This is a genomic window from Nostoc sp. 'Lobaria pulmonaria (5183) cyanobiont' (assembly GCF_002949795.1).
Taxonomy (GTDB): domain Bacteria; phylum Cyanobacteriota; class Cyanobacteriia; order Cyanobacteriales; family Nostocaceae; genus Nostoc.
The window spans coordinates 2,748,831-2,864,173 of record NZ_CP026692.1 but is presented as its reverse complement, the minus strand read 5'-3'; the positions used below and the strand labels follow the sequence as shown (position 1 = coordinate 2,864,173).

Genomic DNA, 115,343 nt, shown 5'->3' with positions numbered 1-115,343 from the left:
AAATTCTTCTCTCGTCACAGTGGAATCGTACTGTGTGCCAATAAAGTTAACAAGAGTAAGAACAAAACTGAGCTAGAACTGGAGATAAAAGAAGCTAACGAGGGGGGTAGCGACGGCATTATCAACGGAGCGCACACAGTTCTAGCTTTTGAGCAAGCGAAAAACTACAAATATGACCTAACCCAAGCCAGAGTAAAAGTTACGATTCACATCGGACTGACTGAAGAATCAGCCAAAGATATAGCCCTAGCCTCAAATACTACAACGCCAGTAGATTCTCGCTCCAAAGTCAACGCCAGAGGTGATTACAAATTCATCAAGCAGTATTTAGCCCAGTTAGAACAGAAAGAAGATAGGAAATTCCGCATTGCCTATTACCAAAACCAAAGCGGCGCTCCCAGAAATGCTCAGTGCAATGTCACCCATTTGCTCAAGCTCCTTTACTGCCTCGACAGAAATAAATACAACCCTGACGGCAATAAACGAACCAAACACCCAGCAGGGATGAGTCTTCCAAGTAATATCACAGACGCAGAAAGGGAAAGATTAACCGCCTTGCTGCCTCTGCTAACTCATGCTTTGTGGATAGAGCAAAGACTGTACGAAATAATCCAAGACTATATCAGCAACCCCAGAAAAAAGGGTGCCAACGATTTAGCATCAATAGATATACGTAAAACTACATTGTTGCCGGACAGCAAGTATTCATTCGGGTTTGGTGCGCCAACTGACCTCGCATTACCAATAATTGCGTCCTATCGGGTATTTCTAGATAAAGACTATAAATGGATTATTCCTTTTAACGAATTCGCCGAAGATTTCCTCCAACACTTGTGGACGAATTATTTCCGCAAGTATTTGGTGTCGGAGAAAACAGCAGGCAATACAGTCGGCACAAAAATCAGCCGCAATCAAGAGATTTGGGAAAGTTTGTACATTTCGGCGCAGAGTTATCTAAATCAGCACTTGGTGAAAATGGTCAACTCTAGTAAGCAAGAAGAATCGAAGGTGACACAAGGTACAAAAGGGCGTGTGCAAGCAGGTAAGAAATAATAGTAGAAGGTTTCTATTGAGAGATTCGTTTTGGATGAGCGATGGCTTTTAATAGTAAACAGTTATCGGTCAAGTCGTAAAGTCCTTGGGTTTTAACTGATAACTGATAACTGTTTTAAGTGATGGACTAACTTGTGGAATCGAAAAAGTGCCATTGCTCACAAATTATTTTCCATTTCCATATACAATAACAACTGCTCATTCAAGGACTATTTTGTGAATTCAACAGTAGCAGGAGAGGAAAAATAATGGCTGAACTCAAACTCCGGTCAAAAGATCCAGATTCACTCAGACGCATTATTCAAAGTGCGTTGTCAGAAAGATTACAGAGTGTGACAGCAGGAATCAAAAGAACAGAAGAACGGATTCAGGAATTTGAAACCAAATATAAATTATCAACTGAGGAATTTATCACTCAGTTTAATAATGATGAATTATCTCATAGTTTTGACTTTGATGAGTGGATTGGAGAAGCTCGAATGTTGGCTCATTTACAACAAACAAAAGAATCCCTAGAGGAGATTGATTTTGTTGATTGAAGATTATTTTCAGCAAATTCAGCTTTTAATTGAATCCTCAGAAATAGTTAAATTATTCCATGTAAAAACTGAAAAAAGAGGAATATATGAAGGTTTTATCAGAGCCAAACTCGAATTTAAAGATAACTCCTTGCTGCATTTTAGGGAATTTGTTTATGTTGAAATATCCCTAGATAGAAAAATGTATAGTTATCAATATATGAATTCAGAGAATAATCTAATTTTTCGCTATGACAATACTGAACATCACCGAAAATTAAATCTGACTACTTTTCCTCATTATAAACATGATGGGAGTGAGGATAATATCGCTAAATCAGATGCTCCTTTTTTAGCTGAGATCCTAAAAGAAATTGAAAAAATATTAGGATAAGTGTGATGCCTATGGCAGACGTTGCCAATGTCCACAATGTCTTCAGCGCTCGCTTGACATCGACTAATTTATTTTCGCTATAGACTACGCCTTTGTTACAAAAGCGTAGTCTGACCTTAGCAATGGCTCTGCCAGAAATTCACATTCCTTGTATTATCCCTTATCCAATACTGTTCGGTTAAGGGGAAATAGGTGGTGGAGTCAAGGAGAATTAGTTCGCGTGTTGACTACGAGAACAAAATTAGCTAAAGAGTTTGTCTATACCTAAAGGCACTCTCAAAAAACTTAATTGTCAATTGCTTAGAATATCTTTAAACTATTGAACTATAAATTGATGATGAACAATTTAGTGTATCGAACAAATTGACAGATTTAACTTGCCTTTCTCAGAATTTGAAAAGATAGTTGTTGTCGGAGAGTACCATTACTTCTGTGACTTCGCTTTTTACTCTTAAACTTTGAACGTGCTTTCTTGACTACTCTCGGATTACTTCTGTGTTGTGGTAAAGGGATTTCTAAATCTAATATTTCGGAAATTAACCAGCTATAATATATGTTAATATCCAATTGATTATTTATCTGACGTTGAAATTCAGGGATGGCACGTCGAAGAACTCGTAAACTACCAGTAAAACTTAATCTTAATGGAGAAATATTTTTCAAGGCTGCACTTTGAAACATTAAACAACGTAGGCAATAATGCCCTAACAACCAACCATAAATTTCTTGGACTACTTCACGAGGATTCTTAGAACGGATGGGGATTTTTCGACCATTTAGATGTACCTTTAATTCATCTAAAGTATTCTCAGCCTCCCATCTTTGATGATATTCTGATGCTAATAGCAAAGCCGGAAAGTTGGAAATATCCATTAAATCAGTAATCAAACGGTAAGTCTTTTCTGTACCATTCTCTTCAATAACATATTCAATTATGCGGACAGAAATTCGGGTCACACCCTTTTTTTTCGACTCTCCATCTGGTGCAATCCATGATTGATAAGAGCCATCTTTGAATATTTCAACTACTTCAAATTTTACATGGGCTGGGACACGACCAAGGAAATGACCTTTTTGTTTAATGACTGCATTGACCATTTTGAAAGAATGTAATCCTCTGTCCCACATCAATAACATACTAGAGTTAATACTGCGTAGGAGTTTTAAAGCACTTCTTCTCTCTCCAATGCGATAGGGGGAACAGAATGCATCTACAATTAAATGAGTACCTGCTTCCACTAAAAATACTAATCTAGCTTTGGGAAAAGCCGGATATGTACCAGGGCGAGAACCAGGATAGCCAAATACTCTTGCGTTTGTTTCTGTTTCGGGAACATCAAAAACTGTTCCATCCATCGCCATGATTCTTAATCCTCCCAAAAAAGCACCAGGTGTTAATACTGTGGCTTTTGGCTTGGCTACCATTTCAAATAACCGAGTCATTACCGCCGCTCCTGTCCTTTGACGAGCTTCTGTAATTGATGAACTTACTGGTATTTTCCAGCGTATCAAGAAAGGTATTTGTAAATAACTTAAGCCATGAATGAGATTTTTGAACACATCTACTATTGAATCACCAGACCAAAAATTCATAGCGATTACTAAAGCTACAATTATGTGAGAGTTCAGTTTTCGTCGTCGTTTTTCCTGACTGGAAGTACTAATAATTGCTCTGGTTATGGTTTGAGATGGGATTACTTGTGATACAGCCAGAAGTAATTCACTTGGATTAATGCAGGCTAGGCTTCTATGATCTCAAAGTTAACAAGTGACATTTCAGTTGTAAAATAGTGTGGGGTAAATTTACCATGTTCTCGTAAATTATACGCGAACACATTCTGCTCTTTCTGCAACTTCCAAGGAGCATTAGTCAATGCCTGCTCCTGACTCGGACATTATTTCTAGGGCTGAACTCCTACAACAAGCGATTGCCACTTTACAACTCTCTATCCAACAAATTCAAGCTTCGGGGGAAGTAGCGCCACCTGGTTGTTGTGTTTTGCGTTACCAAGCACGCGGAAAAAAACAAGCTTATTGGTACTATAAATTACACGCTACCAAACCAATTTTTTCCACAACTCAACCCAACAAATTGAGCAAATATAGGCATTTGGGTAAGGCTGGAAGCCCTGCTCATATTAATGCTGTCCTCTCCGTCGCTAAAAGAACCCAAATCGATCACTTAACTTCATGCATCGACTCTCTTCGTCAAAATTGGGTGGACTTGTACGATAGCCTCAAAGAGAAAAAGTAGTCGAATTATCTCATTTTGTTCTCGTAACTAATACGCGAACAAATTTTTCTTTGTTTTACCCTTCATTTTCCTTAACCGAGCAGTATTGTATTGGTTCCCTTTGGTAATCCACATTGAACCTAAACAGCTATTTTTACTAAATAAACAGTGTAAATATTGCCCAAGCTGCGACTTAATTATTGCTAAAAAACAGGAAATTGAGCCATTGATGGCTGCTACTTTTGTCCAAACAAATCCTCAAATTGTAGGTAATAACTATGTAGTCATGGGAACAGTTGATAAAAAAGATTGGAAGGAAGGCGACAAAAATTTGCTTTCCCCATCAGAAATGATCGGACGCATATACGTCTTCAAAGATGTTTGGAATTTTGAAGTCATTCCGGCAGGTTGGTATCCTAACGAAGAAAAATAACTCCTGAATTCTGTTTCTGCTGTCAAAAATTTTTCTACAACCAGATCATACCTTTGGTCGCTGATTTGATTGGAAAGACACAATCTTGGCATAACTCAATAGTTGTGTTCTCCCTGAACCAGAGCTACAATTTGCCGTATTAAGGGGAAATATTTAAAATTACAATTTACACTCGTGAGCAAAACTATTATCATTGCGTTATTTAACCAATCAGGGGGCGTTGCTAAGACTACTCTTACCCAAAACCTCGGTTATCATCTAGCTTCTAATCAAAACCATGTCCTACTTGTTGATATGGACCCACAGGCAAGCCTAACGAATTTTATGGGAGTAGACCCAGAAAGTTTAGAAAAAACACTCTACAACGCCATTATTGATGAAGAACCGCTATTTATCTATCCAGAAAGTATTCATGGGATGAAGTTGGCTCCCACAAATATCACCCTTAGTGCAGCTGAACTTCTCTTACCTACTGCTGATGCAAGAGAATATCGTCTCAAAGAAGCTCTAGCACCTATTAAAGATGAATACGACTTTATCTTAATTGACTGCCCGCCTTCTTTGGGCATTCTCAGTATCCTCAGCTTAACTGCGGCTACACATCTAGTTGTGCCTATTCAATGCCAATTTAAATCTTTTCTTGGCACTGATCTTTTACTTGATACTGTTGGGCGAGTTCGTAAAAAACTCAATAAAAACTTAGAAATTGCTGGATTTATCCCTACAATGCTTGATAGCCGTACAGCACAGGAAACTCGTACTGTTAACGCTATACAAGATCAGCTTTCGCAAATAGCAACAATATATCCTGCTATCCCAAAATCAATTGCATTTGCCGATGCTTCGGAACGTCGGATTCCATTGGCTGTGTATGATAAAAATCATGCAGCACTTAAAGTTATGAATAAGATTGTTAAAGATTTAGAAAAACTAAAAGTGTAAAAGTGACTAAAAAAGACGTAGTATATAGTGCAAAGCTTAAACACGCTAATCCTCTTGATTTAATATTTAGCGATGGTGATTCTGAACTAACTACACCTAAAAATCAAGCTACTAGCATCAAACCAGAGCGAATTAGGTTAGACCCAACCCAACCGCGACGCTATTTTGAGCGTAAGAAGTTAGAGGAACTCACGCAGTCAATAAAAGTGGTAGGAATACTTGAACCCTTGCTAGTGCGTCCTTTAGGAAATGGGGACTATGAACTTATTGCAGGGGAACGCCGCCTCATCGCAGCAGGAATGGCTGATTTAGAAGAAGTACCTGTTGTCATCAAGGAAATGGATGATGCTACCGTAAAACAGGTTAGATTAATTGAAAACTTACAGCGTGAAGATTTAAATGCATACGAAGAAACTATCGGGATTTTAGAATTACTTGTTTTACGGTTGAAGATGTCGCAGGATGAGGTCGTAAGCCTGCTCAATCGTATGGAGAAAGCTAATCGAAAAAAGGCGGATAACGTTATCCGCTCAGATGAGGTTGCAATAGTTGAGGGTGTCTTTATGGCGTTTGGCAAACTGTCCCCTGAATCATTCCGAACAAATCGCTTGCCTCTATTAAACCTGCCTGATGAAATTCAGCAAGCTTTATCTCAAGGTAAAATTGAATATACAAAAGCCAGAGCGATTGCAAAACTCAAAATTGACGAAGATCGGAAACAATTACTTAGTCAAGCAATAGATAATAATTTATCACTAGTTGAAATTCAACAATTAGTACGGAATATTCAGAGTAAAGAGGAAGGTAATGATAATCCCCCATTACTTAAATATCAATATAAAGAATTAAGTAAACAACTGGCTTCATCTAAAGTTTGGGATAATCCGAAGAAAAAGAAAGCTTTGGAGAAATTGCTTAATCAAATAAAAATTATTTTAGAAGAACAAGAGGAGAGTACTGAAAATTAAATAAGTTTGATTTCTTTTTGTCTATCGGAAAAGGTATATGCATGAAAACTGAAAAGCTTGTCAATTAAGAGCTTTAGTTCAATAACTGCTATACCACAGTAGACAAAATCTGATACTGATCCTTTCAGGGTAGCCAACGAAGATACGTTGTTTAAGTGCTACCCTCTTCAATCCTCCGCTCAGATTTTGGGCTTTTTGATGGTTGAAATAACCAATTATCATTCTAAAGTTCACCACCTTGAAAGGGCTATATCTGATACTTACAATTTGACTAAGTGCGGGAGAAGTGGTTTCAGCAACAGTGATTCCTTCTCCTTGGACATAAACAGTTTTTAACTGGCCAAATAATCTTTAATTTTGTCTTGCTCACGTCGTAAAGCTTTGATACCTTGTCCATGAGCAGAGCGTACCTTGGAATGGCTGAGATTAAGTTTTTGTGCAACCTGTTTTGCTGTCAACTTGTCCTCGCCCGACAACCCAAACTGTAACATTAAGACTTGGCGTTGATTTGGTTTCAAGGTAGCTAATAAATCCTGTAAATCTGATCGGAGACATTCTAGAGCAACATACTCTTGTGCGGAGATTCTTTCGTCGGGTAATATCTCTTGCAGTTGGTTTTCTTGCTCCTCTCCAATTCCTAGCTCTAAAGAAACTAGCGGACGAAATGCGTTTAGGCATTCGGCAACTTGTTTAGGTGATGCATCAACAGCTTCAGCGATTTCTATAATAGTGGGTGTTCTTCCCAAGGTTTGAAAAAGTTCAACGTGTGCCTTTTTGATTTGCATCAATCTTTTGGTCAGGTCATGGGGTAGGCGAATAGTATGGGATTGTTCTGCAACTGCTCTGGTAATTGCTTGCCGAATCCACGCCTTTTGCATAAGTAGAAAATTTATAGCCCCGATTCGGCTCAAATTTTTCTACCGCTTTTTGTAAACCTATTGCTCCCTCTTGAATCAGATCCAAAAATTCCAGCTTACTCCAACGATATTTTTTAGCGACTGCAACCACTAAACGGAGGTTGGCAGTAATCATTAAATGTTTTGCCAGTTGCCCTTGTTCAAGGATTTGGGTTAATTCTGCTTCTGTTTTATTCACCTCGGCAGAGAGTTCAGACCCATTTGGAGAACGCTTTAGCCGTTGCACAAGAAGATTCTTTTGCTGCTCAAGTGCCAGCATAGACCTTACAAGTCTTGCATAGAAAATTTCTTGTTCAGGTAATAGCCTATCAATGCGACCAATTTCTCGTAGGTAAATTCCAAGTGTATCAGAGCTTTGGCTAGACATCTTGCGTTGCGTAAAGCTAATTTAGACCTTGACAGTAGAGTATAAATCAAAGAGTTAACAACGATCTAATTTAATTTCTGCTGCGTTGATAAAAAAGATTTCAAAAATTCTTATTGGGGGTTATATGGGGGCTATATATACCCCAACACTAGTTCAAGACTTTGGTGAATTTTTGACCCCTATATAGGGCACATATAGGTGCTAAATGGGGTATATTTGACTAGTCAACATTTTGTACCCCATTTAGCCCCCAAGGGGTTATGATAAGCTCTTGAGATTAGGAAAGAAGGGGGAAGTTATTTTATTCTTCTTTCTCTTGCCCTTGCAGATCACTTCAACAGATAATTTTCACAAATCAAAGTGTATTACTTTTGTATTTATGTCAAACATTCACACCTGGCAAAAAATTTTTCCTGCGGGTTTCGATAACGGTTACGGAAGCCTTAAACTTTTAGTCGAAGGGTTTGAAGTAGTTCGTGTCCCCAGCTATATAACCAATGCCGAGATGGAAGATGTGCCAGGGCGTGTAGTTTTTAACGGTACTGCTTACACAGTTGGAGAGTCAGCTTACCGGACAGGGAATTATTTTGACCGCAACACAGACAATAATGAAAATAAAGTCAACAACGCATTATTGACTTTATTGGGTGCATTGGCGCATCTACCACACCGTAAAGCTTGGCACTTAAAATTAGTCGTCAGCTTACATGATGTTGGTCTGGCTGAAGAATTACAAAAAGTACTCAATGGAGAATATCAGCCAATACTTGCTGGCAAACAATCAGAAGTAAAAGTAGAAGTGCTGAAAGTTGTACTAGAGGGTATGGGTGCATTGTTTGGGCATCCACTACCGAAAAAATTAACAATTTTAGACTTTGGTAATGGAACAACCCTATATTCTCGTTACAACCGGGGTCAGCGAGAAGTTCACACTGCTTACCCTATAGGTGTAGAAGTTCTCATCGATGATATCTCCCAAAAGATGAAACATCTAAATGGCGGAAAAATCGGAGATCCATCCAAAATCCGATTTTGTTTGGAAATGGGGCATACCAAGTACAGCCGTGACATCGATATCAAAGATATATACAGTGCTTCTTTAAAAGATTGGTATGAAAAATACTTGAAGAAAGTGGTAAATCTCACATTGGATGCCAAGCATCAGGGGGATGAAATCTGGGCGATAGGTGGAGGCTGTCTCTTACCTGGATTTAAGAAGCTATTAGAGAAGAACGGTTTCAAAATTCTGGATAATCCGGTGGAAGCTAATGTCTCTGGGCTTTTAGAGATGGCAAAAACTATTTTTGCCAAGAATCCAGCATCTACATCTATTAAGTGATCGCAATGGCAGACAAACTTGACTTAACCCCAGAAAAAGTTCGGATCAAAGATAGCTACCGTGAGCGGCAATACTGCTCGGTTAAGGAAAATGAAGGGTAAAACAAAGAAAAATTTGTTCGCGTATTAGTTACGAGAACAAAATGAGATAATTCGACTACTTTTTCTCTTTGAGGCTATCGTACAAGTCCACCCAATTTTGACGAAGAGAGTCGATGCATGAAGTTAAGTGATCGATTTGGGTTCTTTTAGCGACGGAGAGGACAGCATTAATATGAGCAGGGCTTCCAGCCTTACCCAAATGCCTATATTTGCTCAATTTGTTGGGTTGAGTTGTGGAAAAAATTGGTTTGGTAGCGTGTAATTTATAGTACCAATAAGCTTGTTTTTTTCCGCGTGCTTGGTAACGCAAAACACAACAACCAGGTGGCGCTACTTCCCCCGAAGCTTGAATTTGTTGGATAGAGAGTTGTAAAGTGGCAATCGCTTGTTGTAGGAGTTCAGCCCTAGAAATAATGTCCGAGTCAGGAGCAGGCATTGACTAATGCTCCTTGGAAGTTGCAGAAAGAGCAGAATGTGTTCGCGTATAATTTACGAGAACATGGTAAATTTACCCCACACTATTTTACAACTGAAATGTCACTTGTTAACTTTGAGATCATAGAAGCCTAGCCTGCATTAATCCAAGTGAATTACTTCTGGCTGTATCACAAGTAATCCCATCTCAAACCATAACCAGAGCAATTATTAGTACTTCCAGTCAGGAAAAACGACGACGAAAACTGAACTCTCACATAATTGTAGCTTTAGTAATCGCTATGAATTTTTGGTCTGGTGATTCAATAGTAGATGTGTTCAAAAATCTCATTCATGGCTTAAGTTATTTACAAATACCTTTCTTGATACGCTGGAAAATACCAGTAAGTTCATCAATTACAGAAGCTCGTCAAAGGACAGGAGCGGCGGTAATGACTCGGTTATTTGAAATGGTAGCCAAGCCAAAAGCCACAGTATTAACACCTGGTGCTTTTTTGGGAGGATTAAGAATCATGGCGATGGATGGAACAGTTTTTGATGTTCCCGAAACAGAAACAAACGCAAGAGTATTTGGCTATCCTGGTTCTCGCCCTGGTACATATCCGGCTTTTCCCAAAGCTAGATTAGTATTTTTAGTGGAAGCAGGTACTCATTTAATTGTAGATGCATTCTGTTCCCCCTATCGCATTGGAGAGAGAAGAAGTGCTTTAAAACTCCTACGCAGTATTAACTCTAGTATGTTATTGATGTGGGACAGAGGATTACATTCTTTCAAAATGGTCAATGCAGTCATTAAACAAAAAGGTCATTTCCTTGGTCGTGTCCCAGCCCATGTAAAATTTGAAGTAGTTGAAATATTCAAAGATGGCTCTTATCAATCATGGATTGCACCAGATGGAGAGTCGAAAAAAAAGGGTGTGACCCGAATTTCTGTCCGCATAATTGAATATGTTATTGAAGAGAATGGTACAGAAAAGACTTACCGTTTGATTACTGATTTAATGGATATTTCCAACTTTCCGGCTTTGCTATTAGCATCAGAATATCATCAAAGATGGGAGGCTGAGAATACTTTAGATGAATTAAAGGTACATCTAAATGGTCGAAAAATCCCCATCCGTTCTAAGAATCCTCGTGAAGTAGTCCAAGAAATTTATGGTTGGTTGTTAGGGCATTATTGCCTACGTTGTTTAATGTTTCAAAGTGCAGCCTTGAAAAATATTTCTCCATTAAGATTAAGTTTTACTGGTAGTTTACGAGTTCTTCGACGTGCCATCCCTGAATTTCAACGTCAGATAAATAATCAATTGGATATTAACATATATTATAGCTGGTTAATTTCCGAAATATTAGATTTAGAAATCCCTTTACCACAACACAGAAGTAATCCGAGAGTAGTCAAGAAAGCACGTTCAAAGTTTAAGAGTAAAAAGCGAAGTCACAGAAGTAATGGTACTCTCCGACAACAACTATCTTTTCAAATTCTGAGAAAGGCAAGTTAAATCTGTCAATTTGTTCGATACACTAAATTGTTCATCATCAATTTATAGTTCAATAGTTTAAAGATATTCTAAGCAATTGACAATTAAGTTTTTTGAGAGTGCCTTTAGGTATAGACAAACTCTTTAGCTAATTTTGTTCTCGTAGTCAACACGCGAACTAATTCTCCTTGACTCCACCACCTATTTCCCCTTAACCGAACAGTATTGGAACAAGATATTAATTCCAACCCCTTTGAAATTAGCGTAGGCGTAGCCCGCCGCAGGCATCGCCTATGGGTGAAAAATCATCTTGAAGTAGATGAGGAAAAACTACGGGTTTCAACGTAGACGAGGTTTATGTATTAACTAATGGCGGATTTTACCGTGCCTATGGTGATATTCAAAAAATAGTTTAATTAGATAGAGTGTGAGCTTCACGCTCTATCTAGTTTTCTTGAGTAATCACACTTCTAAAGTTAAGAAAATTGCAAATCAAAACTCTTTTATTTGTCGCGGGTCTTCATCGGGTGGATGCCAACCACCTTTGAGCCAAAGACGACGAGCTTTGACAATAGACCCTTCATTATGACGTTCATCATTGAGGTCTAAACGATTACTTGTAGCTCGTCCTAAAGAACTAATTCCAATAATTTTTAGACCATCTGCTGACCAAATAAAGTGGTCTGACCACTTTTGCTGGCGTGGATTAAATAGAGGTAGCATTTGTCCTGTATCTGGATCAATTCCAGTAGTGAAATTGTAGCGATATCCGTTACAACGCTGACAAGCTAACGCTAGGTTATCAGGGTCATCCGAACCTTTAAGAGACTGTGGGATAATATGGTCAATAGAAAATAGAGCAGCACTTGCTTCTTCTGAAGAATGACAGTATTCACAAAGAAATTTTGCTCTTTGTCTGACTAATTTTTTGGTCGTATCATTAACTGTCATGATTCAGAAATGATTTTGGCATTAAGCAAGGTAAAAATTCTATCCAGTTCCAATATGCCTGCCAATTCAGCATCTTCTTCTATGGTTAGCAGTCCAGCTTTCTTTTTCTCAGATAATTCTTCGAGTCGAGACTGCAATTCTTCAGTAAATTTAAACAGATATATGTCCCTAACTTTACTGAGTTTGATTCCAGAATCTACCCAGAATGAGGGTTGAACCATCATTTGAGTAATCATAAGCTGTATGTCTCGTTTAATTTAGCGGACTGGTGGTATTTTAACAGCGAATCTTCCTTACCTGCTTTAGTTTGAATGTCAGTTGATAAAAGGTAAGCAGTTAATGTAAGATTACGTACCTCTGTAATGTAACTAGACTTGTCTTTTCCTCTAAAGCATCTATTCATAATCGCAGATTTCAAGCAGGTGTAGAACCACCAAGCGCATTTCTGTAAGCCTCAGCAGTTTCCGCGCCAAAACCACCAGCTTGGGCATGACGGAGTAACGATTGGATAATTGGCATGGCAATGCTTATACCAAATAATGAATTGAATCCTGCAACAACCACTGGTGCTGACAATATAACTGTAAATTCTGGAAATAAGTAGGTAGGCACAATTAAACCAAACCACGTAAACTTATGTAAAGCACCATAAACGCTTTGAATATAAGCTTTTAAGGAATTTACATTTATTAATCTATTTGTATTTTTTAACGCCCACCTACTTAACGCTAATACAGCCACTAAGATCAGAAAAACAATTGGTGTCGCAATGCCTGCTGCCTTTGCGGCTTCTAAAACTAAGTTTTTATACTCTTCTACAGTAATGTCGCCCCGATAAAGATCCAATGAATATGAAATCGCTGTGACTATAACTTGTGTGAGGATAGCGGTTCCTGTAGCAGTGATCCCCAGCCTAGCAATTGTTCCAGAATTGCAGATACAGCGGATTGCAGGTTCATGAAGTACAATAGCAACAGTCTGTAAACCAGTTTTTTAAATGTTTCGGATTAATCAAATCAAGAGCGATCGCAATCAGAATATCAACCATTTTTGTTGTAGTTGGAGAGAATTGACGTAAAAAAGCTTTAAGTTGTGACCACCAAAGTTCAATCGGATTAAAATCAGGAGAATACGGTGACATATTAAGAACACTGGCACCCATTGATTGAATCAATGGTTCAATTGAAGCTACTTTGTGAGATGGCACATTATCCATAACAACTACAGCACCCGCCCATAATTGAGGGAGCAAACATTTTTGGATAAACACTTTCATTTGCATTTCCATCCATTGAGCCATTCATCGTCATCACAGCTAAAACTTTTTTGAAGCTGATGGCTCCAATAACCGTTACTTTTGCACCGCGATAAAATGGTTTTAAATCATACACTCTTTGACCATAGGGGCTGCGAGCATGAGTTCGTGTTAAACTTAAGTATTACACCCATCTCATCAATGAAAATCAAGTTTTCTGGGTCTATGGCTTTCACTTTTTCCCAAAATTCACACCTGAGCTTTTGGACTCTTTCCGTAGCACATTGGCTACTACGTAGCGTCTTTTTTTTTGTGTCAAATTTTGTCTTTGCAATGCGCGGCACATAGCACTAGTACTTACCCATTTATCGTAAGCTTGTCCCCAATATTCACAATATTCAGATAAAGTTGCATCTGGATATTTTTCTACCATTTGAGCTAGCTCAATTTTATGTTTATCCAAATCACTCTTCATTCCTCCGCCTTGTTTTTGTGGTTTTACATGACCTTGAGTTTTTTTGAGTAAAAGTAACCTTTGTACAAAAGCCTTACTGACATCGAACCTATAAGCTATTTTTCTAATTGATGTATCGCCTTGAGAGTAAGCGTTAATTATTTTTTCTCGAAAGTCGATGGAGTAAGCTTTCATAGTACCGATTGATGCACTAGCATTTAGTGTACTCTATCTACCTGCAATCTGCTGTAATAGAATCTACTGCATTGTAAACCCGAATATAAAACTGCTCTCCAACAGTCATAACTTCGGCTTTGCGACGGAGATTATCAATACCTATTTCCCATACAATGTTATCAGCACCATTTGAGCCACCTTGAGAACGTGGAATGATATGGCTACCATGTTTATCGCTCAAGAATTCACGGATAGTCCTTTCGTTGACTCCAAGCTTTGATGTACCGGGAATTTTCTCAAATAGCTTCATGACAAATGTCGCAGTTTTAATATCTTTGAGCGCGGAAAACGTAGTTTTTCACTCTCCCCCCATCCGCAAGAGTTTGCAGTGTAGGTAAAAGTAGGGGAGAGTATCGTATGATAATGTAAAAAATAATTGTGCAATTGAAGCCAAGGGTGAATGAATCGACTGAGTAAAGAAGACCTAGCACAAATGAACCGAGACTACTTCCAATCTCTGGACAAAGAGAAATTGGTGGAAGTTGCGGGAAATCTTCATCAACTAGCAGTCCAACAACTAGAAAAATTAGAGCAAAACTCAAGCAATAGTTCGTTACCCCCATGATCAGATCAATTCAGAAGCAAAGAGAAATTAACGTTACAGGAAGAACAACAAACAGAGTCGGAAGCATCTCAAACAGAATCGAAGCAAGTCCCTAAGCAAGTTTCAGAAGAAAGCGAAAAACCCAAAAGCAAGGGATTTGCTCTAAAAAAGCCGGGAAAGCAACAAGGAGCTAAGGCAATACTGCTCGGTTAAGGAAAATGAAGGGTAAAACAAAGAAAAATTTGTTCGCGTATTAGTTACGAGAACAAAATGAGATAATTCGACTACTTTTTCTCTTTGAGGCTATCGTACAAGTCCACCCAATACTGTTCGGTTAAGGGGAAATAGGTGGTGGAGTCAAGGAGAATTAGTTCGCGTGTTGACTACGAGAACAAAATTAGCTAAAGAGTTTGTCTATACCTAAAGGCACTCTCAAAAAACTTAATTGTCAATTGCTTAGAATATCTTTAAACTATTGAACTATAAATTGATGATGAACAATTTAGTGTATCGAACAAATTGACAGATTTAACTTGCCTTTCTCAGAATTTGAAAAGATAGTTGTTGTCGGAGAGTACCATTACTTCTGTGACTTCGCTTTTTACTCTTAAACTTTGAACGTGCTTTCTTGACTACTCTCGGATTACTTCTGTGTTGTGGTAAAGGGATTTCTAAATCTAATATTTCGGAAATTAACCAGCTATAATATATGTTAATATCCAATTGATTATTTATCTGACGTTGAAATTCAGGGATGGCACGTCGAAGAACTCGTAAACTACCAGTAAAACTTAATCTTAATGGAGAAATATTTTTCAAGGCTGCACTTTGAAACATTAAACAACGTAGGCAATAATGCCCTAACAACCAACCATAAATTTCTTGGACTACTTCACGAGGATTCTTAGAACGGATGGGGATTTTTCGACCATTTAGATGTACCTTTAATTCATCTAAAGTATTCTCAGCCTCCCATCTTTGATGATATTCTGATGCTAATAGCAAAGCCGGAAAGTTGGAAATATCCATTAAATCAGTAATCAAACGGTAAGTCTTTTCTGTACCATTCTCTTCAATAACATATTCAATTATGCGGACAGAAATTCGGGTCACACCCTTTTTTTTCGACTCTCCATCTGGTGCAATCCATGATTGATAAGAGCCATCTTTGAATATTTCAACTACTTCAAATTTTACATGGGCTGGGACACGACCAAGGAAATGACCTTTTTGTTTAATGACTGCATTGACCATTTTGAAAGAATGTAATCCTCTGTCCCACATCAATAACATACTAGAGTTAATACTGCGTAGGAGTTTTAAAGCACTTCTTCTCTCTCCAATGCGATAGGGGGAACAGAATGCATCTACAATTAAATGAGTACCTGCTTCCACTAAAAATACTAATCTAGCTTTGGGAAAAGCCGGATATGTACCAGGGCGAGAACCAGGATAGCCAAATACTCTTGCGTTTGTTTCTGTTTCGGGAACATCAAAAACTGTTCCATCCATCGCCATGATTCTTAATCCTCCCAAAAAAGCACCAGGTGTTAATACTGTGGCTTTTGGCTTGGCTACCATTTCAAATAACCGAGTCATTACCGCCGCTCCTGTCCTTTGACGAGCTTCTGTAATTGATGAACTTACTGGTATTTTCCAGCGTATCAAGAAAGGTATTTGTAAATAACTTAAGCCATGAATGAGATTTTTGAACACATCTACTATTGAATCACCAGACCAAAAATTCATAGCGATTACTAAAGCTACAATTATGTGAGAGTTCAGTTTTCGTCGTCGTTTTTCCTGACTGGAAGTACTAATAATTGCTCTGGTTATGGTTTGAGATGGGATTACTTGTGATACAGCCAGAAGTAATTCACTTGGATTAATGCAGGCTAGGCTTCTATGATCTCAAAGTTAACAAGTGACATTTCAGTTGTAAAATAGTGTGGGGTAAATTTACCATGTTCTCGTAAATTATACGCGAACACATTCTGCTCTTTCTGCAACTTCCAAGGAGCATTAGTCAATGCCTGCTCCTGACTCGGACATTATTTCTAGGGCTGAACTCCTACAACAAGCGATTGCCACTTTACAACTCTCTATCCAACAAATTCAAGCTTCGGGGGAAGTAGCGCCACCTGGTTGTTGTGTTTTGCGTTACCAAGCACGCGGAAAAAAACAAGCTTATTGGTACTATAAATTACACGCTACCAAACCAATTTTTTCCACAACTCAACCCAACAAATTGAGCAAATATAGGCATTTGGGTAAGGCTGGAAGCCCTGCTCATATTAATGCTGTCCTCTCCGTCGCTAAAAGAACCCAAATCGATCACTTAACTTCATGCATCGACTCTCTTCGTCAAAATTGGGTGGACTTGTACGATAGCCTCAAAGAGAAAAAGTAGTCGAATTATCTCATTTTGTTCTCGTAACTAATACGCGAACAAATTTTTCTTTGTTTTACCCTTCATTTTCCTTAACCGAGCAGTATTGATTGCCGTATGTGCTGTGATTTGTGGTGCGGATGGTTGGGTAGCCGTAGAGACTTATGGTTGTGCAAAGTATGAATGGTTAAAAACATTTTTAGAATTACCAAATGGGATTCCGTCCCACGATACATTTGCAAGAGTATTTGCACAAATAAATCCTCAACAGTTCCAGGAATGTTTTCTGAGCTGGATGAAATCAATACAGAAGATAACTGATGGTGAAGTTGTCGCACTTGATGGGAAAACTTTACGTGGTTCTTATGATACAAGTAGTGACCAAAGCGCAATTATAATGGTAAGCGCCTGGGCAACTACAAATAAATTAGTGCTGGGACAAGTAAAAGTAGATGAAAAATCAAATGAAATTACAGCAATTCCAGAATTATTAAAGGTATTAGAACTGTCAGGATGTATTGTGACCATTGATGCAATTGGCTGCCAGAAGGAGATTGTGAAGCTAATCACTCTAGCATTATGCAGATTATGTAATTGCGTTAAAGAAGAATCAAGGAAATCTTTATGATGAAGTCGAAAAACTATTCTCTTCAGGGATAGCCACAGGTTTTGATGGGATTAAACATAGCACATATAAAACAGAAGGAACAGGGCATGGCCGTCATGAAATTCGCAATTACGTAATGTTCTCTCAAATTGAATCTCGGCTTAACCCAGATTCGATTTGGTCAAATTTTAATAGTGTTGGCATGGTAGAATCTGTCCGTTCATTCAATGGTGAAACAACGGTTGAAACTCGGTATTTTATCAGTAGCCTTGAGTCAGATGCTAAACAGTTTGGTAATTCTATTCGCAGCCATTGGGGAATTGAAAATTCATTGCATTGGCTATTGGATGTTGCCTTAAGAGAAGATGACTGTCGAATTAGAAAAGATAATGCTCCACAGAATTTTGCAATTCTCAGACATATTGCAGTCAATCTTTTAACTCAAGAGAAGCGTGTCAAACGTGGAATCAAAAATAAACAGTTTCTTGCAGCGATGGATAACAAATATTTACTAAGTATTTTAGCGTTAGCTTAAAATAGTACATCAAAACTTGAGTTGAATGTTTTACATAAAAGTTTTATTTATCCTCTAAGTAAATATATTCTTATGTAGCTCATAATTGAATTATTTTAGTATTGACGATTAGTCATTGAGTTGAAGTAAGCTAATTCACATTTTGAAAAAATATTTGATTTGTTTTATTTATCATTTCACCAATTTTTACAATTATCTATGTCATTTTGGAATCTCCCTTAGTTTTTATTAGTAAATAAGATGCGTTTGCCCTGCTTGCTGCATCAACTGTCCCGTCTTAAGTTGCTACCCGATTTTATTTAGGTTGGTGTTTGGTTCTAAGCTGCTTGACAACGCTGGGCTTCTCTCCAAGCACGGGGAGTATTTTTATAGTAATTGCGAAACTGACAGTAGAAATGATTGATATTTTGATAGCCTACTTTTAAAGCAATCTCATAAACGGACTCGTTAGTTTCTAAAAGCAAGGTGCTTGCTGCCGCTATCCGACGCTCAATAATCCAATTATTGACCGTTTTTCCGGTAAGTCTTCGCACTAAGTCGGTTAAGTAAGCTGAGGAGTAACCCACTGCTTGAGCTACTTCTTTTAATCTAATACTTTGATGATAATTCACTTCAATAAACTCGAAAACCTCACGCAGTCGGGGAATGGATGGAAATATGGACTCTTGAGTATTTGATTTTTTACTTTCGGTGATAGTAGAGAATTTCTCATGTGCTAACTGAACATTAACAAGACCATTTTCTGTGATACTCACCTCAAATCCTGCTGTTGACAAGCATTGCATTAAGAGGTTTTTGGTCTTGGTTTCAGCATCACTTACTAAAATATTGGTCATTTTATCTCCTAATATTTAATATAGTTATCGCCTGATCAGATTTCACCACTCGTAACGCCTTATACTTAGGATTGTGTTGCCAAAGATTCTTGAGAATAATTCCTTACTCACCTGTGCTTGGAACCTGATATATTTATCAGATAATTTAATTTCTGGAAGTCCCTTATCGAATTAAGGCAAAGGTATTTGGATAAATCTTCCATCACCTCATTGGTACGCGGTCAGTAATATTACTGTTGGCGATAAGTTATAGATTAAATGAGAAATTAATTTTACACATCGACCTTTTCTGCTTATGTACTTGCAGTTTTCATCCCTGGAAAATGCACTGAGGCGATCGCCTCAGTGCAGAAAACTGTATAATTATAAGAATCCGAGTAAATAGACCACGCGATAGGGGCACAGCAATGTTCCCTAGTACAGATGTAGTTCAAATACTGGAATTCTGCTGTAATATCAAAAAGGCTGATAGCGCACTGAAAAGTTAAAGCCATTATCTTGCAGTGAAGCACCGCGATCGCTTATTCCGATCAATGGTATACCGTAGTCTGCACGCAATACCAAACCCCTATAAGGTTGCCAGTGCAACCCTAACCCCAAGCTGGCAAGAGTTTGCGTATCAGCATTAATAGCGCGATTGTTCCAAGCTGTACCGATGTCAAAAAATGGTAATAGCTGTAGTGTTTCAACATTCGATGCTAGGGGAATACGAACTTCTACACCCCCAACTACCCCATTGTCAGCAACAAGTTGATTTTGACTATAACCGCGCACTGTATCAACTCCCCCAATGCTAATTTTTTCCAGCGAAAGTAAAGAATCAGGAGTGAGTTGAGTGTTAACTTTAGCCAGCATTAAGATGCGGGGAGATAGCTGTTGCACCCATTGAAATTGTCCCACCCAGCAAAAAAAACGTCCATCAGTACCAGTATCGTTGATAGTTGCGTCAATTGCATCAATGCCAAAACTGAATTGCGATCGCGCCGCTAAAACACTGTTAGCATTACGTTGTAACCAATCTTGAGAAAAGCGGATGACTCTAACTTTTGATTCCCCATCTTCAGGACCTTCAGTAAAGGAGAAGGGGATATCATTGAGTATGAAGGTTTGACTGCGCCGTAAATCGAATGCTAACGACAGAGCAAATTCGCTGTTTGGCCTGTGGATTAAAGGTTGACGGACATTAAAAGAAAGAGTTTCGGCTTCGCTGCGGATATCCAAGTCACGAAATTCGCTTTCAATAATGCGGCTACCACTGTTGCTGTAACGGACACCAATGGTTCCATCTAGGGCATTAAAGGGAATAGAATAACTAATATTGTAAATGTCTAAACCTTCAGTAATCCCATATTCGGCACTAAATTTATCTCCAAATCTTAATAAATTATCGTGAGCAACAAAAACACTCCCTTGTTCTGAACCAACGCTAGGTGATTGGTCATTTGCAAAGATGACTCCAGCGTGGAATGCTGGCGACTCGGTAATTGTCACCTGTAAAATATTGCTACCTGGAGTGCTACCTGCGGTTAACTCAGCATTAACTCGTTTAATTACTGGGTCAAGTTGTAATAATTGTAGTGCTTGTTCGATGTTTTTTCGGTTTAAAGGCTTACCTGCAAGCCGTTCAATCCGGGAACGCACATATACAGGTTGCAATCTTTGTAACCCTAAAATAGAAATTCCTTCGAGTTCGCCTTCCACAACTTGGATTTGCACGACACCGCTAGCGATATTTTGATTATTGGGAATAAATGCACCACTGCTGATATAGCCATTTTTAACATAGAGTTCAGTGATTTGCGATCGCAGTTGCAATAACTGCTCAAATGTGATTTTTTTATTTTCTAAGGGCTGTTTTAACTTGATTATTTCATCTTTTAAAACAGAATAGCCTGTGACTTGAATTTCTTTGACAAAAAAACTTTCACTATTAGGAAAGGTTGTTTCGGGTGGATTTTCCTCTGGGGGTGATGGGAGTATGGGAATAGTTGGTGTCGGTGGTGTGGGAGGAAGGGTTGGTGATGGTTGAGGTAGAGTTTCTTCGACTTTCCCAGGTGTATCGGAGGGAAGTGTGACTCCCGATGGGGGTAGGGATTGTGCAAATACTGCGACTGGAGTAATGCTGATGGAGGTAAGTAATATCAAAAAAAGCTTTTGAAACCGGAAGTAGGAACCCATTGTTTATATATAAAATTTATAACGGTTCTCAATATTGATAAATCATGCAACTATATTTGCATGATTTTGTATCGTGCGATCGCATGATTGTGTGTTCCATTTTGCAGAAAACTGCACATGAGATTTTTCCAGATGTTTGTCTACGGCAAGAGAAAAAAGATATCGACCTTGAATCTTGTTCAAAGCGTTGTTTTATCAACTGAAACAAAAAATCTTGACTCGGAACCAAGCACAGAAAAACAAGGCTGAGGATATTCTCTAACGAGAGTAATAAAACAGAGGTAATCAATATTTATTTTTGTGTTGATTTCTGGTAATTTAAATAATAAAAGTAAAATTATATATACAAACCAAAAATAAATATATCAAAATATTACTCTTTATGCTTCAGCGTATACAGATGTTGCTGAAAATTATAAACCTTCGTAAGAAGATAATTTATGTCTTTACTCAGCAACATCAAAAACTAAATTGGCATCAAACATTTTTTCAACTATTATTTTTGACAACCTTCTTAATATGTTTGATGTTTGGACAACTAGTATCTGCACAAACTCCAAATATAACTACACTAGTTGAACAAGGAATTAAAGACTATGATGCTGGAAATTTTCACAATGCGATAAGACACTGGCAAGAGGCACTAAATCAGGATAAAAATAATCCGTCAGGTGCGGCAGTTATAAATGAAAATTTAGCGCGTGCTTACCAACAACTAGGACAAAACCAAGCAGCTATTGAGTCGTTATCAGCAGCAATTCGTGATTATAGGGCGGTAGAAAATATCCAGCAAGTGGGACGAATGCAGTCAGAACTCGCCCAAGTTTATAGCAATTTGGGACAACCTCGCAAAGCGATCGCACTTTTATGTGGTCAACTGGTAGATAAGTCGAAAATTTCCGAAAATCAACCAAGTCAGGAAATAAAATGCACTCCCGAAAGTGCCGAACAAATTGCCACTAAACACAACGATAAACGCGGTAAGATTGTGGCTTTGGGAATTCTCGGTGAGGCATATCGATTAATTGGCAATTATGACCAAGCAATTAAATATTTACACACCGCCCAACAAGTCTCTCCAGAATATGAATTTTTGGTGTTAAATAGTTTGGGTAATGCTTACAAAAGTCGCGCTCAATTGCATGAATTAGAAGCGAATTCTGCAAATAAAGCTGGTATTCTCAGTAAGGAAAAGGAATTTACCAACAAGTCTGCGGCAGATTACAACCAAGCCCGCGAATATTTTCAGAATGGTATAAAACTTGCTCACAATCAAAAACAAACTTTAGCAGAGATGCGGGGATTATTAAATTTAATTCAGTTGGGTTCCCAGACAAATGAAACAAAAGGTATCGACGATGAAACTTTTAATAATGCCCATAAAGATGCTTTGAAAATTCTCGAAGATTTACCCGATTCAGAGACAAAAGTGTATGGAGCAATTGATTTAGCATACTTGCAGCGCCATTCTCAAAGAACTTCGCCCTTTACCTACTGTCAAACTCAGATGGTTTCATCGGAGAACGAAGCATTAAATTTGCTCAAAAGCTCAATATTAACTAGTAATAACTTACAAGACAATCGCCTACAATCTTATGCTAATGGTACTTTAGGACATTTTTGGGAATGTCGTCAAGATAGTAAGCAAGCAATAAAATATACCCAAACTGCAATCATTGCAGCAGACAAAAATTTGAGTGCAAAAGATAGCTTGTATTTGTGGGAATGGCAAGCTGGACGGATTTTAGATCAACAGAATCGCAAAGAAGAAGCGATCGCATCCTATCAAAGAGCATTTGAAATTTTGGAAGATATCCGCCAGGAGATTTTAACCGCAGACCGTGATGTGCAGTTTGACTTCCGCGATGTGGTTCGACCATTGTACCGCACATTAGCGCGATCGCGGCTTGATTTGTTAGCAGTTGGTGCAATTGCAGAAAAACAACATGCCAAGGAATTATCGCAAGTGGTCGAAACCATCGATGCGTTGAAACTTGCAGAATTACAAAATTATTTTGGTAATGATTGCATTTTGAGTGGGTTGAATCCCAAACCGGTGGGCGAACTCCTGGAAGATAATAGTACAGCGTTTAAGAATACTGGGTTTTTGAGTTCCATAATTTTAGATAGCAAAACTGGGATATTATTGCAGTTACCCAATCAGACGACCAAATTTCAGTGGATTGAAGACCCCAATCAACAAGGTACAAGTAAGATAGTTAGCAGCGACAAGTTACAGAACAAAATTGCTGAGTTTCGTACCGGACTCATTAGAGGAGAAGAAGAAGTTAACTACGATACAACAACGGCGGCGCAGCTTTATGATTGGATAATTCGCCCTTTTGCTGAAGATATAAAACCTGAGACAGTCAAAACTCTTGTGTTTATTCAGGATGGGTTTTTGCGTAGTGTTCCAATGGCCGCACTTTACGATCGCCAACAAAAGAAATACTTAGTTGAAACCTACGTAGTTGCCACAATCCCTAGTTTACGACTTACCACACCCAAAGAACGCGATCGCAGTACGCAAAAGGTATTAATTTTGGGTTTGACACAACAAGCAACAATCGACGGAAAGGTTTTTGATGCGCTTTTTTCAGTTCCGGAAGAAGTCAGTGCGGTTAAAAGTCTATTTCCCAATCATACCGATCTCATTGATGATAAGTTTGTCCCCGAAAGTTTTAAACAAAAACTTGAAAAAACAACATACCCAATTGTCCATATAGCTAGTCACGCTCAATTTGGCGTCATTCCTGAAGACACCTTCATTGTCACAGGCAAAAACCAAAAACTCACTATTAATCAATTAGAAAACTCAAATCGCAAATTAGATAGCGTCGAACTTCTTGTACTGACTGCATGTGAAACCGCAGTTGGCGACGACCGATCTACACTAGGATTAGCTGGAGTTGCATTAAAAGTTGGTGTTAAGACTGCGATCGCCTCTTTGTGGAGTGTCACAGATGCATCGACATCTGAACTAGTCAAAACATTTTACACCAACTACCGCAACGCTGGAATTAGTATTGCAGAAGCATTACAAAAAGCCCAAATTCGGATGATTAATGCTAAGAAATTACCGCCTTCTGAAGGTATAAATATCAAGTATGATAATCCAGTATATTGGGCACCAATGATTGCGATCGGTAATTGGCTTTAAAAAAATCTCCGAAAACCTCTCCCTCCCAGCCTCCCCCTGGGAAACGGAGAGTGAAGAGCAACGAAAAATTAAGCTTTTTGCTCCCCTCTCCGACACGGAGAGGGGCTGGGGGAGAGGTCAGATAAGACTTGTCGAACTCACGTTATTTTAATGACATTCTCGACTGAGTATCAACTGTCCATCAGCAAGTCGATAAACACCAGTAGGTTCGATAATTAGATCGCCTTTTTTCCAAGTCTGCAATTTGCTGTCATTGACATTTCGCACTTCACCAGTCGAATAGATTGAGATTAATCCATCCCCCGGACTGCTACGTAAAGCACCAGAACCCGTGATCAAGAATGTACCTTCTTGCTTGGAACTGCGTGAAATGCAACTATTGGCGATCAGTGCATTAGTATCGATCACGTTTGGTGAGAATCCAGTGAAGCTATTTTGAATGTAACTGGTATCTGGTACGTTAATATTTATTATACCGGAAACGCCAAATGTTGAACTTACAGTAATATCGCTTTTTTCGGTTGGTTTTGGACGCTTTTCGATACCAAAGATACCTTGGGAATTGATTTGGACTTTTCCACCTCTGCCAGTGTATGCGTTGGCGCTAATGTCGCTGTTTTCTTCGGGGATGGCGACGATGAATTTAGAGTTGATATCGATGTCACCACCATTACCACCTTTTTCGGCTGTACCTGCGGTGGTGGAAATTTGAGCGCCATGACGGAGTAAGAGTAAATCGCTGTTGATGTTGATGTTACCAGCGTTACTGAATGCAGATTCAGCGTTGAGTTTACCTTGGTTATCTAAGGTAATTTTAGGTGAGTTGATTTCAATGTTACCCCCATTGCCCTGTCCAAAAGTTGAGGCAGTAACTAGAGCTTCGTCTCGTAATGAGAATGAACCAGAATCGATCAAAATGTTGCCGCCATTACCAACAGCCCCCGTTTCCACCTCGCTGCTAATCTTGCTTTCAAAAACAGTTTCGTTCTCAGGACTATCAACATCAACTTTCTTGCCAGCAATATCAACAGCACCTGTTACTTTAATATTGACATTGCCTGCATTCCCCATTCCTGCTGGCTGGTCATCAGATGCTTCACGAGTAATGGTTTGTAGTTGAGCGCCATTAGTGAGTGACAGTGTTGTAGCATTGATGTCGATATTGCCACCGTTACCTACACCTCCTGCTTCCACGGTGGTGAAGATGGTAGCTTTACCAGCGAGGTCAACAGCATTTTTTGCATCCACTCTCACATTCCCCGCATTCCCCTGTCCAGAAGTTGAGGCTCGAATTTGAGCGCCATCTCCTAGTAAGAATGAACCAGAATCGATAAAAATGTTACCGCCATTGCCAACAGCCCCCGTTTTAACCTGGCTGCGAATCCCACTTTCAAAATCGATATTCTTTCCAGCAATATCAACAGCACCTGTTACTTTAACATTGATATTCCCCGCATTCCCCTGTCTATCAGTTAAGGCTTGAAGTTGAGCGCCATCTCGTAGTGACAGTGTTGTAGCATTGATGTCGATATTGCCACCGTTACCTTTACCACCATCCACGGTGGTGAAAATAGCAGCATTACCAGCGAGGTCAACAGCATTTTTTGCAACCACTGTCACATTCCCCGCATTCCCCTGTCCAGAAGTTGAGGCTTGAATTTGAGCGCCATTTCGTAGTGACAGTGTTGTAGCATTGATGTTGATATTGCCACCGTTACCTACACCTCCTGGTTCTCCTGGTTCTCCTGCTTCCACAGTGGTGTAGATGGCACTTCCTTTACCAGCGAGGTAAACAGCATTTTTTGCAGCCACTGTCACATTCCCAGCATTCCCCTGTCCATAAGTTGAGGCTTGAAGAGAAGCGCCATCTCGTAGTGAGAATGAAGCAGAATCGATAGTAATGTTACCCCCATTACCTTTTGACCCCCGGCGCACAAGATTACGAACTTGGCTCGGACGATCAGGAATTTGGCTCTTACCATCAGGAGCAATCTTGATATCCCCGGTAGCATTCAATGTAATATCCCCCGCAACACTTTCAGATGTCCCGAAATTTGTCCTAATACCACCACTTAAGATACTTCCTCCTAAAATCTCTAGATTTCTGGCGTTGACTGCAATATTACCACCACCCTCCTTAGCTACAAATACACCTGCTTCATTCGTGAGGGATACAGAAGCACGAGTCACATTAAGAGGAAATTTCAAGCTGAGATTATCGCCATCTACACCCAGCGCCACAGTACCAGGTTCCGCCAATCCTCCTAATTCAACTCTTCCACCATAAGCATTTAACTTTCCCCCATTTATGCTGACATTACCGCCCACTAGCAGTAAACTTTTACCATCTCCTACTTTTAAACCTAATGCATCTGAGCCTGGGGGATTTTTTTCTGTTAATTTATATTGAATCCCTGCATTTTGATTAAGCTGATTAAACCACAACGCCGAAGGTTGAATCGTCAACAACAATGGCGGTGCTTGGGGATTTGTCGCACTGAAAATACCCTGATTCCCAAATTGCACTCCATTGGCTGTTGTCCCCACAAAGCTCCCCTGTATCTCTAATAGCGCATTCTCACCAAATAAAATTCCATTGGGATTAATCAAAAACAAATTTGCTGCACCATCAACACCCAATGTCCCGAAAATATTTGACGCATTCCCACCTGTCACCCGTGTGAATATATTTTCTATGCCAGTGGGATTGACAAAATACACTTGTTCCCCATCTTGGATATTGAACTCACTGAAACTATGAAAAAGATTGCTGCCGCGTCTTGCACCACCCTCAATTTTATTTTGATTGAGTCGAGAAGCTTCTGATGGGAGAGTATTATCGGGTATGATTTGTGCCTGGACTGCTAAAGTTTGGCTGAATGCAGTCGCTATTAAGCATAAACAAAGAATACTTTTAATACTGGCTTTTTGAGGAGAATATGCTTGATTCATAAGTAATTTTCCTTGGAAAAATTAAAATAAAAACACCGATATTGCTTAGAGGTTGTTTGAAAAGTTATAAAGTATACTCAAAACCCCGCTTCCATTTTTCTCTCTGAAAGGTCGAGAGGCTTTGAAAACCCCATTACCTTGTAGGGAAGGGGGACTGAGGGGTTAGATATAGAAGGCTTAGATGTTATCAAAAATACTTTTCAAACATCCTCTTAAGCACTGCCAAATAAAAAAATATCCCAAAACTGAGGCAAAAATTCTCTCTATTTTTCCTCTCTCTGTGTTCTCTGCGCCTCTGTGCTTAGTTTATTTGGATAATTTAATTTATTTCTTGAAAATCCCTTAGCAATAGCAGTCGCATCGCCCACATATATTTTTGCACGAGCTAGGAATTGAACAATAATAGAAAGTTCTCCAGGAGAAGGAGGGCAGCAACGCGGAATATCACCATCACCAGTAAGCACCACATCATTTTGGATACTGGCACTAGGCTTAGTAGTACAAGACAATGAAAGTATTTTACATAACGCATTACCAATGGTTGTTTCTGCTTCCGCTAGGGATTTAGCAGTTGCTTCTTTGTCATTTGCAGCACCTGAATTATAAGTAGCAGGAGCATTATCTATAAGAGATTGGGCTTCAGCGATAGATTTAGCTATATCTGTTGTACATTTTTCACACAAGGGATTATTAACCCTTGCATTACGAGAAGCAAAAGCAGCTTTAAGTAATGCATCTTGCGCTTCGACTATCGCTTTTGAGAACGCTACAGAACCCTCTGGTTTAACTATTGTTGGTATTGATTGTGTTGGTGTTGGTGCTGGTGCTGTTGTCGCAAAGGCCGGACTAGAGAAAGCAACAATAAAAGCGAGAGTTAAAGCAACAACTTTCTGAAAATTTATGTTAATCATCTTTTTAGCTCTTGAGAGTTGGACTTTGGTTTATGTTTGGACTTTGGAAAATTTTGTGTGAACAAGGCAGAAGCCCGTCCCAATCTAGTGCATCTCATTTTGGTAGGTGTATACTTAACCTCCAAACCGAAGTTGTTGCTTCTCGGATTCTTGAAGAGAAAAGATTTTTGTGCAAAACTGAGATATTTGCGTCCCAATCAGGGCAAATGCATCTACATATTTACCACTATCTCTTAATATTGTCTAGGCTTTTGGCGACACCAAACAGCCCATCGTAGACATCGCGATTCAACTACTGTTAGCCAAATATTTGTAACACTTGTATATTACAAGATGAAATTTATAATGTGGAATAAAAGTAAACTGACACGTCTAGATTTGCACTTTTGTGTATAGCTTGAAAATTCATCTCTAGTTAAAATAGGTAGATACTTGAACAAGCCTTGTTAGGAGTAAAAGGTGCAAAATATGAATCAGAAATTCAGTAGATTACAAACTCACGCAATAATCAGGGTTTTAGCCATCGGGAATTTTAGGGAAGCAGCCTTAGTTTCATGGCGATCGCTTTGCTCCCAACTTACGGTATCGTCTGAAATGCTGATTAATCACTTATTTTCTAGTGTCTGGGTGTTTTGTTAAAAGTTTATGGACATTTATCAGTGGAAAAAGAACTGGTTATTCTAGTCGTCGATGATCATCAATTAATTTTGACTGGGACTCTGGATATATTAAGTCGAGAGTATCCCGAAGCTTGTATTATTAAGTCTCAGACAGTAAAAGAAACGCTTGATCAGCTAAAAATTCAGCAGTTTAACCTGATTGTGATGGATTTATCAATTCCCAATCAGCAAGGGGAAACAGCAGAAATTGATATCGGAATTAAGCTATTGCAAACTTTGCTCCAAGAATATCCACATCAGGATTTCATGGTGCAAACTAGTTATGTGAAGGCTTTAGTCAGAATTAAACATGAGATTGATAATCATCAAGGAGGTTTTGCGATCGCAGATAAAGGGTTACCCGAGGATGAAATGCTAATGCGGGTTAATTTGGCACTTAATGGTGCAACTCACACGAAAGACATTAAAACGGGTATCGAACTCAAACCGGAATGGTTGGAAGTGTTGCGGTTGGCTTTTGAAGAGAGTTTGACAGATAAAGCGATCGCCGACCGAATGTATAAATCAGAACGAGCAGTGCGGAATTACTGGACGAAGATTCAGGATGTTTTAGGAGTATATCCTGAAGACTGCAAGCAAGGTGGTAAGAATATGCGAATCCAAACCGAAGTTCGTTCCCGCGAAGAAGGTTTAATTGATTAATACCGACAAGGAAAATTAATCTAAAAAAAGACTAGATGAGAAAGATAATCTGGAATCGCATTTACCAAGAATTTGGGTTATGGTCTCTTGCTGCACCTCCGGGAATACTGGTGTTGGTGTTAGTGATCTTAATGCGTATAGTTGGAGGAATGCAATTTTTAGAATGGATTTTCCTCGATACCATGTTACGTCTGCGTCCCCCAGAAAAACCGGATGAACGTGTAGTAATTGTGGGGATCGACGAAAAAGATATTGAATGGGTTAAGCAATATCCAGTTCCAGATCGGAAGATTGCAGAGTTACTCACCAAGCTAGAAACCTATAAACCGCTAGCAATTGGGCTGGATATATTCAAAAATGTTCCCGTTGAACCTGGTAGCGAAGAACTTGCCAAGGTTTGGCGGGAAAACACTAATATTATTAGTATTGAAAAAATTTTCCCCCCAAAAGAGATTTCTCCACCCCAAAGTTTGCCACCCGAACAAATTGGATTTGTTGATTTATTTAGTGATGAAGATAGTAAAAATCGACGCTATTTGTTATATACAACGAATCCGAGAAATGAGAAAGAAGATAAATATTCTCTAGCGCTACAGTTAGTAACTAGGTACTTAAAAGCGAAAAAAATTGAGTTCAAAACGGGTAAAAATGACCCAAACACAATGATGATTCAGGAGACTGAATTGCCCCGAATTACCGAAAATTTTGGTGGATATGTAGGCATTAATCATGGGGATGGAGGATTGTCAATTTTAATGAACTTCCGCAACAATTATCAGCCCTTTCATGTTGTGTCGCTGCGTGATATTCTCAATAAAAAAAATGAGAATGTTTATGCAAAATTGTTGCGCGATCGCATTGTGTTAGTTGGCAACAGAAATTTAAGTACAGGGGATTTATTTTATACATTTGCTTTGTCAACATTAGAATTAAAAGGTCAAATTTACGGTGTTGACTATCATGCTCATGTCATCAGTCAAATTCTCAGTACTGTAATTGATGGTCGCCCAATGTTGCACAGTTGGGGAGATATGGGAGAATATACATGGATAGTTATTTGGGGTTTTCTACCGATTATTATTGGACGGCTGACCCAATCTGTGTGGAAAAATCTACTTAGTATTGCTCTCGCGGGAGTTTGTCTGTTTAGCTACGGGTATGTGATGCTGTGGTTGTGGGGTGTATGGATTCCTGTAGCACCCAATTTGGTGATATTAGCTGTCAATGGGGTTGGCTTGAGTGCTTTTGCATTTTACCAGCACGATAAATTCTTGCTATCGCAAATTAACGAACGTCAAAACACAATTCAACATACTTTTACTGTAATTCATAATGGGCCTCTACAAACCCTCGCCTATGGATTAAAGCATATGCGTGCTAAAGATATACCCGATGAACAACTCCTTGAACAATTTGAAAAGCTCAATCTAGAAATTCGAGAAATTGGCGAATTCCTCAAACTTGAAACATTAACCTCAGAAGAAAGTTTGCGTTTAGGAAGCGGATTGATCCTCGAATTGAACCGACCACTTCATAATTTATTATATGAAGTTTATTCAAGTACATTAGAACGTCCTGATTTTGAATATTTTCAAATATTAAAAGTAAAAATTCGTAATTTTGACCCCATTGATGATAAGTATTTAAGTATGGGACAAAAACGTGAACTATGTCTGTTTATGGAAGAAGCTTTGTGTAATGTTGGCAAACATGCCCAAGGAGTAAAGTGTGTTCAAGCAACGGGTATTTATCATGCAAATCAATACAAATTATCCGTCAAAGATAACGGTATTGGGATTATATCAAAGCTAGAAAATAAAGGCACAAAACATTCTAAATTACTCGCGAGAGAATTAGGAGGAGAGTTTCGACGGGAATCGCTTTCCCCTCGCGGGACAATATGCGAACTTAGTTGGAAACCTCGGAAGGTATTTTAGATTTGGAATGTGGGGATTGGGAACGCCCAGACTCTGCACTCAAGTTGAAGTACAAATAAATTACAGTCAATGAAAAGGCAAAAAATCAAAATAATTAAGATTATATCTTTAGAAAAAAGATTTTAAGTTACAATATGAAGTACAGAACCTGGGTGATAAATTCTGACCCAATACCCAGTACCGAGAAGTCAAGATTTTAGTAGGTGGGCGTTAAAAAATACAACTAGATTAAGAAATGTAAATTGCTTAAAAGCTTATATTCAAAGCCTTTCTGGTACTTTACATAAGTTTACATGATTGGCTTTTATTCTGCCTACCTACTTAGTAGATAACCATAGAATTACCAGAATTTACTATGAGTCATCAATATTTGGGATTTTGGCTACATAGCCGCAGACTTACAAGTTTGGTTGTGGGAGTGGTTTTTTGTCTTAGCGCAGTCCCTGCATATGCTCAGTTTAAACCACGCGATCGCAAACCTGCCAGTGGATATTCCAGTGCGGGTGGTTCGCGTGGATGTTCGACTAGCGGTATCCCTCTGACGCAGCTTGCACCTCAGACATTTATCGGTAAAACCGCTTCCACACGTCCAATGCTTGCTTGGTATATGTCAAGTTCCCAAAGGGCGCGATTCCGACTTTTTGAATTCCTTTCAGCGAAAACCGTTAAACAAATTGGCAAAGTTAAAGAAATATCAACAACAGTCGGGATCAACAAACTAAAACTTCCCATCGATTATCCTGAACTAACTGTAGGAAAAATATATTTCTGGCAAATTGCAATTGACTGCGAAGCGCGTCCAATTGTTAGCAATGTAGAATTTACTGTCATCAACCCTCAATCACTAGCTAAGAACCGATTTTCTAGCATTCCAGAAAGCATAAATTATTATGCGGAAAATGAGTTGTGGTATGAAGCATTTGAAGAAGCATTGAAAGCAACCAGTAATGGAAAATTGGTTGAAACTGGAGCAAGTTTACTTCAAGAACTTGCACAATCTGAAATCCCCACAGGAAGTGAAGTTGATATCAAAATCATTAAACAACGTATCGAAGATATCCAGAGAATTTCAAGCGAAAGAATATAAAAAACATTGGGAGCATCCCAATACTGTTCGGTTAAGGGAAATTGTAGGTTGGGTAGAGGGTAAGCGTTACCCAACAAATCTCGGTAAATGTTGGGTTTCGTTCCTCAACTTAACCTACATTAACGTAAGTTTTTCGGTTAACCGAACAGTATTGGGAAGCATCCCAGTTTTTATTCTTCCAAAAATCGTGGAATGTATCACCACCAGCCCAACCGCTATACTGTGCAGCAGGAAATGTCTGATTACAAATTAACGTATACCCGAAAATCTTCAGGTAAAAGATAGTCTGTCACTTGAGATAGGGGTGCGAGTAGCAATGGATGCTGTTGGCGAAATATTTCTTCACATTTGAAAACCCTACAAATGCTAAAGCGAACAGAGGAATAAGGAAAATGGGATGATGTTAATCAATAAGCATCTACCATCACCTGCGGCTGACTTTTCCCGTTAAGTCCCAAAAAGCTTTCTCACAAAGGATTTTGGGTAAAGTACAGTATATACGGTACAGTAATTAAAATTCGGTGTTAAAGGTGACAAGCAATGTTGGACTGGTGGGAGAAAAATTTTGCTGACTTTTCACGGCAAGTCCTCAAGCCTCGAAAAAGCATGACTTTTTCCACAGGCTAATTCTCAATAGCCTTAAGTTAATAAAAATAGCTAACGGAAAAATCAGGGCTTGAAAAACCCTCAAATGGTCTTTTCCACATGCCGTGAAAAGTCAGTCTTTGAGACTGACAGACAATACTTGGAAAAAATTAGGTATTGCCTTTGAATGTTTAGGATAACCAGAGCTGATTATCTGGAGGAAATAATTAACAGAGAACTCTCACCATGTAATACATGGGAAGACTCAGCATCTATTCCAGGTAAGTAACCGCACAGAATTATTTACACATGAGGTTCTAGTCTGGATAAGGGTTTCATGGCTTAACTTTGTGTAATTAATTTTGTTTAGCTACTTATTACACGGAATGATGAAGAATTAAACAGACTCAAAGCACAAGTCCAGTATCTTCAAAAAGAAAATTCCGCACACTAGGAACGCTCCGCCGTTACTTTTGTTTATGACATTGTGGATTTTGAAGCGATACGCGTTAGCAAAGCGGCGCGTTAGCGCTTCGCATTTTATTTGAATTGAAGTTGGGGCGGCAGGCTTCTGGTTATAAAGCCGCCCAAAAAGCCTAAAATACAATGATTGCAGAACTAAAACTTTTGGTTGACAGTTTCTAAATCACCCAAAAAAGCTGTTTCCAAGGCGAAATTCCAACTCTTCCAAACATCAAGCTTCCTTGGTCGGCAATGTGAAGAAATATTTCGCCAACAGCATCCATTGATACTCACGCCCCTAAATAAGCAGCAGTGAGCAATTGCCGAAGTAATTACTCACTGCTGTTTTTCCCTATAAGTTTTTCTAGAAGACATTTATCATGTCTAATTTAACTAAAGTTTCTGGATAAAAATATTATAAATACCATTGTTCGTAACTAATACCCAAAACCTGTTTTATTCTAGGGGGATATTTTTGGATCTAATCAGAAAAATTACACATCTTTAAATTGGAATACTACTCCTAAATTTAAAATTTTAGAGAATGCTCAGAAAATCTTAAATATTTGATTTTCAAGTTTTTTTGAGGATAATCTAAAAATACTTAATCATTAATTAGGATTTTACCTAAAAATAGTTAATTGCCAATAATATTGCATCAAAATACTATGTATATATGGAAAGCAAAGGGAACAAAGAAAGAAAGTTTCAAACTCTTTGATAATCTAGAAATTAAATTTTGATTACTATGATTATTAATTAAAAGCTTTCCTAGAAACAATTTCTAAACAACAAAGCTCAATTATTCAAGGATAAAAACAATGGCTGCTGTAGTACCAGGGCAAACGCATCTAAATTACTCTTGATCACAAACAAGATTAAGAATTAACGAAAGAAAGTATTTCTCACTTAATTGAATTTACAAAACTCAAAGTAATCACCTAAATCTTTAGCGATAAGCGTAGGTTAATGAGATTAACTAGCAGTTTCTTGAGAATATACTGTTCTTATTGACATGATGCAGTCAATGCTAAATCAACCAACAATGTAACTAAAACAAGGACAAAATTATGTCTGCTACAGTTGAAAACTCTCAATCTCAGCAAACCAAAGTAAGTGCAACCGAAGAACAACCAACTGAATTAGTTGTAAAAGGAGACTTTACTAATTCTGCTTTAACACAGCATATATTGGATATAGCAGCAAAAAATAAAGAGTTTGCGAGTCGTTTGAGTTCAGATCCTTCAGAGACTTTCCTCGCAGCAGGAATGACTCTTTCCTCAATAGGAGGTTTAAGAACAGAGTTCAATGATTATTTCCGTCAACAAGGAGAGCCAGTACTTGCTAAAATTCAGGAAGGACATGCCACTAATAATATAAGATCTCTCAAAGAGATTGATGCTCAACTTGAGTCTTTTAGCGTAAAATGTACAGCATGTAAAGTAGGAGTAATTGGTGTCGCTGGAGCAATTGTGGCTGTTGGTGTAGTAGGATTAGCATCTTTAGCGGAAACAGTACCTGTTGTAGCTAGTGCTGCCGCCTTTTTGGGTATTTCCACAACAGAAGCTCTTAGCTTCCTTAAAACTCTTGCACCTAAAGTTGAAAGTGGAGTAAATTCAGTCGCCGAAGCGCTTTGTCAAAAGTTAGGAGCCTGTTAATACGCCTTTTAGTAGTACTTGAACAGAGGGTCAAGCCGATACAGTTCAGATAAAATTCGATCCCCCCAACTCCCCTTAAAAAGGGGGGAGTAAGGGAAATCTTTAACGACTGTGCAGCTTAACCGAACTCGTATTGATGGTCAAGCTTGGAAACAGATTTGTGTCGATGGAACGATAATATTGCTGAAGGGCATGCAACCAATGGAGTTAGGTTAATAAATTTATCTCTAGAGGCGGGCTGGGAGCAACGCGATTTTGTGAGGTGCTAAAAATTAGGGGTATAAATAACCTGTTTAATAGTACGATCGCAGTGAAATACCTGTTTTTATTGACAATCTAGCTATGTAACTGAGAATTAAACCCCGATCTGACTTTTTTGCGTTGCTCCCGGCGGGCTTTCTTAAGCAGAAGTATAAAAAAGTGCTGGGGGATAAAAAAGTCATTGAACAGTAACTTTGTTTCTCTCAGCTTCCAAGCGTCTCCCCCGCTGGATTTGCTTATCCAAACCAGGGTAAACGCATCTAAATTATACTTGCTCACGACCAAGGCTAAGAACTAACGACAAAATCAGTATTTATCGTTTGGTTTAGTTTCCAAGACTCAAAACGCTCGCCTAAATATTTGTCAATAAGCAGCGATTAATGCGACTATTTTTGAACTTATTGAGAATAATTGCGTCTTGTTGACATGATGCGTTTGCCCTGGGAGTGCCACAAATTACAATGACAAAGCTTCCTCAATTGTTATCAATGAAGGAACATGGACATTCTGTACTGATGCAAATTTACAAGGTACTTGTAAAGTTCTCGATCCAGGAAGTTATGCTAGGGTTGAAGACGTTGGAATTCCTAATGACACCATCTCTTCTTTTAGACGAGTAGGCTAAGTTTTGGAATAATGTAGGTCTGTCATTGATTTTTTTGCACAGGCTCTAATTGCTGATTCTAATAATTCTCTGTCTCGCCCTTCTTTACTTCCTCAATATTAGACCTGAATCCTTACCAAATCATTAAGTTTCTTGGTTCTTAACCACACAACCAAAATTACTGCTTATTACAATACCTTTGCCAATTTACGAGGGTGAGTTGATGTATTAACTCCCGTATCTGCTGAGGCTTGGCAAAAACAATAAGTCCTAAAAATTCCTTCAAGGTTTTCCACAAGGTTTTTTTAACGCATTGACCGCAGTATAAGAGTTTGAAATTCCAAACTACCTTTTAAGTTAAACGCTTATGTATGGGTAATTTTGCAAGTCTTGCCAAAATTTTTGTAGCCTCTTATTTTGGCAAAGGTATTGTTATTACGCAAGCAATTAATCAACAGGAGCAATCTAATGGCACAATCTCTCTGGCTTTTTGGCTCTCGCCTCAACATCATTGCCGATCACACCACTACAGCAGGTCAGTACGATCTGATCGAAGGCTACTTTCTTCCCGGCACACAAACACCCCCCCATCGCCACACGCGCTATTCCGAACAACTCTACGTGCTAGAAGGGGAGTTCACGGTCTGGGCGGGTGAAAACAAGGTTGTGCTAAATGCTGGTGAAAGCTTCCTGATTCCTGCTGGCACACCCCACGTAGTCGCCGCACTTAGCGATCAGCCAGCTCGCGGGTTGGTCGTTGCTGCGCCGAGTGGCTTTGCTCGACTAATCGCAGCAGTTGGTACAGTAGATGAGACAGAAGCATCGCATATGGCGCTGTTTGATCGCATTTCCACCGAGATCGGCGATGAAATTCTGGGACCACCCGGAGCATTACCTCTCAACATGAGGTGATGTTGGCTCAAGGATAGCAAAATCGCTGCGAGCGAAACTTTCCTCTCTGAAATTGATCGCATGAATGTCTTCTTTGTCTACTATGCATTAGCTATGCATCAGTCCTTACGGGGGGACAAAAAGGGCTATGATGCAGATATAATAAGCCTCATAGCCCTCTCCCCTTGTAGTAGATCATTCAACGATATATCGATGGGTTCAGGCTTATGCTCCAGAACTCGAAATCGGTCAGGAAATTTGCATCATAACCAAAAATCTGATCAGTTAGTTTCTTAGGAGAATTTTATAGTGGACTCAATTTACATCAATGCTGGTGGAGGAGCAATCGAAAGCTATGGTGCGGATGCCTACTACAGTGGCGGTCAAAGCGCGTCGAGCAACACTCCCGTCGATGGTAAGGGCGTCTATTATCCAGCAAACCAAGAAGTTTATTAGACCGAACGCTACGACACCTTCACCTACACCTTTACGGATCTGACTCCCAACACCATCCATACTGTTAAGTTTCACTTTAACGAACACTTCTGGGACTCGGTTGACAAGCGCAAATTTTATGCTGCGATTAACGGCACGCAAGTCCTATGGAATTATGACATTTTCTCCCAAGCTGGCGGCATCAATAAGGCGATCACTGAAGAATTTGTAGTGACCTCAGATACCGGAGGGCAGATTGTCGTGAACTTCACGCCAGGCGCTACCTAAGTAATTCAAAAATAGACAGATGATTACATTTGCGCCCGATTGGATGCAGTGGATGGGTTTGACATTGAACAGGTGCGATCACTGTTGTGACTTTCTTCAAATTTAGCAAGAGTATGCTTTGCGGATTCGTTGAGAAAGCGTTCAATTGACGATTATAGCTCTAATGGCTAATTTTTCAAACGATTTCTTTCAACGCTTGTGCTTTGCTTGTTGCCATCGAATCCACATTAATATATTCCACAGATTTAGTTTCAATCATTTGTTTTTATTTAGCTACGTGTTTTCTCAAAACTCATTGGAGTAAACGATCTGGTTGAACTGATTCGCCAACTAGAGAAAGGTTTGATAGAGCGCTGCTTTATAGAAGTTAAATAAAAAGAGAAGGCTCAAAACTATTGGAACTGGAGTTTAAACTAAGCCATACAAAATGACCCAGCAGGGCTGAGTTAATCAGAGACTTAGTGAAATTATCAATAATCTTGAGTATTAAACTGCAATTGATGGTTCTTTGCGTGGTCGTGTTACAGTTTTTTTAACAATCGGGCATCGGTTTTTACGGTGACGCTTTTTTCCAGGTTGCCAACCAGGGGACTTTCCACGAGGTTTGGGTGCAGAGGTGGGAGTACCAATGGCCGCGAAAATTCCACCCATAGCTTGAGCAACTCTTCCAGGGGTCAAATTACCCTGAGACTTCTGCCTTGGCGCTAGCCTCTCCCTTTGGGAGAAGGTAGAGGATTATCAGTCACAATATCACGGGCTAACCACAATTCCCAAGTCATCAGAGGCATTAGGTCACTCCAGCGCTCACACTGCTTAGGAGTACTCAACTTGGGTACAGTCCAATGTAAGCGTTGTTTCAAAAAACGATACCAGTGGTCAACGGTAAAGCGACGCAGGTAAAGTCGCCAAACTTCTTCTAAGGTCGGCATTTGTTCTCCGACCCATGCTAACCATAAAGGTTTGAATACTCTCAAGTTACCTTGAGCATTGAGACGTTCAACCCGCAGGAGTAACATCGGACGCGCTGCCGCTTTACGGAAATGTAAATTCTTCCAGAGGCTAACCCTTACTCGTTGTAGTTTCGGATCATCCAATTCTTAAACAGATTCTGCATCACTCCATGTCGTGGATTCATTAAGTTTGAATTTAGACCCGTGTTTTTTGGGTCGTCCTTTACCCGAATAAGCTTGACTGTTCACCCCATAAACACAGATTTGAGCGCAACCGAACGAGAATATCTGCGGGAATATTGGCAGTTTTTAAGACAAAAGGCGCGCATCCATATTCACTATCCCAAACTGAAATCGGTCTGGTGGGTAAATATTTACACACCTGTTTTAGTTGCCAAATTGCTACTTAATTATTTAGAAATTAATACCGAGGCTTCTGTCCCGAACTGAAACGTTTACTCTGATTCTGGCAAATCCACTTCTGCTGCCCTACAAATTTGACCCCAGTTTTTGCAAAACTGCATAAATATCTAACTAGGCGTAGATAGTTCTACAGAAATACCCAGGCTTTACAAACATCCTCTCATGACGACTGTTCAATTCTTAGATGATAAAAGTCATAACAAAAGTAGTCACAAGTCAAAAATGAGTCAGTAAATCTCAGGCTTTAACTTAGTTAGCAGTGGAGTTAGATAAATATACCAGTAGGAAATATTTAGCTTATAAAAAAGTGGCTTTTCTTGAAAAATTAAGGAGGATTAGTCATGGCAGCAATCGATACAGCACCGTTAGAAAACAGCTTGGGATTTATAGCTTTAGGAGCTTATATTCTCACCTTAATGCCCACGAATCTCAGAATTATTTTTCCTCAAACTAAACAAGCGAACCTTCCCAAATGGCTGTTGAAATATCGACGAATTATCGGTATTCTGGCTTTCTGCTTGGCTTTGCTTCACGGTTTCCTCTTAGTGAAAAAGAGAGACCTTGATTTTTTAGATCCCAATACCTATTGGATTTATATCCAAGGTGTATCTACCTTTATAATTTTTACCCTATTGGCAATTACTTCTAATGACTGGAGTGTCAAAAGACTGAAAAAAAATTGGAAGCGATTACATACCCTGACTTACTTAGCTATGTTCCTGCTCACTTGGCACGTTTGGGACAAAATGTTAGATCATTGGAGCTATTTAACCCCGATTGGGCTAGTAGGGATTGTCACGACAACTCTTTTATTTCTGATGCGACGCTGGCTTGAATATCGGAATAAACAACAAAAAGCCAAAGGAAAAGCGTTCTCATCTCAAATTCCAGAAAAAATTACTCTATAGTACCGCTAGTCTCCGACACCGTTACGCAGTGGGTGCAAATCAGATTATTCTCCCACTCGCACAAGGAATGTCCTGTTATGAGATCGAAACAAATTACCTGGAAATCTTCAGCAGCATTCGCAATCAGCACCCTAACGATCTTGGTTGGTAGTAGCAGTTGTGCTAACCTATTGTCTTCCTTCCGAAACGCTAGTGTTGCTACTATCTCTGTTGCAACCACTCAACCTTTACGTTCTGTCCAAGGAGATTCAACTTGGGTTTACGCTCTTGCAATCAGCCCTGATGGACGCTTCCTCGCCAGTGGCAGTTACGATAAAAAAATCAAAATTTGGGATCTGCCTAGTAACACCTTACTCTATACTTTAGAAGGACACGGCGATGCAGTGGTAAGCCTTGCTATCAGTCCAGATAGCAAGCTGCTCGCTAGTGGCAGTTGGGATAACCGTATTAAACTCTGGAATTTAGAGACGGGGCAACTGCTTCGTACTCTAGATGGCCATACAGATGATGTAGAAGCCGTTGCCATCAGCCCCAACGGAAAGTGGTTAGCCAGTGGTAGTGCTGACACAACCATCCGCATCTGGAACGTGCAGACTGGCGTACAAGTTCATCAGTTATCGGATGGAAAGTGGGTAAGAACTGTTGCTTTTAGTCCGGATGGGCAGACCTTAGCTAGTGGCAATGAGAGTGGGACACTCAAAATTTGGCGGCTCATGGATGGTGCTGTTCTAAAAACCCTGAATGCTCATTCACAAGCCGTGCGCTCAGTGACTTTTAGCCCTGATGGACGGACTTTAGCGAGTGGCAGTGCTGATAGGACAGTCAAACTCTGGCAAATGCCCACTGGTAAATTGTTGCACTCCCTAAATGGACATTCAGGAGTTGTGTGGTCAGTGGCTTTCAGTCCCGATGGCAAGAGATTAGCTAGTGGTAGCAATGATAGCACTATCAAGTTATGGGGATTGCCTAAAGGCAAACTCTTGGAGAATTTGATCGGGCATGAGCGAGGCGTGCGGTCAGTAGTTTTCAGACCGCATGGAAACATGATAGCCAGCAGCAGTGCCGACAAAACCATCAAACTCTGGTCTCTTCCTAAAGAGTGACAAGAAGCTTTCAGAAAGTAAACAAATCTATAAGGAGGAAATCTGATGATAGACAGGGATACATCCTAGCTGACATTAATTTGACAACTAGGCTATGCCATCTCTGCTTACAAAAGTGTCAAAGCTGTCAAAATCACTTTCTTTTGATAATTTTATCGAAATCTAAAGTGCAGATTGCTTTAACGCAATAGTCATTCAATCAATTAACTTTACCTTAATTAAGGAGCATTATATGAGTGGATTTGGTCACGGTTCCGTCGGCACACGAGAACAAGCATTTACACATTTACTGTCTTTAAGAGCAAAAAGCTATCCGACCCATGAACTACTAAAACTTGCCAACAGCATAAAGTCAGAGCTTGATACCGTGAAAGATGGTCCTGATCCTGAAGAAAATTTGCTGTTACCAGCAGGTTATACATACTTTGGTCAATTCATCGATCACGATCTAACCTTTGATAACACATCATCTTTAAACCCAGTAGATATTGGTTCTCAAGATCGTTTGCCAAGTAATTTACGAACTCCACGCTTTGATTTGGATTCCTTATACGGTGACGGTCCTGATGCTCAACCTTTTATGTACGCTGAGGATGGAGCTAGTCTTTTATATAAAAATGGTACTGAAAATCAGGTTCAACCTACCGTCAGTAATACAAAGCTAGTTGAAGACTTTAAAAATCAGGCAGATCAAGATTTACTGCGTAGCCCCAATGGTCGCGCGATTGTTGGTGACAAACGTAATGATGAAAACTCGATCATCAGTCAAATTCAATTGTCTTTTGTCAAGTATCATAATGCAGTAGTAGCAAAGCTCAAACAAAATAATCGGAGACTGCAAGACGATCAGAAACTGACGGGTACTGCTTTGTTTGAAGCAGCACGAAACGAAGTACGCTGGGTTTATCAAAAGATAGTGATAGAAGACTTTTTGCCGCGCATTGTTAACGCAGATGTTCTAGAAGGTCTAAAAGACAAAACTCGTGACCAGCGCGCCCAAAACTATGCTCTTTACACAGAAGACAAACGCGAGAATTTACCCCGCGAATTTGTAGTAGCAGCTTACCGCTTTGGACATTCTGGAGTACGTTTTGGTTATCGCCTCAACAAAGATAAAAGATTTAGCATTTTCCCGGATAGTGAAAGTTGCAACCCAGACAATGACAGTTTATTAGGATTCGAGCCACTACCGAGTCATCATGTCATTGATAATTGGGCGCGCTTTTTCCCGTTTACAGACCCAGGAGTGTTGCCTAATGAACCTCGTGACGAGCCTGCTGATAAAACAGAAAGACCAGAAGTACGCTTACAACTAGCTTACAAAATTGATTCCAACTTGGTTGACCCACTTGGCGTTTTACCGTCTCCTGTATTGCCAACCAGCCAGAATGTTGGGGGGGTTATTAAAGAAGTTAAAGATGCGATCAGCCCTGACACCTTACCAGACACGAAAGTAGTACCACCACGTCCATCCCTAGCACTGCTTAATTTATTGCGAGGCAACAACTACAGAGTACAAGGTGGGCAACAGATTGTCAAAGCTTTACAGAACAAAGGTTTTACTCAGGCTATTCCTCTCACATCAGATCAACTCAGTGTGAGACAACCAGCGGGTGAAAATTCGGCAAAGGATGCACTGTTCAAGTTTGAGCCAATTGCTGAGAGTCTGCAAAACGACACCCCACTCTGGTTTTACATCTTAGCTGAGGGTCAAGCTCCTTTAGTAGATCACTTTGGTGTGGGAAAAAGTTTTTCCGAAGTAGATTTACTAAATGGTGTTGGCGCCAAAACTCAGCTAGGTTGGGTAGGTGGTCGGATTGTAGCCGAGGTATTTTATGGACTTTTAGATTCTGATCGGGAATCTTATATTAATAAAGCACCTAAAGATTGGCAGCCAATTTTAGGTGGCAATCAGACAGTTATCTTTGCTAACCTACTCAAATTTGCTGGCCAAAATATCGAACCACCTTTATAGTAGCGGTCGGGAGTAGCGGTCGGGCTTACTAAGACAAAAGGTAAACAGTCATCAGTTACCTTACTGTTAACTGATGACTGAATAAATGAAGTACGAAATTTACTTTGGGAGTGAATAGCGTCGGGGTTACATTTCTGACTTTTCGCGGGATATGGAAAAGGGAAGATAGTTCGCGTATATCATTCGCAAACATATTTTTCTTGATTTCACCTCCTATTTCTATTAACCGAGCAGTATTGCATTACGTGTAATGTCTACTGTTGAAAGCCATTAACGCGCAACAGCGATGATGATTCAAGAACTTGACAGAGTTCTTCTGACAACTAATCTCTCAGAATACAGTTTAGAGCAGGGTGATATAGGTATAGCTGTTTTGGTACATCAGGGTGGCAAAGGATATGAGGTTTAATTTGTTACACTTGATGGGGAAAATGTGGCAATTGTTTCACTTCACAGCATACAAGTACGTCCCATTGGTAGAAGAGAAATTGCGCGATCGCGGACGATGAATTAATCCTATCGTCGCATATATTGACTCGTAAGGATTCAGATGGTGGGGTATTGACAAAGGGGACAAAAAGGTTGGAGTATCGCAATCATCAACAAAGACCTGCCACTAGAACAAGAGCCAGAACAACTAAACCAGCAGCCAAAGGAAAAACTGGTACAAATTGAGCGTCAGGTAGGCGATCGCGATCGACCAGCTGCAAGTAACAATAAAAGAATGAAAAACTTGAAATAGAGCAACTGCGGTCAGTAATCAGAAAATTAAAGAAACGTCTTCATCCTCATTCCTGCTTATTCACTACTTAAATATGATTGAAGTACATTAGCTAGCTAACTTACTTAACTCCTAACTAAATATCTAGTCTACAATAAGTTTTGTTACATTTTAGTACCCGAAAATAAAAATTATACAGCAGATTGCTTTTTAAGTGAAGTACAAAATGCAGTACGGGAGCATTAGATATAAACAGCTTCTGCCTCCTGCCTCAAAACCCGTAACTTTGTACTTCATGCCAATGAAAACTGCTGTATGTATATACGCAGTTGGTATGATTATTTATGACTAGATATAGCTCGTTTGGTAGTTTCATTACTTAAGTAAGAAAGTGTAAACATTACTCGTGTAAGATAAATAAGCTGATAATCTCAGCGATTGTATCAAGTAAAAATATAGTTCTATTAGATATGCGATCGCATATCTTTTTAAAATGCCAAACTCCAGCTTGAAAGATGACCCATCATGGTTTAAAAATGCAATTATCTACGAACTAGGTGTTCGCACATTCGCCGACAGTAATGGTGATGGTATTGGTGATTTTCCAGGGCTGACAGAAAAACTAGACTACTTACAAGATTTAGGTATTACTGCCATCTGGTTGTTACCTTTTTTTCCTTCACCACTCAAGGATGATGGTTACGATATTGCTGATTACACTAGTATCAATTCTATCTATGGCACGTTGGAAGACTTTAAAGCGTTTTTGAGCGCTGCTCATCAGCGCGGTATTCGTGTAATTATTGAGTTAATTATTAACCATACCTCTGACCAACATCCTTGGTTTCAAAGAGCACGTCGCGCCCCGAAAGGGAGTCAGGAGCGAGATTTTTATGTTTGGAGTGATACTCCTGAAAAATACCAAGAAGCGCGAATTATCTTCCAAGATTTTGAGACATCTAACTGGGCTTGGGATCCAGTTGCCAAAGCTTATTGCTGGCATCGTTTCTATTCCCATCAGCCTGATTTGAATTATGACAATCCCTTGGTGCGCCAGGCAGTATTTGATGTTCTAGATTTTTGGTTGGAGATGGGTGTAGATGGACTACGTATGGATGCTGTACCTTATCTATACGAACGGGAAGGAACGAACTGCGAAAACTTACCCGAAACCCATGCGTATTTGAAGGAGTTGCGATCGCACATCGACGCGAAATTTCCTAACCGGATGTTGCTAGCTGAGGCAAACCAATGGCCTGAAGATGCAGCTCAATATTTCGGTGCGGGGGATGAGTGTCACATGAACTTTCATTTTCCCCTAATGCCGCGCTTGTTTATGGCATTGCGGATGGAAGATAATTTCCCGATTGTAGATATTCTCCAGCAAACTCCATCCATTCCTGATAACTGTCAGTGGGCATTGTTCCTCCGCAACCATGACGAACTGACTCTAGAAATGGTGACAGATGAAGACCGCGATTTTATGTATGGGGTCTATGCACAAGACCCAATGATGCGGGTAAATTTAGGCATCCGCCGTAGATTAGCGCCGCTTTTGGGCAATGATCGCCGCCAAATTGAGTTACTCAATAGTTTACTGTTATCTCTGCCAGGAACCCCCGTACTTTACTACGGCGATGAAATTGGCATGGGAGATAATGTTTATCTAGGCGATCGCAATGGTGTTCGCACACCTATGCAGTGGAGTTCTGACCGCAACGCAGGTTTTAGTCGCGCCAACCCGCAACGCTTGTATCTACCCGTCATCGTTGACTCAGAATATCACTACGAAGCACTCAACGTCGAGGCACAACGGACTAATACCAATTCTCTGTGGTATTGGATGAAACGTTTACTTGCTACTCGCAAACGGTTTGCGGCATTGGGTGAAGGACGTTTTGAATTGGTACAGTCTAATAATCGCAAAGTTTTTGCCTTCAGCCGGATTACCTCTGAAGAAGATGTCTTGGTAGTAGCAAATTTATCTCGTTATGTGCAAACGGTGGCGTTAGATTTATCAACCTTCAATGGGCTACTACCAGTAGAAATTTTTGGTTCCTCTGAGTTCCCACTGATTACAGAATCGCCCTATTTCCTCAGCTTAAGTCCTTACGGGTTTTACTGGTTCACCTTACAACCTAAACCTAGCTCAACTCAATCTCTTAAACCCCAAGCAGATTTAGCAACTCTGTTGGTAAATGGTTCATGGCAGAATGTGATTTTGCAACGAGAGTCAAAAAGCATTCTAGAATCAACGCTGCGGGATTACCTCTATACCTGTAGCTGGTTTGGCGGCAAAACTCGGACTGTACAATCAACACAAATCATTGAAGCGATTTCTTTACCCTATAACCAGCAGATAGCTCAAATTGTTTGGTTGCAGGTAGATTATAGCCAGGGAAACAACGAAACTTATCTGTTATTTCTCGCCTATGCAGAAGGTGAGCAAGCAACACATCTTTTGGCACAAATGCCGCAAGCTGTGATTGCACGGCTTAGGGTGCAAGGCAAAATAGACACTCCTCCACCCAATACTCAAGAAGTTGGAATTTTATTTGATGCTTTAGCAGACAAGAACTTTCTCACCTCACTCCTAGATGATGCGATCGCTAATCATCACTCTTATAAAGGGATAAGCGGAGAATTATTTGGCACTACTACTGATTCATTCTCCGAATTGCGCCAACAGTTAACCAATAGTGAGCCGACTGTCCTAAATAAAGAAGAACAAACCAATACTTATATAGTTTATGGCGATCGCTTGTTGTTGAAACTCTTCCGCAAAGTCGAGGAGGGTTTGTACCCAGATTTAGAAATCCGGCGTTTCCTATACCAGAAAAAACGCTTGCAAAACTCAGTTTTCCTAGCTGGTGCTTTAGAGTACCGCCGTGCAAATAAAACAGGCAATAAAACTGCCCTACCCACGACTATAGGCATATTACAAGAGTTTATTTCAGATATTCGCAGTGGCTGGGACTACACCCTTGATAGTTTGCAAAAGTACTTTGATTTAGTGACCACAGAACACGCCACTATTACCGAAGTGCCTCTTCCATCAGGTTCCTTGTTGGATTTACAGAGAATTGAGATTCCAGAATTGGCAATTGCAACTATCACTTCTTACCTGCAAAGTGCTGAACTGTTGGGTAAATCCACTGCGGAATTCCATATAGCGCTGGCTACAAATATAGATAGCTCAGACTTTGCTCCAGAATCTTTTTCATCACTTTATCAACGTTCGATATATCAAAATGCACGTAACTTAACTGGACAAGTATTTCGGTTGTTAAAAGAACGAGTAAAATACTTGCCAACCGATACTCAACCATTAGCATTAGAAGTTCTTAATAGCCAACAGAAAATCTTAGAACGCTTTCAGTTAGTTGTCGGGCAAAAAATTACTGCATTGCGGACTCGTCATCATGGAAACTACCATTTATCGCAAGTATTTTACACAGGAAGAGACTTTATTCTTCCTGATTTTGAAGGCAAAGCAGAGCGTAGTTTAAGCGAACGACGCATAAAGCGATCGCCCCTACAAGATGTAGCAGGAATGTTGCTATCTTTCAACTATGCAGTTAACGAAGCTCTAGGCTATCAAAAAGAATCTGGGATGATCCTACCTGAAAATTTACCCCTTATAGAACAATGGGGACAGTTTTGGTATACCTGGGTGAGTACTAGCTTTCTCAATTCTTATTTAGAAACTGCTAGTCAAGAATCTTTCCTTCCAAAGACAACACAAGAACTAGATGTGCTGCTTTTTGCCTATCTTCTAGAGCAAGCGATTGATGCAGTAGGCAATGAACTAAATAATCGCTCCGATCGGGTAGAAATTCCACTCCAATTTATTCTGCGATTACTGAGTGAAACTGCTTAAACAGTTTTTTCTAGTAAAAACAAATTGCAAGAAATAATATTAGGAGGAAGAAAAATGAGTAACAAAACTGGTGAACTGACAAGAACAATTTTTTGGAAAGGGAATGCAGAAGAATTTCTAGGTAAGTATTATAACTTACAATTTATTCCGAGAGTAGGTGAAGAAGTACAATTAAAAAACAAAACATGGCTAGTGAAGAGAATTATTTATACTCCTGAAGCAGATGACATAACTATCATTTTGGGAAATAAATAGTTTCACCTGAAATGGTTATGATTGTACGGTTGTGTAATACTCTCAACAGTTTTTGGGTAAGGATTCAGGTGGTGGGGTATTGACAAAGGGGCGACATGAAGCCTATAAAGCTGATTTTATAAGCTTCATAGCTCTCATCCCTTGTAAATAATTCTGACTTTTCACGGCATCTGGAAAACCTCTCTCTAAATCTCTCTCCTAAAAGGAGAGAGACTTTGAATTTTCCCCCTTCCCGATGCGGAAAGGAGGTTAGGTCTTTCGTGGGCTTTTCCACATGACGTGAAAAGTCAGGTAAATAATTCTCTAGTTTATGGCGACTTAAACGCGATCGCACCTTTCCTCAAGCCTGCACAGTTAATCCATTAAACGCCATGTTTTCCATAAAAGTATCGCGCTTTGTCCTGGCTTGGAAATCAACTTTTGAACTCGTAAACTAGCTTTTGCGACTCGTAAACTAGCTTTTGCAACTCGTAAACTAACTTTTGAACTCGTAAACTAGCTTTTGCGACTCGTAAACTAGCTTTTGCGACTCGTAAACTAACTTTTGAACTCGTAAACCTGTTATTGTCAACGAATTTCAGCAATTTTACCCCTATTTCTCCTATCTGCTAAATTCTTTTAAATAAAAAACGCAAATATACGCATTGAACGCAATTTTTCAACATTTATATACGTATATTTGCGATAAAAGGAAAAACTATTTTAACTTTAATGCACTAACGCGATCGCACGTTTTATCAATGCTTCAGCAGTCAATCCATTAAACGCTATCAACTCGCCAGCACTGCCTCGTACAAGTACGTCCTATTGATAGAAAAAAATTGCGCGATCGCGCATGATAAATTAATCTGAACAGTGCGATGTCTAGGTACTTCCTAAATATATTCTCTTGAGTACCTAACGATTTAAGTCGCGGCGAAAGGCATACAGCCAAATAATACTTTAAAGTTTAAAATATATTAGTTGATACGAGACGCTATAGAAAATGAACATTGAAGAAATTATTATAGACAAGGTAAGAATATTACCTCTTGATAAGCAACAAGAGGCACTAGATTTTGTAGAATTTTTAATTGCAAAAATGCAAAAGCAAGAGTTATCTTCTCAAGATAAAAATTTAGGGGTTTCGGCTTTGACTCTGGCTCAAGAATACATTGGTTGTGTGGAAGCAGCAAGTGATTTGTCTACGAATAAAGATTATATGGATGGTTACGGTTCATGATGAGGCGATGTGTATTGCTAGATACAGGGCCATTGGTTGCTGTAATTAATCGAAGTGACAAATTTTACGGCTGGACAACAACACAGTGGGCTAATATTGAACCGCCTCTATTAACTTGTGAAGCTGTTATTTCAGAGGCTTGTTTCTTATTAAAAAAGGTTTACGGCGGCCAAGAAGCCGTGATAAATTTGGTCAAGAATGGAGTGATTAATATACCTTTTAAATTGGATGAAGAAGCTATCATTATTGGGGAACTTGTCAAGACTTATCAATCTGTCCCTATGTCTTTAGCTGATGCTTGTTTAGTACGGATGTCTGAACAGCATATAGATAGTTTTTTGTTAACTTTTGATAGTGATTTTCTTATCTATCGTCGGGATAAAAACCAAATTATTCCTGTAATTATGCCATAAGTCAGGATTATTGTTTCTGAAATCAGTGCGATCACCTGATCTTCTAGTTTGTGCGTTACAGTGTCGCTAACACACCCTACAAGATCGGGCGATCGCACTTTTTACAAGATTTTGAATAATAAATGATCAATCCTATCGCTATAGTCAGTTCACAAATTTACTACTTATACCATTTGTAGATAACGCAGTTACCTCTGGCCTCAATTTCGACATCAGTGGTGTTAAAATTACTTTTAACATTACTAACAAATTCTTGCGCTGCTTCATCAGATTTGTATGCACAGACAACCTCTTCTTTGGTTACTGTTTTGGTAGTGGGTGTAACTTCTCTACTAACTGAAGAGGATTCAGGAGAAGATGAAACTGGTGTAACTGTTTCTCTTGATGCCTCAATCTTTTTTTGACACGAACAATTATTCAACAAAAAAATAATTGATATTATAACAAGAAGTAAATGTCCAACAGTAAATTTCATGTTGCTTATGTTGAGTTTCAGTCTCAATTAATTTTAGAGTTATGCTTTTATTTATAGAGCTATTTATAAATAAAAACAAACCGCAGATACACGCATCAAAAGGCCAATCTATTGGCATCTATCTGCGTACATCTGCGGTTAAAAATTCAGATTATTCTACCTATAAAACCCAGCCTTAATGCACTAATGCGATCGCACGTTTCGTCAACGCTTCAGCAGTCAATCCATTAAACGCCATCAACTCGCCAGCACTCGCTGTAGTTTCGCCACGCTTCCACGCAAAAGTGTCGCGCTTCACCCTACTCCGTAACAAAATTGGTTCGAGTACCGCCGCCGCGCCACCTGTAACCGCAATTAACGCATCGCCATCAAATAATTCGGCAAATTTCGCATCATCCAAGAAACCGCCTTCGGGTTGGGAACAGGTATCCCACGCAGTATCATCGCTACGATACAATTGCCGAGGATTGATAACAGAAACTATCTTCGCACCAATACCTTCAGTTTCTAAGAAAGCAGCAGCTTCAAATACTGGCATTAATGTCATATCGCCAATTACAGCAAATACAACTTGTTTATCGCCAGCAACTTCATGTAATAGCACTGCACCATCGCGCAACCCTTGACGAGTTTGTTCTAAAGTTGTGCGAATTTGCAACGGCGTTTTACTTGCAGTAATCACAATTCCCTTATTCTTACTTTTCAATGCCCAGTCATAACAGACTTGGATACTGTTAGCATCGGGGGGAAATAATGGAAAAACATTTCCATTTCGCATCAGCGAAGCAAAGTAAGCTTCAATTTCCGGACGTTGGTGAGTCCAACCGTTGCGCCCTTGCTCTAATGCACCTGCTGTGAATAAAGTAACAGTCGAGGGTGTGGGACGGCGCAATTCTGCCATTGCTTGGGTAACAGTTTGCCAAATTGGTACTCCGTTGATGGCAAAAGATTCGTAGGAACACCACAAAGTTCTCGCACCCATTAACGCCAAACCCGCAGCTAAACCGGCACAAGCATCTTCACTCAATGGTTCATAAACTTGTCCGTTTGGTGCTTGATAATATAAATCGTCGGTTGTGGGGTGGATAATCTTTAATGCTTGGTTGATGTTAGCAATTCCAGATGCTTCATTACCATCGGCGTTGGTAACGAGGAAATTCTGATCTTTATTTCCAACTATTCCTACCAATCGTCCCATCGCGGTTGTGGAAACTTTTGGTTCACCACCAACTGCATATTCTTCTAAAGGTAATTCGCCTAATTCTGGCAATGGTAATTCAAATTCTGTCACCACAGTTTTTGCTGCTGGGCCACCACCGGCGCGTTCGGCATTTGTTCTAACTAATTGCCAAGCTTCCGCAGACAAAGCACGGGTTTGCAATGCACTAATAATATGCGGCGCATCCAACGTATCTTTAGGATAGAGGTTGTGAGATTTTGCACCCCGCGCGTGGACTCCTGCACCTTTGAGTTGTTTAATGATGAAGACGGTAAGTTTACCACCAAGGGCCGATCGCGCTGCTTTATCCACACCCGAAAGTACTGCTTGAGTGAATTCTAGGCGTTTTTCAAAGGAAAAGGCGGTACTATCAACGTAATCCCCTGATTGGTCTTGATCGTCAAAGTCTTTGGCATCCACTAATACCACTTCATCAAAACCGTTACCTTGCCAATATGCTTGCATCTCTGGGTTGGTTTTTAAAGAAACCATACTGTGATGTTCTTGGCTGTAACCGTTCCATACCAATATCGGTAAAAAGTTGGTGACATCAGGATAAGCAGTATGAAAGTGAGCGATCGCACTGACAATATAAGGCTCACCCAATCCACCATCCCCAACTGTAAAGGGGAACAATTTATCTTTGTGCAATAGTGCAGCCGCCATTGCAAAGTGTTGCCCTTGTCCCAAAGGCCCCGCAGGTGCGAGAATACCGGGAATGAAACCAGAAAGATGTCCTAATAATCCGTGCTTTTCTCGGAAGCGATCGCGCAATTGTTGGACTGTAAAAATTCCCATGTCCTCTAGGGAACGATCCAAGAACATGGCACAATAAAATCCAGGGGCGTGGTGTCCCACTTCAGTGAGAATGTTCTTGTATCCCAGCATGACAAGAGATGCGTAAACTTCTGCTTGGCTGGCGAATCCGCCGGGATGCCCAGAAGCCTTACTAGCGGTAACTTGCAAAATCAGGTAGCGGAGGGCATCGGCAGCCAGTAAAGTTTGATATACAGCTGCTTTGTCTGTGGGATCTGCGATCGCTATTTTGCCCGACTCAATAGCAGGAGTTGCACCATAAGTTTCAAAATCTGGTAAGGCTTCACCAAAATATTGAATCCCTTCAGAAAAATTGGGAAGCGCTGAAGATGCCTTTGGGGAGATTGCAGTCATGCTGAGTACCTTTTGACGATGAGGTGAAACTGTAGATGCTCGTTGAATTTAACAAAAATTTTACATCTTCGAGGTTGTAACAGTTTATTGCTTTTTTACAACGTTAGAATAAGTACTTTAAATAGTTACGCAACCAAAATTTCAGTTAAACTGCGTCCACGTTGAAAACCGTAGTTCTGTATGAATAGAAAAACCCTCATCCCCCAGCCCCTTCTCCCAATATTGGGAGAAGGGGAGCCGGAAAGAAGTCCCTCTCCCTACTTGGGAGAGGGATTTAGGGTGAGGGCAAAAACTACGGTTCTCAACATAGATGAGGTTTAGTTGAAGTAGCAAAAAATATTAAGCAGCAAAAAATTTATGAAATTCCCAAACGGCCCTCAAACTCCAGCAGTTTCACAGATGCTACGCTGGATTGCTAATCCGATGTTATTTATGGAGGCTTGTGCCAAAAGCTATGGCGAGATTTTTACTCTCAGATTAGACAAAAATCTGCCTCCTATGGTAATTGTCAGCAATCCCCAAGCGCTACAGCAAATTTTGACAACTGATACCAAGGAATTAGAAGCGCCTGGCGATCTGAATCAGCTGTTTGAACCTTTGCTGGGAAAGCATTCTGTGATTACCATTAGCGGCGCAGAACACCAGCGCCAACGCCAGTTGTTAATGCCTCCCTTTCACGGCGAAAGAATGCGAAACTATAGCCAGGTAATTACCGATGTCACCAAGCAAGTTATCAGCCAATACCAGATAGGTAAACCCTTTAATATTCGGTCTGCTGCTCAAGCTATTACCCTGCGGGTGATTATGCAAGCTGTATTTGGGCTATATGAAGGGCCTCGCGCCGAAAAACTACAGAATTTTTTGAGCGAACTTTTAGAAAAAGCCAGTTCTCGGTTGAGTGTGGCTTTGCTTTATTTTCCAGCTTTGCAAAGAGATTTTGGCCCGATTAACTTCTGGGGGAACCAGATGCGCCTTCAGCAAGAAGCTGACGAACTCCTCTATGAGGAAATTCGGGAACGTCGAGAACAAGCAGATTCATCACGCACGGATATTCTTAGCTTACTCATGGCTGCTAGAGATGAAGCAGGTCAACCCATGACCGATCAAGAATTGCGCGATGAATTGATGACTCTGTTAGTCGCTGGTCACGAAACCACAGCGACAGCCTTAGCATGGGCATTCTACTGGATTCATAAAATACCATCAGTGCGCCAAAAGCTACTGCAAGAATTAGATAGCTTGGGCGATAATCCAGATCCCAGCACCGTTTTTAAATTACCTTATCTCAACGCTGTTTGTTCCGAGACATTGCGGATTTACCCAGTAGGTATACTAACTTTTCCTAGAAGAGTAAGAACATCGATATCGCTGGGCGGTTACGAACTAGAACCCGGTACAGTCCTACTTGGTTCTATTTATCTGACCCATCAACGGGAAGATATTTATCCAGAACCTAAGCAGTTTAAGCCAGAACGCTTTTTAGAACGGCAATTTTCTGCTTATGAATATTTGCCCTTTGGCGGTGGTGCTAGGCGCTGTATTGGGCTAGCATTTGCCCAGTTGGAAATGAAGCTAGCACTTGCTGAAATTCTTTCTAGTAAGGAATTAGAACTAGTTAATAAAGGTGAAGTGCGACCTAAGCGCCGTGGTTTGGTGACAGGTCCAGATCGTCCGATTGAAATGGTTGTCACAAGTCAACGTCAGGTGAAGTCTCCCATTCTACAGACAACCACTGTTTGATGCTGGGGGGTTTGATGGTTGCGTTCAGCAAACTTACAACATCCATCTATATATTTAGATAGATTTTAAATGCTTTTAAATAATCCCCCCTAGTCCTCTTTTAAGGAGGTTTATGGGGGATTTTAATATACTACAAGTGTAAAAAAATTTATTTTAAGGCTGAAATTATACACCAATAGAAGTAATTTTAATATTACTAAAAAACGTAATTTTAGGGAGTGTATTGCAATATACTTAAGTAAGTTTTTTCTATAAATACCTCTACAAATGAGAAAAAATATTATTATCCTCGTAAACTTAATAGTAATGATTTGCCAGAATGGTTAACTTAGTGGTACATTAAATCCCAAATATCCCGCCAAACTATTAAAAAGGCTTGCGATAATTCCCTCTTTAAAAAGGAAGTTAAGGATAATCAAGGTTGACCTCAAGCGTATTGGATTATTTGCAGCTTATTAAATTATAAAGGTATAGAATAAACAGTGAAAACACTTAATAGTCTAAGCACACCAGCTTTGCTGCAAACTCTGCAATTAATTGCTAAACCCACAAAAACTTTAGAAAATTATGCTGCCAAGTATGGTGGCATTTTCACAATGCGGGTAATGGGTTTAAAGTCGCCACCGATAGTATTTTTTAGCCATCCGCAAGCAATTAGCGATTGTTTTGCTATCTCTGCACACAAGTTAGATTTTAAGAAAGCAACCCATGTATTTAAACCCTTGTTTGGAGAGAATTCTCTTGTATTTCAAGAAGCGCGATCGCACCAACAACAACGGCAGCTATTACTCCCAGCATTTCATGGCGAGAATTTAAAGTCTTATGGACAAACAATTTGCCAAATTACTGAAGAGCTTACACAAACTTGGACATCAGGTACAGATATTTGTATACACAAATTAATGTCAAATATCACTTTAGAAATTATCTTACAAGTGGTATTTGGGATTACTCATGGTGTGCGTTACCAACAATTAAAAGAACAATTGAGTTCTTTATTAGAAGACGTAACTAAACCTTGGTATTCCAGCTTGTTTTTCTTTCCTTTGCTGCAAAAAGATTTAGGCGCATGGAGTCCTTGGGGAATTTTCTTAAAAAGACGAGAGCAAATTGACAAACTCATCTATGCAGAAATTTCTGAAAGACGTTGCCAAAAAGATGCTGCGCGTACAGATATTCTCAGTCTGCTGATGTCAGCGCATGACATAAATGGGCAACAGATGACAGATGAAGAATTACGCGATCAACTAGTTTCATTATTGCTATTGGGTTACGAAACTACATCTGGTGTATTAGCCTGGATATTTTATTTAATTCACTCTCACCCAGAGGTTAAATATCGGCTAATGCAAGAACTAAATACCTTGGACAATCTCACAAATCCTGAAAAAATTACACAATTACCTTACCTCACTGCCGTCTGTCAAGAAACACTGCGAATTCATCCTATTGCTTTAATTTGCACACCGCGAATGGTAAAAGATAGAGTGGAAATTATGGGGCATAAATTTACATCAGAAACAGTTTTAGTTCCCTGTATTTATTTAGCACATCGCCGAACAGACACTTACCCAGAACCAGAAAAATTTCGTCCAGAAAGATTCCTCAACCAAAAATTTTCACCTTATGAATATTTACCCTTTGGTGGAGGTTATCGTGGTTGCATTGGTGCGGCATTTTCCATGTATGAACTAAAATTAGTAACAGCCATAATCTTATCGCATTTTCAACTAACCCTTACTGATAAACGTCCAGTGCATCCAGTCCGTCGTGGCATTACCATTGTCCCTAGCGGCGGTGTAAAAATGGTTGTTACCAAAAAGGCAAAAGTTAAAAGAGAAACAATATCCTTTACTTGATTACTCTATCCTCCGACTTAGATATACCGCAATGTAGATTCGCTCCTTAGTATCTAGCCTTTACAGTAAGTAGTAAGAGGATATTTAGGAGATACTAATCCATGCAAGACGAACATAATCTGGAAGAAAAAGTTCTATCTCAGGGCGCTGAAATGATGGTATCCCAAGGGTTAGATGAAGTAGAAAAAATAGACATAAATGTACAAACTGATTTATTCAAAATACTTCAGGGACAAGCGGATGGAGTTTTGTTTGCAGGTGAAGGATTGGTTATACAAGAAGACATCCGCGTGCAGGAAATCAAACTACAAACAGATAGCATTGACATCAATCCGTTAACTGCTCTTTTTGGTAAAATAGAACTCAATGAGTCAGTAAATGCTGTAGGTCACATTGTAGTTACTGAAGTAGATATTAACCGCGCCTTCACCTCAGACTTGATTCGCACCCAGATGCAAAACTTGGAGTTAAATGTAGATGGTGATATTGTAAGTTTTGAGCCGCAAAAAATTCAGGTATTTTTACCTGGTGAAGGCAAAATAGAATGTAAAGGAAAAGTGCTGTTAAAGGAAATGGGAAATACTCGCCCTTTCGCTTACACTGCCCTCATTCGCCCACGGACTCATTCACAACCTGCGATGGTGGAGAGTTTTAACTGCACTGAGGGAGAGGGTATTTCAATAGAATTAATTACAGCATTAATGCAGAAAGCCAAAGAACTGATGAATCTACCATCTTTGAAATGGGAAGATATGGCGTTCAAGATTAAAGATATAAAAGTAGAAAAGGGTAGTTTGACACTTATGGTAGAAACTCAAGTAAAGCAAATACCCGCATCAATAACTGAATTATCTCTTTAGTAGTATTGACGCTAGCTAAGGATAATTTTTGTAACTAGGGAATGATGTAAATTTTTGAAAGTTTTTGTAAGCTTTTAAAAGCTACTTAATTTCAAAATGACAACTATGCAAGAGTATGATGTTGTGCTGATCGGTGCTGGACATAATGGGCTAGTTTGCGCAGCGTATTTGTTAAAAGCTGGTTATAGCGTCCTGTTACTAGAAAAACGTTCTGTTATCGGTGGTGCAGCAACAACTGAAGAATGTTTACTCCAAGAAGCTCCTGGATTTAAATTTAACTTGTGTGCTATTGACCATGAATTCATTCACTTGGGGCCAGTTGTTGAAGAATTAGAACTAGAAAAATACGGCTTGCATTATCTGGAGTGCGATCCGGTTGTTTTCTGTCCTCATCCTGATGGCAAGTATTTCTTAGCACATAAGTCAGTGGAAAAGACTTGTGCAGAAATTGCTCGTTACAGTGAACGTGATGCCAAAAAATATGCCGAATTTGTAGACTTTTGGCAGCGAGCGCTAGGTGCAATGATTCCCATGTTTAATGCACCGCCAAAGTCAGTTATAGATATCCTTGGTAACTACGACATCACCAAACTGAAAGATTTATTTTCTGTCATTGGTTCCCCGAACAAAACGCTGGACTTTATTCGCACAATGTTGAACAGCGCGGAGGATTTACTTAACGAGTGGTTTGATGAGGAATTTCTGAAAGCGCCACTAGCCAGACTAGCAGCAGAACTTGGGGCGCCACCATCGCAAAAAACCCTTGCTATTGGTGCAATTATGATGGCAATGCGTCACAATCCTGGAATGGCCAGACCTCGCGGCGGAACTGGCGCACTTGTGCAAGCTTTGGTGAATTTAGTCACAAGTAAAGGTGGGGTTATTCTCGCAGATCAGCAGGTTGAAAAAGTTTTAATTGATGATGGAAAAGCTGTAGGTGTGCGGGTTGCTGGTGGTAAAGAATATCGCGCGAAACACGGGGTTATTTCTAATATTGATGCCAAGCGGTTATTTTTGCAAATGACTGATAAAAGCGAAGTTGATGGAGCCGATCCAGATTTATGGGAAAGATTAGAACGCCGCATCGTTAACAATAACGAAACCATTCTCAAGATAGATTTGGCTTTAGACGAACCACTGCACTTTCCACACCACGCCCACAAAGACGAATATCTTGTTGGTTCCATCTTAATTGCAGATTCCGTAACACATGTAGAACAGGCTCATAGCAAATGTACTTTGGGAGAGATTCCTGATGCTGACCCATCAATGTATTTGGTGATGCCTAGCTATTTAGACCCCACATTAGCACCACCAGGTAAGCACACTGCATGGATTGAGTTTTTTGCCCCTTATCAAATTGCGGGTGCAGAAGGTACTGGTTTAAAAGGTACTGGTTGGACAGATGAATTGAAAAACCAAGTTGCAGATAAGGTGATTGATAAATTGGCAGACTATGCACCAAATGTCAAGAATGCAACTATCGCCCGTCGTGTAGAAAGTCCCGCCGAACTAGGAGAAAGATTAGGTGCGTACAAAGGGAATTATTACCATGTTGACATGACCCTAGATCAGATGATATTTTTCCGTCCCTTGCCAGAAATAGCGAACTACAAAACACCAATTGATAATCTATTTTTGACTGGTGCAGGAACTCATCCAGGTGGTTCAATTTCAGGAATGCCGGGACGCAATTGTGCGCGTGCATTCATGCAGGCAAAGCATCCCATTAGCCAAACTTTGAAGGATGCAAGAGATTCGATTAAGTCAACTGTCGAATCAGTGTTTGGCATTAGTTAAGCGTTGCACAGATAAATTTAGAAATTACGCATAAGTATCATCCCAACCCCTTAAAAGCCTTGTTTGTAAGGGTTACAGAGAATCTATTTTCAGGTTTTCAATGCGTAATACCAATTCTGCATAAAGACGCATGGAAAGAACCTCTGGCAACTTCCCGAACTCGCGGGGAGGTTGGCAGAGGTCAAAAGAATGTACAACTTTATAGAAAACTGGTATAAGTTTTGAATTATTTAGGCAATCACGAAAATATCTGTATTAGTCATGGCTAGACCTATTGCTAGTTGAGCAACTTGGATTTGACCGGATGAGCCTGTACCATCAGCATCAAAGAAGAAACCCCCTGTTTTCTTGTTGTAGATAAAGCGATCGCTGCTATCTTGTGCTACTGAACCGCTAAAAAATTGCGTAGCTTCTAGTATACCCTCACTAAGTCCACCTCCAAACCCTATTTTAGAAACATAAATTGTGTCATCTAAGGGCGAAAAATCTGTAATGTTATCAATACCCTCAGAAGGGGTATTAATAGTAAAAATATCAGATCCAGTTTCTCCGGTTAGGGTATCGTTACCTAAACCTCCAACAAAAGTATCGTTACCACTTCCTCCTATAAGGATGTCATTGTTATTTCCACCATTTAACTTGTTATTACTAGTATTACCAGTCCCATTAATATTATCTGTACCTGTTAAAGTAAGATTTTCTTCATTGGCTGATAAAGGAGAGCTAACGGTTGATGAAACGGTCAGAGGTGTCGAAATGGGCGTACTATTGGTAACAGTGAGTAAAGTTCTAAATACCTTTTGGTTGCTGGTTAGACTCTCATCAAACTCTTGGATTGAATTAGTTGGATCTAGAAATGAAATAACGTAGTAATTTCCAATTGGGATATTAGGAAACGCACTATTCCAAGTCGCTGTTCCTGAATTGAATGGATTAATCGAAGAAATAGTTGTATTACCAATTAAGTAATGAGAACCAATACTATCAGTGACATTGGCATCAGTAGAAGCGTAAAAAGAAACCGATAAATTGCCTGTTGCGGCTGTACCATTGTTACGAGGATAGACTGTGATGCTGAAATTTTCCCCATATTTGATAGTGTTATTACTAAAACTTCCAAGAGTGGTGTTAAACCACGCGTCAGAATCTACTAAATCAGCCTTGTCAATGGGTTTGCGGGCAGTAGTGTCTTCGTCAATCCAGTTTTGAATCTCGTTATATCGAGTGCTTGTAATTCGGGCAAACTCGTTGTAAAGCGGAGTGTTGTTGGTGGTTGTCTCATTTGAAGCTACTCCATAAATAGTCGGTTTATTTGTGTTGGACTTATCAAGCCAGAGAGGGCCTCCACTATTTCCAGGTAGAATATCTAGCTCATTACTACGCAAGATTGAGTCAGTTGTACTTGTGATTTTTCCACTCTGAGTCCACATATCATAGTTGTCCCATTTTCCATCGCTGTTGGAATCAAACTTATCAGAAGGGTATCCAGTGACATTCATTAAAGTTCCACTGCTGAGATTATCGTCATATCCATAGTTAAACCAGCCAGTGAAGTTTCCAATATTGCGGTCAAGAGTAACCAATCCTATATCGTATTGAAAAGTTTCGCTTTTAGTTTGATCTCCTTGAGTCCATCCTTCAAAAGAACGTGTATAAGCAGATTTGGCTTCACTATAGTATTCATAGTCAGCCTGGTTTGTACCAGCAATGATATTTCCTTTGGAACCAAGCATCACCTCAATTTTATCTGCCCAACCCCCATATCTCGTGTCATACACACAGTGTCCTGCTGTTAAAAAGTGGTAGGGATCAATCATGGCACCAGAACCGTTGACGATAATATCATCAGCAGTATCAATAACCCCATCTGGGCCTTTCCAATGTATTCTCATCTTTCCTATAGCACTAAACGGAAAAGTTGTCGTGTTACTAACTTTTGTCCGACCATCAGGGGAGAAAACAGACATAGTTTTAGATCCTTAATAGAAAATAATGAATACAAAACATACAAATTTAATGCCAAAAATTATCTCATGGCATTAGCAATTCGCTAGCAATTTTTATGAGCAATGTTTCCTATTACTAAAATTTTCAGTAATATCAAAACTATGAATTGCCATATATATAATATAAATTATTTCTACGATTTATCAATAATGTAGAGTTGACTTTAAATTTTATTTTAAAGAAAAATAAAACTCCTTAATAGAGATAAAGGTTGGAAAAATTAGCTATTCTGATATTACTTCTGTCCTCACCTCTGCGATCCTGGCTGATTTAATACCGTCGGTATTAGCGGATTAAAGAAGCTTTTCATAACGGTGAATTACTACACGAGTGCGATGTTTACGACGGGTTACAGCTACGCAACATAGTATAGCAACACAAATAATTGTTTTTGAGTAAAGTAGGTTCTAAGCGATTGCTTTATGTGTCTTTACTATGATATTATTATTCACGCTTGATTTGAATAAAGTTTTATGCATCGTCAACAAGGCTCTTTCTGAAAAGAAATAGAAGTAAATTAATGGGTAAAAACTAGTGTATTTTGATAATACTCAAGAAACTAACAAATTTTAACATCATCTAATAATTTTTGTAGGTACAGCATGGTTTTTCGGCACTGCTTCGTTGCATCTGGCTTGATAGCTTTCTTGGCATTTGGCTGTAGTGATGGGGCAAACTCATCAGCAGAAAATACTACACAGGTTGTCCAAGAAAGCAATGTAACCCAACTTTTCATAGAAGCGAAGGCTACGCAAAAAGCAGAAGATTTGTTTCATCAAGGTAATAATTTATTAGATAGACAAAATTATGAAGACGCCATAAAAGCTTATGATAAAGCGATCGCCATCAAAGTTGAGAATCCTGAAGCTTGGATTAACCGTGGCATAGCCTTAACGTCGTTGCAACGCTATAAAGACGCTCTTACATCATATAATAGAGCGATCGCGATCCAACCCGACAAATATGAAGCTTGGTATAATCGTGGCATAGCTCTAACATCGTTGCAACTCTACAAAGATGCGATCGCATCTTACGACAAAGCGATCGCTATCAAACCCGACAAATATGAAGCCTTAATTAACCGAGGCATTGCTCTGACAAAGCTGCACCGCTACCAAGATGCTATTGCATCTTATGATAGAGCGATCGCCATCAAGCAAGATTTGCACCAAGTATATTACAACAAAGCTTGCTCTTATGCTTTACAAAGCAATCTGGAATTAACAATTGAGAACCTAGACAAAGCAATCAAGCTTGTTCCTGATAAATACAAGAAATTAGCAAAAACTGACCCAGACTTTAGCAAAGTGCGTAGTGAAAAGCAGTTTCAGAAATTACTGCAATAGTATTTTATTACCACTACTCAGTGTAAAATATAAGCCTGCTGTAGCAAGGATTTTTTCTTGAGCGGTTTCCGATTAAATATGAAAAAATTGTTAATCACTGGAGCAAGTGGTTTTTTAGGATGGCATCTTTGCCAGTTTGGAAAAAAAGAATGGGATATATATGGCACTTATTTATCCCATCCTTTAGAGATTTCTGGTATGAAAATATTAAAAGCGAACTTAACAAATTTTCAGGAATTGAAACGCATCTTTAATGATGTCAAACCAGAAGCAGTTATTCATACTGCTGCACATTCGCAACCAAATTTTTGTCAAATCAACCCCAAAGAATCACACGCAATTAATGTTATCGTATCTTGCAATATTGCCGGACTTTGCGCGGATAATTCTATTCCTTGTGCTTTTACCTCAACCGACTTGGTTTTTGATGGCTTAAATGCTCCATATCGAGAAAGGGATGCCGTGTGTCCTGTCAATCTTTACGGTGAGCAAAAAGCGATCGCAGAAGCAGATATGCTAGAAAGATATCCCATGACCGCAGTGTGTCGAATGCCGTTGATGTTTGGTGCAGCAACACCCACAGCTAAAAGCTTTATTCAGCCATTTATTCAAACTTTACAAGCCGAAAAAGAATTGAGTTTATTTATAGATGAATTTCGCACACCAGTAAGTGGAACAACTGCCGCTAAAGGACTTTTATTAGCATTGCAAAAAGTTAATGGCATCATTCACTTAGGTGGCAAAGAGCGGATTTCACGTTATGATTTTGGACAGATATTAGTAGAAGTATTTCAACTTCCCGCCACCGGACTAAAAGCCTGTCGACAACAAGATGTGAAAATGGCAGCACCTAGACCGACAGATGTTTCTTTGGATAGTTCCAAAGCTTTTGCATTGGGGTATCAGCCTTTATCTGTAAGAGAAGAATTAGAGGCAATACAATTCAGTTAAGGCTAAGTGTGAAAACTAAAAACGCAAATAGGCTATTTTGGGATGCGATTACCTCCGGTACACGTAGCGTAGGCGTAGCCCGCCGTAGGCATCGCAACAAAAAAACCTGTATTATTGAGAATTTAGTGATGTAATTGATAATTTACCCTGAGCTTATAAAATCGCGTTGCTCCCTTCTTTGACAGCCAAGCGATGGTTTTCTCTAACTTTTCCTCCCTCTCATAATGATTGTCATTGCAATAAAAGTGAACATTTAATTTCCTGAAAGTCTTATCTGATAGCAGTCTTGCTGAATTCCACTCTTATTCAGGCCGAGCAATATTTAGATGCGTTTGCTCTGCGGTTATCGGCTAACTTTTTCATTGGCAAACTTAAATTAAATTTTATTTTTACCTTTGATTAAAGTCCGCTTAAACTTGTAATTCTAAAATCGAGTGTCTCAAAATAATTGGAGATTTGTCTCTTTGTCAATAAAAAGAAACAAATCATTGATTTCATCACTGTTCTAACCAGTTATGAATATCCATTTGGAAAATAAGTAAGTTAGGAACAAGTTATTTTTATAGCTTGTAGTTGCATTGCTTAGAGAAGTTTATGGTGAGGAAAACAGAGATGAAATTGGTTCCAAAATTATTGATTGCTGCTGCTACTCTTACTTTAGGTTTTGCTACCGTAGATGCAAAATCTGCATCTGCTGCAATTCTGAATTACGCTTTCACAGTTGATAGCCCAGTAACTAAGGGAAATGGCTTTTTTAGCTTTGATGACTCAACTTTCAGCAATGACTATAATCCTGAAACTGCCATTAAGTCACTTTCTTTTAAATTTGATGGTGACTCTACCGTTTACACGCAAAAAGATGATGCCAACTACCCAGATTTTCCTCTAATTTTTTCAAGCACATCTTTAACAGGAAAAAAATATTTTGCGTTAGATTATCAGTTCAATGATCAAGCTAATCCTTCCAGTTCTATAAGTTATGAAATTATTGGTGAGGATTTTACAATTTTCTCTAAAACTTCTCCAAATGCTGAATTTATATCAGGTACAGTTTCTTATAGACAAGTACCTGAACCTACACCTTTAGTTGGCGCTCTTTTTACTTGTAGCCTTGGCTGGATGATGAAGAGAAAGGTAGCATCAATTAAAAAGGTTAAAATCTAACCTTGTTTAAGTTGATATTAACGCTTTCTTTGCCCAGAATTAATCTCTTATTAGTAGGCTTTTCTGTAGGAAAACAATATCTAACACATTGATAGCAAAATCAAAAATTGGAAATTAAAATCTGATTTTGCTAAGGGAATTAGTTACGAACTTTTCCTAAAATTACCCTGCCTTCTTTGTGTTAGCTATTGCTGTACTTTAACTTACCTAGCCAGGAGTAGAGAATGGTAAATTACCGGAATTTTGAGCAGTTCCTGCACAGTCGAATCAAACGACGTAACTTAATTATCGGAGCAGGAGCATTGTCTGGTTTAGCGATCGCTAACCAATTTTCTCCTCAAAGAGTAATCGCCACAAGCAGATTTTCCAATTATCCTTTCTCTTTGGGTGTAGCATCGGGCGATCCCTATCCTACCAGCGTAGTGATTTGGACTCGTCTCGCTCCTGAACCCTTAAATGGAGGTGGAATGCCACCTGCTAATGTGCCAATTCGCTGGGAAGTAGCAACCGATCCTGATATGAGACGTATTGTCTCCAGAGGTACGGTACTTGCAACTCCACAACTAGCTCACTCTGTTCGAGTTGTGGTAGAAGGCCTGCAATCTGATACTTGGTACTGGTATCGGTTTCTTGTCGGCCAAGACGCTAGTCCTATTGGTCGCACTCGTACAGCTCCTCTAGCAGGTGGCTACTTAAATAAATTAAACTTTGCCCTTGTCTCCTGTCAGCACTATGAGCAGGGATACTATACTGCTTACAAATATATTGCCCAGGATGATCTCAGCTTGGTAGTGCATGTTGGAGACTACATCTATGAAGGAGGAATATCAAACAATCGCCCCAGAAAGCACAACAGTGCCGAAATTCTCACCTTGGAAGATTACCGCAACCGTCACGCCCTCTATAAAACCGATACCAATCTGCAAGCAGCTCATGCAGCCTTTCCTTGGATTGTCACCTGGGATGACCACGAGGTAGAAAACAACTACGCCAACGACATCTCGGAAGTCGATACTGAACCAGATCAAAATCGGGCAATCTTCCTGCAACGACGGGCTGCTGCCTATCAGGCTTACTACGAACACATGCCACTGCGCCCCTTCTCGCGTCCCGTTGGCCCCGATATGCAACTTTTCCGTCGGCTCTCCTTTGGTAACTTAGCTACCTTCCATGTCCTAGATACCCGTCAGTATCGTACCGATCAGCCCTGTGGTGATGGCACTAAAGAACGTCCTTGTGGAGAAGATCCGAATGCAACGATTACTGGTAAGCGTCAGGAAAATTGGCTATATGATGGTTTAAATAGTTCACAGGCTAAGTGGAACGTTTTAGCCCAGCAAGTTGTAGTTGCTCAGATAGATACAAAACCAGGGGAGGGCGGAACCTACAGTATGGATAAGTGGGATGGTTATGTGGCTTCCCGCGATCGCCTCATGCGTTTTTTAGAACAGCGCAAACCATCTAATCCAGTAGTCTTATCAGGCGATATCCATTCCAACTGGGCAATGAATTTAAAGGCTGACTTTAATAACCCAAAATCTGCTACAGTCGGAAGTGAATTTGTCTGCACCTCAATAACCTCCGGTGGAGATGGGGCAGATACCAGCCCAAATGTTGAAGCTTACTTACCCGATAATCCACACATTAAATTCTTCAACGGTCAACGGGGGTATGTTCGTTGTGCGCTGACTCCCACAACCTGCAAGACAGACTATCTAGTTTTATCAAACGTCACAACCCCGAATGGCACGCTTAGTAAGCGGGCTTCATTTGTAGTTGAAGATGGTCGTCCAGAAATACAACAAGCCTAATCGTTTAATTCCCAGGTATTGTAACCAGACAATTACAGATAGAAACAGGTAAATCATCAGTGTTTATCGAAGGCAGGAGTTAGGAGTTTTAATTCCTAACTCCTAATTCTTCACTTCAGTTTAATAAGCATCCATTGGCAGACAAGAACAAACAAAATTCCTATCCCCAAAAGCTGAGTCAATGCGACCAACAGCAGGCCAGAATTTATACTCACGAGTCCAAGATGCAGGATAGGCAGCTTGTTCGCGAGAATAGGGATGCTGCCATTCTCCGGTGATGAGACTTTCGGCGGTGTGGGGTGCGTTCTTCAAAACATTATCTTGGGCATTCACCTTGCCTAATTCTATTTCAGCAATTTCTTGGCGAATAGAAATCAACGCATCACAGAAACGATCCAACTCTTGTTTAGATTCACTTTCTGTAGGTTCCACCATGATTGTACCCCCAACAGGCCAGGAGACAGTCGGCGCATGGAAGCCATAATCGATCAGACGCTTGGCAACATCATCGATTTCGATCGCAGCTGATTTTTTGAGCGATCGCAAATCTAAAATACACTCATGGGCAACTAGACCATTTTTCCCTTGATACAAAACCGGATAGTACGATTCCAGTTTCTTGGCGATGTAGTTAGCGTTGAGAATTGCCACCTTAGTTGCATGGGTTAAACCCCCTGCACCCATCATGGCAATGTACATCCAAGAAATCACCAAGATACTAGCACTACCCCAAGGTGCAGCTGCCACAGCACCAATACGTTGGGAATTAGAGATTTCTTCCCTACTCCCCACTCCCCACTCCCCAGTCCCTACCACAGGATGTCCGGGCAGAAAAGGTACAAGATGAGATGCAACGCCAATGGGCCCCATACCAGGGCCACCGCCACCATGAGGAATACAGAAGGTCTTGTGCAAGTTTAAATGGCAGACATCCGCGCCAATATCTCCAGGACGGCAAATTCCTACTTGGGCGTTCATATTTGCCCCATCCATGTAAACTTGTCCACCGTGACTATGCACAACAGTGCAGATTTCTTGAATTGGCTCCTCAAAAACACCGTGAGTTGAGGGATATGTCACCATTAAGGCGGCAAGTTCATTGCTGTGTTTTTCTGCCTTACTCTTCAGGTCATCAACGTCAATATTCCCTTGTGAGTCACAGGCAACAGCCACCACCTTCATCCCGCACATCACCGCACTCGCTGGGTTTGTCCCATGTGCGGAAGTGGGAATCAAACAGACGTTACGGTGTGCTTCGCCCCGATTTTTGTGATATTGACGAATTACTAAAAGTCCAGCATATTCGCCCTGAGAACCAGCATTTGGTTGTAGAGAAATTCCCGCAAACCCAGTAATTTCAGCTAACCATGCCTCAAGTTGCTCAAACAAGATTTGATAACCTTGTGTTTGCGACGCCGGGGCAAATGGATGAATCTTGCCAAATTCCTCCCAACTTACCGGAATCATCTCAGCTGTCGCATTCAACTTCATTGTGCAAGAACCCAAAGGAATCATCGATGTCGTTAGCGACAAGTCCTTGCTTTCTAGCCTGTGCAGATAGCGCAACAACTCAGTTTCTGAGTGATAGCGGTTAAAAACTGGGTGGGTGAGATATGTACTTGTACGGGAGAGAGGAAGATGAAAGCATGAGTCAGAAGTTAATTCTTCTAAAGTGAAGGGTAAATCATCTGTACCAGCGAAAATCTGCCAGAGGTCGATTAAATCTTCTGGCGTAGTTGTTTCATCCAAGGATATACCAACAGCAGTGGCATCAAAAACCCGTAGGTTAATTTGAAGTTGTTCGCTAACTGCCAGAATATCTTTTAAATTGCGTCTTCCCAGTTCGACTCGCAGCGTATCAAAGAAATCTTTGGAACTGATGCTGTAACCCAAACGCTTCAGTCCTTCAGCCAATAACACCGTCAAAGAATGGATATTCTCCGCAATTTGCTTCAGTCCAGCAGGGCCATGATATACGGCGTACATACTCGCCATCACCGCCAACAATACCTGTGCAGTACAGATATTACTAGTAGCTTTTTCGCGGCGGATGTGCTGCTCACGAGTTTGCAAGGCGAGACGTAATGCAGGCTTACCTTGAGTATCTTTTGATACACCTACGATTCGCCCTGGAACCAGCCGTTTATACTCTTCTTTCGTAGCAAAGTATGCCGCATGAGGCCCCCCAAACCCCAAAGGAATACCGAATCGCTGAGTGCTTCCGACAGCAATATCAGCGCCAAATTCCCCTGGAGGGGTTAGCAAAGTTAAACTTAAAGGATCTGCTGCTACCGTCACCAATGCACCCTTAGCATGGGCTTTTTCTATAAAAGCGCGGTAGTCGTAAATAGTGCCATCACTTGCAGGGTATTGCAGAACAGCCCCAAAAATTGGTCGCTCAAAATCAAATGTTTGATGATCGCCGACAATAATCTTAATCCCTAATGGTTGAGCGCGTGTTTGCAATACGTCAATGGTTTGGGGATGGCACTCACTAGAGACAAAATAGGCATTTGCCTGATTTTTACAAACACCATAGCTTAGGCTCATCGCTTCAGCTGCGGCTGTGGCTTCATCAAGTAACGAAGCATTAGCAATTTCTAAACCTGTAAGGTCAATAATCAGGGTTTGAAAATTTAGCAGCGCTTCTAGTCGCCCTTGGGCAATTTCTGGCTGATAAGGAGTGTAGGCAGTATACCAACCGGGGTTTTCTAGGATATTACGCCCAATCACAGGTGGGGTAATACTGTCGTAATAGCCCATACCAATATATGAACGGAAAACCTGATTTTTGGCAGCAACTTTTTTTAACCATGCCAGTGCTGCATACTCACTTTCTGCTTCTGGTAACTTTAGCGGTTGCTTCAGCCTGATTGCCTGTGGAACTGTTTGGTCAATTAGGGCATCCAGACTGGGAAACCCCAATACCTTAAGCATTTGTTGGATGTCATCGGAGTTAGGGCCAATGTGTCTTGGCACAAAACTACTTAACTTTTGACTTTTTTCGTCCAGCACTTGCTGCTCATTAGACTTGAGAATAGGGGCGTTCAATACCACAAATTACTCTCCAGATGGTACTATTTCATATTTTGCAATAAATACTCATGAGAAGTAAGTGTAACTTTTCGATTTATCTAAATTTCATGACTTATTTTCCAGTGGAATAGAAAAAGGCAGGGGAGCAGAAGGAAATTTGTTGCAAGTCTTTACCCTTTGCCCCTTTGCCTCTTTCCTATTCCCCTTCTACTTGGGCGCGATACTCATCCGCTGTCAAGGCATCCTCGACTTCGCCAGGGTCATTGACACGCACTTTCAAAAACCACCCTTCCCCATAGGGGTCTTCTGACACTTCTTCAGGAGAATTAATTAAGGCTTCGTTGCGTTCTATAACAGTGCCTGTTACTGGTGAATTCAGTTCTTCAACGGCTTTCACTGATTCAATTGTGCCAAAGTTTTCTCCCCTGGTAAGAGCGTCGCCAATTTCTGGCAGTTCCAAAAAGACGATATCACCCAATTCATGTACGGCAAACTCAGTAATGCCAATGGTGGCAATTTCACCATCGATTCGCACGTATTCATGAGAATCCAAGTATCTGAAATCTTGAGGATATTCAAAAGACATATCACTTCCTCTCCCTTATCAAAAAAATTATTTCCCTAACAGTCATCCAAGTTATATCTGGTAATGAACCTTAGTGTAGTTGAATAACTCACAACACATTATTCCTCAAAAACCTCGGCGCTTATCAGTTGGTAACACGATTTTTTGACCGATAAAAGGGACGTTTAACTACAACTGCTGGATAAGCTTTGCCGCGAATTTCAACTTCTAGCTGCTGACCGACAGTTGCTAGCTGGGTGGAAATGTAAGCTAAGGCAATGGGATAACCAAGTGTAAGTGACAGGGTGCCACTAGTAACTTCTCCCACCACTTTACCTGCGGATAACACTTGATAACCATGACGAGCTATGTTACGTCCTTGGGTTTGCAAACCTACTAATCGGCGCTGCACTCCAGTGGCTTTTTGTTGTGCTAAAACTTCCCGACCAATAAAATCACCTTTAGTATCTAAGTGAACTAGCCACCCCAAACCTGCTTCTAAGGGTGTGGTGATGTCATCGATATCTTGTCCGTAAAGTGCCATCGCTGCTTCTAAGCGCAAAGTGTCTCTCGCACCCAGTCCACAGGGGATAACACCATTTTTATGGAGAGTTTGCCACAATTCTACTCCCACATTCGGGTCTACCATCACCTCAAAGCCATCTTCTCCGGTGTAACCCGTGCGGGCCAAAAAGGCAGGTTTACCTAGTAGGGTTGCTTCTAAATGTCCAAAGGCTTTGATTGGTTGTAAGTCTTCTTGCACTAACAGCTGGAGATATTTAATCGCTTTTGGCCCTTGCACGGCAATTAAGACTTTATCTGGTGAAAGGTCTTGGAATTGTAATTTATCCAGGTCAAGGTGTTGCAATAGCCATGCTTTATCCTTACCAGAAGTTGCCGCATTGACTATGATGAATGCCTTTTGTATACCAGTGGTGTCTTCACCTTGATAATAAACAATGATGTCGTCAATAATTCCCGCTTGGGGATTTAACAATACGGTGTATTGTGCTTGACCAGCTTGCAAACGACTCAAGTCAGAAGGCACTAGTGGCTGGAGTTGGGAAATCAGGTTTTTACCTTGGAGAGTAAATTTGCCCATGTGGGAAATATCGAACATTCCGGCTGTATTTCTTACAGCCTCGTGTTCTCGGCTAATTCCACTAAATTGCACAGGCATTTCCCAGCCGCCAAAGCTGGTAAGGCGTGCTTTGAGTTCTACACCCAGTTGATATAAATGGGTTCGCGCCAGAGATTGGGCGTTGTCTTCTTGATTAGCCACAGGTAATTATTGCGATCGCACCTCAACATCTATCATCCTACGAGAGATTAGGGAAGAGGTGATAGGGGACAGGTGATAGGGAATAATCTCTACCCTGTAACCTGCACCCTATTCCCTTCTTCACTCCCTTGTCCCCTTCTGTAAGGTTTAATAGTTAATAGTAGAAGTGTTGAGATTTATTAAGAAGAGATTATGAAATATTCGCAACTGTTAGCTAGCTTTGTCTTAGCTATGGTTCTTTTTTTGTTTCCCCTATCGGCGCAAGCTGCAAGTTCTTCCAGTATTACCCGTTCTGTGGGTAATGATGAACTTAAGGGCAAGGATTACTCTGGTCAAAGCTTAATTGGTACTGAGTTTACCAATCTCAAATTAGAAAATGCTAATTTTAGCAATGCTGACTTACGTGGTGGCGTATTTAACAGTAGCGTATTGGAGAGAGTAAATCTGCATGGTGCTGATTTTAGTGAAGGCATAGCCTATTTAACAAGGTTTAAGGATGCTGATTTAAGTGATGCTGTGTTGACTGATGCAATGATGTTGCGTTCTACTTTTGATGGCGTAGATATTACAGGTACTGATTTTACAAATGCAATTTTAGATGGAATACAAGTGAAAAAGCTTTGTGTTAAGGCAAGTGGTGTGAATTCTAAAACTGGTGTGGAGACTCGCAAATCTTTAGGATGTAAGTAAATCCTAACCCCTTCTTCGCTAGTGGATAAGGGGATATTTTTTTAACGAATTACGAATTACGCGCAGCGATCGCTAGTGATATGCTTCTCTTAAAAAGCTGGCATAATTTGCCCGAACCGTCATAGTTGTCGGATGACTTATACCTAAAGTCCGTTCGCAAATTTTCAAAGCTTTCTCAAATAAAGGTTTGGCTTTCCTGTAGCGTTTTGTATAACGGTAGAGTGCTGCTAGATTGTTCAGGCTAATGGCGACATCGGGATGGTTATTTCCCAAGAGGCGTTTACTCAGTTCTAAAGCTTGCTCATACAAAGGTTCGGCTTGCTTGTAACTTCCTGTAGATTCGTAAAGTTGTGCTAAATTGTTCAGGCTGGTGGCAACATCGGGATGGTTATCTCCCAGCAGGTGTTTTCTCAGTTTTAATGCTTGCTTGAGTAAGGGTTCAGCTTCACTGTAGCGTCTTGTATAACAGTACAATGCTCCTAAATTGTTCAGACTCGTGGCAACATGGGGATGTTCTTCTCCCACTAGGCGTTTCCACAGTTCTAAAGCTTGCTGATACAAAGGTTCGGCTTCGCTATAGCGTCCTGTAGATTCGTAGATTAATCCTAAATAGCTGAGGCTACTGGCGACATCGGTATGTTCTTCTCCTAGCAAGCGCTTTCTCAGTGCTAAAGTTTGCTCAAGCAAGGGTTGGGCTTCGCTGTAGCGTCCTGTAGATTCATAAAATAATCCTAAATTGTTCAGACTAGTGGCGACATCGCTATGTTCTAAACCAAGACGATTTTGAGTTAGTTCTACACATCGTTGCAACCAAGATTCTGCTTGCTGATAAAGTCCTTGACTTTGATAAAACCAGGCTAATTTGGTAAACAGAGTGATTAGATTTTCATCGCCCAGATATTCGGATAGGTGGGTTGCAACTTCTGTAATGTGCGGGATATGTGGAGTGAGGTTGAGAATGTCTTCAGAGTTAAGCTGTTGCGGAATTAGCTTTGCTACCTCTAACATCATGGCTGCAAATTTAGTTTTTGCTTCATCCGCTTCACTTGACTTATCCAACTTTATTCGGAAAAGTTGCCGAATCTGTGGATTTAGACAATAAATTCCTTTGCTTTTCTGTTGTAGCAAATGTAACTCTAGTAAATCGGCTATGGCTTTCTCGTTGAGTTCTTGTTTTTTGTCATCTTCTACTGTCTCAACAGATAGAGGAATGTCAGCTAAAGCACACAAACTTAACAAACAGCCAAAGCTTTGGGCATTTTCATCCAATTGTTCCCAACTTAATTCAAAAACTTCAGCTACACCGTATTCATCAGGCATCAATGAGTTAGCATTAACTACTGTTTCATGTTCCACTCGTTTCTTCTCTAGCCGCTTTAGCAGTGTTTCCAGAAACAAATCTGGTATTTTATCTAGATATCGTCCCACTAACTCTAAGGCTAAAGGTAAATATCCCAAAAATTTACAAATTCTTCTCGCAACCCAAGCTTCTTGTTGCAGTCGTTCCCGAACCACTAGCGATTTTAATAATTTTATCGCCGCCAATGGTTTGAGGACATCCAATTCGCTATTATATTTTACGCTCAGATAAGCTTGTAACTTTTCCAGTTTGTCTTGATTGTTGAAAGTAGCTAACTCAGGATTATTCTGGGCAAACTTGTCATATACCTCACCCATCCGCTTTGTGAAAGCAGCAATATCAACGTTTAATTCGCTGGCAAGTTTAACTTTAGTTTTACCTAAGTTTTCTGTCTGAAAATATTTTGCAAAAGCTGCCGTCTGCTCTAGAGATAAGCCATTCGTAGCAGCTTCTTTGGCTAGAAAATTAGCCCATTGCATAAATAGCTTGTGAAGTTTATTTTTATTCTAGCTTTGTCTCATGGGGAAATCTTCTCTGTTTACTGTTGTGTGGCATCAATTTGGTGCGTACAAGATAAATATGCTCTGGATTTGCACCAGAGCAGTGTTAAAAAGAAGCATTACTTAGATAGATAACAGACTTAGGATCTGTTCTGGGATTTTTCACAAATAGGAAATCTTAATCAAGGGATAATTGATAATTTGTTTTCCCAAAGAATTAATTTCAGAAATTAGACCGTATCTAGCGGTATCTCGCGGTTCCAGTGAGTGCTATAGTTTGATATGACTGTAATTGTCCAAACAGTGGAGTACGAATAATTCCTGATGTTCTTTCAGTGGTTAAAATGGCTTCGGTTTGAACAGGAGTTTCTCGAGTCCCAATCGGTAGGTTGATAATTGGTAAGAGTAAGCTCAGTTTAACTATATTTCCTCCCAAATTAGGGTTTGGTGGTTTGCTAATAATTATCGTCAGTAGTGTACCGATATCAGTAGCTAATGTCTGAATTTGATCGCCACTAAAATTCTCAGAAATATTTTGAGTTTTGTAATCAAGTTGTGGAACTCCATTGAGAATTGAATACTTGATGTGAGTACCTTTACCTTCAAGTTCAAATTCATTTGGTCGTTGCACAACAATTGCTTGTGCTGGCTTTGTGGATTTGGCGATCGCAAAAGATAACAGTGATGTCGTGGTTAAGCCAGTCACAAAAGTGAGAGCAGTTTTGATAACTTGACGACGGGGGAAATTTGGGGAGATGTCTTTAAAGTTCATAATCGCTAATCTAAACCATTGATGAAGATATATTTCTCTTTCTAGAAAGAGATTAAAATTGCGCTATCTGATAACAGAGCGCGACGATCGCTAATATAATTTTAGATTATTTAGTTAGCAAGGTAGCTAAACTATAGGCTTACACCATAGGTATTACCCGACTCGATTCTGGCTAGCACATCGTTGAGCGACACATTGAACTTGACCACTCCTAAATCTTGATTTTATTTAAAGTTGATGTGACGAAGTACTAGGATGAGAAGTTCCCATGAAAAATCAGGTTAATTCTCACAACTTAGACCTATGATTAAGCAATTGTCTAAAAAATCTTGCCAGTAATCTTCTGTGTAGTTTTCTATTGCTTGCTTTGGAATTTCTATAGTATGCCATGAAAACTTCTTAAACCCGGCTTCTGTTACAGCCCATTCATAAATAGATTGACTCAATCCAAAGTATTTAAGAATAAATGGTGGATTTGTGTGAAATTCCGCTTCCGAATAAAAGCCTTCTGACAAAGGTTCTTGTTTGAGTACGGTAAGTCCATACTTTGTCGAATTTGATTTCTTCCAAGAGAAACTCGGATTAATCGTCATGGCGACAAAACGCCCGTTTGACGCTAGATTACTGCGGATATTACAAAGCATCTGTAGTAGATGCTCTTTGTTTTCTGCATAATTAAGAAGATAAACCGCAGTAACTAAATCAAAACTGCCAAGCTTGTGAAGTTTGGCAATGTCTAACACTTGATATTCATTTCCAAGTGGATTTTTCATCTCTTGCTGGCGTGCAACGTTTACCATTTCCTTGGATATGTCTACACCAACAACTTTTGCAGATCCTTCTTCTTTCAACAATCTGCTATAAAAGCCAGTACCGCAGGCTAAGTCTAGAATGGTTTTCCCTTGAAAATTACCAAGAATCTTAAATAGTGTAAATTTTTCGGCGATCGGCAATGTGGCTACAGTTTTAAACTGTTCGTAAACACCGCCAATAGTATCATATAGCTCAGTCATTAAATTCTCAACCAATAGGAAATTAGAGAAATTATCTCATTCTCCCTAGTCGATGCTGGGGTGCTATACATTAGTCACATCTTTCTTAACAAAAAAGTGAAATACTAAAAATTAAAATACCAGTTGTTCGTTTTTAACTCTCCAGCTAAATAAAAATAAACTTCTGATGACAACATTAAGTGGTGTTGCAGTTCGTAAGCGATCGCACTTGAACATCTGAACCTCAAAGTTGAGCCTCTGAACCTCGACGTTGCACCTTTTATCCTCAAAGTTGAGCCTCCGAACCTCAAAGTTGAGCCTCCGAACCTCAAAGTTGAGCTTCTGAACCTCAAAGTTGAGCTTCTGAACCTCAAAGTTGAGCTTCTGAACCTCAAAGTTGAGCTTCTGAACCTCGACGTTGCACCTTTTATCCTCAAGGTTGCACTTTTTATCCTCGAAGTTGCACCTTTTATCCTCGAAGTTGGGATTTGCTACTCAAAACAACCAGATAAATACTCTATCCCTCCTGCCTTCTGCCTCCTAATACTAAGGTGACTGATTTAACACCCACTTCAACCACTGTCTAAAAGAACTTATAGTATTCAACCTTTGGACTCCAGGCGCACGAGCGGCGGCGAGTCCATCAACGGCGACTAATGCGGCGTATTGCAAGCCCAAAAAACTATCAACTGCGGCATAAGGCCCACCTAAAGTAATAGCCCCAGCCGCATACATTTGACCTCGATCGCTACGCATTTCTACCAATTCAAAATTGTTCGCTACAGTCAATCGCCCCAAATGATTGACTGGGAGATTGTAATGTTTCACCAAATCTGCTAATAGGGGATTGGCATCTACCTTGGCATCCAGTCCAGTAGCATCAATAATAAAATCAGCTAGCAATTTCATTTCTCCAAAGCTTTGTTCTCGGATATGGGTAATAGTCTGGTTTTGGGCATCTCGTTCCACATCCAGCACCTCACCGAAGGTAATTTGATACCAGCCTTCGCTTAACCCTTGAGCAGTAATTTTCTGCCAGTCTTGGCGGTCGGCGGTGGTAGTTCCACCCCAGTCTGCTAGTAAACGTTTGCGTTCATCGGGGGTGGCTTTTTCTAACATTGCCCGGAGTTCACCGCCCCAACAGGCTTTCGGCCAGTTAAAGGGTTGAAATTCGTAATGATTTTTGACTAAGCGTTGGGCATTTTGAAATTTGTTGCCTTGGGGTTTAGGCGATCGCATTAAATGCAAAACTGCAATATTCTGATTTCGCTTTCTAGCTTCATAAATCCGTTGCACAATCCGCGAAGCCACAATTCCCCGCCCCCGAATCAATACCGTACCACCTTGTTGCTCTAGTTGCTCATAAACATGATTGTGAGCTTCATAAGCATTGACGACAGATTTAAAATCTTGATATTTTTCCCTATAAGCTTGCAAATCTGGGAGAAACTGAATAGCTGGATACCCAGTAGCTAAATGTAAATAACGACTAACTAAAAAAGCATAATTTCCTGGGCCGCGAGAATAGGCTACGCAATATCTACCGTCATCAGTTTTGCGAATTACCCTAACTCGCCCATAGCGATAAATTTGATTCCAGCCTATGCGCTTCGTTTCCCTGTCGATGGAATCAAAGACATTACCCGCACGAGGAGTATAAGTTTCTGCAAATGTTGGTTCGGCAAACACTTGCCATAAATACTTGAATGCTGATTTTATCTCTTTCTTGGCTAAGTCACCCCAAGCTTCACGCAAGGCATAACTAGGCCAACCCCAAATATTATCGGGACAAGAGTCAGAATTAGAACGCAGTCTTTCATATAAAGGAATTTGTGAATTCAAACAGAGGCGTTTGTAACGAGCATAAGGTTCTGCCTCTAATCCCAAAACCACAATCTTCTTAGCACGCACACCACTAATTCTCAGCAAATCAGCCCATAAAAAGCTACCCAATCCTGCCCCGATCGCTAGATAATCAGATTCATCTACTGGTAATCCCGCAGCATGAAGTGCTTGCACAGAAACCTTTTGTGCCTGAAACGCCAATGGCGGGAAATTACTTGCCACGGGCGTTAGCGGCTGAACTACAAGCAAGCTGGGGTCTGGGCGATTGGTATTTGCGTTGAAGTGAATCGTTGAAGGGGGGGTGGTATCTGCCGCAGAGGCGTTAGCACCAAATGTCACTGCGATCAAATATGGGCCAATTTGCAACGTATCGCCATTAACCAAAACACTACGCGTTTGTGGTTGACCATTGACATAGACACCGTTAACGCTACCTTGGTCAATCACTACTAAATGGTCTTGTTCCCAGTCGATTAGGGCATGATAGCGAGAGACTTCATTACTGTTAAGTAGCATCCGAGAAACACGCACTCCCCTAAGTTCAGCAGGTAAGCGAGCAAATTCTCGACCAAAAGCGATCGGCATATTTAACAGTGGTTCTCGCCGTTCACCCGTCGCTGGTTCTTCCCAACTCAATTGGATTTGTAAGTCATTTGTCATTTGTCATTTGTCATTTGTCATTTGTCATTGGTCATTAAGTTAAGAGTTAGGAATTCTTCCCCTGCTCCTCCTACCCTCCTTCTCAACTACCCCGTGCTACCAACACACTCACAGCCGCAGCTAAAGATGTCCCACACCAATGACAACCAATTTGTAGATTCTCTCCTGGGGAAACTTTATGACATTTGGGGCATTCTAAGCCATAAACTCCTGGGGGCGGTGCGGAAGGTGTTGGTAGATGGTGGTGATGTTCGAGATTTATTGCTGGATTGGGTGGTAGCAAAATTGTTGCTGGAATGCTACTTGTGGAAACGCTTGTAACATTTAGTTTTATTTGTCCCAAAGAGATGCCAGTGCCCTCAGTTAAAGGCATTTCACCTTGGACTAATTGCCGTCCATCGACAACAGGAGGATTTTGCGATCGCAAATTCCTGATATAAAAGCGTTGTTGCTGGTGATGAAAAAATATTTCAACGTGCAGTCCAGAGACAGTAGGGTGACTCAGAACAATATCGCACCGGAGGGGGTCGCGACCGATGCGGACAGTGCCAGGATTTTGACTTGGCTGTTGTTCGTAAATGTTCTGAGTTTTATCTTGACCTGCATCGTGCCACTGTAAAGTTAGTGCGTTCATTGTTCTAACTTCGTAAATCGTATTTAGCTACTTCAACTTCTTTCTGTGCGATTCCTAACACGATTGAGTCGGTGCAAGCAAGTATTTAGAAAAATCTTCAACAAGCTTTATCTCGCCGACGCTAGTTTATCAGCAATGCGTGTAGTTTCTGGCAGCCGATATTTGGGCGTACAGCGCAATACATAGTCAATCGCTGTCGGTAAACTAATTCGATGACCACTGGAGATGTATAGAGGTTTTACTCCTGTGCGCGATCGCAAAACTGCCCCAATGGTTTCACCGTTATATATCAGTGGTTGCGTGCTGCCTTTGGTTTCTGCCAATTCTTCATGCTTACCTACCAACCTAGACTTAGCTACCCCAATTGTCGGCATATCTATAAGTAACCCTAAATGGCTAGCTATACCTAATCTACGGGGATGAGCAATTCCCTGACCATCACACAAGATAATATTTGGTGTTGTTTTAATCTTTTCCAGGGCATCAAGGACAGCTGGAATTTCCCGAAATGAGAGGAACCCAGGAACATAAGGAAAGGTTGTAGGACGATGTGCTAGGCTTGTCTCGATTACTTGCAAATCCGGAAAACTCAGAACTGCAACCGCTGCACGGCTAATGGTTCCATCAGCTTCAAAACCCATATCTACTCCAGCAACGTACTGGATCGGTTCTTGCAGTTGATCCTCAGTAATTACTTGATTTTGCAGCGTTTCTTGGATAACTATGGCTTCTTCTAGCGTCGAGGGCCAATCATGATCTCGATCAAACTTCATATTTAAAATTGGAATTAACTGATTCATATTAATCTTGTTAATTTGGCAAGCACAAAAACAAGATTTTTTGATGTCGATCCAGAGAAAATATATTTTTTGTAAAAGTCTGTGAATGACTATCTTTATACTAGACATTTTAGCCCAGGTTAGCTGATCTCTTGCATCATAATGTTACTTAAGGCTGTCAAGAGGGAATCCTAAGAATATAAGTTTATTTTCTGAGCTTTTTTCTTTTAATGGTTATGACACAGCCAAATATTCTAAAACTTGCAAAACAGGGAGATACCCAGGCGATCGCATCTCTGATGAACCGCCAGCTACACCCCAAAGGGATCGCTGCAAAAGTTGCCTTTAAAGATGCTTGCTTGGAGGTAATGCTAGAATCTGCCGAAGTACCAAATCAGCAAATTTTAGTTGCATTTATCCGCAAAGGGTTAACGGCTTTAGAGGCTGCATCTGTTGAAATAGTGAGAGTTTATGGACAACAAACGGGTAAGGAGTTTCCAGTTTGGAGTCAAGAGTTTGATTTGGGTATAGCAGAAGCAGTGGATAATGAAGAGTCTGCCAGTAATCCTCAACTCCTAACTATTTGTATTAACTTAAGTGGTGATCCTGTACAAGGATTAACAAATCAAGATTTTGAGTTGATTGCTAATCAAATCAGCACTGATATTTTATCATCTTGTAGTGATGTCTTTATTCAAAAAGTAAGCATTACTAATGGTAGTTCTGTGATTACTAAAGAACGGTAGTATTTCATTGACCTTATGTAATCATGTAGAAAAAAGTCTCACGTCTGGATTTTATATAGAGATATAACAAATCTAACTAAAATTTAAATATAGAGATATAAAATTTCTGACAATATTGCTTATAGGTGTAGATGGTCAACCATAAGATAGACGCTAATTTATCATTTTTTTGCATTTATTGGTTATGAAGCAGCCGAATAATCAGCACGTTACTAAGCAAAAACTAAAAAAATTTTACTGGCCATTATGGTTTCCTTATCCTAGTTCTTGGTTAAAAGCATTGATTTTGACTCTATTTTTGAGAGTTATTATATTTATAGTCAAAAATGCTGGAAAAATAGGCTATAACATCGTATATTTTGTACACAGTCCAGAATTATTTTTTATATTTACAATATTATTAATCTTATCTCCAATTCCGATAATTTCTTTGACTCATCACTGCTTATACTTACTTATTAGTCGGTTTGTATCAGAAATTCAAGCACCCGAAATAGGTAGAATACAAGGATTATTACCAGGAATAATGAGTTGGTGGGAAGGATTGTACGCTTGGCTTGTAATTGTAATTTCTACACTGATAGCAGCTTTCTTTTCTACAATACTTCTACCATTATTTTATCCTAGTTACGACAGACAAGTTGAATACTATACACAAATAGAAAATGTTAACAGTAATCTAATATTAATATTTGGATTATTCTATATTTCTGCGGGTGCATTGATTTATCAGATTAAATGTTTGGTAAGAGACCGAATAATATCTGCTTATTATGGCAACAAAAAAAAGGATACAACTGAATCAAACATTAATTTAAATACAGAAAAAGAACTTAATAGATTGCGTGGGGAAATGGGTTTACACACAATAAAATCAAATATTTTATCAGATAATCAAAAAAATACAGTTATAGAGAATCGACGGAAGGCTCGTAATTTAAACAAAACGTTGTTGTTCGTTTTTATAATATTTTCAATTTCTCTAGGAATATACTTTTCTTCAAGATTTGTAGAAATCTTCCCGCTAACTTCTAAAAGTTCAACACAAATACCATCAAAGCCTGTATTAGTTACACCCTCACCAGTGATTTCAGAATCGCCGACTGTGTTACTTAAAGCTGATACATTCCGAGAGGCAGTAAGTAAAGCAATTAATGCAGCTAACCTGACTCAATCAGCGAAATCTCCAGATGAGTGGAAAATAGTTGTGAGTCAGTGGCAAGCTGCGATCGCACTTATGAAAGCCGTGCCATCTTCTAGCCCAAATTATGTAGTAGCTCAACAAAAAATCAGTGAATATCAAAGAAATTTCAACTACGCTCAGAAAAATTCCCTTGGTAATAAGTAAAGCGATCGTACCTGAAAGCTAAACTAGAAAATAGCAGTGCGTAGCTTGCCGTCGTAGGCATCGCTCGACTGTCCGGATCAAAATAAAACCCTATGAAGACCAGAACATTAACCGCGATTCTTCACAAAGAAGATTTGTATGTTGCCCAATGTCCTGAAGTCGGTACAGTTGACTATTTCGGCTCGATCGAGTTTAAAAAAGATATTATCCAATATCTCGTTTGTTTTGCCTGAATCAGATGCGATATCCTCTAAGTTAGAAGACAGTAAATAGACTGTTGAGGCTGTTATCTATCACGCAAAAGCACAATAACATGGCTTTTTCTCATGAATTTCAGCGCTATCGGAGCGTGCGTCCCCTCGATATCCTCCCAGGTCTAGTTAGTTCCATCCTTCTACACTCTATTTTACTGATAGGGAGCAAATATTGGTTCACAGCTTTCATGCCTGAGCCTAAGCAAGAGATTCCAATTGAGGTAGTTGAAGTTTATCCCAATGAAACACACATACCCCAAAAAACCTCATTCAGGGCTACTAAAAATTCAATTGCAGGTGGTAAAGCTTTACCAAAAAGACCTGTTTCTGCTGTGAAGTCTGCTAATTCAGATGCACATAAAGCCTCTAGCAAGAGTCCTTTTGACTCAACAACCTTATCTTCAGCAGAGGTATTCCGGACAGAACTAAAGCAGCAGAAAGCGGAATCACCAAATCTATCTCCTCAACAACCCAAAGTTGAGCCAACTGCGATCGCAAGAGCAACAATACCATTAGCACCCAAAGTTGAGCCAACTGCGATCGCAAGAGCAACAATACCACCAGCACCCAAAGTTGAGCCAACTGCGATCGCAAGAGCAACAATACCATTAGCGCCCAAAGTTGAGCCAACTGCGATCGCAAGACCAACCATACCATTAGCACCCAAAGTTGAGCCAACTGCGATCGCAAGAGCAACAATACCATTAGCACCCAAAGTTGAGCCAACTGCGATCGCAAGACCAACAATACCATTAGCAGCTAAACCACAGCCAAGTGCGATCGCAAGACCAACAATACCACTAGCAACCAGACCACAGCCAACTGCGATCGCAAGAGCAACAATACCACTAGCAACCAAACCACAGCCAACTGCGATCGCAAGAGCAACAATACCACTAGCAACCAAACCACAGCCAACTGCGATCGCAAGACCAACAATACCATTAGCAGCTAAACCACAGCCAACTGCGATCGCAAGAGCAACAATACCACTAGCAACCAAACCACAGCCAACTGCGATCGCAAAAGCAACAATACCACCAGCAGCCAAACCTAAAAAAATAGTAGTAGCGCCTAATACCACACCACCAGCCCTACCCCGAAAAACAGCGCTTGCACCTGCTATTACATCATCAGTACCCAATCCTAAAAACTTAAGCCAGTCGGGAAGACTCTTAAGTGGGCGAACACCTATAGCTCAGTCATCTCTGAAAACAGGTGCAGCAAGCTTGCTGGGTGGTACTGTGAGTGTATCTAGTCGGAATTTTAGCGGTAATTATCTGGCAGCCTTACCTAATTCCAACCGAGATAATCAAGCTCCTTCTGGTATTGATGCTAGCAGTCAAGATATAGATATCACCTCCTACTTAAACCAACTACAGCAACAAGTCAAGCAGCAGTGGCTACCAGAAGTGAGCCAGTCTTCCCGGCGAACAGTGCTTAACTTCACTATTAACCGTTCCGGGCAACTAAGCAATCTCCAGCTCGCACAAACCTCTGGATTCAGCGTCACTGATCAAGCAGCGCTCAACGCTATACAGCGAGCTGCACCCTTTGCACCTTTGCCCACAGGATATACCAGTAACCAGCTCCCTATTCAATTTACATTTGATATCAATGTCTATGGGCAGCTAAATTTATCGGGGGACGGTGACTAACAACAGGTAAGCAATTAATTCAATCATGTATTATACCCAGGTAAGCGCATCTCAAACCCTATTGACACGGTAGTTTTGGGGTTCACCCAAAGCACAAATAAGTTCAAAATCACTATACTGAGCCAAGGGGTGGGATTGATATTTTCGTCTTTATGTGGTTCAAAAACGTAAAAAGCTATTTGACCCATGTTTTTTCAATCATTTGCGACAATTCGTCCTATTTTGAATGAAAAATTGATATTAAGATAAAGTTTTCAGCTGGTTTTATGTATCAAAAACTACAAAACTAGATACACTTACGCTGGTATTATACTGACTTTACCTTAATGTTAAATAGCGTACTTTTGTAACCAATGAGCAGCGGTTTCAGAATGTTCCCAATCTATCAGTAATTTTGCTTTCTCAGATTAAATCTTCCTAGCTAAGATATTAGAATAAAAGTAATTTCGCCCCTGAAGCCAATCATGACAGAAGGAAAAACGCGGCGTAATTTCCTAATTACTAGCATTGCTGTAACTGGAGGTATTGTGGCAACTAATGCTTTTGGGCAAAATACTACTAACACTGCAACACTGCCAGCAACTATGCCAGAACGGGTACTGGGACGCACGGAAGTAAATCTGCCTATCTTCGGGTTAGGAGCAGGACAATTTCCGCTATCCGGCGGCGAAGGAAAAGAGGGTGATGCTACGGCAATTGTTCAAAGAGCGCTGGAACTTGGCATTCGCTACTTTGATACAGCAGCTAGTTATGGGCCGAGTGAAGATTATTTAGGTAAAGTGCTACCACCCCATCGCTCAAAGCTGTTTCTAGCAAGCAAGACCGATCAAAGAGATCGGGATAGTGCATGGCGAGAATTGGAGCGATCGCTTAAACGTCTCAATACAGATTATCTCGATTTGTGGCAGTTGCATCACGTCTCTTTTTCGGAAGAACTCGACACCATCTTTAGTCCATCTGGTGCAATTAAAGCTTTAGAAGAAGCCATACAACAAAAATTGGTGCGCTTTGCTGGTATTACCGGACATCACGACCCTCAAGTAATTGCCGAAGGGTTACGTCGCTATCCTTTCCACACTACACTGATTCCTGTGAATGCCGCCGACAAACACCACCCACGTCCATTTATCCCGGTAGTTTTACCAGTTGCTCAAGAAAAAAATGTCGGTGTGATTGCGATGAAAGTCCCGGCTTATGGTCGGCTGTTTAAATCAGGTGGGTTGACAGGTATGGAGGAAGCTTTAGGTTACACACTGTCTCAGCCTGGAGTTCATTGTTGCGTGATTGCAGCACAGACAGTCGCACAATTAGAGAATAATGTCAAGATAGCGCAGGCTTTTGTACCCCTCAAGGAGCAAGAATTGACAGCGATCGCACTGGCAGCTGCTAATGTCTGGGAAGATAGTACATTCTTCCGTGCTTGGACTTAGACCAACCTTGCACATATTACAAAGTGTATTTTTACCAGTCCCACTGATAATATTGTGCCGCTTGCGACATATTAAATTGTAATAGCTTCTCCTCTGGCAACTTGTACCCCAAACTCGGCTTAAAAGGCGAAATATTTAAACTGCTAATAATTTCTGACGCTACAGCCTTTGCTAGTAAAGGTGGTACAGAGTTACCGACTTGCCGAAATCCGTGCCATTTGGTTACATGAAATCTAAACCAATCGGGGTAAGAATGCAATCTCGCCGCTTCCCTGACGGTAATACAGCGCGGCGTAGATGGATGAATTGGTCTTGGAGATGTGAAAGAACCCCTATATTTATCTGTTCCGGCTCTTAAAGTATTACAGACACCACCAGGATGTAGCTTGTAAAAACGACTAATTTTTTCTCTCTCGCCTTGTTGAGTATCCTGAAAACGTTGAATAGTTTCTGTAGAATGTTTGGTTCTTAAACTTGAAGAAAGTATTCGCAAATCATATTCTCGTTTGTAAGAATAATCATTATCTAGGCATTTGATACCGCGAAGTACAAGAGCATAATTACTAGGCTTTTCGTAGTCTGCTACAACCCAATCTCTTGTTAGTAACTCAGGATACTTTTCTATTTCAGGTAAATCTCCAATTGCATCCCATACTGTTGGACTCAATGGGATATCAGATATTTTTTTAGAAGTTAAAATATTTGGTAATGCTTGTTGAGTAATCATCTGAGGATATTTTGGTAACTCTACATCCTCCCTTGCACCTATGAGAAATAATCTCTCACGGGACTGAGGTACTCCGTAATTTGCAGCATTGAGAATTCGGTAATTTTCTTCTACTTGATAGCCAGATATTTTAAATTCGCTAATTAAGATTTGCAGGATTTGTTTATGTTCGCCAACTGTAATCCCCCGGACATTTTCCATCACAAAGAATTTTGGTTTTAGCTCAAAAACCAGTCGATGAAAATGAAACACCAAAGAATTTCGGGGGTCATCAACAGCCCGTTTACCGATTAAGGAAAATCCTTGACATGGTGAGCCACAAATTACCACATCAATTTCACGATCGCCAATCTTAGACCGATTCCTAATTTCTTCCCCCGTTGTATCCACAACACTTTTACATAGCACTGAGCAATAAGGGAAGTTAAACTCATGTGTTGCACAGTGGATCGGGTCAATTTCTACAGACGCCAGCACATCAAAGCCAGCTTGCTCAAAGCCAAGAGTCATACCGCCCGCGCCCGCAAATAAGTCAACTGCGATCGCTCTTTGTTTTTTCATCTCATAAGCCATGACACCCCAATGTAATTAGTAATTTATAATGACACTTGTTCCTCGCTAACGCTGCGCTAACGTAATTCGTAATTACCCTATGGATAAATGCGGCTTCTGGCAAAAACAGGTGGTTCGCACTTAATTTTACTCATAAATAAACTGATTGATTCTCTATCTTTAATTACGAATTACGAATTATTTGGTCGCATTTGCAGAATTTCTTGAGCAGCGCGATCGCAAACCCCAACTTCTCCTAAACTTTGCCGCATTTCTTCATAATCTAGCAAAGTTTGCTCTCTGCGACTGGGATTGAGTAGCAGTTCCATCGCTGCTTGGATAATATTCTCTGGTGTGGCTTGCTCTTGTAAAAATTCTGGCACAATCGGCTTCATCACTACTAAATTAGGTGGCGATGCAAAGGTTATAGAACCTTTGAGGATTTTCCGAGCTATCCACGCAGTCAGACGACTGAGGCGATAAACTACAACCTGTGGCACATTTAACAGAGCAAGTTCTAGATTGACAGTACCAGATTTGCTAATAGCTAAATCAGCTGCGGCAAAAACTTCCATTTGTTGACCTGATATAACTGTCGCCCGCAAACCGTAACGCTCAATAGCCTTTTCAATTGGCTGTCTATAGACTTCCAGCGATAGGGGAATCCAGAAACGAACTTCAGGTAATTTAGCTTGAATAGTTTGGGCAGCTTGAAAAATAATTGGTAAAAGATATTTTAGTTCTTGGCGGCGAGAGGCGGGGAGGAGTGCGATCGCAATTTCTTCTGGTGCAATCCCCAGTGTTGCACGAGCTGCTTCCCTACTAGGAGCATCTTGCATTCGGTCAACCAAAGGATGTCCTACCCAACTAACTTTTGCGCCTTTCTCGCGAAAGTAACGGGCTTCTTGTGGGAAGATTGCCAACAGCTTATCTGTAAAACCAACAATCCGCTTAGTTCTACGCAAACTTATTGACCAAGCCCACTCTTGGGGAGCGATGTAATACACCACAGGCACATCTGGTAATTGCTGTTTCATATAAGTCCCAATTTCCAGATTGGGAGTCATATAATCGATTAGCACCACTAAGTCAGGTGGATTTTGTTTTAAGAAAGCGATCGCCCGTCGTTGCACCTGGAGAGTCGGTAAAACATAAGGCAGCCCTTCTTGAATACCCACTGAGCCAATACTACTGGTATTTCCCAACAGAGTTGCCCCAGCCTCTACCATTTTTTCGCCACCCAGCGCCACAATCTCTAATTCCAACGCAATCGCCGCAGCTTGACGCTTCAGCGCTGAAATTAGTAGCGACCCTTGTAAATCGCCAGATACTTCCCCAGTGCTGATAAATATCCGCATTTGATAATTGGTAATTAGTAAAAATTAGGAGTTAAGAGTGAGGAGTTAAAAATTTAATTCATCAACTCATAACTCATAAATGTATGATGTCTGGAAAATTAACCACAATTCCTCATAATCCCGTCCCACCAGCTACGCTTTTGCTCCCTCCTCGCTTGCAGGGAGGGGTTGGGGGTGGGGTGCTTGTGGGTAATTGGACAGACATGATATATCTTACATCTCACGATTCATCACTTGCGCCTTTTTTCCCTTTACTGGGAATCAAACCACGTCTTCCAGGCATCTGAGAAAGTAGCAGGAAGCGTCGCAGATGCTGCAATTCTTCGCTATCCCCTAACAATTCCAACTGTTCCAAAGCATCCTTAAAAGACAAATCAGAACGATAGAGAATGCGGAAGGCTTTTTTCAGCATTTGTAAATCTGCTGAGTCCATACCAGACCGTTTGAGTCCAACAAGATTGAGGGTTCGCACCCGCGCTGGATTTCCTTCCACTAGCATATATGGGGCCACATCACGGTCAATACGTGCCATACCTCCCACCATTGCTTGTCTACCAATATGCACAAATTGATGGACACCTAAAACCCCACTTAGCCTAGCGCGTGACTCTATATGGACATGACCTGCCAACGCCACAGAGTTAGCAATCACTACTTGGTCTTCAATGACGCAGTTATGAGCCACATGGACATAGGCCATCAGTAGGTTCCCATCGCCAATTATCGTCGCTTCACCGGCACCGGTAGCGCGGTTAATGGTAACGTACTCACGAATCAAGTTGTTATCACCAATTTTGACCCAGGTTGGTTCTCCTACAAACTTCAGATCCTGGGGTTCCATGCCGATGGCTGCACCTGTAAAAATCTGATTTTGCGCCCCAATTTCACAAGGCCCCTCTAGCACTGCATGAGCGCCGATTATTGTTTCAGGGCCCACTTTGACATGCGCTCCAATCACAGCATAGGCACCGACTTGCACTGTATGGTGGAGTTCCGATTTCGGATGAATTACAGCAGTTGGATGAATTAGCGTTTTCAAGGGTGAATCTCCAGAACTGTCTTAATAATCCAGCGCCAGGCGGGGTTTTTGAGGCAGCGCGTTACTCTGGTTAAGACAGTTGTACCGACTACCGCCCCATTGAGGCGACTGGCGTTGTTGAGCGTGAAGCATTTCAGTGAACGAAAGTGTCGGGCAAAGCAAGTTAAGTGTGTTTGTGAGTGCGTCTCGTAGAGAGGGTGGCGAAAATCAAGAAATTATCAGATGCTGTTGTGGATTTTTTTAACTGTTATCCTTTTTCAGGATTCAGTAGGGGCATTTCACGGCTATGCCCGTACCACGAAAGCAAACTTTTAGCTAACTAAAGAAAACATTAATTCCCCTTCACAAGCAAGTTGACCATCAACTTCGGCACGACCTTGCATCTTACCGAAACGACGTTGTTTTACCCATAACAGTTCCACCGTCATTACTAGTTGATCCCCCGGCACGACCTGGCGGCGAAAGCGGACTTTATCGATACCAGCAAAGACGAACAGCCCGCCTTCTACCGAAGACATTTGAGTTAGGACAATGCCCCCAACTTGTGCCATTGCTTCAACAATTAGCACCCCTGGCATCAGTGGACGTTCAGGGAAATGCCCTTGAAAATGGGGTTCGTTGATAGTGACATTTTTAACCCCAACAGCTTTTTTACTTGGAACGTAATCAATTATTTTGTCTACAAGTAAAAATGGGTAGCGGTGGGGTAGCAATTTCTGAATTTCTTCAGATGTGAAAGTTGTTTTAATCTCAGAACTGATTGTAATCTCATTTATAGCCTGTGGTTCAGTAGATGTAGGTGTAGTCGTATCGATAGTATTCACTTCAGTGAGGATTGACATTGGCCGTGTAGTTGATTTTTTATCTGAAAGTTGAGTAGGTAGGCGTATATCCAAAGCTTAATAAGCTTAGATTTTAGGTTTTAGTTCTAATTCAAAATCTAAAATCCCAAATCTAAAATTCTTTGAGCCAGTTGAATGTGTAAATTATGACTGGCTTTATACGCTAAAAAATGAGCACGAGGAAAAGTTCCTAGTAAACTCAAATCTCCTACTAAATCCAAGATTTTATGACGGACTGGCTCATTTGCAAATCTCAACGGTGGATTTAGCCACCCTTCTGGCCCACAAACGAGTGCATTATCCAAACTACCACCTTTAATTAACCCTGTTTTTTGTAAGTGTTCAATTTGATGCAGTAACCCAAAAGTACGAGCAGGAGCAATTTCCGCAGCAAAGCTAGCAGAAGCTTTTCCTATTTCAGTAGTTAGTGACCAACTATACCATTGATTCCCAATGGCAGGCAGGTCAAAATCAATACCATAACTAAAGCGGGTTTCTGGTGCTGGAAGGGCACATACAAAGGCATCCCCTTGATAGACCCATATTGGTTCTGTAATAGCCCAGGAAACCTGGTTGTTAACGGGTTGTGAGACTAAGCCAACTTGGGCAATATTGGTTGTCCACACACTTGCTGAACCATCTAAAAGTGGGACTTCTGGACCATCAATTTCAATCCGGGCATTATCCACACCCATACTCGAAAGTGCTGCCAACAAATGCTCTACCGTGCGAACATATACCTCACCCTTACCCAACTGAGTTGAGAGAACAGTGTGACTAACTGCCGCAACTTGGGCTGGAATTATCGGCAAATCCGGTAAATCCACCCGCACAAAGTAGCGTCCACTTCCCGCCTCAGCTGGTAGTATCCGCACTTGGGTATTCACACCGCTATGCAATCCCACCCCTATTTGGGTGATTTGGGCTGCTAGAGTGTGCTGTCGCATAGCCAAAAAGTCAATATATTTCCTTTAGTATTGTTCATCGTCTATTTTGGTAAAATCCCTGATATTCCCTGAAAAATTCTCATTAATCCCTTTATCGGAACAGTATTGAGGTAAATGTAAAAATTAGCAAGCTCATTAAGAAAGAGAATTGTCATTAGTCCTTTGTTATTCATTAATGACCAATGACTAATGACTAATGACAAATTAAAATCTTTCGCCAATACCGAAATTAATCCGGCTATCACCGTCATCGTTGATACCGTAGTCAATCCGAATTGGCCCCAGTGGAGACTGGACGCGAACGCCAAGACCATAACCATAGCCACTGCCATTTTTGTTCAACACTTCAGCGGCCCTAGTACTAGTTCCCAGGTCACTGCCGAGATCAAAAAATAGTGCGCCACTGACTACTGAAAAAACTGGAAACCGGTACTCAACTGATGCTTGCACATAAGAGCGTCCACTACCTAATGCTCCTTCTTCATAACCGCGGACGGAGTTGCTACCCCCAAGGGTAAAAGCTTCGTAGGGAGGCAAGTCACCGAGAATCGTTCCTGCTTGCAGGTTAAATGCTAAGGTTTGTGCCCCTTTGCTAAGGCTAATTAACTTTATGGGTAAATATTGGCTATAGCTACCCCGGAATCTAGTGAGTAAAATGTTGCCTAGCCCCACAGGGACTGACTGATCGACTCCAAAGCGGAGATAAGAACCGCTAGTGGGTTGCAGGGGGTTATTACGGAGATCGCGCTGTGCCCCTACTTGAAACAGTAATAAATCGTCTTGACCGCCGCTAGAGAGGGTCAATGGAATTTCCTCACTGATGCGGTTTCCATTATCATCATCAAATACCGCTCCTGTTTTTCTAAGATTGCCATCAGCATCACGGGCGGAAACTCGTTGATACTGTAAACCCGCTGAGGCAGTCCAGACAGAAGTTTTATAAGGATTGGCAGACAAGGGACGGGTAAAGGTGACACCACCACCTAGACGGAGAATCCGGGGGCGATCCTGAGAATCTACATCGGTGGGATTACCTGGATTAAACGTCCTAATGTCTTCATCTTGACCATCAAAAATCAACGAAATAGAACTGCGGCGGAAAATATTGGTTGTGTAGGAAGTCCGATAAGGATCTCCTGCGATCCAGGGGTCTGTATACCGCACATCAAACAGCAGTTCCCGTTCTCCCACCTGTATTTCTGTCCCCAGTTTTTGGTTCCTACCATTCAGGTTTTGCTGTTGATAACTTACTGTTCCAAAAAGTCCGCTAGCAGAACTAATCCCTGCCCCAGCCGCAATAGAACCACTACTGCGTTCAGCTACATTCACTACTACATCCACCTTGCTGGGGTCAGTACCAGGGTCAAGGGACACATTCACATCTTCAAACAGTCCCAGCCCATACACGCGCTGTAGGTCTTTTTGCACTGTATTGCGATTGAATACTTGTCCTGGCTTCAACTCCACTTCTCGTGTAATGATGTAATCTTGTGTCCGTCCCCGGATTGGTTGTCCCTTTTCGTCTGTCTCCTGACCATCTTTGTTGCGGAACCGGACTCTAATGTTTTCTACTACCCCTTCTGCTACTTGTAAGGTAACAACTCCGCTTTCAGAGACTTGTGGCGCTCCAATCACGTTGGCTAGGACGTAACCTTGATCTTGATACCGCTTGTTTAACTGCTTGATGCCTTCTTGCAAGTCACGCAAGTTGAGGATTTTGCCATACTGCTCTCGAAATACTTCATCCACAGTATTAGCTGGTAAGACTGAAGCGACACCAGTTCCAGGATTGGCTTGCACTTCTACTTTATTGAGGACGGGGTTAGGCTGCACAACAAAGCTTACCCGCACGCCCAAGGGGGTATCTTCTGGCGCTGCTTGGACGTTGGAGAAGAAGCCAGTACCAAAGATGGCGTTAATATCTTCTTGCAGTTGGCTGCGGGTTGTCGTTTGTCCTGGTTGGGTACGAATTACTCTGTAAACTTGGCTTTCCAGTTCTGGTGATAGTTGGCCAGCCTGGGATCTAACTACTACTTCTGATACCAGTACGCGGGGATCGTTAGCTTCTGGGGCTGTGTTGGGTTGAGTATTGCCCGGAGTTGTCGGTGGATTAACATTCTGCGGACTGGGAGTAGTGGCTGGTAATGGAGTATTGCCCGGAGTTGTCGGTGGATTAACATTTTGCGGACTGGGAGTAGCGCCTGGGAATGGAGTATTGCCCGGAGTTGTTGGTGGATTAACATTCTGCGGACTAGGAGTAGCGCCTGGGAATGGAGTATTGCCCGGAGTTGTCGGTGGATTAACATTCTGCGGACTGGGAGTAGCGCCTGGGAATAACGTAGGTGTTCTTTGTTGAATAGCTGGGGAGGGAATGTCTGGAGTGGATGATGGTTCTGGAGTTGTGGGTAATAAAGGTTCCGTTGTCGGTGGATTTACATTTTCTGGGACTGGAGTGGTCTCAGGAGTTGGAGAAGGCGTCGTTGGTTGTTGAATTTCTGGCGGTGGAATGTCTGGAGCCGGAGACGGCTGTTGAGTAGGGCTAGGATTGATTTCAGGGGTTTGTGCAGTTGTTGGCGTTGTGGAGGTTGGCACAATTACCTTTGGGGTCGCGCTTGCTGCTGGGTTGGCAGGGTAAATTGCGACGACGCGGGATTCTAGACGCTCTGCCTCTATACTTGCTGTAGATTTAGGTTGAGATTCTAGACTTTTACTAGAGTTAACCTGACCAGTGTCCTTTTCTGAGTGTTGATTTTTTTCTAGTGTCAAAACTTCTGTTGACTGTTTGGAATTGTTGGCGGTTTCTGCATTCGCACTCAATGAGCCACCCAAAGGGGCTGCAATTGCTACTGCTGCCAGCAATACGGGAGATAAACGCATTTTACTTATATTCCTCTTCACGACCACACACACACCATCACAAGGCAATAATGCCCTTATGCCCAAGGTAAAACTCAAAACATAATTTTTTTCTTTTGCTTTTTTACTTTACAAGGCAAAAGGCAAAAGGCAAAAGTTAAATATAATTCCTTCTGACCTTTTGGTTTTTACCTGGTTAATTTATAGTTTCTACTGCTTTTAGCACTCTTTGTAAAACCTCCTGGTAGGCATCCTCTACATTTCCTAAGTCTCGGCGAAAGCGATCTTTGTCCATTACTCGCCGATTTGAGTCCTTTTCTGCGGTATCCCACAAACGGCAGGTGTCGGGGCTAATTTCATCTGCCAAGAGCAACTGCTGTTGTGAGTCCAAACCAAACTCTAGTTTGAAGTCTACTAGGGTAATGCCACACCGCTGCCAAAAGTTATTCAGAAATTCATTGATTTGCAATGCTAGATGTGTAATTGCGTCTACTTGTTCCGCAGTCGCTAGTTCTAGCAAGTACAGGCGATCGCGTGTCAACAAAGGATCTCCTAATTGATCGTTTTTGTAATAAAATTCAACCAAAGGCTGTTTCAGAATTGTACCCACTGGTAATCCTGTTTGCTGGCACAGACTGCCAGCAGCAATATTTCTGATCACTACTTCTAAGGGTAAAATCTTTACAGCCCTCACCCGCATTTGATTTGGGGCAGGGCTGTCAATAAAGTGAGTCTTTATACCATAAGCCTCCAACTGTTTAAAAAGCTGGCTGGAAACGCTACAATTAATTTTTCCTTTACCTTCGATGTTGCCACGTTTTTGGGCGTTAAACGCTGTGGCATCGTCCTTAAAATCAGCCAACAAGACTTCTGGATCGTCCGTTGTATAAAGAATTTTTGCTTTGCCTTCGTATAACTTGGAATTAACAGACATGGTGGCAGGTAATGTTTTAGGCGATGGACAATAATTGTCCTTTGAGGCTTCACCATTTTATCTTTAGTTATTAACTATTAGCCATTGGTGACTATTTAAGAGGCAGCAGGGGCAGGATAAAATAATTAATAACCAATCCCAGCCCAATTTCCTCTTCTCGATCGCTGCTTAATAACCAGTTACCAAAAATTTAAAACTAAATCTCTAACTTTTAACAGAGGACAATTAGCTTTTATATCTAGTATGTTTACCTAAGTAGTTTTACTACCAGAAATTAAATTATTTTTAAAGGAAAAGTTACAAAGATATACTGCTATGTTTTAATAATTTGTACCTCAAGCTTTGGACTGAAGCTAATTACAATTTGAACTTCATAAATTAAGATAAGATAAATTAATAACCGGGAGTCAAATCAAATAGTCTCTCTAGTTACTGTATTTGAAACTTTTTTGTAATATTTACAACATTAAGTATTTCAAGCTTTATCTTCTTAGTCGCAAAATCTGAATCAACCAATTCCTGCATCACCAATTGCAAAAGGAGTTAGATGATCTGGTTTCCCCTAATCTGACTAATCTGACGAAAAAAAGATTAGGTTAGCTAGTGAGCTTTAGAAATCCAAACACAAGGTGAATTGAATAAATGGAGAAAAAAATAGTGAACAAGGATGATTTTCTCTTCCCTCGCGGTCGCTACTACGGTCAGGTTAAGCCAGAAAACTTGGTTTTTAATGCAAATCTACAGGAATTTGCTCAAAGGGTAAGTTACATTTGCAACTTAGAAACAGGTGGAAAAGTGCCTCCAGGTGCAGCTTACGAACAAATAAAGGATTTGTGGAAACAGTTGAAACGCTCCAAAAAAGAGCTAGGAATTGGCGAAGATCCGTTTCAGGATGACCAGGGAGAGACTCAAGGTTGAATGGGCAATGGGGGATGAGGTATTGGAAACTGACCAATGACAAGTGACAAATGACTACTTAGTAAGCATTGTCCAGACACCATCCCAGGACTCTGGTGGTGGAGTTTGTCGATAATTACGCGCACGTTCTAAGTGGATATCAACAGCTTGGTCTTGAGGTTGGATGGATTTGGCTGCTTCAAAACAGGCGATCGCTTGTGAGAAGTTACGCGATAAATAAGCAGTGCGTCCAGTATGATAGTGAAACAAAAACTCTTGGATTTTAGCATCTAGGAAAGTAGTGCGATCGCCAATTAACTCGTAGATATTAACAGCCTGATGTTTCCCTTTGACGCGAATTTTATCTAACTGGCGCACCCAAATGCGATCGCTGCATAATTGGTAAGTAAATTCACTTAAAAGAATATCACAACCGTAATCCTTAGTTACCGCTTCCAAGCGCGAACTTAAATTTACACCATCTCCAATTACGGTGTAATCCATCCGTTTGCGAGAACCAATATTACCCGAAACCACATCCCCAGAACTAATCCCAATGCCAATACGAATTTGTGGCTGCGCCTGGATAATTCGCCGTTGGTTAAATTCTTCTAAGCGGCGTCTCATATCTAACGCCGACTGCACAGCCCTCCAAGCATGATTTTCTGTCAATGGTAGCGGCGCACCAAATACCGCCATTAAGGCATCACCAATAAATTTATCGAGAGTGCCTTCGTGGTTAAAAACCGCCTCCACCATTGTTTCAAAATACTGATTGAGCAGCAATACCACCTCAGCTGCGCCGAGATTTTCCGTAAGTGTTGTGTAGCCTCGGATATCAGAAAACAAGATAGTTACTTCCTTCCGTTCGCCTACCATTAAAGCATCTTCCCCCAGTGCCATAACTTGTTCCGCTACATGGGGCGTCAGGTAGCGGGACATGGTAGTTTTCATCCGTTTTTCCTGAGTAATGTCTTCTAACACCACCAAACCACCGCGTACATCACCTTCTGGGTTAGTCAGGGGATTAACAGTAAGATTGATATTGCGCTCTAATGTTTGTACCTGATCAGACGTGAAAAACTCAGATTGGGGAGTCAGAGGTTGATTCCAAGGAATAAAAATATCGGGGTTAGTGCGATCGCGCACTGCTAAAATTGAGTGCTGATTCCTAAGTCCTGTTAACGGTAGCGGAGTGTTTAGCCCGTCCTGATTTTCACTCAGCACTTGATAAAGTCCCAGCATCAAACTTTGCTCTGGCACATAATGTTTAGCTCCAGTTTTTAGACTATCTTCTAGTCGCATTTGGAGATTTTCAATTGGCACAACTTCCCAAACTAATCGACCAATCAAATTTTGTTCCCACAAAAGCTTGTTGTTCTTACTATTAGCGTCTCCTATCGGGCAACCCAGCAACTCCAAGGCTGCATCATTAATCGTGACAATCTGTCCTGCCATATCTGTAGAAATCACAGCATCTGACAGACTTTGTAAAATATCTTTTTGATACTGTTTTTCTAACAGCACATTTTCAAACAGCCGAGCATTTTCTAAAGCAATTCCGGCCTGATTATTAAAAGCCCGCATAAACTCTTCATCAGAAGCAGTAAAACTGCTTTGTTGCTTATTAATTAATTGTGTAACGCCAATCAATTCATTTGCAGAATTAAATACTGGTAAACACAAGATATTACGAGTTATATAACCAGTTTTTTTATCTGTAGTCGGGTCAAAGCGGGGGTCTTTATAAGCATCAGAAATATTTAAGGCTTCACCAGTGGAAGCTACATATCCAGCAATGCCACGGTTAGCGGGAATGCGAATTTCTATCAAGTTTGTGCCATCTGCTGCTGCTGCAACCTTCGTCCAGAGTTCGCTCATCTCTTTCCGATATAAAAACAGTGTGCTGCGGTCTGCTTGCATTAAAATTCGGGCTTGTTCCATGACTATCTGCAAAGTTGCTTCTAAATCAAGACTTTGCCCCAGTGTCTGAGTTGCCCGTAATAAAGCCGTTGCACCTCTTTGATTACGAGCCGCTACATAAAAAGATTGGCAGCTTTCCAGGATAATACCAATCGAAGCGGCAAAGTCTCGAAAACGTTCTTCATCATCATGATTAAACGGAACATTCCCAGTTTTATTAGCTAGTTGCACTACCGCTACAGTCTGGTTTTTACTACTGATAACGGGCATACATAAAATATTACGGATTTTGTAGCCCATTTGTTTTTCAAGTTCTGGGCTAAATAGGGGGTGAGTATAAGTTTCAGATATATTGAGATATTGACCTGTACTAGCAACATGACCGGGGATACCCACCGTGATGGGAGTACGAATTTCTAAGAATTTTTGAGTATTATCTTGAGGAACTTTTGACCACAGTTGACCTTTGTCATAATCAACTAAAAAAATAGCTGTGTGTTCTGCTTGGAGAATTTGACCAATTTTGAGTGTGATAGCTTCTAATACTTTCTCCAACATAGTTTCTAGAGCTTCATTATTGATCAGTTCAATAGCTCTCAGAAATTGCTGGAACTCCGCAGTTATAAAGTCAAGTAAGCAAACAAATTCATTAACAGATAAGTCTTTGACGCGACGCAGTAGGGCGTGAGTACGATTAACTTGAGTCAGTTCAGTTAATGTCGCCAAGACGCTGCCAGGATTAGGGAGTGTCATGGTAATTTTAGATTTTAGATTTTAAATTTTAGATTTTGGGCATAGGGCAAAAGAGTGCTGAGTTTTGTTTATCCCCTTGTCCCTTTGTCTCCCGTTCTCTCATTTATCCACCACCCACTGCCCACTCCCTTATTTTGCCAACTGTTCAGAAAATATCACTTTTTGATAGTAATCTTGTAGCTGCTTGGTGGCAGCTGCCCAACCCCAACTTTCTGCTTCCTGGCGAGCATTTTGACGGATGATATCTCGTTGTTGTTTTTGTTCTAAGAGTCGAACAGTAGCAGCTAATGCCCCTTGAACATCAGATGTTGGCTTAAAAAGATATCCATTTACCCCATCTGTCACAATATCAGGAATCCCCCCGGAACGGGCTGCTACCACGGGACAGCCAGCAGCCATTGCTTCTAGTAGTACTAAGCCTAGTGTTTCTGTACGGGAAGGAAAGATGAAGGCATCAGCACTCGCAAAGGCAGAACCTAACTCTTGCCCCATAAGATAGCCAACAAAATAAGTGTTTGTGCCAGCAAAGTGTTTTTGCAATGCTTGACGGTGCGGGCCATCCCCAACCAATGCTAACCGCGCTTGGGGAATGGCTTCTAAAATTGGTTTGATGCGCTCAATTTCTTTTTCAGCAGAAAGCCGTCCTACGTAAAGTAGCAATGGACTTTCTGGATGGTTTTTTGATAGGCGCGATCGCATCTCTACACTAGCTAAATCGGGGTGAAATAATTCTGTATCCACCCCACGCTGCCATAAATCTACACGTTCAATACCGTGTGCTGTCAGTTCCTCTATCATTGCTGTGGAGGTACACAGATTTAAAGCTGCTTGATTATGAGCGCCTTTGAGCAGTTCCCAAAGAAAACCTTCCAACATCCCCAAACCGTAATGTTGGAGATATTGGGGTAAATGGGTATGATAAGACGCGACCAAGGGGATTTTGAGGATTTTGCTATAAAATATGCCAGACAAACCCAAAACGGCTGGATTCACGACATGAATAATATCAGGCTTAAACTCTTCTAAAACAGAACCAATGGCTGGGCGGGGTAATGCCATTTTCAATTCTGGATACAATGGCAGAGGAAAGCCAGTAACGCCGTAAACTTTAGCGCCTTTGTATTCAGTGATGCCTCCATCAGGGGCAATCACCAACACTTGATTACCACTGCGCTGGAGATGATCGACAGTATGGCGCAGGCGCGTTACAATGCCGTCAACCTTGGGTAAAAAGGTTTCGGTAAATAGGGCAATTCTCATAAAAAACTATTCAGTCCAGGCAGATAATCTCAGCTTTGCTTGCATTTCGGTATCAAACACAGAGTAAACTCTCTCCCCTGGTGTAATCAACTCCCCACAGTCGAAATAACTGTAGTAAACGGCAAATTTAGTAGTAGCTGGACGATCCGCCTGATAAATAATAACTAGTTAGTCGTCATATTGTGCTAGAATACGACGACCAATTTTAGACCCACGATTTACTGGGGTTTACACTAATTTCTGTGCCAAGAGACTTGAGGCAGAATTTGTTTGCGATCGACTCGCGTCTGATACTTGATAGCAAAGTTTAACAGAGAATCGAGGAGAGAATCAGAGAGCAAGTGAGGCTGTAAACCTAAATCAAGCAATTTTGTATTTTTAGCGTTGAAGTAATGTTCTTCTTTTTCAACTCTGGGATTATCTAAATGATTGATTTCTACGTTCAATCCGATAGCGTTACCAGCTTTTTTCACCATCAATGCCAAATCGCCGACGCTAAATTGTTCGGTAAATTGGTTAAATACGCGGAATTCGCCTGATTGGGCAGGGTTAGCGATCGCTAATTCTACACATCTTACTGTATCCCGAATATCCAAAAATCCGCGAGTTTGCCCACCTTTACCATAAACGGTTAAAGGGTGTCCGATCGCTGCTTGAATACAAAAGCGGTTCAGTGCTGTACCAAACACACCATCGTAATCCAGCCGATTAATTAATAGTTCGTCCATCCCCGTCTCTTCGGTTAAGACGCCGTAAACTACACCCTGATTTAAATCTGTTGCCCGCAATCCCCAAATCCGGCAAGCAAAGTGGATGTTATGACTATCATGGACTTTGCTTAAATGGTACATTGAACCGGGTTGCTTGGGATAAGGTAGGGTATCCTTGCGTCCATTGTGTTCAATGGTGATATACCCTTCTTCTATATCAATATTGGGTGTACCGTATTCCCCCATCGTTCCCAGCTTCACCAAATGACAGTCCGGGAAATCTTCCCGCATGGCGTACAGTAAGTTCAACGTACCAACTACATTATTGACTTGGGTGAGAACTGCGTGTTCGCGGTCAATCATGGAAAATGGGGCCGAACGCTGTTCGCCAAAATGCACTAGGGCATTTGGCTGAAATTGATGTAATGTTTTCTGGAGAAATTCGTAATTCGTAATATCGCCGATGAACAAGTCGATAGATTTACCTGTCAAATCTTGCCAGCGCTGGAGACGTTGTTGAATTAGTGCGATCGGAGTGAGAGTTTCGACACCAAGTTCATTATCCCAGTGCCGCCGCACCAAACTATCTAAAATTCCAACTTCATAACCTCGATTGGAAAGGTAAAGAGCAGTTGCCCAACCGCAATATCCATCACCACCAATAACCAGGACTTTCATCTTCACCAGTTTTTACTCGCTGATAGCTAAATCTATCAGGTTTCTGTACCTTCTTAATCATTATTCTGGAGGAGATGTGGATTTTGGGGGAGTGGGAAGTGGGGAGATGAGGGGGACAAGGGGAATAAGCATGCCCCATACCTAATGCCCAATACCCCATTAAAACTTTGAAATTCGATACTGCTGGGCAATGTAATAAAACAAACGATAGTAATTTTGAAATTCTTGGCTCTTGCTCCGTCCCTGTAAATGGTATTTCACTTGACTCTGAGTTAGCGTCAGTGTCATCGAACCTGCTCGTCGATCGACTTCTACGACCAGCATCCCAGATACTCCTTGAGTGGTCTGAAAGTTGGATTTTATCTTTTTCACGGACTCTTGCTCATTCGGTAGCTGATGACTTGCCCATCCGCGAATTTCCACTGAGTTATCCTGTGGTGAAATAAACGCAATTCCATCACCATTTTCTGATGCTGCTAATGAAGTCCAGTTACTCGGATATGGAAATTCAAAGCCATAACGGGAGTTGCTATAGGTTTTCCAGACGATCGATCCAACGTTAAAATCACTTGCAGTACAACCCCACAAGATTATTAACAGGGCAATGACTCCGCTAACGCTGGCGGCAAACCGATAAATTCTTCGCCCCAAACTACAGATTTTATTAGCAGTAGCCATTTACATTACACTTTTTGCCAAAGTTACTGATTTTATAGAAATACCAGAAACTCAGATCGATACTTTTGCCAATTTACGAGTTATTCACCAATTAGGAAACTACTGCATAAACCGCACCAAAACATCGCTCATTAAAAATTCAATATTGTTTCAGGATATTTACCATTCTCTTTTTATTTCTCAGTAGAGTAACCTCACATTAAGTGTTTTATAACACAAACTATGAACAGTGCATCTCAGACAAGCGAGCTAACTTTGGAGCTTTTTCACTTCCAAACCAACACATCTTTGCAATTTCCAGTAAATCTTTCTGTAATTTGTATCGGTAAGCCAAACGACCAAAAACCACCAAATATTGATGTTTCTGGCTTACCAGATTCCGATGTGGCATCTCGCATCCACGCGCAAATTTGGATAAATGGAGATGAATACCATATCACCGATTTGGGCAGTTCTAATGGTACATACATTAACGGTGCGAAACTTCAGCCTCAAGTTTTTTCTCCACTGCATCCGGGAGACAGAGTTTCGCTTGGGCAAGGAGACAAAATAACTTTCATGTTTAGGGTGCAGCAGCACTATGCATCTGCCACAAAAAATCCTACACCAAACTCCGCGCCAACAAAAATTACACCGCCTACCATCGGTAAAGAAGAAGAACAAGTAATCCTTGCCAGTAAGCTTATTGGCTTAGGACTAATCCTAGCAGCCATTACATTTTTAAGTACAAGTATCTATGTGAGCGTCTACTTACGCAGCACACCTGGAATTTTGCTGTGTATGGGAGGCGTAGTAGCTCTGAATTGGGGTGGGCGCGATAATCGGAAACTTGGATGGGTGTTGATTGGCATAGGAATCGCTCTTTTCATCGCCAGTGGTGTTGTAATTGGCTCGGTGTCTCTTTTTTCTATGCTATTGTCATTCGCTGGCATCTCCTGTGGATATCAGTTGTTTACAACCGGAAAGGTATTCAACTTTAATCCGCTGACGCTCCTAGTTATTAAAAAATAAGCCAAGTCAGTCCTTATTAATTCTGAAAGAGCCAAGTCAGTTCTAATTAATTCTGAGAGGTTTATAGTGAGCGATTTATCACTCAATAAACAGCATTTCACCCCTTTTTGTAAATAAATGTAACGAAATTGACGTTAAAACGTTTTACCGTCTTGACAAGCAATAAAAGAACCGATAACTTGATATACATACCCGGGTAAGACCGTTAAAGAGTTATATGCAAACGCAAACTAAGCAAAAGGTCACTTTGTATTTATCGCCAGAGTTGCACAGAAAACTGAAGATTCGTTCAGCAGTTGATTCCGAGCCAATGTCAGAACTTGCCGAACGTGCCCTTGGTTTTTACCTATCCAATCAAGAATTGGTTGACGAGTTAGAAGATTCTTCTTATGGGCGGACTCATAGAGTTTATTCATGCCCAACCTGTGATAGCTCGCTAGTCTTACGTGATGGGGAACTGGTTGCTTTAGGCAATCAACCAGGAGTAGTTGGTCAAGAGCGTCTTTCTCTTGGTGAGATAGATGGAGATGAAACCAATCCCAAGGGTGAGGAAGAATTAGTTCCTTGCTAGATAAATATTCATGATTCGGTTGTCTTTACCAGAAGCAATGTCTCTACTGTCTCTATAAGGTCTCAAGTAGGTCGAAGTATGAACGAAGAGCTCAAGATCCTAATTCAAGCTCAATACCCTTTAATCTACCTTGTTACCTCCGAGGAAGAGCGGGCCGAGCAAGCAATTTCCACAATCGCCCAGTTGTTAAAGCCCCAGCGCCGAGTATTTGTTTGGACAGTGACACACGGTATTGTTGAGTATGGTCAACCCCGGAATGTTACCCAACATAATACTGTGTCTCCAGAGGCGGCGATTGAGTGGATCATCCGGCAGAAAGAACCAAGTATATTTATTCTTAAAGATTTACATCCCTTTATAGATGCGCCTGCAACTAACAGATCGTTACGTGATGCGATCGCTAGTTTCAAAGGTATGCAAAAGAACATCATTTTGATGTCTCCAATGCAACAAGTACCTATAGAACTGGAAAAGGAAGTTGTTGTTCTCGACTTTACATTGCCAGATATGGCTGAGTTGAATAAAGTCTTAACTCACCATATAGAGCAAAATCGTGGTCGGCGTCTGACAACAGAAGCCAGAGAAAAACTTCTCAGAGCTGCTTTGGGTCTAACTAAAGATGAAGCCGAGAAAGTCTACCGTAAGGCACAGGTAACTAAAGAGCGTTTAACAGAAGATGAAGTAGACATCGTTTTATCTGAGAAAAAGCAACTAATTCGGCGCAATGGCATCTTAGAATACATTGAAGAAGATGAAACAATTGATGCTGTAGGTGGCTTAGAAGAGTTAAAAAGATGGCTTAAGCAGCGCTCTAACGCTTTCACGGAAAGAGCGAGAGAGTATGGTTTGCCTCAACCAAAGGGGATGTTAATTTTAGGAGTTCCCGGTTGCGGTAAGTCATTAATTGCCAAAACTACTTCCCGGCTGTGGGGTTTACCACTGTTGCGGTTGGATATGGGGCGAGTCTACGACGGCTCAATGGTGGGACGAAGCGAGGCAAATCTGCGGAACGCCCTGAAAACAGCAGAATCTATTTCCCCAGCGATTTTATTTATCGATGAATTAGATAAATCCTTTGCTGGTAGTGGAGGTTCCTCTGATTCTGATGGGGGGACTTCAAGTAGAATCTTCGGCTCTTTCCTCACATGGATGCAAGATAAGAAATCACCAGTGTTTGTGATGGCAACAGCCAACAGAGTAGAACGCTTACCTGGCGAGTTCTTGAGGAAAGGACGCTTTGATGAAATTTTCTTTGTCGATCTGCCAACACCGGAAGAACGGCAAGATATTTTCAATATTCATCTGACCAAACGCCGTGAAGACATCTCTCGATTCGATCTTGAGCAATTAGCCAAGATGTCTGATGGCTTTTCTGGAGCAGAAGTTGAACAAGCGATCGTTGCGGCAATGTATGAAGCTTTTGCCCAAGATCGGGAGTTCACCCAACTAGATATTATTGCTGCACTGAAGGCAACATTGCCGCTGTCTCGAACGATGCAAGAACAAGTAACGGCTCTGAGAGATTGGGCCAGACAGCGCGCACGCCCCGCAGCATCCTCCGTAGCTGAATATCAGCGAATGGAGTTTTAAAAGCTTTCCTCTGCCATCCCAGGGGGAAAGGCTAGCTGAAAATGCTAGCAGTTATAAGAAAAGCCGCATCCTGTTAAGCGCGGCTTCGCCCAAAACAAACCGTTGTCGTTTTTCTCAATCTTCTCATTGGAGGAAACCCAAATGTCTCACTTTAGCACCCTGCGTACCAAAATCACCGATGCCGAAATCCTCAAGGCTTCCTTGCGCGACCTCGGTATCAGCGTAAAGACTGAAGCTGATGTCCGTGGTTATAACGGTCAGCGTGTCCGTTCGGACATTGTTGCCGTGTTGGAAGGCGAATATGACCTCGGCTGGTCTCGCAATGGCGATGGTTCTTTTGACCTAATCGCTGACCTGTGGGGCGTTGCTAAGAAGCACAACCAAACCGAGTTGATCAACTCCATCAACCAAAAGTATGCCGTTAACAAAACTTTGGCTGAAGTGAAACAGCGCGGTCTGCAAAACGCCAATGTGAAGTTGGTATTGCAATAACAATTTCTCTGCGCGTTCCCAAAGCTGCATGGGTTAACCATATAAATAGCGGTTAGCCCGCTTTTTTATCGGGACTGAGATTTATTTCTCAGTCCCGATTTTTGATGAGTCTAGTCAATACTAATTTAAAATTAGTAATTTTATTTCATCGTAGTAACATTGATGTATTCAGCATGACAACCAAGCTTATTTTTAATTAATTTAAGAAGTTCTGCTTTATGTCGAAGCAACCATTCAGGATTTGTTACTAGGATACAAATATATGTTGTAAGTGTAAGTATATACCTCCCAATCAATTTTGGAAACTGCTTTGCAATGGTAAAAGAAGTTAACTACTCTTGTTAGAGCCTTGATAGCCTTTTCACCTTCTGATGTAAATTGATAAATCAAGATTTTTTGGAATACTCAATTTTGTTGTATTACACCGAAAATCAATTTCATTCTGGCCTTTACATCTATTGCAAGTAACACACAGAGTTTGTGAGTTTTCTTTAGATGTTTCACCACCCATAGAAAAGGGTTTAATATGATCGATTTGTAATTTACCTTTGGTATTGACTCCACAGCATAGGCAAGCATACTTGTCTCGTTTTTTAACTTCTTCTTTTTCTACTTCGTTTAGTTCTTTGGGTTCTCTTTCTGCTGGAATAATCACAGGTCGAGTAGTTTCACCTTCAGGCTTAGGATTAATAATGTTTCTAATTACTGCGTCAACGGCTGTTTCAAATCGAATCAAGCTTTTGTAAAAAACTTTCCACAATGTTTCGGGTTGAGAAAACTCCTTGCCTAAATATTCGTATTTTAAGCGAGATGAAAAATCAATTACTTTATAAGCAATTTTATCTAAGTCATAGGTTTCTCTTTGCTCAAATGAATGGTATTGTGGTGCAGATTGATATGAATCTTGAGCAATATGGCGAACAATCTTAATTAAATCTGACTCAAGCTTTTGTCCAATATCATCAGTTTTGCGGTCAAAATATTCATTTTGATGTTGAAAGGGTATTTTAGAGTGGTGGTTCGCAGATTGATCTCTTAATTGATCAAGATTGATAAATTTGTAATTGATGGGTTCGTGCATTATAATATTTTCCTAGTTATATAGAGACTATTTGACCACTAGGTTAGTTTGCCCATAATCTATGCTTCAAACTCTCAAGCTACCAAATCTGACTTAAATCTAAATCTCAAATAAACCCACTACTAGAACTAAAACCCTGCACCTGTATCATTTTGCTTGTTTCTGGTAATGTGTAGTGTGCGATCGCATCTCTGGAGATCCACTTTTGCACCTATAGCTTAGACTTAAAAAAAAGCTTAGTATCGATGAACCAAAGTGTAAGTGGTACTCCCAGTCTGGAAAAACACACTCATGAAAATCTTGTTGTTACCAAACAACAGCTATTTGGGAAGCAACTAATTGTCCTTGTCTTGCAAATGCTTCTGGCATTACCTCTGGGTTTACTTCTCGCAAAGTTCCAAATTGGCAGGATTGCCTGGATATTTGGCGGGATTGCCGCTGGTACAGTGGTTCTCCAAGGGTGTCGAATTTTTTATCAATATTCTCCCCAACCTAATCGCACTGCTAGAAAAGTGGGAATGGCACTTGTCGGCTTAACTGTGGGCGCTTCCAATGCCCATGCTAATCTAGCTAGTATTGCTTCCGGTATTCCTATATTTATTTTTCTTACCTTATTTCTGCTGCTAAGTGGAGGCTGTATCGGTTACATTTACTCCCGTGTTAGCAAAACCAACCTATTTACAGCAATGCTGGCTACAGTTCCTGGTGGTGTAGGAATTATGGCAGCGATCGCTGCCGATTACAATAAAAATGTTAGCTTGGTTGCCCTAGTTCAGGCGATTCGTGTCACCTGTGTAGTTGTTCTAATTCCCTTCATCGCTAGGACATCAGCTGGTAATTACTATCCGCAAACACTCCCAATCAACACTGCTTGGCTCAATCTCGATCCATCTCAACTAGAATTACTCTTGTTAGTACTCCTAATTACTGGATTAGTAGTTTATCCAGCTATATTATTTAAAATTCCCGCCGGCGATTTCTTTGGTGCATTGTTGATTGGTATTGGGTTTAATCCTTTGCTACATTGGCTGCCTTTTGTGGGTGATATTAGCTTTAGTCCGCCGCCTTTAATTAACTTATTGGGTCAAATGCTCCTGGGAATTACTATTGGTGAATATTGGGGAGACAAACCCAACTTTAGAAAGCGAACTGTTGCCTATGCCTTGATGTCTGTAGGAATGACTCTCGTAGCCGGAGCGATCGCTGCTATACTTGCGATGCAATTAACCTCTTGGGATTGGTTAACCTGTCTTTTAGTCACAGCGCCAGGAGGATCGGCAGAAATGATCCTGGTTTCCCTGGCATTGAATCATAATGTTGAAATTGTCACAACTGGTCATTTAGTGCGACTAATTGCAATTAATAGTTCTCTACCGCTTTGGCTGTTTTTGTTTCGCCGTCTGGATAAGCAAGTTTCAGAACCAGTTTAATTCTCTTACAAATAAAGGTGATAACAGAGCGATCGCACGGAGTTTGATCAAGATTGTGCGCCAGTATTTGCAGTGTTCCACCTATCACATAGAAGCGAACAGATCGCACAATTTTGCTCGATTGGAACCTTGCTTGCTCAAATCTGGGACTATCTAATCTATTTAGGATAAACGAATTTCTTCAAGAAAAGAGATACTATCAAAAATACCATCTTTCAAAGCTTGTGCACTCCGAACTCGGTGATTTTCATCAAGTAAAGTCACTGTTTCTATAAATGTAATCAGCGCGTTATCTTGAGCTTTCGTCATCCGAAAGTGAATTGTGTCTTGGCCTGTATCCAAAGCGATCCCAGAAAAATCAGAATAATTGCTAGAAAACAATTTCAGAATCCTATCTTCAAAGTATCCTTCAAAATTAAGCTGGAGATGAGAGCCATCTGAGTATTCATAATTGTTAACTTGTCGGTACTGACTCCCCTCAATCAAGATGGTAATAGTAGCGAAAAAGCTGCCAGAAAAATGTCCGCGTTTATCAGTTTTGATAAACTCACCTTTCCAAGTGCCAATATGACGTGTAAAAATTTCTGGAACTTTCTCCAGATCGGGAGATATCGCCGGGGTGATGATATCTTTGCTAATTACAGGATCGTTACTCATTAATTTTAGATAAAAACTAATTTTACTTTGAGTTTCACCTTGACTAACGACGACCAATTTTCTGGCTCATTTCACGACTCGTGCGTTGATATTCGTGGACAATGGGTAATCTTTCCGTCTGATAATTTTCTAGAGCTTCGGTAATACTAGCACTAGAGGTGAGATGTTGCGTTAAAGACAAACCATCTTCCCAACCTGAAGTCATGCCTCTAGCGCGAGTCGAACTTTTCGCGTGAGCTGCATCACCAATTAAAATAACACGACCATCATAGAGTTTCGGCAGGGGATCGATGTCATAGGAATAACGACAGATAATATTTTCCACAGGGGTTGACTCAATCACATTTCGTGCATCCTCTGGGAGTTTAGCTAATTCTTGGGGAGGAATAGATATATTAGTCGGTTGTAGTGCGCCTATTTCAGAATCCGTCTGCTCTTTTTCTACAAAGAAACCCCAATGAGTCAGATTTCCACCAATATGAAAGAAATTTGCATAAATTCCCCGACCGCGTACATAAACAAAAAAGTTTCCTTCTGGACAGAAGCTATTATCTGTCACAATCCCACGCCAAACTAGATCGCCTAAATAGTATAGTTCTACATTCGGAACTACAAACTGCCGAACCTTAGAAAGAATGCCATCAGCACCCACTATAAGATCCCCTTCCCAGTGACTTCCATCTTTAAAGTGTGCGATCGCACTATTCTCAGTCTGCGTTATCGAAGCTAATTGAGCGTTAAAATGAATATTATTAGGGGGTAAAGTATCGAGGATTGCTTCTAAAATTGCTTTCCGGTGTACGAGCATTCCTGGTAGTTCATCTTCAGCATAGGTGACGGTTTCTGAATTGATGAATCCACCTTTAAGGTTGCGAAACTCGAATAATTTTACAGGATCGCCTGAGTTAATAATTTTTTGGCTGATTTGAGGGTTTCCTTGATCAAGTGCTTTCATACCTGATTGGACGATAAGAATGCCACATCCATCGGTACGCACTACAGGAGCTTTTTCAAATAAGTCAACTTGAAACCCTTCTTGAATAAGTAAACTTGCAAGATAAGCCCCTGATGTCCCTGCGCCGATAATACCTATCTTGCTGTTGGAAGAAACCATCTGTGACTCTCTTGATTTAATCTTGTTTAGATGATGCTTGATTGAGATATTATCTTAAATAGTAAGCCAAAAAGTTGTTTATAAAGGGCGATGTCCTGCGGCGGGCTACGCCTACGCTAATAGGTAAATTGAGCTTTTTGGACTTGTGTATACTATTGTAGACCAGCCAAGAGCAGCAAGAATCAGCCTTCTCCAGCTTTCAATCAAATTTCGCCTCTTGACCTGAACAATCAAATAGATGTAAACCTAATCGTTGGGAAAGTTCTTCACACACCTTTACCCCCCGCACACTATTACCACGCACATCCAACAAGGGTGAAAAAACTCCAATGCCCATCTTATTGGGTACAACGGCAATAATCCCACCACAAATACCGCTTTTCGCTGGAATCCCAATTTTATAAGCCCACTCACCTGCAAAGTTGTACATTCCGCAGGTGTACATCACACTCAGAATATCTTTAATGTAACGCTTATCTACCGCCTGTTCTTTGGTGATGGGGTTCATACCTTTGTTAGCAAGGGTAGCCGCCATCACCGCTAAGTCTTGGCAATTCACCATCACAGCACACTGCTGGAAATAAAGATCCAGCGCTTCTTCAATGTTCCGGTCAATCATGCCAAAGTTGAGCATCAGATGCGCCATTGCGCGGTTGCGATGCCCTGTACTTCGTTCTGAGGTAAAAACTGAAATGTCAACGAACACGTCGCGGCCAATATATCGACGAAACATATCCAGCATTCGGTTGAGGCGTTCGGTAGGGCCAGAACCTTTGATTAAGCTGGTGGTGGCGATCGCTCCAGCGTTTACCATTGGATTATAAGGTCGCTTCGATTGCTCATCCAAAATAATCGCGTTGAATGCATCCCCCGTCGGTTCCACGCCAACTCTAGTCAAAACATAATCCAGTCCATGATCTTCTAAAGCAAGTCCATAAGCAAACACCTTAGAAATTGACTGAATAGTAAAAAGTTGTTCATAGTCCCCAACTTTGTAAACCTGACCATCTACTGTCACAATGCAAATGCTGAACAAATCCGGGTTTGCCTTTGCCAGTTCAGGAATGTATTTTGCGACTGCACCCTCCCGCAGTGACTTGTACTGGGAATGCAACTCGTTAAGAACAGCTTTTAATGGCGATGGTTCTATTTCTAAATCTCCTTGATTTGTCATTAGGCTGATGGCATTTCCCAAAATACCTACTATATATACAAGGGGTGCAGCTGTACATCCCTACAGCTACAAAGATTTTGTTAAAAACAGTTTGCTTTCAAAAATCATACTTGAGTAATTACTGAGGTTATCAAAAATACCCTGTAATATATGCTACGCAAAACATCTTTTATCTAAGCGATCGCAAAGTTTTCTTAATTTTTAAGTCATTAATCCTGAAAAATATTAACTTGAGTATTGCCATTTTTTTTATACTCAGCAATACTCTACTATTAAGTTATATTTATTACCAGTATTAGTCTAGTTGTGAAAATAAAAGTAATGACTGATGTAAGTAGAAAAAACTTTGAAAAAAGATATTAGACTCAAACTAATTTGCATAATTATTTAAGATGTAACTCCTATCACGAGTTATTCATAGTTAAATCTAAATATTTCCTTAAATAAATTACTTTAAGTATTTATGCCGATGCTATTTAATTAAAGTTATACTATAGACTGAGAGCAAGTCGCCAAAAAATATGTAATCTAGAATACACGAGTAGTTACGAGCCTTTACAACCAATGTGAATAGGGTATCGTCACTTTGGCATGAAATAAACATAAAATTTTTTGAAGAAATTTTTGACTTACACAAAAAAGCGTTACATAGCCAAAGTCCGCTTTTGAGGAAGGTTTCGCCCTTCAAATCGGAATTAGAATTTGAGAAAGCGGGCAATAGTTACGCTAAAACCCTGATCCCCAAGCCAAAAGGTTCGTGTTAGTCTGTTGCAGTTATAAAAAACAAAGTGAAAACGGAACGAGTTCGAGTTTTTCAAATAGGGAAATCACTTTCATTAGTGAAAAATCCCGCAAGTTATAAAACTTAAGTTCTACAGTCGCTTTCAAAAACGGACGCATGAATCAAAGACATTTGTGGACTATTGTTGCCCTGTTTATGGCTGTTTTGGGAGTACCCTCAGTCGGTTGCACTCAAACCATCAAGGGAAATGCGCCAGCATCCCAAAAATCACCCGCCCCTGATGTTGTTAAGGTGGGAGAGTACCAATCAACAGCAGGGAAACAAACCTTGGATGCTGTGATTACAGAAATTCATCCTCACAACATTAAAGGACGTAAGGCGGCAACCCTTTTTATCAGAAATATACCTGTTCTCACCTTTTTAAGTTCTGTATCAGATACGAATTTTGAAACTAAAAAAGTTGGTGCAATTGGCAATACTGAGGGCGTACAATCGTACGCCCTTATTACTAGCAATTCACCAAATGTATTAAATACTGGCAACGTAACAGATGCAAGTAACCAGATTAGCTCCGCTGACAATGACCCGGTTGAGATAGCTAGTGTAATAGCAGCTAAGATTAACCAGTTGAATCGGGAAAACGTGGACGCGAGTCAGATTACCGTCAGTTGGCAAGCAGGGGAAAAATCTACTGCTAATCAAGCGCAAAACAAAAGCGCCCCTGTCCAACAAGATGGCGATCGCTATGTAATTAAAATTAATGGCGAAGAGTTGGTCGAAATCAACGAAGGTACGCGATTAGCAGGTACTACCAACGATCTAGCGGAAGATGCATTGCAAGCAACGAATCGCCTGCGGAGGCTACTAGGCAATGCATCTCCCTTAAAAGAAATTGCTAATTTACCAGTACGTCAACCAGTATCGATACCAAAGCTGCCTCAACAGATTGCCGTCGGAGTAGTGCGAGCCACCTTGATCGGCATGGCTTCTTATTACGGCTATGACGGTTCTGGTAATCGTACTGCTAGCGGACAGAGATTTAATCCAGAAGAAATGACTGCCGCCCATCGCAGCTTACCCTTTGGTACGCAAGTGCGTGTAACTAACACCCGCAACGGTCGTTCTGTAGTGTTGCGGATTAATGACCGCGGCCCATACATTCGGGGTCGAGTCATTGACGTGTCTGCCGGCGCGGCTCGAATTTTGGGAATGATGGGCAGTGGCGTGGCACCAGTGCATATTGAAGTCTTGGGGAAATAATCGAGTAGGTTACAGGTTACAGGGGAAAGAATTATTCCCTATCACCTGTCACCTATAATCTATCCCCTATCCCAGTTCCGTATCACTTAATTCCCCTAGTTCAATCAACTCTTCCTCTATTTCGGATATAAACTAACGGGGGAGGGATCGATAAGAACTAGGGGTATTTTTGTGCGCCTGCTGACAACAGTCGCAGCTTTACGCTGCTATTTAACTAAACACTGCTCAGAAAACAAGCTGATTGCAGTTACTGAGGATCTGAGATTAGATGAGATGACTGCTCGGTATCAGACGGCAGTCGGTCTAGTGCCAACGATGGGAAATTTGCATCAAGGTCATTTAAGCTTAATCCAACGGGCGCGGCACGAAAATTCTACGGTGATTGTGAGTATTTTCGTCAATCCCCTGCAATTTGCTCCTAATGAGGATTATCAACGCTATCCTCGCACTTTAGAGCAAGACCAACAACTTTGCGAACAAGCTGGGGTAGATGCCATTTTTGCACCGACTCCGGAAGAAATGGCAGTTCCTCAGAAGAGTATACAAGAATCAAAGGTTACACAAGTTATCCCCCCATCTGCTATGATAACAGGCTTGTGTGGTCGTTCTCGGCAAGGTCACTTTCAGGGTGTCGCTACGATTGTTACCAAACTTTTCAACTTGGTACAGCCTGACCGTGCCTACTTTGGTGAAAAGGATGGTCAGCAACTAGCAATTATTAAACGCTTAGTAGCTGACTTAAATTTGCCAGTAGAGATTGTTGCTTGTCCAACAGTACGGGAAGCGTCGGGTCTTGCCTTCAGTTCTCGCAATCAATATTTGACTGCAACGGCAAAAGAGCAAGCAGCGGTGTTATATCGGGGCTTGCGACGAGCTGAAGCTGCATTCATTGCAGGCGATCGCAATAGTAACAAGTTGATAGCAGTGGTACAGCAAGAAGTGGCAATGGTCAGCACGGCCTCAGTGGAATATATTGAATTGGTTGAACCGACTACGTTGATGTCTTTAGAAAAAGTTGAGGAGGAAGGAATGTTGGCGATCGCAGCTCGTCTTGGTGCTACACGTTTGATTGACAATATCATATTGCGCGATCGTCAACCCATTATCGCTATTGATGGCCCAGCTGGTGCTGGAAAATCCACAGTGGCGCGGCAAGTGGCAGCAAACCTGAGTTTAGTGTATTTAGATACAGGAGCAATGTACCGTGCTGTCACTTGGTTAGTATTGCAAAAGAAGATTGCTATTGACGATGAGTGTGCGATCGCCGAATTAACTAACCAGTGTAAAATTGAACTTACTCCCACCCAGGATTTACAATCGTCCGTGCGGGTTTGGATTGATGGCACTGATGTTACCCAGGTAATTCGCACGATTGAGGTAACATCTCAAGTATCGGCGATCGCGGCACAAAGCGCTGTCCGTCAAGCACTGGTTAAACAACAGCAAAAATGGGGCAAAAAAGGTGGTTTAGTTGCTGAAGGTCGGGATATTGGTACTCACGTATTCCCCGATGCCGAAGTAAAAATCTTCTTAACCGCTTCTGTGAGTGAACGCGCCCGTCGCCGCCAGCAAGACTTTAACACCCAAGGTCAACCTGAAGTGAGTTTAGAGCAGCTGGAACACGATATTGCCGAACGTGACTGGAAAGATAGTACACGCAAAGTTTCTCCTTTGCAAAAAGCAGCAGATGCGATCGAAGTGCAAACTGATGGTTTAGCCGTGTCAGAAGTCACGGCAAAAATCGTTAACTATTACCAACAGCGTTTATCTCAGTGTTAATTACCATGATTTGCTGTTAGTTTTTTAGTTTCAAAGGGTGGTGGGTGAGTGATTATTCATTTACCATCCTTAAAACTGTATTTAAAAACAAAAATATATAATAATTTGACTGTTGGCTATATTTTTCTTGCAAATCAAGCTGCTGTTTAACAATTATAGATTATTTAATACTTAAATTTATCTCGCTTTCGACTGATTTATTATATTACAATCAATCCTACTCAAGGTAGAAGTATGAAAGCTTTAATTGCTAAATGCTAATTAATTATTGGCCTTTCGCTATGAGATATTAGCCATTTTTATTTACAGTCATGAATTCCTAGTGATTTGACTTATCACCGAAGTACTTTGTTTTCGTCTTCACTTTGGTAGTAGAATGACGATGTTAAGTTTTATGTTTCACGATCAAAGACATAAAACCCCTAAAAATAAAAGCTATTAATGTCCCAAGCTTCTGCAATAGCTTAAAACTGGAAACCGGTAAAGAGAGGATTTAACACAATGGCATTTGTACAGCCCCCACTACCCTTTGAAAAGGATGCTCTAGAGCCTTATGGCATGAAAGCTGAAACTTTCGAGTATCACTATGGCAAGCATCATAAAGCTTATGTAGACAACCTCAATAAGCTCACTGAAGGTACAGAACTTGCTGATAAGTCTCTGGAAGAGGTGATCAAAACTTCTTTTAAAGACTCTTCTAAGGTGGGAATATTTAACAACGCTGCCCAAGTTTGGAACCACACTTTCTTCTGGAATTCCTTGAAACCACAAGGTGGTGGCACACCCACAGGTGAACTTGCAGCCAAAATAGATAAAGATTTTGGTAGTTTTGACAAATTCAAGGAAGAGTTTTCTAACGCGGCTACAACTCAATTTGGCAGCGGGTGGTCTTGGCTGATCGATGATGGTGGTACGCTGAAAGTGATCAAAACACCAAATGCAGAAAACCCCCTAGCTCATGGTCAGAAGGCACTCCTAACCTTAGATGTTTGGGAACACGCCTATTACATTGACTATAAAAACGCCCGTCCAGCGTTCATCAAGAATTTCCTAGAAAACTTGGCCAACTGGGACTTTGCTGCTGAAAACTTAGCTAAAGCTTAATTAATTTCGGTTTTGAACTGAGTGCGATGCCTCTTAGTAAACTGCTTCTTACCTTTTGAGAATGGCAAAGCTAAATACGTCTGCGCGGCTTGTGCCAGACTATGTAAAGTAGAAGCAATAAGTCAATTTACAAAAGTTTAAGCAGAAAGCCCAATAGGAAAGGGAGAAGTTCTTTTTAATTTCTCCCTTTTCTGTTTTCCAGTAGTGGGACAGACATCGCCTAAATAAAAGTAGTGACATGAAAATCAAAATATAAAATATATGGATAGCAAAGAACTAGCGCAATACATCGAAGCAACGAATAGCATCTCTAAACCTTGGGTATTGGTACAACTGCGCCTCAAAAAATTGCAAGAGCGTCGAGCCACCCTGACAAATGATGCCTACATCAAAGAATTAGAAGATATTTACCAAGACTTGATGAATTTGGGGGAATGGTGGCGTGGTATTGAAGATGAGGTATTTTGAGGTATTTTAAAGTGAGGAGTTATCAGTTATGAGTTATAAGTTTTCCTAACTTTTAACTCCTAACTCCTAACTTAAAACGCAACCTGATGGCTCAAGCTCTCGATCAAGTCGATTACGATACTCTCGATGCTGCAAAACGACGCTTCATCGATGCGGCAAAACGCACACTTGGCTTTGCAAGCGCTTATGGCAT

97 protein-coding genes and 3 pseudogenes (2 of these 100 cut by a window edge) are annotated in these 115,343 nt (G+C 40.7%); 54 read left to right on the top strand and 46 right to left on the bottom strand.

Annotated elements, in window-relative coordinates; translation table 11 throughout:
• The 3 genes from NLP_RS12455 to NLP_RS12445 form a co-directional block, all read left to right on the top strand.
• Nucleotides 1-1,053: the 3' portion of an AIPR family protein gene (locus NLP_RS12455; RefSeq protein ID WP_104906675.1), read on the top strand. Its footprint begins 183 nt before the window's first position; the window shows 1,053 of its 1,236 coding nt (coding positions 184-1,236); its start codon lies beyond the left edge, outside the window; its stop codon occupies nucleotides 1,051-1,053.
• Nucleotides 1,054-1,301: 248 nt separating this feature from the next.
• A complete protein-coding gene (locus tag NLP_RS12450) occupies nucleotides 1,302-1,592 on the top strand; it encodes a hypothetical protein (RefSeq protein ID WP_199784810.1) in 291 nt (96 codons plus the stop codon).
• Nucleotides 1,582-1,965, top strand: a complete 384-nt coding sequence (locus NLP_RS12445; protein ID WP_104906674.1) for a toxin-antitoxin system TumE family protein — start codon at nucleotides 1,582-1,584, stop codon at nucleotides 1,963-1,965. The genes NLP_RS12450 and NLP_RS12445 overlap by 11 nt, the downstream gene beginning before the upstream one ends.
• Before the next feature lie 372 nt (nucleotides 1,966-2,337).
• On the opposite strand, the gene NLP_RS12440 is transcribed toward NLP_RS12445, so the two are convergent.
• Nucleotides 2,338-3,645, bottom strand: a complete 1,308-nt coding sequence (locus NLP_RS12440; RefSeq protein WP_442946664.1) for an IS4 family transposase — start codon at nucleotides 3,643-3,645, stop codon at nucleotides 2,338-2,340.
• A 193-nt stretch (nucleotides 3,646-3,838) separates the two neighbouring features.
• Here NLP_RS12440 and NLP_RS12435 point away from each other — a divergent pair, with 193 nt between their 5' ends.
• From NLP_RS12435 to NLP_RS12420, 4 genes are all read left to right on the top strand, one after another.
• Complete coding sequence (locus tag NLP_RS12435; protein WP_104906665.1) at nucleotides 3,839-4,219, top strand: hypothetical protein; 381 nt, start codon at nucleotides 3,839-3,841, stop codon at nucleotides 4,217-4,219.
• 85 nt (nucleotides 4,220-4,304) lie between these two features.
• On the top strand, nucleotides 4,305-4,631 hold the full coding sequence (locus tag NLP_RS12430; protein ID WP_234017295.1) for a hypothetical protein: 327 nt from the start codon (nucleotides 4,305-4,307) through the stop codon (nucleotides 4,629-4,631).
• Nucleotides 4,632-4,805: 174 nt separating this feature from the next.
• The gene (locus NLP_RS12425; protein WP_104906673.1) at nucleotides 4,806-5,573 is read left to right on the top strand and encodes a ParA family protein; all 768 of its coding nucleotides are present in this window, start codon (nucleotides 4,806-4,808) and stop codon (nucleotides 5,571-5,573) included.
• Between the two features lie 2 nt (nucleotides 5,574-5,575).
• Nucleotides 5,576-6,541 carry a ParB/RepB/Spo0J family partition protein gene (locus NLP_RS12420; RefSeq protein ID WP_104906672.1) on the top strand — a complete coding sequence of 322 codons (966 nt, stop codon included), beginning with the start codon at nucleotides 5,576-5,578 and terminating at the stop codon, nucleotides 6,539-6,541.
• A gap of 332 nt (nucleotides 6,542-6,873) precedes the next feature.
• Here NLP_RS12420 and NLP_RS35785 read toward each other — a convergent pair whose 3' ends face one another.
• Nucleotides 6,874-7,419, bottom strand: a complete 546-nt coding sequence (locus tag NLP_RS35785) for a sigma-70 domain-containing protein (RefSeq protein WP_306297106.1) — start codon at nucleotides 7,417-7,419, stop codon at nucleotides 6,874-6,876.
• Entirely contained in the window at nucleotides 7,343-7,825 is a 483-nt protein-coding gene (locus tag NLP_RS35780) for a sigma factor (RefSeq protein WP_313890060.1), read from the bottom strand. The genes NLP_RS35785 and NLP_RS35780 overlap by 77 nt, the downstream gene beginning before the upstream one ends.
• A gap of 379 nt (nucleotides 7,826-8,204) precedes the next feature.
• Here NLP_RS35780 and NLP_RS12410 point away from each other — a divergent pair, with 379 nt between their 5' ends.
• The gene (locus NLP_RS12410) at nucleotides 8,205-9,164 is read left to right on the top strand and encodes a ParM/StbA family protein (RefSeq protein WP_104906671.1); all 960 of its coding nucleotides are present in this window, start codon (nucleotides 8,205-8,207) and stop codon (nucleotides 9,162-9,164) included.
• A gap of 156 nt (nucleotides 9,165-9,320) precedes the next feature.
• Here the strand turns inward: NLP_RS12410 and NLP_RS12405 are convergent, their stop codons facing one another.
• Nucleotides 9,321-9,701, bottom strand: coding sequence for a hypothetical protein (locus NLP_RS12405; protein WP_104906665.1), 381 nt, complete (start codon nucleotides 9,699-9,701; stop codon nucleotides 9,321-9,323).
• 193 nt (nucleotides 9,702-9,894) lie between these two features.
• On the opposite strand from NLP_RS12405, the gene NLP_RS12400 reads away from it, so the two are divergent.
• Nucleotides 9,895-11,202, top strand: coding sequence for an IS4 family transposase (locus tag NLP_RS12400; protein ID WP_442946664.1), 1,308 nt, complete (start codon nucleotides 9,895-9,897; stop codon nucleotides 11,200-11,202).
• Nucleotides 11,203-11,673: 471 nt separating this feature from the next.
• Here the strand turns inward: NLP_RS12400 and NLP_RS12395 are convergent, their stop codons facing one another.
• The 6 genes from NLP_RS12395 to NLP_RS12370 all read right to left on the bottom strand — a co-directional run bounded on the left by NLP_RS12395 (nucleotide 11,674) and on the right by NLP_RS12370 (nucleotide 14,328).
• Entirely contained in the window at nucleotides 11,674-12,132 is a 459-nt protein-coding gene (locus NLP_RS12395; RefSeq protein ID WP_104906670.1) for an HNH endonuclease, read from the bottom strand.
• A complete protein-coding gene (locus NLP_RS12390; RefSeq protein WP_104906669.1) occupies nucleotides 12,129-12,368 on the bottom strand; it encodes a hypothetical protein in 240 nt (79 codons plus the stop codon). The genes NLP_RS12395 and NLP_RS12390 overlap by 4 nt, the downstream gene beginning before the upstream one ends.
• Before the next feature lie 178 nt (nucleotides 12,369-12,546).
• Entirely contained in the window at nucleotides 12,547-12,978 is a 432-nt protein-coding gene (locus NLP_RS12385) for a hypothetical protein (RefSeq protein WP_234017294.1), read from the bottom strand.
• Nucleotides 12,979-13,087: 109 nt separating this feature from the next.
• Nucleotides 13,088-13,432: a transposase gene (locus tag NLP_RS12380; protein ID WP_104906668.1), complete on the bottom strand. Its 345-nt coding sequence runs from the start codon at nucleotides 13,430-13,432 to the stop codon at nucleotides 13,088-13,090.
• Nucleotides 13,433-13,619: 187 nt separating this feature from the next.
• Nucleotides 13,620-14,036, bottom strand: coding sequence for a helix-turn-helix domain-containing protein (locus tag NLP_RS12375; protein ID WP_104906667.1), 417 nt, complete (start codon nucleotides 14,034-14,036; stop codon nucleotides 13,620-13,622).
• Nucleotides 14,037-14,073: 37 nt separating this feature from the next.
• Nucleotides 14,074-14,328: a hypothetical protein gene (locus NLP_RS12370; RefSeq protein ID WP_234017293.1), complete on the bottom strand. Its 255-nt coding sequence runs from the start codon at nucleotides 14,326-14,328 to the stop codon at nucleotides 14,074-14,076.
• 150 nt (nucleotides 14,329-14,478) lie between these two features.
• Here NLP_RS12370 and NLP_RS34120 point away from each other — a divergent pair, with 150 nt between their 5' ends.
• Nucleotides 14,479-14,643, top strand: coding sequence for a hypothetical protein (locus NLP_RS34120; protein ID WP_199784809.1), 165 nt, complete (start codon nucleotides 14,479-14,481; stop codon nucleotides 14,641-14,643).
• A gap of 507 nt (nucleotides 14,644-15,150) precedes the next feature.
• Here the strand turns inward: NLP_RS34120 and NLP_RS12365 are convergent.
• Nucleotides 15,151-16,458: an IS4 family transposase gene (locus NLP_RS12365; protein ID WP_442946664.1), complete on the bottom strand. Its 1,308-nt coding sequence runs from the start codon at nucleotides 16,456-16,458 to the stop codon at nucleotides 15,151-15,153.
• Nucleotides 16,459-16,651: 193 nt separating this feature from the next.
• On the opposite strand from NLP_RS12365, the gene NLP_RS12360 reads away from it, so the two are divergent.
• Together NLP_RS12360 and NLP_RS34865 are read left to right on the top strand one after the other, a co-directional pair.
• Nucleotides 16,652-17,032: a hypothetical protein gene (locus NLP_RS12360; RefSeq protein WP_104906665.1), complete on the top strand. Its 381-nt coding sequence runs from the start codon at nucleotides 16,652-16,654 to the stop codon at nucleotides 17,030-17,032.
• A gap of 82 nt (nucleotides 17,033-17,114) precedes the next feature.
• Nucleotides 17,115-18,153, top strand: a pseudogene (locus NLP_RS34865) (ISAs1 family transposase); the annotation flags it as partial.
• A 317-nt stretch (nucleotides 18,154-18,470) separates the two neighbouring features.
• On the opposite strand, the gene NLP_RS12350 reads toward NLP_RS34865, so the two are convergent.
• Together NLP_RS12350 and NLP_RS12345 are read right to left on the bottom strand one after the other, a co-directional pair.
• Complete coding sequence (locus tag NLP_RS12350) at nucleotides 18,471-18,989, bottom strand: helix-turn-helix domain-containing protein (RefSeq protein ID WP_104906664.1); 519 nt, start codon at nucleotides 18,987-18,989, stop codon at nucleotides 18,471-18,473.
• Between the two features lie 456 nt (nucleotides 18,990-19,445).
• On the bottom strand, nucleotides 19,446-21,167 hold the full coding sequence (locus tag NLP_RS12345; RefSeq protein WP_104906663.1) for a ShlB/FhaC/HecB family hemolysin secretion/activation protein: 1,722 nt from the start codon (nucleotides 21,165-21,167) through the stop codon (nucleotides 19,446-19,448).
• Nucleotides 21,168-21,693: 526 nt separating this feature from the next.
• Here NLP_RS12345 and NLP_RS12340 point away from each other — a divergent pair.
• On the top strand, nucleotides 21,694-24,327 hold the full coding sequence (locus NLP_RS12340; RefSeq protein WP_234017292.1) for a CHAT domain-containing protein: 2,634 nt from the start codon (nucleotides 21,694-21,696) through the stop codon (nucleotides 24,325-24,327).
• Between the two features lie 147 nt (nucleotides 24,328-24,474).
• Here NLP_RS12340 and NLP_RS12335 read toward each other — a convergent pair whose 3' ends face one another.
• Both NLP_RS12335 and NLP_RS12330 read right to left on the bottom strand, forming a co-directional pair.
• The gene (locus NLP_RS12335; RefSeq protein ID WP_104906661.1) at nucleotides 24,475-27,279 is read right to left on the bottom strand and encodes a two-partner secretion domain-containing protein; all 2,805 of its coding nucleotides are present in this window, start codon (nucleotides 27,277-27,279) and stop codon (nucleotides 24,475-24,477) included.
• Nucleotides 27,280-27,542: 263 nt separating this feature from the next.
• Entirely contained in the window at nucleotides 27,543-28,190 is a 648-nt protein-coding gene (locus NLP_RS12330) for a hypothetical protein (protein WP_104906660.1), read from the bottom strand.
• A gap of 623 nt (nucleotides 28,191-28,813) precedes the next feature.
• Here NLP_RS12330 and NLP_RS12325 point away from each other — a divergent pair.
• From NLP_RS12325 to NLP_RS36050, 8 genes and pseudogenes are all read left to right on the top strand, one after another.
• Nucleotides 28,814-29,512 carry a response regulator transcription factor gene (locus NLP_RS12325; protein ID WP_104906659.1) on the top strand — a complete coding sequence of 233 codons (699 nt, stop codon included), beginning with the start codon at nucleotides 28,814-28,816 and terminating at the stop codon, nucleotides 29,510-29,512.
• Between the two features lie 35 nt (nucleotides 29,513-29,547).
• Nucleotides 29,548-31,449, top strand: a complete 1,902-nt coding sequence (locus NLP_RS12320) for a sensor histidine kinase (RefSeq protein WP_104906658.1) — start codon at nucleotides 29,548-29,550, stop codon at nucleotides 31,447-31,449.
• Between the two features lie 355 nt (nucleotides 31,450-31,804).
• Entirely contained in the window at nucleotides 31,805-32,536 is a 732-nt protein-coding gene (locus NLP_RS12315; protein ID WP_104906657.1) for a DUF928 domain-containing protein, read from the top strand.
• Between the two features lie 2,117 nt (nucleotides 32,537-34,653).
• On the top strand, nucleotides 34,654-35,241 hold the full coding sequence (locus NLP_RS12310) for a hypothetical protein (protein WP_104906656.1): 588 nt from the start codon (nucleotides 34,654-34,656) through the stop codon (nucleotides 35,239-35,241).
• 724 nt (nucleotides 35,242-35,965) lie between these two features.
• Nucleotides 35,966-36,127 (top strand): annotated as a pseudogene (locus tag NLP_RS36055) (beta/gamma crystallin-related protein); the annotation flags it as partial.
• A gap of 447 nt (nucleotides 36,128-36,574) precedes the next feature.
• Nucleotides 36,575-37,018, top strand: coding sequence for a cupin domain-containing protein (locus tag NLP_RS12300; RefSeq protein ID WP_104906655.1), 444 nt, complete (start codon nucleotides 36,575-36,577; stop codon nucleotides 37,016-37,018).
• A 288-nt stretch (nucleotides 37,019-37,306) separates the two neighbouring features.
• A complete protein-coding gene (locus NLP_RS33080) occupies nucleotides 37,307-37,453 on the top strand; it encodes a hypothetical protein (RefSeq protein ID WP_158680355.1) in 147 nt (48 codons plus the stop codon).
• Between the two features lie 12 nt (nucleotides 37,454-37,465).
• Nucleotides 37,466-37,720, top strand: a pseudogene (locus tag NLP_RS36050) (malectin domain-containing carbohydrate-binding protein); the annotation flags it as partial.
• Between the two features lie 486 nt (nucleotides 37,721-38,206).
• On the opposite strand, the gene NLP_RS34860 reads toward NLP_RS36050, so the two are convergent.
• Both NLP_RS34860 and NLP_RS34855 read right to left on the bottom strand, forming a co-directional pair.
• Complete coding sequence (locus NLP_RS34860; protein WP_234017291.1) at nucleotides 38,207-38,371, bottom strand: hypothetical protein; 165 nt, start codon at nucleotides 38,369-38,371, stop codon at nucleotides 38,207-38,209.
• Nucleotides 38,372-38,424: 53 nt separating this feature from the next.
• Entirely contained in the window at nucleotides 38,425-38,814 is a 390-nt protein-coding gene (locus NLP_RS34855) for a hypothetical protein (RefSeq protein WP_234017290.1), read from the bottom strand.
• A gap of 120 nt (nucleotides 38,815-38,934) precedes the next feature.
• On the opposite strand from NLP_RS34855, the gene NLP_RS34100 reads away from it, so the two are divergent.
• The 9 genes from NLP_RS34100 (at nucleotide 38,935) to NLP_RS12245 (ending at nucleotide 49,570) form a co-directional block, all read left to right on the top strand.
• Nucleotides 38,935-39,120: a hypothetical protein gene (locus NLP_RS34100; RefSeq protein ID WP_199784807.1), complete on the top strand. Its 186-nt coding sequence runs from the start codon at nucleotides 38,935-38,937 to the stop codon at nucleotides 39,118-39,120.
• Nucleotides 39,121-39,434: 314 nt separating this feature from the next.
• Complete coding sequence (locus NLP_RS12285) at nucleotides 39,435-40,001, top strand: ferric reductase-like transmembrane domain-containing protein (RefSeq protein WP_104906654.1); 567 nt, start codon at nucleotides 39,435-39,437, stop codon at nucleotides 39,999-40,001.
• Between the two features lie 77 nt (nucleotides 40,002-40,078).
• Nucleotides 40,079-41,104 carry a WD40 repeat domain-containing protein gene (locus NLP_RS12280; protein WP_104906653.1) on the top strand — a complete coding sequence of 342 codons (1,026 nt, stop codon included), beginning with the start codon at nucleotides 40,079-40,081 and terminating at the stop codon, nucleotides 41,102-41,104.
• A gap of 232 nt (nucleotides 41,105-41,336) precedes the next feature.
• Nucleotides 41,337-43,079, top strand: a complete 1,743-nt coding sequence (locus NLP_RS12275) for a peroxidase family protein (RefSeq protein WP_104906652.1) — start codon at nucleotides 41,337-41,339, stop codon at nucleotides 43,077-43,079.
• Nucleotides 43,080-43,365: 286 nt separating this feature from the next.
• Nucleotides 43,366-43,488 carry a DUF4926 domain-containing protein gene (locus NLP_RS34095; protein WP_199784806.1) on the top strand — a complete coding sequence of 41 codons (123 nt, stop codon included), beginning with the start codon at nucleotides 43,366-43,368 and terminating at the stop codon, nucleotides 43,486-43,488.
• Between the two features lie 805 nt (nucleotides 43,489-44,293).
• Complete coding sequence (gene treS, locus NLP_RS12265) at nucleotides 44,294-47,680, top strand: maltose alpha-D-glucosyltransferase (protein WP_104906651.1); 3,387 nt, start codon at nucleotides 44,294-44,296, stop codon at nucleotides 47,678-47,680.
• Between the two features lie 54 nt (nucleotides 47,681-47,734).
• The gene (locus tag NLP_RS12260; protein WP_104906650.1) at nucleotides 47,735-47,935 is read left to right on the top strand and encodes a hypothetical protein; all 201 of its coding nucleotides are present in this window, start codon (nucleotides 47,735-47,737) and stop codon (nucleotides 47,933-47,935) included.
• Nucleotides 47,936-48,920: 985 nt separating this feature from the next.
• The gene (locus tag NLP_RS12250) at nucleotides 48,921-49,157 is read left to right on the top strand and encodes a DUF2281 domain-containing protein (protein WP_104906648.1); all 237 of its coding nucleotides are present in this window, start codon (nucleotides 48,921-48,923) and stop codon (nucleotides 49,155-49,157) included.
• On the top strand, nucleotides 49,154-49,570 hold the full coding sequence (locus tag NLP_RS12245; RefSeq protein ID WP_234017289.1) for a type II toxin-antitoxin system VapC family toxin: 417 nt from the start codon (nucleotides 49,154-49,156) through the stop codon (nucleotides 49,568-49,570). Before NLP_RS12250 ends, NLP_RS12245 begins: the two co-directional genes overlap by 4 nt.
• Before the next feature lie 160 nt (nucleotides 49,571-49,730).
• On the opposite strand, the gene NLP_RS12240 is transcribed toward NLP_RS12245, so the two are convergent.
• Both NLP_RS12240 and NLP_RS12235 read right to left on the bottom strand, forming a co-directional pair.
• The gene (locus tag NLP_RS12240; protein WP_104906646.1) at nucleotides 49,731-50,045 is read right to left on the bottom strand and encodes a hypothetical protein; all 315 of its coding nucleotides are present in this window, start codon (nucleotides 50,043-50,045) and stop codon (nucleotides 49,731-49,733) included.
• Between the two features lie 175 nt (nucleotides 50,046-50,220).
• Nucleotides 50,221-52,434, bottom strand: a complete 2,214-nt coding sequence (locus tag NLP_RS12235; protein ID WP_104906645.1) for a transketolase — start codon at nucleotides 52,432-52,434, stop codon at nucleotides 50,221-50,223.
• A gap of 357 nt (nucleotides 52,435-52,791) precedes the next feature.
• Here NLP_RS12235 and NLP_RS12230 point away from each other — a divergent pair, with 357 nt between their 5' ends.
• The 4 genes from NLP_RS12230 to crtO all read left to right on the top strand — a co-directional run bounded on the left by NLP_RS12230 (nucleotide 52,792) and on the right by crtO (nucleotide 58,693).
• Nucleotides 52,792-54,174, top strand: a complete 1,383-nt coding sequence (locus NLP_RS12230) for a cytochrome P450 (RefSeq protein WP_104906644.1) — start codon at nucleotides 52,792-52,794, stop codon at nucleotides 54,172-54,174.
• 482 nt (nucleotides 54,175-54,656) lie between these two features.
• The gene (locus NLP_RS12225; RefSeq protein WP_104906643.1) at nucleotides 54,657-56,033 is read left to right on the top strand and encodes a cytochrome P450; all 1,377 of its coding nucleotides are present in this window, start codon (nucleotides 54,657-54,659) and stop codon (nucleotides 56,031-56,033) included.
• 101 nt (nucleotides 56,034-56,134) lie between these two features.
• Nucleotides 56,135-56,893 carry an LmeA family phospholipid-binding protein gene (locus NLP_RS12220; RefSeq protein WP_104906642.1) on the top strand — a complete coding sequence of 253 codons (759 nt, stop codon included), beginning with the start codon at nucleotides 56,135-56,137 and terminating at the stop codon, nucleotides 56,891-56,893.
• A gap of 105 nt (nucleotides 56,894-56,998) precedes the next feature.
• Nucleotides 56,999-58,693 (top strand): beta-carotene ketolase CrtO, encoded by a 1,695-nt coding sequence (crtO, locus tag NLP_RS12215; RefSeq protein WP_104906641.1) that lies wholly within the window; start codon nucleotides 56,999-57,001, stop codon nucleotides 58,691-58,693.
• A 230-nt stretch (nucleotides 58,694-58,923) separates the two neighbouring features.
• Here the strand turns inward: crtO and NLP_RS12210 are convergent, their stop codons facing one another.
• Nucleotides 58,924-60,660 (bottom strand): trypsin-like serine protease, encoded by a 1,737-nt coding sequence (locus NLP_RS12210; protein WP_104906640.1) that lies wholly within the window; start codon nucleotides 60,658-60,660, stop codon nucleotides 58,924-58,926.
• A 642-nt stretch (nucleotides 60,661-61,302) separates the two neighbouring features.
• Here NLP_RS12210 and NLP_RS12205 point away from each other — a divergent pair.
• The 4 genes from NLP_RS12205 to NLP_RS12190 all read left to right on the top strand — a co-directional run bounded on the left by NLP_RS12205 (nucleotide 61,303) and on the right by NLP_RS12190 (nucleotide 65,972).
• Nucleotides 61,303-62,046, top strand: coding sequence for a tetratricopeptide repeat protein (locus NLP_RS12205; RefSeq protein WP_104906639.1), 744 nt, complete (start codon nucleotides 61,303-61,305; stop codon nucleotides 62,044-62,046).
• A 78-nt stretch (nucleotides 62,047-62,124) separates the two neighbouring features.
• Nucleotides 62,125-62,997, top strand: a complete 873-nt coding sequence (locus NLP_RS12200) for an SDR family oxidoreductase (protein WP_104906638.1) — start codon at nucleotides 62,125-62,127, stop codon at nucleotides 62,995-62,997.
• 612 nt (nucleotides 62,998-63,609) lie between these two features.
• Nucleotides 63,610-64,161: a PEP-CTERM sorting domain-containing protein gene (locus NLP_RS12195; RefSeq protein ID WP_104906637.1), complete on the top strand. Its 552-nt coding sequence runs from the start codon at nucleotides 63,610-63,612 to the stop codon at nucleotides 64,159-64,161.
• A gap of 224 nt (nucleotides 64,162-64,385) precedes the next feature.
• The gene (locus tag NLP_RS12190) at nucleotides 64,386-65,972 is read left to right on the top strand and encodes an alkaline phosphatase D family protein (protein ID WP_104906636.1); all 1,587 of its coding nucleotides are present in this window, start codon (nucleotides 64,386-64,388) and stop codon (nucleotides 65,970-65,972) included.
• A gap of 120 nt (nucleotides 65,973-66,092) precedes the next feature.
• On the opposite strand, the gene gcvP is transcribed toward NLP_RS12190, so the two are convergent.
• From gcvP to gcvT, 3 genes are all read right to left on the bottom strand, one after another.
• Entirely contained in the window at nucleotides 66,093-69,029 is a 2,937-nt protein-coding gene (gene gcvP, locus NLP_RS12185) for an aminomethyl-transferring glycine dehydrogenase (RefSeq protein ID WP_104906635.1), read from the bottom strand.
• Between the two features lie 175 nt (nucleotides 69,030-69,204).
• Entirely contained in the window at nucleotides 69,205-69,594 is a 390-nt protein-coding gene (gcvH, locus tag NLP_RS12180) for a glycine cleavage system protein GcvH (protein WP_069072677.1), read from the bottom strand.
• 124 nt (nucleotides 69,595-69,718) lie between these two features.
• On the bottom strand, nucleotides 69,719-70,855 hold the full coding sequence (gcvT, locus tag NLP_RS12175; RefSeq protein ID WP_104906634.1) for a glycine cleavage system aminomethyltransferase GcvT: 1,137 nt from the start codon (nucleotides 70,853-70,855) through the stop codon (nucleotides 69,719-69,721).
• Between the two features lie 192 nt (nucleotides 70,856-71,047).
• Between gcvT and NLP_RS12170 the strand changes: the two genes are divergently transcribed.
• Nucleotides 71,048-71,545: a pentapeptide repeat-containing protein gene (locus tag NLP_RS12170; RefSeq protein ID WP_104906633.1), complete on the top strand. Its 498-nt coding sequence runs from the start codon at nucleotides 71,048-71,050 to the stop codon at nucleotides 71,543-71,545.
• Nucleotides 71,546-71,617: 72 nt separating this feature from the next.
• Here the strand turns inward: NLP_RS12170 and NLP_RS12165 are convergent, their stop codons facing one another.
• The 6 genes from NLP_RS12165 to nfi all read right to left on the bottom strand — a co-directional run bounded on the left by NLP_RS12165 (nucleotide 71,618) and on the right by nfi (nucleotide 79,081).
• Nucleotides 71,618-73,384 (bottom strand): tetratricopeptide repeat protein, encoded by a 1,767-nt coding sequence (locus NLP_RS12165; protein WP_104906632.1) that lies wholly within the window; start codon nucleotides 73,382-73,384, stop codon nucleotides 71,618-71,620.
• A 262-nt stretch (nucleotides 73,385-73,646) separates the two neighbouring features.
• Nucleotides 73,647-74,177: a hypothetical protein gene (locus NLP_RS12160; protein WP_104906631.1), complete on the bottom strand. Its 531-nt coding sequence runs from the start codon at nucleotides 74,175-74,177 to the stop codon at nucleotides 73,647-73,649.
• Between the two features lie 281 nt (nucleotides 74,178-74,458).
• Nucleotides 74,459-75,190 carry a class I SAM-dependent methyltransferase gene (locus tag NLP_RS12155; RefSeq protein WP_104906630.1) on the bottom strand — a complete coding sequence of 244 codons (732 nt, stop codon included), beginning with the start codon at nucleotides 75,188-75,190 and terminating at the stop codon, nucleotides 74,459-74,461.
• A gap of 525 nt (nucleotides 75,191-75,715) precedes the next feature.
• Entirely contained in the window at nucleotides 75,716-77,674 is a 1,959-nt protein-coding gene (locus tag NLP_RS12145; RefSeq protein WP_104906629.1) for an FHA domain-containing protein, read from the bottom strand.
• An 82-nt stretch (nucleotides 77,675-77,756) separates the two neighbouring features.
• Nucleotides 77,757-78,308 (bottom strand): FHA domain-containing protein, encoded by a 552-nt coding sequence (locus NLP_RS12140; RefSeq protein ID WP_104906628.1) that lies wholly within the window; start codon nucleotides 78,306-78,308, stop codon nucleotides 77,757-77,759.
• Between the two features lie 107 nt (nucleotides 78,309-78,415).
• Complete coding sequence (gene nfi, locus NLP_RS12135) at nucleotides 78,416-79,081, bottom strand: deoxyribonuclease V (protein ID WP_104909854.1); 666 nt, start codon at nucleotides 79,079-79,081, stop codon at nucleotides 78,416-78,418.
• Nucleotides 79,082-79,317: 236 nt separating this feature from the next.
• On the opposite strand from nfi, the gene NLP_RS12130 reads away from it, so the two are divergent.
• Together NLP_RS12130 and NLP_RS12125 are read left to right on the top strand one after the other, a co-directional pair.
• Nucleotides 79,318-79,833 carry a hypothetical protein gene (locus NLP_RS12130; protein ID WP_234017288.1) on the top strand — a complete coding sequence of 172 codons (516 nt, stop codon included), beginning with the start codon at nucleotides 79,318-79,320 and terminating at the stop codon, nucleotides 79,831-79,833.
• A gap of 184 nt (nucleotides 79,834-80,017) precedes the next feature.
• The gene (locus NLP_RS12125; protein WP_104906626.1) at nucleotides 80,018-81,181 is read left to right on the top strand and encodes a hypothetical protein; all 1,164 of its coding nucleotides are present in this window, start codon (nucleotides 80,018-80,020) and stop codon (nucleotides 81,179-81,181) included.
• Between the two features lie 486 nt (nucleotides 81,182-81,667).
• On the opposite strand, the gene NLP_RS33075 is transcribed toward NLP_RS12125, so the two are convergent.
• Entirely contained in the window at nucleotides 81,668-81,808 is a 141-nt protein-coding gene (locus NLP_RS33075; RefSeq protein ID WP_158680354.1) for a hypothetical protein, read from the bottom strand.
• 90 nt (nucleotides 81,809-81,898) lie between these two features.
• On the bottom strand, nucleotides 81,899-82,579 hold the full coding sequence (locus NLP_RS33070) for a hypothetical protein (protein ID WP_158680353.1): 681 nt from the start codon (nucleotides 82,577-82,579) through the stop codon (nucleotides 81,899-81,901).
• A 100-nt stretch (nucleotides 82,580-82,679) separates the two neighbouring features.
• Here NLP_RS33070 and NLP_RS33065 point away from each other — a divergent pair, with 100 nt between their 5' ends.
• Together NLP_RS33065 and NLP_RS12115 are read left to right on the top strand one after the other, a co-directional pair.
• Nucleotides 82,680-83,093, top strand: a complete 414-nt coding sequence (locus NLP_RS33065) for a TonB family protein (protein ID WP_158680352.1) — start codon at nucleotides 82,680-82,682, stop codon at nucleotides 83,091-83,093.
• Nucleotides 83,094-83,557: 464 nt separating this feature from the next.
• Nucleotides 83,558-84,523, top strand: a complete 966-nt coding sequence (locus NLP_RS12115) for an aldo/keto reductase (RefSeq protein WP_104906624.1) — start codon at nucleotides 83,558-83,560, stop codon at nucleotides 84,521-84,523.
• Nucleotides 84,524-84,554: 31 nt separating this feature from the next.
• Here the strand turns inward: NLP_RS12115 and NLP_RS12110 are convergent, their stop codons facing one another.
• The 7 genes from NLP_RS12110 to purC all read right to left on the bottom strand — a co-directional run bounded on the left by NLP_RS12110 (nucleotide 84,555) and on the right by purC (nucleotide 93,778).
• A complete protein-coding gene (locus tag NLP_RS12110; RefSeq protein WP_442946650.1) occupies nucleotides 84,555-85,811 on the bottom strand; it encodes a DNA cytosine methyltransferase in 1,257 nt (418 codons plus the stop codon).
• 182 nt (nucleotides 85,812-85,993) lie between these two features.
• Entirely contained in the window at nucleotides 85,994-87,160 is a 1,167-nt protein-coding gene (gene lpxB / locus NLP_RS12105; RefSeq protein ID WP_104906622.1) for a lipid-A-disaccharide synthase, read from the bottom strand.
• 220 nt (nucleotides 87,161-87,380) lie between these two features.
• Nucleotides 87,381-88,199: an acyl-ACP--UDP-N-acetylglucosamine O-acyltransferase gene (lpxA, locus tag NLP_RS12100; protein WP_104906621.1), complete on the bottom strand. Its 819-nt coding sequence runs from the start codon at nucleotides 88,197-88,199 to the stop codon at nucleotides 87,381-87,383.
• A 311-nt stretch (nucleotides 88,200-88,510) separates the two neighbouring features.
• Nucleotides 88,511-89,041: a 3-hydroxyacyl-ACP dehydratase FabZ gene (gene fabZ / locus NLP_RS12095; RefSeq protein WP_104906620.1), complete on the bottom strand. Its 531-nt coding sequence runs from the start codon at nucleotides 89,039-89,041 to the stop codon at nucleotides 88,511-88,513.
• Nucleotides 89,042-89,139: 98 nt separating this feature from the next.
• Nucleotides 89,140-89,988, bottom strand: a complete 849-nt coding sequence (gene lpxC / locus NLP_RS12090) for a UDP-3-O-acyl-N-acetylglucosamine deacetylase (protein ID WP_104906619.1) — start codon at nucleotides 89,986-89,988, stop codon at nucleotides 89,140-89,142.
• 204 nt (nucleotides 89,989-90,192) lie between these two features.
• A complete protein-coding gene (locus tag NLP_RS12085; RefSeq protein WP_104906618.1) occupies nucleotides 90,193-92,865 on the bottom strand; it encodes a BamA/TamA family outer membrane protein in 2,673 nt (890 codons plus the stop codon).
• A gap of 175 nt (nucleotides 92,866-93,040) precedes the next feature.
• Nucleotides 93,041-93,778: a phosphoribosylaminoimidazolesuccinocarboxamide synthase gene (gene purC, locus NLP_RS12080; protein WP_104906617.1), complete on the bottom strand. Its 738-nt coding sequence runs from the start codon at nucleotides 93,776-93,778 to the stop codon at nucleotides 93,041-93,043.
• 642 nt (nucleotides 93,779-94,420) lie between these two features.
• Here purC and NLP_RS12075 point away from each other — a divergent pair.
• On the top strand, nucleotides 94,421-94,696 hold the full coding sequence (locus NLP_RS12075) for a DUF7219 family protein (protein ID WP_104906616.1): 276 nt from the start codon (nucleotides 94,421-94,423) through the stop codon (nucleotides 94,694-94,696).
• A 54-nt stretch (nucleotides 94,697-94,750) separates the two neighbouring features.
• Here the strand turns inward: NLP_RS12075 and NLP_RS12070 are convergent, their stop codons facing one another.
• The 4 genes from NLP_RS12070 to NLP_RS12055 all read right to left on the bottom strand — a co-directional run bounded on the left by NLP_RS12070 (nucleotide 94,751) and on the right by NLP_RS12055 (nucleotide 100,677).
• Nucleotides 94,751-97,351, bottom strand: coding sequence for an adenylate/guanylate cyclase domain-containing protein (locus tag NLP_RS12070; protein WP_104906615.1), 2,601 nt, complete (start codon nucleotides 97,349-97,351; stop codon nucleotides 94,751-94,753).
• Between the two features lie 129 nt (nucleotides 97,352-97,480).
• A complete protein-coding gene (locus NLP_RS12065) occupies nucleotides 97,481-98,611 on the bottom strand; it encodes a glycosyltransferase family 4 protein (RefSeq protein ID WP_104906614.1) in 1,131 nt (376 codons plus the stop codon).
• A gap of 233 nt (nucleotides 98,612-98,844) precedes the next feature.
• Complete coding sequence (locus NLP_RS12060) at nucleotides 98,845-99,999, bottom strand: NAD-dependent epimerase/dehydratase family protein (RefSeq protein WP_104906613.1); 1,155 nt, start codon at nucleotides 99,997-99,999, stop codon at nucleotides 98,845-98,847.
• A gap of 159 nt (nucleotides 100,000-100,158) precedes the next feature.
• On the bottom strand, nucleotides 100,159-100,677 hold the full coding sequence (locus tag NLP_RS12055; protein ID WP_104906612.1) for a hypothetical protein: 519 nt from the start codon (nucleotides 100,675-100,677) through the stop codon (nucleotides 100,159-100,161).
• Between the two features lie 222 nt (nucleotides 100,678-100,899).
• Between NLP_RS12055 and NLP_RS12050 the strand changes: the two genes are divergently transcribed.
• From NLP_RS12050 to NLP_RS12035, 4 genes are all read left to right on the top strand, one after another.
• Nucleotides 100,900-101,688 carry an FHA domain-containing protein gene (locus NLP_RS12050; protein ID WP_104906611.1) on the top strand — a complete coding sequence of 263 codons (789 nt, stop codon included), beginning with the start codon at nucleotides 100,900-100,902 and terminating at the stop codon, nucleotides 101,686-101,688.
• 217 nt (nucleotides 101,689-101,905) lie between these two features.
• Nucleotides 101,906-102,259, top strand: coding sequence for a hypothetical protein (locus NLP_RS12045; protein ID WP_104906610.1), 354 nt, complete (start codon nucleotides 101,906-101,908; stop codon nucleotides 102,257-102,259).
• A gap of 78 nt (nucleotides 102,260-102,337) precedes the next feature.
• The gene (gene ycf46, locus NLP_RS12040; RefSeq protein WP_104906609.1) at nucleotides 102,338-103,849 is read left to right on the top strand and encodes a stress-responsive protein Ycf46; all 1,512 of its coding nucleotides are present in this window, start codon (nucleotides 102,338-102,340) and stop codon (nucleotides 103,847-103,849) included.
• 141 nt (nucleotides 103,850-103,990) lie between these two features.
• Nucleotides 103,991-104,341, top strand: a complete 351-nt coding sequence (locus tag NLP_RS12035; RefSeq protein WP_094350625.1) for a DUF1257 domain-containing protein — start codon at nucleotides 103,991-103,993, stop codon at nucleotides 104,339-104,341.
• A gap of 361 nt (nucleotides 104,342-104,702) precedes the next feature.
• Here NLP_RS12035 and NLP_RS12030 read toward each other — a convergent pair whose 3' ends face one another.
• Nucleotides 104,703-105,422 carry an HNH endonuclease gene (locus NLP_RS12030; protein WP_104906608.1) on the bottom strand — a complete coding sequence of 240 codons (720 nt, stop codon included), beginning with the start codon at nucleotides 105,420-105,422 and terminating at the stop codon, nucleotides 104,703-104,705.
• 245 nt (nucleotides 105,423-105,667) lie between these two features.
• On the opposite strand from NLP_RS12030, the gene NLP_RS12025 reads away from it, so the two are divergent.
• On the top strand, nucleotides 105,668-106,852 hold the full coding sequence (locus tag NLP_RS12025) for an AbrB family transcriptional regulator (protein WP_104906607.1): 1,185 nt from the start codon (nucleotides 105,668-105,670) through the stop codon (nucleotides 106,850-106,852).
• A 162-nt stretch (nucleotides 106,853-107,014) separates the two neighbouring features.
• Here the strand turns inward: NLP_RS12025 and NLP_RS12020 are convergent, their stop codons facing one another.
• The 3 genes from NLP_RS12020 to glsA all read right to left on the bottom strand — a co-directional run bounded on the left by NLP_RS12020 (nucleotide 107,015) and on the right by glsA (nucleotide 109,806).
• Nucleotides 107,015-107,509 (bottom strand): hypothetical protein, encoded by a 495-nt coding sequence (locus tag NLP_RS12020; RefSeq protein ID WP_199784804.1) that lies wholly within the window; start codon nucleotides 107,507-107,509, stop codon nucleotides 107,015-107,017.
• A 43-nt stretch (nucleotides 107,510-107,552) separates the two neighbouring features.
• Entirely contained in the window at nucleotides 107,553-108,623 is a 1,071-nt protein-coding gene (locus tag NLP_RS12015; protein ID WP_104906606.1) for an FAD-dependent monooxygenase, read from the bottom strand.
• Nucleotides 108,624-108,822: 199 nt separating this feature from the next.
• Nucleotides 108,823-109,806 carry a glutaminase A gene (gene glsA / locus NLP_RS12010; protein WP_199784853.1) on the bottom strand — a complete coding sequence of 328 codons (984 nt, stop codon included), beginning with the start codon at nucleotides 109,804-109,806 and terminating at the stop codon, nucleotides 108,823-108,825.
• A gap of 889 nt (nucleotides 109,807-110,695) precedes the next feature.
• Here glsA and NLP_RS12005 point away from each other — a divergent pair.
• The 5 genes from NLP_RS12005 to NLP_RS11985 form a co-directional block, all read left to right on the top strand.
• Entirely contained in the window at nucleotides 110,696-111,799 is a 1,104-nt protein-coding gene (locus tag NLP_RS12005) for a septal ring lytic transglycosylase RlpA family protein (protein ID WP_104906604.1), read from the top strand.
• A 171-nt stretch (nucleotides 111,800-111,970) separates the two neighbouring features.
• Nucleotides 111,971-113,578, top strand: coding sequence for a bifunctional pantoate--beta-alanine ligase/(d)CMP kinase (locus NLP_RS12000; protein WP_104906603.1), 1,608 nt, complete (start codon nucleotides 111,971-111,973; stop codon nucleotides 113,576-113,578).
• A 501-nt stretch (nucleotides 113,579-114,079) separates the two neighbouring features.
• The gene (locus NLP_RS11995; protein ID WP_104906602.1) at nucleotides 114,080-114,682 is read left to right on the top strand and encodes a superoxide dismutase; all 603 of its coding nucleotides are present in this window, start codon (nucleotides 114,080-114,082) and stop codon (nucleotides 114,680-114,682) included.
• 261 nt (nucleotides 114,683-114,943) lie between these two features.
• The gene (locus tag NLP_RS11990) at nucleotides 114,944-115,150 is read left to right on the top strand and encodes a hypothetical protein (RefSeq protein WP_104906601.1); all 207 of its coding nucleotides are present in this window, start codon (nucleotides 114,944-114,946) and stop codon (nucleotides 115,148-115,150) included.
• A gap of 86 nt (nucleotides 115,151-115,236) precedes the next feature.
• Nucleotides 115,237-115,343 carry the 5' end (the start) of an AIR synthase related protein gene (locus NLP_RS11985; RefSeq protein WP_104906600.1) on the top strand. It continues 1,030 nt past the right edge of the window, so only the first 107 of its 1,137 coding nucleotides appear in the window; the start codon lies at nucleotides 115,237-115,239; its stop codon lies beyond the right edge, outside the window.

Excerpts from the sequence above, each read along its gene's own strand:
- NLP_RS12450 (WP_199784810.1), top strand. The coding sequence starts at position 1,302 with ATGGCTGAACTCAAACTCCGGTCAAAAGATCCAGATTCACTCAGACGC.
- NLP_RS12435 (WP_104906665.1), top strand. The coding sequence starts at position 3,839 with ATGCCTGCTCCTGACTCGGACATTATTTCTAGGGCTGAACTCCTACAA.
- NLP_RS35785 (WP_306297106.1), bottom strand. The coding sequence starts at position 7,419 with ATGCAAAAGGCGTGGATTCGGCAAGCAATTACCAGAGCAGTTGCAGAA.
- NLP_RS35780 (WP_313890060.1), bottom strand. The coding sequence starts at position 7,825 with ATGTCTAGCCAAAGCTCTGATACACTTGGAATTTACCTACGAGAAATT.
- NLP_RS12410 (WP_104906671.1), top strand. The coding sequence starts at position 8,205 with ATGTCAAACATTCACACCTGGCAAAAAATTTTTCCTGCGGGTTTCGAT.
- NLP_RS12405 (WP_104906665.1), bottom strand. The coding sequence starts at position 9,701 with ATGCCTGCTCCTGACTCGGACATTATTTCTAGGGCTGAACTCCTACAA.
- NLP_RS12395 (WP_104906670.1), bottom strand. The coding sequence starts at position 12,132 with ATGACAGTTAATGATACGACCAAAAAATTAGTCAGACAAAGAGCAAAA.
- NLP_RS12390 (WP_104906669.1), bottom strand. The coding sequence starts at position 12,368 with ATGATTACTCAAATGATGGTTCAACCCTCATTCTGGGTAGATTCTGGA.
- NLP_RS12380 (WP_104906668.1), bottom strand. The coding sequence starts at position 13,432 with ATGGCTCAATGGATGGAAATGCAAATGAAAGTGTTTATCCAAAAATGT.
- NLP_RS12375 (WP_104906667.1), bottom strand. The coding sequence starts at position 14,036 with ATGAAAGCTTACTCCATCGACTTTCGAGAAAAAATAATTAACGCTTAC.
- NLP_RS12370 (WP_234017293.1), bottom strand. The coding sequence starts at position 14,328 with ATGAAGCTATTTGAGAAAATTCCCGGTACATCAAAGCTTGGAGTCAAC.
- NLP_RS34120 (WP_199784809.1), top strand. The coding sequence starts at position 14,479 with ATGAATCGACTGAGTAAAGAAGACCTAGCACAAATGAACCGAGACTAC.
- NLP_RS12360 (WP_104906665.1), top strand. The coding sequence starts at position 16,652 with ATGCCTGCTCCTGACTCGGACATTATTTCTAGGGCTGAACTCCTACAA.
- NLP_RS12350 (WP_104906664.1), bottom strand. The coding sequence starts at position 18,989 with ATGACCAATATTTTAGTAAGTGATGCTGAAACCAAGACCAAAAACCTC.
- NLP_RS12345 (WP_104906663.1), bottom strand. The coding sequence starts at position 21,167 with ATGGGTTCCTACTTCCGGTTTCAAAAGCTTTTTTTGATATTACTTACC.
- NLP_RS12340 (WP_234017292.1), top strand. The coding sequence starts at position 21,694 with ATGTTTGGACAACTAGTATCTGCACAAACTCCAAATATAACTACACTA.
- NLP_RS12335 (WP_104906661.1), bottom strand. The coding sequence starts at position 27,279 with ATGAATCAAGCATATTCTCCTCAAAAAGCCAGTATTAAAAGTATTCTT.
- NLP_RS12330 (WP_104906660.1), bottom strand. The coding sequence starts at position 28,190 with ATGATTAACATAAATTTTCAGAAAGTTGTTGCTTTAACTCTCGCTTTT.
- NLP_RS12320 (WP_104906658.1), top strand. The coding sequence starts at position 29,548 with ATGAGAAAGATAATCTGGAATCGCATTTACCAAGAATTTGGGTTATGG.
- NLP_RS12315 (WP_104906657.1), top strand. The coding sequence starts at position 31,805 with ATGAGTCATCAATATTTGGGATTTTGGCTACATAGCCGCAGACTTACA.
- NLP_RS12310 (WP_104906656.1), top strand. The coding sequence starts at position 34,654 with ATGTCTGCTACAGTTGAAAACTCTCAATCTCAGCAAACCAAAGTAAGT.
- NLP_RS12300 (WP_104906655.1), top strand. The coding sequence starts at position 36,575 with ATGGCACAATCTCTCTGGCTTTTTGGCTCTCGCCTCAACATCATTGCC.
- NLP_RS34860 (WP_234017291.1), bottom strand. The coding sequence starts at position 38,371 with ATGGGTGGAATTTTCGCGGCCATTGGTACTCCCACCTCTGCACCCAAA.
- NLP_RS12285 (WP_104906654.1), top strand. The coding sequence starts at position 39,435 with ATGGCAGCAATCGATACAGCACCGTTAGAAAACAGCTTGGGATTTATA.
- NLP_RS12280 (WP_104906653.1), top strand. The coding sequence starts at position 40,079 with ATGAGATCGAAACAAATTACCTGGAAATCTTCAGCAGCATTCGCAATC.
- NLP_RS12275 (WP_104906652.1), top strand. The coding sequence starts at position 41,337 with ATGAGTGGATTTGGTCACGGTTCCGTCGGCACACGAGAACAAGCATTT.
- NLP_RS34095 (WP_199784806.1), top strand. The coding sequence starts at position 43,366 with ATGATGATTCAAGAACTTGACAGAGTTCTTCTGACAACTAATCTCTCA.
- treS (WP_104906651.1), top strand. The coding sequence starts at position 44,294 with ATGCCAAACTCCAGCTTGAAAGATGACCCATCATGGTTTAAAAATGCA.
- NLP_RS12260 (WP_104906650.1), top strand. The coding sequence starts at position 47,735 with ATGAGTAACAAAACTGGTGAACTGACAAGAACAATTTTTTGGAAAGGG.
- NLP_RS12250 (WP_104906648.1), top strand. The coding sequence starts at position 48,921 with ATGAACATTGAAGAAATTATTATAGACAAGGTAAGAATATTACCTCTT.
- NLP_RS12245 (WP_234017289.1), top strand. The coding sequence starts at position 49,154 with ATGATGAGGCGATGTGTATTGCTAGATACAGGGCCATTGGTTGCTGTA.
- NLP_RS12240 (WP_104906646.1), bottom strand. The coding sequence starts at position 50,045 with ATGAAATTTACTGTTGGACATTTACTTCTTGTTATAATATCAATTATT.
- NLP_RS12235 (WP_104906645.1), bottom strand. The coding sequence starts at position 52,434 with ATGACTGCAATCTCCCCAAAGGCATCTTCAGCGCTTCCCAATTTTTCT.
- NLP_RS12230 (WP_104906644.1), top strand. The coding sequence starts at position 52,792 with ATGAAATTCCCAAACGGCCCTCAAACTCCAGCAGTTTCACAGATGCTA.
- NLP_RS12220 (WP_104906642.1), top strand. The coding sequence starts at position 56,135 with ATGCAAGACGAACATAATCTGGAAGAAAAAGTTCTATCTCAGGGCGCT.
- crtO (WP_104906641.1), top strand. The coding sequence starts at position 56,999 with ATGCAAGAGTATGATGTTGTGCTGATCGGTGCTGGACATAATGGGCTA.
- NLP_RS12210 (WP_104906640.1), bottom strand. The coding sequence starts at position 60,660 with ATGTCTGTTTTCTCCCCTGATGGTCGGACAAAAGTTAGTAACACGACA.
- NLP_RS12205 (WP_104906639.1), top strand. The coding sequence starts at position 61,303 with ATGGTTTTTCGGCACTGCTTCGTTGCATCTGGCTTGATAGCTTTCTTG.
- NLP_RS12200 (WP_104906638.1), top strand. The coding sequence starts at position 62,125 with ATGAAAAAATTGTTAATCACTGGAGCAAGTGGTTTTTTAGGATGGCAT.
- NLP_RS12195 (WP_104906637.1), top strand. The coding sequence starts at position 63,610 with ATGAAATTGGTTCCAAAATTATTGATTGCTGCTGCTACTCTTACTTTA.
- NLP_RS12190 (WP_104906636.1), top strand. The coding sequence starts at position 64,386 with ATGGTAAATTACCGGAATTTTGAGCAGTTCCTGCACAGTCGAATCAAA.
- gcvH (WP_069072677.1), bottom strand. The coding sequence starts at position 69,594 with ATGTCTTTTGAATATCCTCAAGATTTCAGATACTTGGATTCTCATGAA.
- NLP_RS12170 (WP_104906633.1), top strand. The coding sequence starts at position 71,048 with ATGAAATATTCGCAACTGTTAGCTAGCTTTGTCTTAGCTATGGTTCTT.
- NLP_RS12165 (WP_104906632.1), bottom strand. The coding sequence starts at position 73,384 with ATGCAATGGGCTAATTTTCTAGCCAAAGAAGCTGCTACGAATGGCTTA.
- NLP_RS12160 (WP_104906631.1), bottom strand. The coding sequence starts at position 74,177 with ATGAACTTTAAAGACATCTCCCCAAATTTCCCCCGTCGTCAAGTTATC.
- NLP_RS12155 (WP_104906630.1), bottom strand. The coding sequence starts at position 75,190 with ATGACTGAGCTATATGATACTATTGGCGGTGTTTACGAACAGTTTAAA.
- NLP_RS12145 (WP_104906629.1), bottom strand. The coding sequence starts at position 77,674 with ATGACAAATGACTTACAAATCCAATTGAGTTGGGAAGAACCAGCGACG.
- NLP_RS12140 (WP_104906628.1), bottom strand. The coding sequence starts at position 78,308 with ATGAACGCACTAACTTTACAGTGGCACGATGCAGGTCAAGATAAAACT.
- nfi (WP_104909854.1), bottom strand. The coding sequence starts at position 79,081 with ATGAAGTTTGATCGAGATCATGATTGGCCCTCGACGCTAGAAGAAGCC.
- NLP_RS12130 (WP_234017288.1), top strand. The coding sequence starts at position 79,318 with ATGGTTATGACACAGCCAAATATTCTAAAACTTGCAAAACAGGGAGAT.
- NLP_RS12125 (WP_104906626.1), top strand. The coding sequence starts at position 80,018 with ATGAAGCAGCCGAATAATCAGCACGTTACTAAGCAAAAACTAAAAAAA.
- NLP_RS12115 (WP_104906624.1), top strand. The coding sequence starts at position 83,558 with ATGACAGAAGGAAAAACGCGGCGTAATTTCCTAATTACTAGCATTGCT.
- NLP_RS12110 (WP_442946650.1), bottom strand. The coding sequence starts at position 85,811 with ATGAAAAAACAAAGAGCGATCGCAGTTGACTTATTTGCGGGCGCGGGC.
- lpxB (WP_104906622.1), bottom strand. The coding sequence starts at position 87,160 with ATGCGGATATTTATCAGCACTGGGGAAGTATCTGGCGATTTACAAGGG.
- fabZ (WP_104906620.1), bottom strand. The coding sequence starts at position 89,041 with ATGTCAATCCTCACTGAAGTGAATACTATCGATACGACTACACCTACA.
- lpxC (WP_104906619.1), bottom strand. The coding sequence starts at position 89,988 with ATGCGACAGCACACTCTAGCAGCCCAAATCACCCAAATAGGGGTGGGA.
- NLP_RS12085 (WP_104906618.1), bottom strand. The coding sequence starts at position 92,865 with ATGCGTTTATCTCCCGTATTGCTGGCAGCAGTAGCAATTGCAGCCCCT.
- purC (WP_104906617.1), bottom strand. The coding sequence starts at position 93,778 with ATGTCTGTTAATTCCAAGTTATACGAAGGCAAAGCAAAAATTCTTTAT.
- NLP_RS12075 (WP_104906616.1), top strand. The coding sequence starts at position 94,421 with ATGGAGAAAAAAATAGTGAACAAGGATGATTTTCTCTTCCCTCGCGGT.
- NLP_RS12070 (WP_104906615.1), bottom strand. The coding sequence starts at position 97,351 with ATGACACTCCCTAATCCTGGCAGCGTCTTGGCGACATTAACTGAACTG.
- NLP_RS12065 (WP_104906614.1), bottom strand. The coding sequence starts at position 98,611 with ATGAGAATTGCCCTATTTACCGAAACCTTTTTACCCAAGGTTGACGGC.
- NLP_RS12060 (WP_104906613.1), bottom strand. The coding sequence starts at position 99,999 with ATGAAAGTCCTGGTTATTGGTGGTGATGGATATTGCGGTTGGGCAACT.
- NLP_RS12055 (WP_104906612.1), bottom strand. The coding sequence starts at position 100,677 with ATGGCTACTGCTAATAAAATCTGTAGTTTGGGGCGAAGAATTTATCGG.
- NLP_RS12050 (WP_104906611.1), top strand. The coding sequence starts at position 100,900 with ATGAACAGTGCATCTCAGACAAGCGAGCTAACTTTGGAGCTTTTTCAC.
- NLP_RS12045 (WP_104906610.1), top strand. The coding sequence starts at position 101,906 with ATGCAAACGCAAACTAAGCAAAAGGTCACTTTGTATTTATCGCCAGAG.
- ycf46 (WP_104906609.1), top strand. The coding sequence starts at position 102,338 with ATGAACGAAGAGCTCAAGATCCTAATTCAAGCTCAATACCCTTTAATC.
- NLP_RS12035 (WP_094350625.1), top strand. The coding sequence starts at position 103,991 with ATGTCTCACTTTAGCACCCTGCGTACCAAAATCACCGATGCCGAAATC.
- NLP_RS12030 (WP_104906608.1), bottom strand. The coding sequence starts at position 105,422 with ATGCACGAACCCATCAATTACAAATTTATCAATCTTGATCAATTAAGA.
- NLP_RS12025 (WP_104906607.1), top strand. The coding sequence starts at position 105,668 with ATGAACCAAAGTGTAAGTGGTACTCCCAGTCTGGAAAAACACACTCAT.
- NLP_RS12020 (WP_199784804.1), bottom strand. The coding sequence starts at position 107,509 with ATGAGTAACGATCCTGTAATTAGCAAAGATATCATCACCCCGGCGATA.
- NLP_RS12015 (WP_104906606.1), bottom strand. The coding sequence starts at position 108,623 with ATGGTTTCTTCCAACAGCAAGATAGGTATTATCGGCGCAGGGACATCA.
- NLP_RS12005 (WP_104906604.1), top strand. The coding sequence starts at position 110,696 with ATGAATCAAAGACATTTGTGGACTATTGTTGCCCTGTTTATGGCTGTT.
- NLP_RS11995 (WP_104906602.1), top strand. The coding sequence starts at position 114,080 with ATGGCATTTGTACAGCCCCCACTACCCTTTGAAAAGGATGCTCTAGAG.
- NLP_RS11990 (WP_104906601.1), top strand. The coding sequence starts at position 114,944 with ATGGATAGCAAAGAACTAGCGCAATACATCGAAGCAACGAATAGCATC.